Genomic DNA, 111,751 nt, shown 5'->3' on the forward strand with positions numbered 1-111,751 from the left:
CCTTTTACGCCATTCACCGACGACCCGCTGGCGAGGGCCCGGCCCTCAGACCGTCTACAAACCCACACTGGACGAACGCTCTCGAATCACCCACTTGCATTCGGTGGTGACGGAGGGTGGTGGTTAGCCGAGCAGGATGCGGTGGCGTAGGAGGGTGAAGCCGGCGCGTCCGTGCATTTGGCGGGCGATCCGTTTGGTCTTGGTGTTGACGCCTTCGATGGGGCCGTTGCTGTATGGAAGCGTGAGTGCCGCGTTCACGGCATCGCGGTCCCGTTCCATGCCCCGGGCGAAGGCGTGCAGATGGGGCAGATCGACCGAGCGAACCTCGTTGATCCAGTGCGAGAGCTTGTCGGCGCTTCCCGGCTGGGGCATGAGGAACTGGGCGAAGCCTCGACTGCGGCGGCTAGGTGGAGTTCTTTCGTCTGGATGGCTTGTCTGCGGCGTGGTGGTGTGGCGATGGGTGCTTCCGCCTCGGTGCTATCGGCGGCGGGGTTTGCTGGCCCGGTGGGGGTCGGCGCCGGCCGCGGTGCGGCGGGTGTCGCCGTGCCCGCCGTGCCAGTCGAGGATAAGCAGGCAGGCGTCGTCGGGCAGGACGGGGCCGGCGGCTTCGAGGACGAGGTTGCCGAGGACGCGGACGACCTCCCTGGGGTGCAAGGCGCTCAGGTGCTGTAGTCGTGCGGACAGGTCAATGGCGGCGGCGCCGCGTTCGAGCATGCCGTCGGTGAGCAGCACCAGGCGGTCGCGGGGTTGCAACTCGATCTCGGCAGCCCGGTAGGGCTTGTGGCGCAGAACCCCGAACGGCCGATTGGCGGGCAGTGCCACAGTCTGCGTGGTCCCGTCGCGCAGTAGCAGCGGTGTCGGGTGCCCGGCGTTGACGACGGCGAGGGTTCCGGTGGACAGGTCAAGCCGGCCGAGAAGTCCGGTGGCGAACGGCGACACTGCCGGGGCGTTGTCGATGAGTGCCTCGTCTGCGGCTTGTGCCTGTTCGTGCAGGGTGCCGCCGCGGCGGCGGGCGTTGCGTAGTCCGCTGACGCACAGGGTCGCGGTGAGCGCGCTGTGCACGCCGTGGCCAACCGCGTCGGTGATGCTCAGATGCAGCAGGTCCCGGGCTAGGCTGTAGTCGAAGGTGTCGCCGCCGATGCTGGCTGCAGGTTCCAGCCATGCTGCCAAGGTGAACGAGTCGGCTTCACAGGTGAACGACGGGGGAAGTAGCCGCCGTTGAATTTCCGCGGCGAGGCTGAACGGACTGGTCCGCTGCCCCCATTCGAACAGGTCGGTGTGTCGACGGTTGGCGATCACTACGAACGCCAACGTGTGCGCGGCCCGCGATATCCGCTGCACGACCGCGTCGGTCGGTGCGGCGGGCAGGGCGATCTCCAGCAGCCCGATGACCTCGCCGCGCTGGGTGACCGGCGCCCGCACCACGTGCCGGTCACCGAGGTACTCGACCAGCACGTGCTGCGCGCGGAGCGCCTGCTCCTGCGGGCCGCCGTCGAACGGCAGCACCATCGCAACGTCCTCGTCCTGCCGGCGGCCGCCGGGCACATCACCGATCGGGACGTGCACCAGGCGTACGAGGGCATGGCCGCTCATGTCCGCTACGAGGAACGACACCCACAACGCGTCGAGGTTCAACCCAATGCTGCGGGTCACTGCCTCTACGGCGTCGACCGGGGCGGCCTTCTCCACCGCGCGCAGCACGTCGTTGAGATCCACGCCGCTCATCTCGTTCTCAGTCACGGGGCGGAGCATAGATGGGAGGTTCTTTTGCCCTGCGTTACCAGGCGCCCAGTGGCTGATCATGTTTGGGGAGGTCAACCCGTGGACTTATCTGTTGGGTGTCCGTCAAGGATCGTCCCCCGGGCACCCGCCAGGGCAGCCGGATCTCGTCCGCGACCGCCCCGCCCGGGGCGTGACGCGCCCGCACTCGTCGCACGCCGTCTCCGGCGGCGGGGCGCTGATCTCCCGCTCCGCTGGAGAGATCGTGTAGAGCCACTGATCGGTGCTGTGCGTGGTGACCTGGCCGCACCGTCGCACCGCATCGGTGCGCGGTGTGTGATGCACGTCGTGGACGAACTCCCGCACCAGCAATGCGGAACGCCCAACCGGGGTCGGCCCCGGGCTCAACGATGCCGGACGGCTCCCGCTACGGCCATCATCAGCCGGCAACCCGCGCAAACCCCCGATCCGGGGTGCGGAACGGCCCGGCCATTCCGCGCGACGGCCTCCGGAACGGCCGCGGCGGGGCTGCACCGTTGAGAGCCACTGTGAAGACGTCGATGGCGGCGGGCGGGGCGGTTCAGTGGTGCTGGCGGCGCGATACCCGCCGTAGTTGAGTGATCCGTGCGACGCCGACAACCATCGTCAGGATTGCCGAGCCGACGCCAGCGATCAGCAACGCCAGGGCCAGCGGCAGGGTGCCTTGCATCCAGAAGAATGTAACCTGCACGCTGCGGGTGTTTTGCAGCATGAACACGATGAGCACAACGAACAGCAGCGCGCCAGCACAGATGCCGAACCAGGCGGCGCCGGTACGTGTAAAGGGGACCCGCTGGGTCGACGGGAAGACGGCGGGCTCCTGCGGCGGCACGGCCGGGGCCGGGTCCGCCGGTGCGTTTCGGGTACGGTTCACGTCGTCGGACATGAGATCCCCCTACGGGTGGTCCGGGTACCGCTGGGTACCTGAGGAACTGGGATGTCAGGGTTTTCGGGCTGACCAAACTCTACGCGTGGCTGGCTTGGCTCGCGGTTGATCTTGCGGGTCTCGGGGTCTACGTTGCGAGGTCGCTGGTTGGCGGTGGTATCGACCCAACAACTCGCTGCTCCTACCAGCTGCAGCCGAAGGGCGCGTACGCAGATGGGTCTGCTGCACCGATCTGGTAACCGGTACGAGAACTTGCTCGCGGGGCTACGGATCACACGTCCGTCGGCTGGGTTGTGGCCGCTGTCGCTGGGGTTGCGCTGGAAGGAGACGGCCGGCGCGACCGGTCAGGTGGGCAGGTGTCTTCGCCTGGTCAGTTCCTCGGCTGGTGGGTCGGGCGGTGTTCGTGATGGTGGCCGGTGGGGGTCTGTTGCGTTGGGTGAAAGCATGATCGACTTTGGCTTGTCCGGTGTGGTCTCCTTGCCCGGTGAGGTCGTCGTCCCGCGTCCGGTCTTGGTCCCCACCGCCTTCGGCGTTCGTCGGGTTTCGGTTCCCGCCCGAGGTGATTGTCCTGGCGATTGGCTGGTACCTACGTTTCAACCTCTCGTACCGGGATGTGGAGGAGTTGCTGGTCGAGCGCGGTGTCGAGGCCGATGACGTGACGGTCTACCGGTGGGTGCAGCGGTTCACCCCGCTGCTGGCCGACGCCGCCCGGTTCACCCGCCACTCACCCGGTGACCGCTGGTTCGTGGACGAAACCTACGTCAAGATCAACGGCATCTGGAGGTACGTCTACCGGGCCGTCGACCAGCACGGGCAGGTCATCGACGTACTCGTCTCACCGCGTCGGGACGCCGCCGCGGCCCGGCAGTTCTTCCACCGAGTCCTGACCACGCTGAAGATCACGCCCAGCGAAGTCGTGACCGACGCCGCTCCCGCCTATGTCAGGGTGTTGGAGGACTTGGTCCCGTCGGCGTGGCATCACGTCGAACGACACGCCAACAACCCGATTGAGGCCGACCACAGCCAGCTCAAACACCGGCTCAAACCGATGCGCGGGCTACGCACCGACCGCACAACCCAGACGATCATCACCGGCCACGCCTTCGTGCAGAACCTCCGACGGGGACACTACGAACTCGCCACCGACGCCCCACCCACGACCCGGGTGGCCACCGCGTTCACCGAACTCGCACGAGCGATCTGACTGGCGCCCACTGACGCAGCTCAGCGCGCCCACCGATCCGCCAACGCAACAGCGCCCCCGGGTGCAGCCTGCACCCTCGGTCCAGTCCGTCCAACCGGTCGCCGTCTTGAACCGCACTGTCCCGCACCGGGTTTGATGGAGACATCGAAACCTGGGAGGAACGTCAGCGATGCCCGCACCGAAGAAGTACCCCGATGAGCTGCGTGAGCGTGCGACCCGGTTGGTGATCGAGGCCCGCCGGGATCCGGCTGGCGCGGTCGGCGCGATCCGACGGATCGCCGAGCAACTCGGAGTCCACCCGGAGGCGTTGCGGACCTGGGTGAAGCAGGCCGAGACCGACGCCGGCCAGCGTCCGGGTACCACCAGCAGCGACGCCGAACGCCTTGCCGCCCTGGAACGGGAGGCGCGTGAGCTGCGCCGGGCGAACCAGATCCTGCGCTCCGCGGCGTCCTTCTTCGCGGCGGAGTTGGACCGTCCGTCGCGGTGAGGGTCGACTTCGTCGACTCCCAGAAGGCCGAACACGGTGTCCAGCCGGTCCTGCAGGCGCTGCAAGGCACGCCGGCACAGATCGCACCGTCCGACCTACTACGCCGCCAAGACCCGCCCCGCCAGCGCACGGTCGAGGCGCGACGAGGAGCTGACCGCGATGATCGAGCAGATCCACGCGGCCAACTACGGCGTCTACGGAGCCCGCAAGGTCTGGCACGAGCTGCGCCGGCGTGGCATGTCGGTGGCCCGGTGCACCGTCGAGCGGCTGATGCGCCAGGCCGGGCTACGCGGGCTGCTGCGCGACAGATCACCGCGTACGACCCGACCGGCGGCGGAGACCGGCCGCCCGGGCGACCTGGTCAGACGGGACTTCACCGCAGTGCGTCCGAACCAGCTGTGGGTCGCCGACCTGACCTACGTGCGCACCGCCGTGGGCTGGGTGTACGCCGCGTTCGTCCTCGACGTGCACTCCCGCGTGATCGTCGGCTGGCAGGTGTCCACGTCGCTCTACACGGATCTGGCTCTCGACGCGCTGAAGATGGCGATCTGGCGCCGCGAGAATCAGGGCGCTGACCTGCGCAAACTAGTCCATCACTCGGACCGAGGAGTCCAAGGCGGATTCAACCGGTGGTTGCAACACCAGCTTGTTGGAGCGATTGTAGGTGTTGGTCGAGGGCTTCGGCTGGTGTCTTCCAGTCGAGGGTTTTCCGGGGTCGGTTGTTGAGGGCGTGGGCGACGGCGTTGATCTCGTCGGCGCTCCATCGGGATAGGTCGGTGCCTTTCGGGAAGTACTGCCGCTGCAGGCCGTTGGTGTTTTCGTTGGTGCCGCGTTGCCAGGGGCTGTGGGGGCCGGCGAAGAACACCGGGCGCCGGTTTCGACCGTGAAGCGTGCGTGCGCGGACAGCTCTTTGCCGCGGTCCCAGGTCAGTGACCGGCGAGCCTAACGCTCCCGGAACAGCTGCCTCATCTCAGCCTGACAGACAGGGAAACCCGGGGCTTGACAGGGACTTCTTCCGCTCCGGCGTAACCGGCCGTGATGAGCCAGGCAGGCACAGCGGCGGCAGCGGCGGTACCCGCTAGTCCAAACAGCAGAGTTCTACGGGACGTCATTTCTCTCCCTTGTCCTGGCAGGCATGCACAACGCATCCTCCGACTAGTGACGCTGCGTGCCCTCGAAGCGTGGCTTCAACTCCGGGGGAAATCTCATCCGCTCTGTGAACATTCACGTGACCGGCAACTTCTCGGCCTGCTCCTGGCTCAGCATCACACCAGGATCAACGAAACTGACTAGTTTCGTTGCCTGCTCGGACCGTTTAGGTAGGTCATTACCCGGTTGACGAGGTCCTCTCGGGTGGTGGGTGGGAGGCCTTCGAGGCCGAAGCCGAGGTAGACCGAGTTTGCGGTGGTGACGGCCGCGCCGAAGGCCTGCTGGGTACGGTGGAAGGTGCCGCCGGGGGCCGGCGGTGAGCCGGCTGGCGGGGCTGCCGCGGTCCAGCCGCCGAGGTCGGTCTCGAAGGAGGTTCGCGCGCTGGTGACCCCGTCGACCTCGATTCGCGCGTCGTCGAGGAATACGCCGGGGCCCGGGACGACCGAGAAGTCCACGTACGAGATCGAAACCTCGACCTGCCGGCCGGCGTAGCGGGACAGGTCGATGTTCCACTCCTGCCGCCCGGCGCTCGACCCGGAGGCCGCGTTCCAGGAGCCGGTGCTGCCGGTGGGTTCGCAATCCGCGCCGATGTAGTGGCTCAGGAACGGGGTGGTGGTGACGCCGTCCGAGCACGCCTGGCCGATCGCCGTGGTGGTGCGCCCGTTGGCCTCGGGCAGCGTCGTCCAATCGTCGGAACCGGGCGTGTGCGCCTCGACGAACACGAAGTCCTGGTCGTTCGGGAGATCGAACGATGTGGTGAAACGCAACCGTCCGGTGGTGGCCTTGGACAGGTCAATCGTGCGAGTGAACCGTTTGTAACTGTCGTACGCTATTTCCCCGCTCCACACGTACCAGTCGCCGTCTTGCGCGGCGTACGGGGCCCCGCCCGGTGGCTGCCAGGTCATCGCGGCGGCACTCGCGAACTGCGGGAACGATGCCTGGGGCAGCGAACTCGTCGTGGTCTGAAAAGCGGTGGTGTGGTTCTGATTGCCGGCCGATCCGGCAGTGTTGAGCGCGCCGGCGAAACCGGCGAACGCGTTCGACGTGCCGGTCAATGCAGGCGCGGACTCGGCCTCGACGTAGCTGTAAGCCCCCAGCCAGTACTGCAGTAAGTCGTTGCTCAACGGCGCGCAGGTCACGGTGCAGTCCGCGGAGTCCGAGCCGTACTGCCAGTCGTTCTGCTGCGCGTATCCGGCGTACTTGCCGTCGAGCAGCACCTTGCCGCCCTCGTTCAGGTAGTCGCGGACGGCGAAGTCGGTTGCCAGCGCCGCCGCGTCGATGGTGCCCTCCTCTGCCTGGCCGGCGGCCTGGGGGAGGATGTCGTCGCCGGTCTCCCACACCACCGTGCGGTAGTGCGACAGGACGCCGAGCGGATGCGGTGCCCGGCGGCCGTGGGTGTCCAGGTCGTAGACGTCGGCGGTGTATCCGGCCTGGCGCAACGCCGAGACGTGCTCGTCGGCGTACCGGGCCGAGGTGGCGCCGTCGGTGCTCGTCGGCGAGTCGCCGGTGACGTCCTCAGCGGCGAGCACCAGGACGTCAGCCCCGATGTGGTCGGCCACCTGGTAGGTGAACGCCGGGCTGGTCACCGTCGCGCCGTTCTTGTCCGCGGTGAACCAGACCTTCACTCGATCTTTCGGTGAGGCGCCGGGCACGGTGCCACGCAGTTCGGCGAAGTACCGGTTGCTGGTGTCGCCGTATCGGTCGCCGCCTTTCCATTCGTTGGTGCCGGTGGTCCGCGGGGTGTTCTTGTTGATCTGGTAGTGCAGGGTCACGTCGCGCAGGCTGCGCCGTGCGGTGACCGCGACCCGCTGCCGTGATCCGTACGAGGTGTCGAAGGTGTCGACGGTGAAGTCGGGTGTGCGGCGACCGACCGTGGAGACCGGATTGGCGGGGTCCTTGGCGGAGGCTGCCGCCGACAGGGCGAAGGGCAGGTTCTTACGGAACTCGGTGTCGATCAGTTTCTCGTCGTCGGGAAAGGAGAACTCGTCCGCGCAACTGTCCGGGTCGTTCGCCACGGTGGAGCAGGCGGACATCTCCACGGCGAAGGCGATCGTGCCGTACCGGTTCTGTGAGTGCTGGTTGGTGTCGCCGTTGCTGGTGTAGAGGGCCGCGATGAGTCGCGGATCGGCGCCGGGCACGGCGGACCGGGTGTGGTCACCGGCCATGGCGGTTGCGATCTGGTCGTCCGGGGTGGACGTGGCGACCTGCCAGCCCGTGCCGTAGAGCAGCAGTTCCAAAGGCGCGTGATAGTTGATCAGGAAGCTGAACCCGATCCGCCTGAAAAGCTGGTCCAGCGCCCGGGTCTCAGGTTCGGAGTTCGGCGCCGAACCTCGGTACGTCTCGGCCGACGGGTCGTTCGACGAACCTTCGTTGTCGTAACCCCACTTGTCGGCGAAGTTGCGGTTGAGGTCGACACCGTCGACCTCGGTGATCTTGCCGTCGCCGTTGTTGTCCCGCAGGTTCTTGCGCCACAGGCGGTTTCCGGGAGTGAACGTGTAGTCGTAGCCGTCCGGGTTCGCGACCGGCAGGAACCACAGCTCGGTAGTGTTCAGCAAGGTGGTCAGGGCCGGGTCCCGGCCGTATCCGTCGATGACGTGGTGCATCAGCCGGCGGGTCATCTCCGGCGTGATCCACTCCCGTGCGTGCTGGCCACCCAGGTACAGCACGGCCGGCCGTTGCCCGTCCGGCACCTGCTGGGCGCCCCGGGTCACCTTGACCGCCTGGATCGGCACGCCGCGCAGGCTCGTGCCCACCGTGACGAGCTCGGCCAGCTCAGGATGGTCCGCTACCGTTGCGGCCATCTCGGCGCGCAACCCACCAGGTACGTTGTACTGCCGGAACACGTGCTGCGACGCCGCCGGTGCCGGGGCGGTCTTCTTCCGCCTGAGCGACAAGCCTTGAGAGACGAGCCGGGCAGCCTGACGCTCGCCGAGGACGGCCTCGACGGCGACTTTGTCACCGGGCCGGTCGGCCAGCCGGGTCTCGTCGCGTTCGATGCCGGCGGCGTGCAGCAGGCCAAGCTGCCGCGGGTTCAATTCCCCGACATAGACGCCGAGGCCGTGAGTGGACGCCGTCGCGGAGGCGGACGTCTCGGATACAGAAATCGTGCCGCCGGTGAGCGCTATCACCGCGCACGCGGCGATCCAGTGAGCCGATCTGATGGGAACCTCCGGAGGACTATGGGAATGTCGCCGCCACCCCGGGCGGGAGTCAAAGGCGTCGCCTCTTGCCCGACCTCATTGCGGTCGTGGGTCCCGGTCAACCGGTGACGTCGCGCCGGCAACTGACGGGCTGTCGGCCAGGATGAGCGACGATTGTCGGGAAACTGTCAGCAACTGTCGATGGAACCCGTCAGGCCCGACCGCCGGAGCGGCGGACACGATCGTCTGCCGGACGTGCAGCCCGGCGCCGTTCCCGTCATGCAGGCGCTCGTCGGTCCACTTCCAGGCCTACCGGCGGCGAACTGGATATTCTCCGGCGCGATCTCCTCATCCGGCGACAGGGTTACGTTGGTGCTTGGCGGGTCTGGGGCAGGGTGATGGTGAAGGTGCTGCCGACGCCGAGTCGGCTTGTCGCGGTTATCCGGCCGTCGTGGGCCTCGATGAGTTTGCGGGCGATGGCCAGGCCGAGGCCGCTGCCGCCGGTGGTTCGGCTGCGGGAGGAGTCGGCGCGCCAGAAGCGGTCGAAGATTCGGTGCAGGTCGTTGGGCGCGATGCCCGTTCCGGTGTCCGCGACTTCGATGATGAACTGGTCGTGGGTTGCCGCGGTTCGCAGGGTGACAACCCCGCCTTTGTCGGTGTGCCGGATGGCGTTGGTGACCAGATTGCCGGCAATCTGGCGCAGCCGGACCGGGTCCACCGACAGTTGCGGGTCGACTGTGAAATCGGTCGAGAGGCGTACGTGCTGAGACTCGGCGATCCCGCGGTGTGCGTCGGCGACCTGGGTCAGGACGTCGTTGACGTACACATATTCGGGGTAGAGCTGCAGGTTTCCGGTGTCCGCAGCGGCCAGGTCGCGCAGGTCGTCCACCACGCGTTGCAACAATGACGTCTCTTCGAGCAGCACATCCAGTAGTTGGGCGTCGGTCGGTGTCATACCGTCCTGGGCGGCCTCGATGGAGCCGCGGATGTTGGTCAGCGGCGTGCGAAGCTCGTGGGCCAGGTCACTCACCAGGGCTTTACGCTGCGCCTCCAGGGTTTCCCGCCGGTCGAACAGATCGTTGAGGGCCATCGCCAGGTAACCGATCTCGTCGCGAGCGCCGACCGGGACCCGGCTCTGCTGCTCGACCGGGCGGCGGACGGACGCGGTGAGCCGCCGCAGCGGCCGGACCAAGCGGGTGCCGACCAGGAAGGTGACCGCAACCGCGATCAACAGCACAAGTCCGGTGCTCCCGGCGATCCGGAGCACATTGGCACGGGTCAGGCTGATCGAGGTGGCCGGCGTGACGGCTTGGTCATCAGTGATGAACAGCAGTGCGGACGGTGCTACGTAGGGGGTGAGTTGCACTTGGCGAGCGGATTGCAGGCATCGCTGGATTTTGTCCAGGCTGACGCCGCGAGGCAACGACTCACCGCCGCCCAGCACGGTGAACAGCGGATCGATATAGACGGAGTCCGGCACCTCCTGGCCCAGACAACTGCCCATCAGGCCCAGGAGGGACCGCAGCGCCTTCAGCTCGGTCGGTGTCGGTGCTCGCAACTCCTTGGAGTCGCAACTGGTCCCCACCGGGTCAGGGATCACGGTGGCACGACCGCTGGGTGTGTGAGTCAACCGCGCATTGAGGTTGCCATTCATGCATTTGACGGTTTGGCTTGCGTACTGGTCCAGTTTTTGGCGCTCGCGGGTGGGGAGCCGGTACGGCCCGACCGCGCGGGCATCGATGGTTGCCTTGCCCGCATCGGTGCTGTCGGGGTTGACACGAAGCGGGTCGACGACGGCTGACGGCCGGGTCGTTTGCAGGCTCGGCCCGGTGGCCGAGTCGGCGATCGGCTGGCGGTCGCGGGTCAGCAGGGTGACTCGATGACCGGTACGCCGGCTCAGGTCCGCGACGGTGGGCGAGACACCGTCCCAGCTCGAGTGGGTGGCGGCGAAGCCGATCAGCGTGTCGTAGACCAGCGTGTCGTCGGCGAGCGAGCGGCCTTGTTGCTGCTCGATGGCCCGGGTCGTCGTCTTGGCCGTGAACCACGCGGTCGCCGCGATCGCAGCGATGGCGATCAGGATCGACGTCGCCAGCAGCCGGATGATCAAACTACGGTGCCACGGCAGGTCAGGGGAGCGCATCGGCGTCTTTCGGCGTGACGGACGGATCGGTAAGCTTGTATCCGAGGCCGTACACCGACAGTAGCCGGACCGGGTGCCGCGGGTTGTCCTCGATTTTGCGCCGCAGGTTCAGCACGTGGGTGTCGACCGCCCGGTTGGTGGAGTCACGGTCTAGTCCCTGGGCGTGTTCGAGGAGTTGGCCGCGGCTGAAGATCCGATCGGGCTGCCCGGCCAGCATCGCCAGGATCGCGAACTCGGCCGGCGTACACGAAATTTCTCGCTCACCGATCGTGACGGTCCGCCGGGTCAGGTCCATCGTCAGGTCACCGACGTGCAAGAGGTCGTCGTCGACCCGGACCCGATCCACTCGCCGCAGCAGCGCACGCACCCGAGCCACCAACTCCCTCGGGCTGTACGGCTTTGTCACGTAGTCGTCGGCGCCCAGGTCCAGCCCGAGCAGCAGGTCGTCCTCGCCGGCACGGGCGGTGAGCATCAGGACCAGCACCGACGACTCCTGTCGCAGGATCCGGCACACGTTCAGACCGTCGAGGCCCGGCATCATCACGTCAAGGATGATCAGATCCGGTCGCGTCCGGCGTGCCTCGGCGAGCGCTTCGCGCCCGTCGTGTACGACGAGGAGCCGATGGCCGGCCGCCCGCAAGTAGGAGCCCACCAGGTCGGCCTGACGCCGGTTGTCCTCGGCGACGAGAATGTCAGCGCACACCCGGCGGACTATAAGCCGCCACCGGCAGCCGTCGCCAACCTGCGGTTTTTTCCTTGACAGTTTCCCGACAATCGCCCGGCAGCCTGCCGGTATGCCAATGATCCCACGATCCGTGCCCGCCGGATCGGCCATCCCGGCGGCACCCCCACCGGGTCGATCCCGCAGCCGACGCCGTCTTGTCGTCATCGTCTGTGTCATCGTGGCCCCGTCCATCCTGGGCTTCGCTCTCGGCTTCGCCCGGTGGGCCGGTCGAGCCGCCGCTGCCGACCAGAAAGCGGAAACGGTGACCCCGACGGCGACCACGACGGTCACCAAAGGCGACATCTCCACCTCGCGCACCATTTCCGGAACTCTCGGTTACGGTGCGACCCGCACTATCAGCGGCAGCGGGAACGGAGTGATCACCTGGCTGCCGACCGCCGGGACGACGATCACACGCGGACAGCGGGTGTACGCGGTAAACGACCAATCCGTCCCGCTGTTCTACGGCACGATCCCCCTCTTCCGGGATCTGGACACCAAGGGCACCGTGGGACGCGACGTGCGGATGGTGTTCAACAACCTGCGCGCCCTGGGCTACGAGGTAGGTAGACAACCGTCACCGGGCACGGCCGTTACCCAGTCCGTCCCGGCTAGTGCCGACTCGACGGGGGCGTCGTCTTCGTCGGCTGCCGTGACGGATATGCCTGCGCCCGCGGGCGCTCCTTCGCCGGCGGCCACGACAAATAGGGGGCCGACCCCTACCCAGACGCATCCCCCGACCAGGGTCGTCACCAGGACGGTCCACGACGGTGAGGCAGTCCTGACCGCGGCCCTGATTGAGGCGATCAAAGCCTGGCAGCGACACCTCGAGCTCCCAGCGAGCGGCGAGCTCACGATCGGTTCCGTCCTGGTGCTCCCGGCCGCGGTCCGCGTCAGTGCGCTGTCTGCGCAGGTCGGCGCCCCCGCCACGGGAGAGCTGCTGGCGACCACGTCGACCAGCAAGGTGATCACCGTGCTGGCCGACCAGAGTGAAGCCGCCACCGTCGACAACGGCGATCACGCCACGGTGGTCCTCTCCGACGGCACCACCACGCCGGCCAGAGTGACCTCGGTAGGCACAGCGTTACAAACCCAGGACGGCGGTGACCCGTCGAGCCCGAAACTCACCCTCACCCTCGTCCTGGACCAGCCGTCGAAGCTCAAGCAGGTCGACTCGGCCGATCTGCAGATTTCCTTCGCGGCGCAGACCCACAAACAAGTCCTGACCGTCCCGATCAGCGCGCTGCTCGCGCTGCAAGAGGGCGGGTACGCGCTGCAGACCCCCGCCGGTGCCCTAATCGCCGTCAAAACCGGCATCTTCGCCGACGGCCAGGTCGAGGTCAGCGGCACCGACGTCACCGAGGGCCTGATCGTGGTGACGACCTCATGAGTGCGGTGCTGTCGGTGCGCGGGGCAAGCATGCGGTACGCCGACAACGTCACCGCCCTCGACGACGTGTCCCTAGAAATCGAACAGGGCGAAATGCTGGCCATCGTCGGCCCGTCCGGCTCCGGCAAGTCGACTCTGCTGAACATCATGGGCACGCTCGACCGGCCCACCTCCGGAACGATCGAGATCCTCGGCCAGGACGTCACCCGGCTCGCCGACCGCAAACTGTCCGATCTCCGCGGACGGCTACTCGGCTTCGTCTTCCAGCAGTTCCACCTCACCGCCGGGCAGAGCGCCGCCGAGAACGTCGCCACCGGCCTGCTCTACGCCGGGGTACCGCGCCGCAACCGGCGCGGCATGGCCGAGGAAGCCCTCGACCGGGTCGGACTCGGCCATCGCATCACCCACCGGCCGCACGAGCTGTCCGGCGGGGAACGGCAGCGGGTGGCCATCGCCCGAGCCCTGGTGAACAGTCCGGCCCTGGTGCTGGCGGACGAACCGACCGGTGCCCTCGACACGGCCAACGGCCACGCCGTACTGAAGCTGCTGGCCGAACTGAATGCGGAAGGCACGACCATCGCGCTCATCACCCACGACCGGGACATCGCCGCCCAAGCACCACGACAGGTACACATGCGCGATGGACGCCTCATCGCGGACGTACTCTCGCCGGACAGTGCCGCATGAGCCGGCTCGGCCCTCGTGACCTGCTCGGTGTCGGCCTGATCGGCATCCGCACCCGCAAGATGCGAGCACTGCTGTCGGCGTTGGGAATCTCCATCGGCATCGCGACGATGGTCGTGGTGACCGGCATACCGGCATCCAGCCAGGCGGACCTGCTGCGGACCCTGTCGGCGCTGGGCACCAACACCTTGCAGGCGGCACCCATCGATCGCGACCCGCCAGTGACCCTGCCGGAGGAAGCACCCGCCATGGTGGCGCGGATCGGACCGGTCCTTACCGCCAGCGCCGTGGCCAACACACACACCGTGATCCGCCGCAACGACCGCACCGATGCCCAGGACGGGCTCGGCCTGACCGTCCTGGCCAGCAAGAGCAACCTGCTGACCACCCTCAACGGCACAGTCCGTTCCGGTCGCTTCCTCGACACCACCAGCGAAAGACTGCCGATGGTGGTGCTCGGCTCGGTGGCCGCGACCCGGCTCGGCTTCAGCGACCTGCCCGCCGGTACGACCAAGCCGCAGGTGATGATCGGCGACCAGTGGTTCACCGTCATCGGCATCCTGCACAGCGTCGCGCTGAACCCCGACATCGACCGGGCGGCGCTGATCGGCTGGAATACCGCCCGTACCCTGCTGCATTTCGACGGCCATCCCACGGTGATCTACCTGCAAGCTCAGGAGGACTACATCGAGGCCGTCCGGACCGTGCTACCCGCCACCATCGACCCGCAGCACCCGTCCGACGTCCAGGTCACCGCCCCGTCCGACGCACTGGCCGCCAAACGGGCCACCCAGACCAGCTTCTCGGCGCTGTTCCTCGGCCTGGCCGCGGTGGCCCTGCTGGTCGGCGGCATCGGTGTCGCCAACACCATGGTGATCTCGGTACTGGAAAGGCGCGCCGAGATCGGGCTGCGCCGCGCGCTGGGCGCCCACCGCGGCCAGATCCGAGCCCAATTCCTCACCGAGGCAATCGTGTTGTCCGCGCTGGGCGGCATCGGCGGAACCCTGCTCGGCATCACCGCGACCACCGGATACGCGTGGTCACAGAACTGGCCGGTAGTCATCCCCGCCGCAGCAACGCTGGCCGGCCTCGGCGGGGCAGCGCTGATCGGGGCGGTCGCCGGCGCCTACCCCGCGATGCGAGCCGCCGGGCTCATGCCCACCGAGGCGCTCAGCGGCACCTGACCGGCGATCGCCGGACCGGACAACAGGTCCGGCCCGGCGATCATGTCAGCGCCGAGTACCGGCAGTCATTTCAACGTCGAGTAATAGCTGCCGAACGCCTCTTTTTCACAGTCATCCAGCCAATGAGCCTCGCTCTCGCTGGGCAGACCGTCGACCAGAGCCGGACTGCCGTCCTGGACGACAGCCTTGACACCGTGGTCATTGAGGCACTTGATGTTCGCGTCCAGGTGATCGGCGTACGCCGGGTCAAGCCGCTGGGCCCGTGCCATCGTGCTCTCTGGTTCCTTCGACGCGCAGTTCTTCTTGATGTCACCCAGCACCTTGGTGGACAGACCAAGGTCCTCAAGGTCGGTGGGATACCCGGTCCGACCCTTGACAAACTGCCTGGGGAAGCCATTCGCCAACATGCAGTCAATATAGACACCTCGCAGGCGGGCAATTTCCTCGTCGGAGGAGTCAAGCCGGATGAGGGGACGCTCCGCTGCGACTGCCTTGGCCGAGGCAGCGGTGGACGGCTTCTGGATGCTGGCGACACCCGGGGTGCCCTGGGCACCGGACGGGGAGTCGGTCTTGGCGGCGCCATTACAGCCGGCGACGAGAGTCAAGCTGACAGCGGCGGTGACAACCGCCGCCGCGCCGCGGGAACGGGAAACTCCGATGATGGACATGGCGGGATTCTCACCGTGCAATGTCAGCGAACTGTCGGGATCCCGAGGCTGCGACCCCGCCGTTCGATATAGCAGTTCGCCAGCGGTGTCTGTGCCGGGATCTTGACCACGGTGATGCCCTCGGCGACGAGAACCCCGTCGAACGCTGCGCTGTACTTGCCGTCCCAGTCGAGGACCAGAAAACGGAAGCGACTGGTTCGTTCGTCGAGGTCCATGACGGGGTCGCGGGCTGGTGGACAACCCAGGCATGGTCCGGATGCGCGATGATCCCGAGCAGGTGGACGCGTCGGTGGTCACCTCCATCAAGACCAGCACGTAGAGCCGTCCGAGCAGCGCTTCGGTGTAGCCGCGGTCAGCAGCCTGCAACGCCAAGGCCCCAGCACCAACCAGATCCCCATTCCGCGCCCGCAGCTCGACCAGATGCCGCAGCGGATAGGGATTGCCGCAATCAACAGCCCGCAACGCTGGGGCCTCAGCACCGGCCAGATCCCCGGCGCGCCCCTGAGCCACCCCCGCTTTCATGGAGCTTCTTGACCATGGTCTGATGGCCGTGGGGGAGGAAGTAGTCCGTGGCTGCACCGAAGAAGTACCCCGACGAGCTACGTCAGCGCGCTGTGCGCCTGTACCGCGAGTCGGATCCGAAGTCGGTGATCCGGCGTCTGGCCGAGCAGTTGGGCGTTCATCACGAGGCGCTCAGGAACTGGATCCGCCAGGCCGAGGCTGACGCCGACGAGCGTCATGACCGGCCGACCAGTGAGATGGCCGAGGAGAACCGGCGGCTGCGCCGCGAGGTCACCGAGTTGCGGCGGGCGAACGAGATCCTGAAGGCCGCGAGCGCGTATTTCGCGGCGGAGCTCGACCCGACCCGGCGACGGTCATGAGGTTCATTGATGAACACCGTGACCAGTTCGCGGTCGCGCTCCTGCTACGGGTCCTCAACATCGGCGCGTCGACCTACTACGCGTGGGTCAAGCAGGCCGAGCAGTCCTGCGACCGGAACGTGGTCGACCTGGGCCTGATCTCCAACATTCACGAGATCTGGGAGACGTCCGGGCGCACCTACGGCGCGGACCGGGTGCACCGGCAGCTGCGCCGCGACGGCATCCGGGTGGGCCGTAAACGGGTCGCGCGGTTGATGACGCAGCAGGGTTGGCAGGGTGCGTTCCTGCGTCGAGGCTGGCGCGGCGGCTCCACGAAGCAGGACCCGCGGCACACGCCGGCGCCGGATCTGGTCAACCGGCAGTTCACCGCCGACGGACCGAACCGGCTCTGGGTCGCCGACGCCACCCGCATCCCCTGCGGCGAGGGCGTGTTCTGGCTCGCCGCGGTCCGGGATGTGTTCTCCCGCCGGATTGTCGGCTGGAAGACGTCTGACCGCTGCGACACCGATCTGATCCTCGCCGCCCTCGAATACGGCATCTGGTCCCGGGATGTCCGCGACGGCCAACTGATACACCACTCAGACCGCGGGTCGAACTACACGTCGTTCCGCTTCTCCGAACGCTTGCAGGACAACGGGATCCTGCCCTCGATGGGCTCCGTCGGCGACAGCTACGACAACGCCCTGATGGAGAACTTCTGGTCAACGTTGAAGATCGAGCTCGTCTACCGCACGAGCTGGCGGACCCGCGACGAGGCCGAGAACGCGATCTTCGCCTACATTGACGGCTGGTACAACACCCGCCGCATCCAACGCGAGCTGGGCTACCTCAGCCCGAACGAGTACGAGACCGCCTGGCACACCCGCCAGACGCAACCAGCCGAACCACCTATCGCCGCCCCTGCACCAGCCGGGAGCAGGTAACCACCGCTCCATCAAAGCGGGGGGAACTCAAGTGGAAGCCCTTGGTGGACGAGTGGTTGGCCGGCAGGTCCAGAGGCGGGGTATCTCTCGCGGCGGCGCGAGCAGGATGGCGTTGCCGTTCTCTCGGCGAACCCTGCTCAGCTCGGGCAAGGCCCACGAGGTCGCCGACGCCTGCCGGTTAGCCGCGGCCGCCATGGCCGTCTTTGTCAACCCGTTGACCGAGCATCAGCGGACAGTTCTCAGCGATCTCTTCGGTTGCCCGGTGGTCAGCGGCGACGACCTGACCTGAACATCCGCTCATGCCGTTCTCGCGCTGCTGAAGGTCTTCGGCCGCTGGCGTCAGCGGCCCGGACCGCCCGTCGCGGTAGGTTCCGCAGTGCCTGCCAGCTCGAGATCGCGCGGGCACTGACTGGCAGCGAACTCGACGATTACTACTCGCGGTTCCGCGCGTTGCTCGGGAGCCTTCTCGACCTCGGCGGCGACGATGCAGTTCGCCAACTCCGCAGGTCTCGCCCGCAGTCTCAGTTAACGGTGCCGCCGCGAAGCACTGCCAGGGTCTCTGCGAAGGAGGCGGTGAAGCTGGCGAGGACCGCTTTCCCTTTGGTTGCTGTGGCGAGGGACGGTTCGCCGATGACTCCGGTGTCGGTGTAGGCGCGCATGCCCAGAACGAGTAGGTCCGGACGCTCCGCCCGGTGATCGGCGGTCTGATAGCTGTCGCGTACGAGGTCGGGGCACAGGTGTAGCAGGAGGGAGGTTTCGATCTCCCCGGCGTGCATGTCGTCGTGACCGCTACTGGCCAGTCCGGCATCCCGGCGAGCGGCCTCCCAGTCCTGCCGTCTCGGGAACAACGCCATGCGGCGCCCCTCGACGTTGGCTTCCTGTACGATGTTGGCCAGGATGTAGTTCCCACCATGGCCGTTGACCACGACCAACCGATCGACCCCCGAACTACGCAGTGATTCGGCGATGTCGGTAACGATGCGGGCCAGGGTGGACGAGCGGATGCTCACCGAGCCGGGCCAGCCGGCGTGTTCCTGCGAGCAGCTGATGGTCACGGGCGGTAGGAGCATCAGGTCGTAGGCGGTTGCTGCGGCCTTCGCGATGGCGCAGGCGACGATCGTGTCCGTCAGCAGGGGCAGGTGATTGCCGTGCTGCTCGAAACTGCCCACCGGCAGCACCGCGACATCCGCGTGGCGGTTGGCTTCATCCGTGGTCGTCGCCGTGGACATAAGATCCGCGATCACTCCGCGTCTCCCGCAGTCATCACGGTCACCAACGCACCCCTACCTGGCATCTGTCACCGGGAGAAGTTTGCCCTCAAGCCGGTAGAAGATCTTGTTGGCGTTCCGCGCGACACCGAGCTTCTCGTAGAAGCGCTGCGCCTGCGCGTTGTCGCGATCAGTGGTCCACTCGATCCGGCTACAGGAATTCGTGGCCGCTACCTCGACGAGGCGGTCCATGAGGAGCTTCCCGACGCCGCGCCCCCTGGCCGTCTCCGCCACGTACAGCTCCTTCAGGTAGAGCGAGCGGGTGAGGCCGGCGGCGGGCCACAGGAAGGAGTACGTCGCGAGCCCGACCAGCGCTTCGGCGTCCCAGGCCAGCACGGCATACGCCAGGGGCGGGTCACCGAACAGCGCCTCGTTGATCTGGCGCACCCGCACATCGAGCGGCTCCACGTCGGTGTCGCCGTAGAACTTGTCCAGCTCTTCGAGCAGTGCGGCGACCGCATCGACGTGGGCGGCCTCGGCGGCTGCTACCAGGGTCAAGGAACTGCCCTTCCTATCGGACGTCAGCCAAGGCTGCTCGGAGGTCTCGTGCGGTGGAGGATGAACGCTGCGTGGGAGGAAGCCCGTCGAGCGCGATGCGCGCTCGCTCGGCGATTATGCCCTGACGCTTCGCCCCGTCGAGGCTCCCGATCGTCTCCGCGAGCGACTCCACCGCATCGGACGCGTGACCCATCCTGGTCAGGCAGATAGCACGGTCCAGTCGAGTCAGTGCCCAGTCGGTGTAGTCACCAGGGGAACACAGTTCGAGTGCCCGGTCCTGCGCGGCCAGCGCCGCGTCGGTCTCCCCCAGACGGGTGTAGGCGTTCCCCTCGTGAAAACGGAGTTGGGCCTCGTTGTAACCGAACGCGGAGGCACTCAGGGAGTCTCCCTCCAACCGGGACAAGAGGCCCTCGGCCTGCCCCAGAGCCGCCCGGGTCTCCTCACGCCTCCCCATCGCGGCCAACGCCCGTGCTTCGATCGCCGCCGCCAGCACGGCCCCCACCGACGCCTCACGTCCGGCGACGTCCTGCGCGTGGCGTGCGAGGTGCACGGTCTCGCGGAAGTCCGCGCTGTAGTAGTAGACATGGGCCTCCTGCGCGAGCACCCAGGATCGAGTCACCGGGTCGCCCGCCTCCACGGTCGCGAGCCGGGCCGTACGCGCCCACCGATACGCTGCGGTCCTGTCGTCGATCCTGCACAGAACAAGGCACATCAGACCAGACATCTGCGCGGCCATCCCGGTCAGGCGACGCAGAGCGGAGGCGGACGGGCTCCGCCCGATGAGCTCGGTCAACTCGCCGAGGTCACCAGCGATCTCTCGAAGCAGCGTGTCCGTCGAGTGATCACGAGTCGCACGGCCGTGGTGGGCGACGATCCCCTCCCACTCGTCGAGTCCGGCCGCAGTGACCGTCCCCATGCTCAGGGCTTCATGAAGCGAGCGCCGCAGGCCGTCAACCTCGTCCATGACGGCCGGGAAACCGACTTCAGCGGAGGTTGTCGATCGGCGATCACGGCGAAGCCCATGGGCAGAGTCGGGTACCGCCGACGCAAGTGACGTGTCGCGGTCCTGGGCCGGTTCGCTCGCCTCGACGATCGCCTGATGGTCGAGGACTGCTCCCCACCGGGCCTGGCGCGCCGCCTCGGCTTTCTCTTCCTTGTGCCGCACGTCGAGGAAGCGGTACTCGTCGTAGCCGGTGATCAACTCACCGCCGGCTTGGAGGAGCGAATCGCACTGCACCCAGAAGACCCGGTCGACCACCTGCCGGCCGCTCTCGACGTTGGCCACCGTGCTTCGCGTGCTGTGCACCCGCCGCGCCACGTCATCCTGAGTCAGGCCACGCCTCCGACGCCAACCAGCGAGTCCCTGCCCAAGCGCCCGCTTCACGTCACTGATCTGCTGCGGATCCACGAAGATGCCCTCCACCATCACCGGAGGCGGCGATCACCGTTCGCTACACATCCCTCACGGCAACGTGACACTAGCCGAAAACGACCGCGACGGATTGCCCAGACACCAGCCCCGCCACAAACAGCTCGACATGCCGCGAACCAGCCTGGATCGCGTTGCAGATTGCCGAGAGAAGCCGTCCCGGGATCCGGGCGTCCGGATCGGCGCGCCAAACCATGATCAGAACCCACCCGGACGGGCCAGCAACCGACCGGACGGGGCCGGACGTGAGGGATGCTCGTCGCACGAGCACCCACCGAGCACCCAACCGACCACAAGGGACGAAAAGTCGAAGGGGTCTGACTGCCGTTTCGGCAGGTCAGACCCCTTTTGATCTTGTGCGCCCGAAGGGACTCGAACCCCTAACCTTCTGATCCGTAGTCAGATGCTCTATCCATTGAGCTACGGGCGCCTGGTGCTCGACCAGTCTACACAACCGGCTTTGCGCGGAGACTCCGGGATTCGAACCCGGGAGGGGCTTTAAGACCCCAACCGCATTAGCAGTGCGGCGCCATAGACCAGACTAGGCGAAGTCTCCCTGGCGACCCTGCGGACCACCGCGGACGAGGATACAGGTCTGCCCCCACCGGGGGCAAAGTGACTTCCGGGTGGGGGACGGCCCGCTGGTGAGAGCCCCGGCCGAGGAGATCCGCACCGCTGGACCGCGCGGGCGTATTCCACCGTGTGCGAGGTCACGTTCGCGACTACGCTCCATCGACATGCAGGAGCAGCCGCCGAGCGACCCGCCCCGCCGCCCCACCGGTGACCGGGCGCGTCGCCGTTCCCCGGAGGCGACCTTCACCCCACCGCCCGCCCCACCCCGGCAGCCGCAGCCGTCGGACGACGAAGAGCAGCCACCGCCGAAGCGAACGCGCCCGGCGAAGGCAGCGCCCGCCGTACTGTTCCAACCGCCCGCCGCCGAGCCGACGGTGCCTCGTCCGCTGGCCGCCACCCGGCCGCGCGGCACGGCCGACGACACCACGCCGATGGGTGATCCGACCATCCTGGCGGACGACCCGTCGGCGGGATCGGCCGAGCCGGACACGGAGGATGCGCCGACACCAGTGCGCAGATCTGCTCCCACGAAGTCGGCCCCGCGCCGGGGCACCCGCACCCGGGCGACGGGCGAGGCTGCCAGCGGCAGTCCATCGACCCAGACCCCGGCCGGCGAGCAGGCGCCACCCGACCGAGACGCCACCGCCACTGCCACGGGCACCAACTCCGGTGCCGCGACCGGGACCACACCCGCCGCGACGAACCCGCCGCCACGGAGGCGGACCACAACCCGCACCCGGCGGACGCCCCTCCCTGAGCAGTCACCCGCTCCGAAGCCGACCGGCCCGACAACCGAGGAGCCGGGCGCGGGCGCGGTTGAGCAAGGACCTGAACCGACCGGTCCGACAACCGAGGAGTCGGGCGCGGTTGAGCAAGGACCTGAACCGACCGGTCCGACAACCGAGGAGTCGGGCGCGGTTGAGCAAGGACCTGAACCGACCGGTCCGACAACCGAGGAGTCGGGCGCGGTTGAGCAAGCACCTGAACCGACCGCCCCGATAACCGAAGACGTGGGCGCGGTCGAGCAAACACCTGTCGGCACGAAATCCGCCATATCTGCGAGCGGGACCGCAGAGCCGGGCCGACCCATCGGTGGGAGCACAGAGCCGGCCCAGCCCATGGGCGGAAGCGCTGTTCCCGCCGGATCGAGCCCACCCAGGCGACGGGGTACGGCGGCGGGCAGGACCGTCGCACCGGCGAAGACCGGCCGGAGCGCCGCGTCGACGCAGGCGGCCGGCCGGGCCACCCGCAGGACTCCGCCGCGTACGACGACGACCCCACCAGAGCTCACCACCGCCGAACCGACCACCACCACCGCCATGGCCCCTGGACCGACCGCCACTACCGAACCGACCACCGCCGAACCGACCACCACCACGACCACCGAACTCGCGACCGCCATGGCCCCCGGACCGGCCATCACCGTCAGCAGCAAGCCGACCGCCACCATCGAACCCGTCAGGACCGGAAAGGCGAGTACGGGCGTCGACCGGTCGGGGCGTACCCCAGGACTGGAGCTGGCGGTGATCCGGACCCGGCTGCTGGCCCACCCGGGGTTCGCACCGGAGCTGCTGGCCCTGGCGGCCGTCGAGGGGATCGGGCCGCGCGCCCGGGAGTGGGCGCGAGGGCAGCGCGAGGCGTACCCGGATGTCGGCCCGGACGGGCTGGCCCGGCTCGCCACCCGGCGGTTCGTGCGGCTGGCCGGGGTGTGCGGAGCCACGGCGGCGGTGGCGGGGCTACTCGCGCCGGTGGCCGAACTGGCGTCGGTGCTCTGGACGCAGTCGGCGCTGGTGCTGCACCTGGCGGCGGCGTACGGCCGGGATCCGGCCCACCCGGACCGGGCGGTGGAGCTGCTGGTGCTGACCCAGGTTCACCCGAATGCGGACAGTGCGCGTGCCGCGCTGGATGCGGCGCGGGCGGCGGACGGTCCCGGGGACGGGCCGTGGCCGCGCGCGGCAGAGTTTGCGGGGCGGCTGGCGAAGCCGCTGGCCGCGCAGGTCGGCGGCTGGGTGGCGCTACGGCTGGCGGCCCGGCTGCTGCCGGGGGCGGCGGTGCTGGCCACGGCGGCCGGGAACACCGCGGCGTCCGAGCGGCTCGCCGCCCGGACGGTGTCCGCCTACCGGCCGGGTCGGGCCGGCGGCTTCGGCCAGAGCCAGCCGAGCCAGCCTGCCGGCGACAGCGGTCAGAGCCAGCTGAACCAGTCTCTGGGCAGCAACGAGTAGCCGACGAAGGCGACCACGTCGAGCAGGGTGTGTGCCACGATCAGCGGCATCACCCGTCGGGTACGCAGGTAGAACAGGCTGAACACGACGCCCATCACGGCGTTGCCGACGAACGCGCCGAAGCCCTGGTAGAGGTGGTAGGAGCCGCGCAGCAGCGCGCTGGCCGCGATGACCGCGCCGAGCCGCCACTGGAGCTGGCGCAGCCGGGTGACCAGGTAGCCGACCACGATCACCTCTTCCAGCACGGCGTTCTGCACGGCGGAGAGGATCAGCACCGGCACCGCCCACCACAGTTGCGGCAGGCCGGCGGGGACCAGTGTGGCGTTGATGCCGAGCTGCGCCGCCGCCCAGAACAGGGCCAGGCCGGGCAGGCCGATCAGCGCGGCCAGCCCGGCGCCCCGGGTCAGGTCCGACCCGGGCCGCCGCAGGTCCACGCCGAGGGTCCGCGCCGGGTCGCCGGGGTGCCGCGCCAGCAGGTGTACGGCGAGCGGCACCGGCAGGAGCGCGAAGACGATGCCGAGCAGTTGGTACGTCAGATCGAGCCAGGGCCGGGCGGACTGCGAGGTGTTGAGCGAGGCGGTCTGCTTCGACAGCGGCCCGTCGGCGGTCAGCTTCGCGGTCAGCGACACCACGGCGTAGACGGCCGACTGCCCGAGTGACAGGCCGAGCACCAGCAGGGTCTCGGTGCCGAGGACCCGGCGGGACACCGGGCGGGTGAGCTGCTCAACGGTCACCGCACCACTCTGCCCGAAGAGGCGGGCCGACGGCACCGGCCGGTGGACCCGAGTGAGCCGGTCGCACATTCTGTGCGACCGATGCACACGCTGCGTGGACATTCTATTTGGGCCCGATCCGCCGTCAGGAGGAGGACCGCCCCCCGTGGACAACGTCGCGCGGCTGCTGAAGGAGAGCTGGACCCTGGTCGAGGAGGACCGGGGCCGGTTGAGCGGTCGCTTCTACGCCCGGCTGTTCCTGCTCGATCCCGGACTGCGCGGGCTCTTCCCGGCGGAGATGACCGGCCAGGGCGACCGGATCCTGGACGCCATCGTCACCGCCACCCAGGTGATGGACGACCCGGAGAGCTTCGACGAGTACCTGCGCTCGCTGGGTCGGGACCACCGCAAGTACCACGTCGACGCGGCGCACTACGCGACGATGGGGGTGGCGCTGTTGGACGCCCTGCGCAGCACCGCGGGTGACGGCTGGAACCTGGAGTACGACCAGGCCTGGCGGGACGCGTACGCGGCGATCACGGCGACCATGCTGGCCGGGGCGGAGTCGGACGAGAACCCGCCGTACTGGCACGCGGAGGTGCTCACCCACGAGCGGCACGGCGCGGACACCGCCGTGTTGACCGTTCGTGCCCTCCAGTACCCGCTGGTCTGGAAGGCCGGGCAGTACGTCAGCGTCGAGGTGCCCCGGCACCTGCCCCGGGTGTGGCGGACGTACTCGGTGGCGAACGCGCCGAACGACGACAACGTGCTGGAGTTCCACGTCCGTACGCCGATCGGCGCGGGTTGGGTCTCCGGCGCGCTGGTCCGCCGGACCAAGCCGGGTGACCTGCTCCGGGTGGCTGCTCCGATGGGTTCGATGACGGTGGACCGCGACTCCGAGCGGGACATCCTCTGCGTGGCCGGCGGGGTCGGCCTGGCTCCGGTGAAGGCCATGGTGGAGGAGCTGACCGGCTGGAACCGGGACCGCTGGGTGCACGTCTTCTACGGCGCCCGCCACGCCGACGAGCTGTACGGCCTGGCCGGCCTGCAGGAGTTGGTCGCCGCCCACCCGTGGCTGTCGTTGACCCCGTCGTGCAGCGACGACCCGGATTTCGACGGCGAGCGGGGGGACCTTCCCGACGTGATCGCCCGCTACGGGCCGTGGACGACGCACGACTGCTACGTCTCCGGTTCCGCCCCGATGGTCCGGGCCACCCTGCGGGCGCTCGCCGCCGACGAGGTCCCGCCGCAGCACATCCGCTACGACACCTTCGGCGACCTGTAGAGCTTTACTCCCCCCGAAACCGGGTCGCGTGCCCCCGCCCCCTGGGGCACGCGACCCGGTCCCCTTCCGGCGGCCGGCGGAATGCGTGGGCACCGGCGACGGAATAGTGCCCCGGGCACCGGGGCCGGCACCGCCGGCCGGCGCATGGGGCGGACAGCGGCGGCCCGTTGGACCGGGGGACGGGGTTCAGACGCTGCTCTCGCGGTACTCCTCGACGGGGACCAGCGGCACGCCGGGCGCCATCCGGTCGGTCCAGGCCCGGCCCTCGAGGTGGTCGATCTCATGGGCGACCAACCGGGCCATCCCGTACGCGAACGAGGTGATCATCCGGCTGCCGTCCCAGCGGGCGTGTTCCACGTCGAGGCGCAACGGGCGGGGCACCAGGCCACGGTGGTCGGCGGCGGCGAGGCAGCCCTCGTACTGCTCGACGGTCTCCGGGCTCTCGGCGACCACCCGGGGGTTCACCAGGACGACCGGTGGGGCGGCCCGGTCGGCGGGGCGGACCACGGCCACGGCGGCGTCCAGGCCGAGCTGCGGTGCGCCGAGGCCCATTCCGGCGCTGAACGGGTACAACTCGTCGGCCTGGGCCAGCAGGTCGGTGAGCCGGTCGACCACCTCGCGGGCGGCGGTGGCTTCGCGGGGCAGGTCGAAGGGGCGGGCCGGCCGGCCCGGCGGGGTGGCGTCGGGGGGCAGGACGCCGAGGGCGCGCAGCCGGTCGGCAGGGCGGGTCGACACCGGCGGCGGGGGTTCCGCGGGCTCCTGCCGGAACCGCCACTGGAGCCGGAAGCGGGTGTTGAGCGGCGGGTCGTCGGTGGACCAGTCGAAGACCACCCGGTCCCCCCGGTCGTGGCGGCGTACCGGGGTGCGCAGCGGCCCCTCGTCGGCGGAGAGCGAGGTCTCCACCCCCCAGACCCGGGGGTCGAGAGCGGACGGGAGGTCCAGCCGGACGGCCAGGTGCCGGGTGGGCAGGCGGACGGCCCGTTGGAACCAGGGGCCCCACTTGACCCGGCCGACCCGGTAGGCGTACTCGACCTCGGCGCGTTCGCCGGGGTGTAGCGGGAACGGCCCGTCGGCGTTCTCGAACAGCAGCCAGATCTCCTTGTATGCGTCCCGGTCGTGGCGGACCCGCCAGTGCATCGGTTCGCGGCCGCCGCCGTCGTGGTGGACGGCCCGGAACCGCAGCTCGGCGAAGGTGAGCGGGTGTTCCCGGTGGTGCCGGTTGGAGCGACCCGGGTCGTCGGGCCACCGGTCGACGGCGACCCGGACGAGGTACCGGGTGACCGGTTCGGCACCGGCGTTGTGCAGTCGGCGGCGGATCACGCACCGGTAGGTGTTGTCGACCAGGGTGAGGGTGGCGGTCTCCCGTTCGACGACGAGCCCGGTGCCCGGGGGGAGCCACCGCCCCGGGGGCACGGGTTCCCGTTGACCGGGGGCGGGACGGGCCTGGCGGATCTGGTCGTACTCGCGGAACCGTTGCCAGATGACGCCGCCGGCGTCGAGGACGGCCTCGGCGCGGCGGGCGAAGTCCTCGGTGGGCCGGTGCCGACGCCCCTCGACGTGGCTCACGTACGACGGGTCGAAACCCATCATCGTGGCGAGCTGCTTCTTGGTGAGCCCTCGCCCCGTCCGGTGCCGGGCGAGTTCCGCCGCGAACGAATCGGCGGCCCGCTCCAGGGGAGAGGTCGTCATCAGCTTCCTCACGCAGCCGGGATGAACAAGTGTTCACGTTCCCCCGGCCGACCCGTACCGAACTGGCACGTTGCCGACATATGCCTTGACACCGACTCGCGTTTTCCTCGTGTTGCGCTGGGTAGGTAGCCGAACCGGCCCGATCCGCACCGACCGGACGGACGTAGTGATGCCGACCTCCCGATCCACCTCTGGTGAGGCTTCCCTCGGAGTCGCCGGCATGGTTAGGTTAGCCTTAGCTTCATGGACGATCCCTCCGGCACCGGAGCGGTCGGGGAGACCGCCGCGGGGTGGCCGGGGGACCGCCGCCACACTCGGCGGCCGAGCGGGTGACGGGAGGGCGGTCCAGGTGACAGCGGTGATGCCGGGGCAGGAACTCGCCGACCGGCTCGCCCCGATGACCGCCACCCTCCGTGCCATGTTCGGCACCGACGCGCTGCCCGGTCTCGCCCCCGGCCTGGTGGTGACCGACGAGGCCGGCTGGAGCCCCGCGACCACCCTCGTCGACGGCACCCGGATGCCCGACTTCCTGCGCGCAGCCGCCCGCCGCTGGGGTGGCACCCCGCACGCCTGCGCCGCGCTGGCCTGGAAGTCCTACTCCTACTGGACGGCGCTGCCGGTGGTGCTCGGTTGGGCCTCGGCCCGCCGGGTGCCGCTGCTCGACCCGGCCGACGTGCTGATCCACTTCGAGGACCACCGGCAACTGCTCACCATGGGCCTGCGCCGGTCGACCGTCGTCGCGGCGCTGCCCGGCGACCCGTTGGCCCTCACCGGCCAGCCCGGGGTCCGGGTGGTCGCCGACGAGGCGGAGCTGCTCCGCGTCCTGCGGGCCTCGCTGTTCGACGCCCACCTCGCCCCGATGATCGCCGCGATCCAGGCGGAGGCGCGGGTGGGTGCCCGTACCCTGCTCGGCTCGGTGGCCTCCGGCATCGCGCACGGCATCCTGCGCGCGGCGGACGTCCTGCCGGGCTCGTCGGTGCGCACCATCGACACCCTGCTCGACACCCTCGGGGTGGCGGACCTGGTCGAGCTGACGCCCGGCCGCAACGGCGAGCCGACCGTGCAGCGGCGTACCTGCTGCCTGGCGTTCACCCTGCCCAGCCCGAAGGTCTGCCAGGGCTGCTGCGTCCGCTCGGCCTGACCCGGTCCGACCCGGCCACGGCAGCCGCACGGGGCTCACCCGGTGAGCGGTCGGACGTCCCAGAGCCACACCCCGCCGGTACGGGTGGGGGTGATCCCGGTCAGCGCGGTCATCGCCTGGCGCAACGCGTCGGCGTTCCGGTGCGGGCCGAGGACCACCACTCCGGCCCGCCAGTAGCGCAGGTCGGTCACGGCGGCGCGCCGGTCGGCGTCGGCGATCGGCGGGACGGTTCCGGTCCGCGCGATCCCGCCGAAGAAGTTGCTGGTCCGCCGGTAGGGCGCGGTGAACAGGGCGGCCTCCGGCTCGGGCGACCAGGGCCGGGTGTCCGGGGCGAGGAAGTACCCCCGGGCCAGCGGCATCTCCAGCCGGGTCCGGGCCGACCAGCGCAGCGGGTCGGCGTAGGTGTTGTCGGGCAGCGGCAGGGTCACCACGCTGCGGCCTCCCGCGACGTACGGACGCCAGCCACCGGAGGTGACGAATTCCGGCACCGGGTCGAGGCGGGTGGCCGGCAGCGGGGTCGGCAGCAGCGGCAGCAGGGCCATCAGCAGGACGGTCGCCGTGGCGAAGCGGATCTGTCGTCGGGCCACCGGGTGCCGCCGGGCGAGGTCCCGGGCCTGTTGCGTGCCGAGGGCCAGCAGCACCCCGACGATCGGGGTGATCGCCAGCGACCAGCGGGTGGGCACCACGGAGTGCAGCAGGGGGAGGTTCTCCAGCAGCGCCCAGGGGCCCGGGATGCCGGTGTCCCGGCCGTTGAGCTGGACCTCGCGCCCCAGCGACAGGACGGCGAAGAGCAGACCGAGGACGGCCAGGCCGACCACCAGGGCGCTGCGCCGTAGCCACCAGACCAGGGCGACCGTGAGGACGGCCAACGGCCAGCCGAAGAAGGCGTTCTCCTCGGTGGGATTGCGGGCCAGGGGCCCGGCGGACCGGGCGTCGCCGGCCAGCGACTCCCGCGACCAACCCACGAACGCGCCCAGGTCGGTGCGGTAGCCCCGGATCAGCCGGGACAGCCCGTGGTAGGAGCCCGGCCCGAAGAGCTGCACGTGGAGCGGGTAGGCGAGCAGCACGGCGGAGAACAGCGCGGCCACGCCGAGCCCGGCGAGGAACGGTCGAACCGCCCCGCGCAGGTGCGGCCGGCCGATGGCGAGGGCACCGATCACCACGGCCAGGCCGATCGCGGTCATCAGCAGGATCTCCAGGTTGAGGAAGGCCTGCCAGACGATCAACAGGCCGAGCAGGAGTCCGTTGCGCAACCACCGGCCCGGCTCGGCCAGCCGCAGGGTGCACCAGGCGATGAGCGGGACGACGAACTGGGAGACGATGTTCGGGTGGGCGTTGGCGTGCGACACCATCGCCGGGGCGTACGCGCAGAACGCCGCACCCAGCCAGGCCGGCCCCCGGGACGGGGTGACCACCCGGGACAGGAAGAAGTACCAGGCGGTGCCGGTGGCCGCCATTCCCAGAGTGAGAAAAATGAGAAATGACCAGTGCGGCCCGAAGAGGAGGGTGACCGGGGTCATTGGTATTGAAATGGATAATACGGAGGTATTCGCCATCAGGTTGACGCCGTCGGGCACGTTCATCCGGTCCGAACCGAACGGGTAGCTCCATTCCGTGACCACCCGAGCGCCATGCGCCATCATCCACTCGAACTGCGCCTGGTCCGACCGGTTGTCCCGCACCCCGGCCCCGGGGCTGAGCCAGAACCGGCCGGTCACCCAGAGGGCCAGCAGGAGATAGTTGACCACGGCGAGCGCGTCCCATCGCCACCCCGCCGCGGTCGGACCTGCCGCCACCGACGGGCCTCCCGCCGCAGGTGGGCCCGCCGTTGACCACCGGAGCGTGCGCCGCCACCCCCGCCGGGCGACACGCCGAGCCGGCATCGACTCGGCGTCCCCGACGCCGGATCGGCCGGCCCCGGGGTCCGATTCGGGAGTAGTCATGACAATTCAGAGCGTAGTTGCCCTATGGCGGGCACGTGACATGTTTCGGGTACTGCCGTACTATGTGCCGGGTTCGCCGACCGCCGATCGCGTGCCCTCCCCCGACCACATTTCGGCCCCCACGGTGCCCTGTTTCCTCCGCCCCTCCTGCGGATGATTCACTCTGTCGGTCCAGGCGCGGGTCAGTCATATCGTGAGGAATCGACGCATGGCAGAAATCACTGGGGATCAGCGCGTCCAGTCCGAGGTCCTGGAGGGCCTGGCCACCGCGGTCAACCACCGTAGGTGGTTCGTCGAACTGGCGGTGCCCCACCTCGGTGACAACCCGATCGAGATCGGCAGCGGCCTGGGCGACTATGCCCTGGAGTGGGCCCGTCACGTGCCCCGGTTCACCGCCACCGAGGCCGACCCGGACCGGCTGATCTCGCTCAAGGAGCGACTGGTCGACGAGCCGACCATCGAGGTACGCGAGATGCTGCTGCCGCACCCGGGCGGCGGCGACTACAGTGCGGCCGTCTCGTACAACGTCCTGGAGCACATCGAGGACCACGTCGGCGCGCTGCGCAGCATGAAGGACCTGGTCCGGCCAGGTGGTGCGGTGATCATCATCGTGCCGGCGTTCGAGTTCGCGATGGGCCCCGCCGACATCGCCACCGGCCACGTGCGCCGCTACACCAAGAAGACCCTCGGCGACGCGATGACCGCCGCCGGGCTGCGGGTCGAGACGATGCACTACGCCAACGCGCTCGGCCTGATCGGCTACTTCATGGCGACCAAGGTCTTCCGCCTGATGCCGAAGGAAGGGCCGATGGTGAAGGTGTACGACACCCTCGTCCTGCCCGCCACCAAGGCCGCCGAGCAGCTGGTCCGGCCGCCGTTCGGCCAGTCCGTCTTCGCCGTCGCCCGGGTGCCCGCCTGACAGCGACCCCGCCGATCCCGCGCGCAGGCGGGATCGGCGGGGCACCGGTCACTCCTTGATCTGGTACGTGGGCCGGATGACCGCCCGAGCCAGGGTGTGGAAGGCCAGGTTGAAGCCGACGTACGCGGGGCTGGCGGTCGGCCCGACGTCGAGCCGCTCGATGTCGACCGCGTGCACGGCGAAGACGTACCGGTGTGGACGGTCGCCCGGCGGCGGAGCCGCGCCACCGTAGCCGGTGTCGCCGTAGTCGTTGCGGACGCTGAACGCGGCGCCCAGGTCGGCCTCCTGCACCCCGGTCGACAGGCTGGTCACCGAGGCGGGCACGTCGACCAGCACCCAGTGCCAGAAGCCGCTGCCGGTCGGCGCGTCCGGGTCGAAGCAGGTCACCACGAAGCTCTTCGTCCCGGCCGGGAAGCCGGACCAGGCCAGGTGCGGGGAGATGTTCTCGCCACCGGCGCTGCCGTGCGCGTACCGGGCGTCCATCGGTTCGCCGTTCTGCACGTCGTCACTGGTCAGGTCGAACGACGACACGGTCGGCAGCAGCTCGTACGGGTCCGGGGCGATCGGTCGTTCCAGGGTCATCGGGAAGGTTCCTTCCGGTGTGCGCGATTTCCTGTGCCCTTCATACCCCGCCCGGCCGGAGTGACGAACCGGAAGCACCCCATGTCCGGCGCTCCCGGGACACTGGCCGCCGCCCACCGGATGTGCGCTGCCCCGCGCCACTGAGCAGCCAGAATGAGGTGACGCGCCCGCCGGCCGGCCGGGCGGACGACCAGGAGGGCCACGGCATGCGGGACACCGAACGTGAGGCGGAGCTGTTGGACGCGGAGCGCCGCCTCCAGGCCGCCCAGCGGACCAGCGACGTGGCCGCGCTCGACACCCTGCTCGACGATCGCCTGATCGCGATCGGACCGGACGGTCGTACCTTCACCAAGGAGGACGACCTGACCGCCCACCGCACCGGCGGCTCGGTGCTCGACGAGCTGGTGGAGGAGGGCCTCGAACTGGTCGTCGCCGGGACGACCGGGGTGACCTTCTTCCGGGGCCGGGTCAGCGGCACCTCCGAGGGCGGCCCCTTCGCGGCGCGGCTGCGCTACACCCGGACCTGGCTGCACGACGACGAGCACGGCTGGCGCATCCTCGCCGCCCACCTCAGCATCCTCCCCCCACCCACCTGACTGGTTGACCCGACGGCGCACTGATCAGAAGTCGATCGGTGCTGCGGAGCGGGCCTGCTCCCCGGCCAGCGGACGAGGACGCCGCGCACTCGGAGACTGCCGCCGGTCACGCCGGACGCGAGGCGTAGGTGCCGGTTGCTGGCTCTGCAGTTTCGCCGGTTGCACGGAGATCGATCGCCGGACGACCGCATCGCCCTTGGCGTCCAGTTGGTAGACGTCGAGCCAGCACCACCCGTCATAGGTGATCCAGTCGAGCACGCGGATGACCCGGCAGGAGATCGGCTTGATGAACTGCACGCTGGCGGCGCGGGTGACGTACACCAGGTCGCCGGCCTTCGGAAGCGGCGCGCTCATCGATGGCCCCAGACCTGACGTAGCCTGCGCCACGCCCTGATCCGCGCACGGGCAGCCTCGACCATCGGACAGTAGCCGCCCTCGGTGCACCTACCGCACCGGCTGTGGCGGTGGTGGTCCAGGCAGTGCCACGCCGACTGGACCAGGAGCGGCGCTCCGCTGCGCGCATTTACCGCGCCCCCTCGAACAGCCGCCACTCGGCGGCGGCAGTCATCAGTGGCAGTGCGCGGGTAGGGCGGTGGCGGCGCGCTCCGGGCCGGTGCCCATGCGCCGGTCTGATTCGGATACGCGGTGGCCGGGCCGGTCCGATCCAGAGACGGGGAAGCACTCGGACGGCCAGCCAGCCGACGCAAGGCTCGCGTGATCAACAAGCGCAGCATGAGTATCCGATCCTTCTGCCGGCGTCTACCGGTGCCCCGCCACCAGCGGACGATCTGCTCATCGGTGGGGCCGCTGTCGTTCACCGCAGCACCTCGGCGATCCCGGCGACCATCAGGACCAGGACGACGACGGTGATAACCCACCCGGGCCAGCGCGCCGGAGCGTTCGTAGCGAGAGCGGGCTGGGGGATGCGGTCCCCGTCCGGGGTGGGGGGCCACCCGGGACCGGACAGGCAGCGGGCAGGGGGCCGTCGTGCGGGCGTTCGTCCATGGAGATACCTCCAGCCAGTGGTGCTGCAGCGACGGGATGCCGGGCCGAGATGGCACGGGGTCCAACCCGGCCCGGCAGGGGCATCACGGCCAGGTGCCGACCAGGGAGGAATACCCGCACCCACAACTTAGGTCACACTATGACCACTATGCAAGGAGAGCCCGAGGTAGCCGGCGTGTCGTGATCTACTGGCCAGGCCAACCAGGTACCGGACCATCCGGAGATCCGCCATGCCCATCCCCATGTCCTCACGCCAGATCGCCGACGACCTGACCGCCCGCATCCGCTCCGGGGAGTACCCGCCGGGATCCAAGCTGCCATCCCTGCGGGAACTGGCCGACCTGTACTCCGTCAGCGTGTCCACCATCCAGCGAGCCCTGGAACTCACCCGGGACCGAGGGCTCACGGTCGGTCGGGCCGGCGCCGGGGTGTACGTGACCGAGGGCCGCAGGGAGGCATAGCCTGGGCCCCGTTGATCCCGCCTGGTCGGCGAAGCCAGTCCGGATGACGCCAGAAGCTGAAACGGTGGAACATCTAGTTCTACAACTCTGCCCATGGAACGCATCGGGGTCCGGGAGCTGAACCAGAACACGAGCCAGGTGTTGGCTCGGGTGAGTGGTGGCGAGACCGTCGAGATCACCGATCGCGGCCGCCCGATCGCCCGACTTGTTCCGATGGGCGACGACAGGTCGGTGTTGGCCAAGCTGGTAGCGGCATGGCGGGCCGTCGCCCCCACCGGTGGTGGCTCCGTGCCGCTTCCGCCATAACTCGGTGACGAGAACGTGGACGTGGCCGCCTCGCTCGCTGCGACGCGTGACGAGGAACGCTGGTGATCTATCTCGATTCCGCCGCCGTCGTGAAGCTGGTTCGGCAGGAGGTGTGCAGCACCGACCTCGTCTCCTGGCTCAACGCGCATGACGACGTGCCACTGGTGTCCTCCGCCCTCGTCGAGGTGGAAGTGCCCGGAGCGCTGCGCCGGTCAGCTCCGCAAGCGTTGATCGGAGTGCCGGCTGCGGTCGGACGGCTGTTCCGGCTGGAGATCGACAGCACGATCCGGGCGACCGCAGCTGCGTTCGCCGAGCCGACGCTCCGCAGCCTCGACGCCATCCACCTGGCCACCGCCCATGTGCTGACCAACGAGTCCGGCACGGCACTCACCGCCTTCGTCACCTACGACCGGCGGCTGCTCGGATGCGCCAAGGAAGCAGGACTACCCACCGCAAGCCCCGGCCAGAACTGACCCCCGGGTCCGCCGCCCTGGTGCGACGTCCGGCCATCCGTACAGCAGCGTGGCCATGACATCGGCCGTGGTCTGCACGTGTACGACCTCGCGCCCCTCCGTGGGGGTATCCGATTCGAGTGGCGGGCGTGGGACTGCGGTTCACCAACACAAAGCGCCCCCTGATCGGCGTCCGCGCTGGTCAGGGGGCGTTTCTGCTACCCAGCAAGCGGAGGGTGTGGGATTCGAACCCACGAAGACATCGCTGCCTTACCGGTTTTCAAGACCAGCGCCATCGGCCACTAGGCGAACCCTCCCGAACCGCCACCGCGAGGTGTGCGGCTCGCTGTCTAGTCTGCCACGAACGGAGCCCGGATGAGCCGTCCCACCACCCCCGGGCGGAGCGGACTGGACCAGGAGCGGGTCGCTCATCCCTGGCATGACCAGCATCACCTCACCCGGATGGTCCACTGTGGTCGAAATTCCGGCCGTCGTGAACGAGTGGTGGTCCGCCCGGGGCGACGGGTGGTGGATATTGCCGGCCGGATGTGGTGGGAGTGGCGAATATCGTCACCGGACGTGGTTCGGGGGCCGGATCGGGTAAGACTGGGCCATGCGCGCGATCACGATCCCGGAACCCGGCGGACCCGAAGCACTCGTCTGGGCGGAGGTGCCCGACCCGGTGCCCGGCGCGGGCGAGGTGGTCGTCGAGGTGGCCGCCAGCGCCGTCAACCGGGCCGACCTGCTCCAGCGGCAGGGGCAATACCCGCCGCCGCCAGGCGCGCCCGCGTACCCCGGTCTGGAATGTTCCGGGGTGATCGGTGCGGTCGGTGCGGGGGTGACCGGCTGGGCGGTGGGCCAGCCGGTCTGCGCGCTGCTGGCCGGCGGCGGGTACGCCGAGCGGGTGGCGGTGCCGGCCGGGCAACTGCTGCCGGTGCCGGCCGGCGTCGACCTGGTCGACGCCGCCGCGCTGCCCGAGGTGGCCTGTACGGTCTGGTCGAACGTGGCGCGGCTGGCCCACCTCGGCAAGGGCGAGACGCTGCTGGTGCACGGCGGCGGCAGCGGGATCGGCACGTTCGCGGTGCAGTTCGGTGCGGCGCTGGGGGCGACCGTGCTGGTGACCGCCCGGTCGGCGAAGCACGACCGGCTGCGCGGGCTGGGCGCGGCGCACGCGATCGACTACCGCGAGCAGGACTTCGTCGAGGAGGTCCGGCGGGTCACCGACGGGCGGGGTGCGGACGTCATCCTCGACATCATGGGCGCGTCCTACCTGGCGCGGAACGTGGCGGCGCTGGCCGACGGCGGGCGGCTGGTGGTGATCGGCATGCAGGGCGGGCGCAAGGCCGAACTGGACCTGGGCGCGCTGCTGGCGAAGCGGGCCTCGGTGACGGCCACCGCGCTGCGCTCCCGCCCGTTGGCTGACAAGGCGGACATCGTCCGGGGCGTCCGGGAGCAGGTGTGGCCGCTGGTGGAAGCGGGTGCGGTCCGGCCGATCGTGGACCGGCGGCTGCCGATGAGCGACGCGGCGCAGGCGCACCGGCTGGTCGAGTCGAGCGACCACGTGGGCAAGGTGCTGCTCACCACGGCGTGACGACCCCGGCCGTGGCGACACCGAACGGACCGCGACGGGCGGCGGCCCTGGTTGGAGCGACACCAGACGGGCCGGGACGACGTGCCGGCGCGGCCGGGCGTGACGGCGTGCCGGCACCCGCCTCACCGGGGCGGCACGGCAGGCTCAGGACGGCGTGACCGGACCTTCCCGACGGGGTAGCGCCAGGCGGGCGCCGGGCCCCTCGCGGGCCAGCGAGTCGTCCGGGTTGTAGAGGGTGCAGCGCTGCAACGACAGGCAGCCGCAGCCGATGCAGCCGTCCAGGTCGTCGCGGAGCTTGCCGAGCAGCTTGATCCGCTCGTCCAGCCGTTCCCGCCAGGTGCGGGAGAGGGCGGCCCAGTCGTCCGGGCTGGGGGCGCGCGACGACGGCAACGAGTCCAGCGCGGTGCGGATCTCCTCCAGCGAGATGCCGACCTGCTGGGAGATCCGGACGAACGCCACCCGGCGCAGCTCGGTGCGGGCGTACCGGCGTTGGTTGCCGCCGGTGCGGTCGGCGCGGATCAGGCCGAGCCGTTCGTAGTAGCGCAGCGCCGACTGGGCCACCCCGCTGCGTGCGGAGAGCTGCCCGATGGTGAGTGACTCGTGCATCACTGCCCTTGAGTTGAAGTTAACTTCAAGTTGCACGCTACCGACATGACCACACCGACCGCAACCCGCCCACCGGGCCGCGTCCTCCCCGCACCCGTCGTCGCGCCGCTGGAGCGGATCCGCGCCGGCCGCGAGTTCGACGCCAACGTGTACTCCACCGTCGACGTGCACTGGGTGCTCTACGACCGGGTCCTGCGGGTCACCCCGGCCACCGTCGACGACCCCGACCGGGACCGCTTCCTGCTCTCCAAGGGGCACGCCGTGTCGGGCTACTACGCGGTGCTCGCCGCCAAGGGCTTCATCCCCGCCGACTGGCTCGACGACCAGGGCGGGCCGGACAGCCGGCTCGGCGGCCACCCCGACCGGACCCTGGTCCCCGGCGTCGAGATCGGCTCCGGCTCGCTCGGCCACGGACTCGGGCTGGGCGTGGGCACCGCACTCGGCCTGCGCGCCCAGGGCCGCACCACCCCCCGGGTGTACGTCCTGCTCGGCGACGCCGAACTGGACGAGGGCTCCAACCACGAGGCGATCGCGTACGCCGGGGCGACCGGGCTGGCCGGTCTCACCGCGATCGTGCTCGACAACTCGTCGGCCAGTCACGGCTGGCCCGGCGGGGTGGCCAGCCGGTTCACCGTCAACGGCTGGACCGCCAGCACCGTCGACGGGCACGACCACGACGCCCTCCACGCGGCCCTCACCGGCCACGACGGCCACCGCCCCCACGTCGTCGTCGCACTCGACCAGCCCCGCCCCGAAAGAGCCGGTCGCCCCGGGGGAGCAGGCCACCCTGAGAGAGCCGGCCGCCCGGACGGGGCAGCCCGACCGGACGACACCAACGAACAGCACCCCGGGAGCAGCAAATGATCATGCGGGATGCGTTCGTCGCCAGCGCCACCGGGTTCCTCGACGACCCCCGGACCACGATCGTGCTGGCCGACATCTCCGCCGACGCCTTCACCGAGGCGGCCCGACGGTATCCGGACCGGGTGGTCAACGTCGGCATCCGGGAACAGCTGATGATCGGGGTGGCCGGTGGGCTCGCGCTCAGCGGGCAACGCCCGATCGTGCACAGCTACGCCCCGTTCCTCGTCGAGCGGGCGTACGAGCAGATCAAGCTGGACCTCGACCACCAGGGGGTCGGCGCGGTGCTGGTCAGCATCGGCGCCTCGTACGACCGGGCGGAGTCCGGCGGACCCACCTGGCCCCGGCCGACGTCGCCCTGGTCGACACCCTGGACGGCTGGACGGTGCACGTGCCCGGCCACCCCGACGAGGTGCCCGGCCTGCTGCGCGACGCGGTCTGCGGGCAGCATTCGACCTACCTGCGACTGTCGACGCGGAGCAACGCGCGGGCGTACCCACAGGCGGGTGATCTGCATGTGGTGCGCGACGCGGGGCCGGGCGCGGCGCTGCTGGTGGCGGTCGGTCCGGTGCGCGACGACGCGCTCGCGGCGGTGGCCGACCTGCCGGTGACGGTGGCCTACACCCACCGCCCCCGGCCGTTCGACGTGGCCGGGCTGCGGGTGCTGGCCGGCACCGAGGTGATCGTGGTCGAGCCCTACCTGGCCGGCACCTCGACGCGGGTGGTGGCCGAGGCGCTGGCCGACCGGCCGCACCGGCTGCTCAGCCTCGGCGTGGGCCGCTCGGAGCTGCGGCGCTACGGCAGCGCCGAGGACCACGACCGCTGGCACGGCCTGGACCCCGCCGGGCTGCGTCGCGCGATCGGCGACTTCCTGACAGCGGGCGACCCGACGCGGTAGCCGGACCCGACGCGGCGGCCGGACCTGGCGACAGCGGGGGGATCAGCGGGGTGCGCGGGCGGGACTGCGGCGGGTGCGTTCCCGGCCGAGGATCCAGATCGCCTCGACGCCGTCCTTCCAGGTGATCTTCTTGCCTTCCTCGCGCCCGCGCGCCCGGTAGCTGATCGGCACCTCGTACGGGCGGATGCGGCGGCGCAGCAGCTTGCCGGTCACCTCCGCCTCCATCCCGAAGCCCCGGGACCGGATGCCCAGTGACCGGTACAGCTCGACCGGCATCAGCTTGTAACAGGTCTCCAGGTCGCCGATGTAGGAGTTGAACAGCACGTTCGCTGCCATCGTGACGCCCTTGTTGCCCATCACGTACCAGAAGCTGTAGGCGCTGTGGCTGCCGAAGGTGCGGTTGCCGTAGACCACCGTGGCCCGGCCGTCGAGCACCGGGGCGAGCAGCCGGGGGATGTCCTGCGGGTCGTACTCCAGGTCGGCGTCGAGGATGACCATGTACTCACCCTCGGCGCTGTCCACGGCCGTCTTGATGGCCGCGCCCTTGCCCGCGTTGCGGGGGTGGATGATCACCCGCAGCCGCGTGTCGTCCGCCCGGCCGAGGATCTCCCCGGTGCCGTCCCGGCTGCCGTCGTCGACCACGACCAGCTCGATCTCGCACGGATAGTCGACCGCCAACGCCTGCTTGAGGGCATCCGCGATGCGTTCTTCCTCGTTGTAGACCGGCATGAGGATCGAGAGCTTCACGGGAATCTCCACGGTGGCGACAGTGAGTCGGGCCCTAGCCTAGCCTGCCAGGTCAGCCGCGCGCGGGTCGCCACCGTACCGGGCGACACCCGGTTGTTCAGAAGGATGGTGTTTACTTCCGCCCATGTCAGCAGCCGGCTGGATGCTCGTGGCGGCCCCCGTCGCCGCGCTCGTGGTGCTCACCGCACTGTTGCGGCCACGGGCTGCCGGGGTGGTCGCCCCGACCCGCCTCGGCGTCGTCCGGGCCGCCCTGCTGACCGGCGTCTTCGCCGTGCTGACCGTGGAGCTGCTCGGCGCGGTCGACGCGCTCACCCTGCCCGCCTTCGCCCTGGCCTGGTTGCTCTTCGTCGCCGGGGTCGCGGTGGTGGCCGGCCGGCGACGCCGCCCCGACGCCGTCGGGCACGCGACGACGGCTACCGAGGCCCGCCGGGCGGTGCTGGTCGGCTCGGCCGTGGGCGCCACCGCCGGCACCGGCGCGGCACCCGGACCGGAGCTGCCGGCCGCGTCGGCGGCACCCCCGGCCACCGTCCGGGGCGGCGTCGCGTCGATGCTGTCCGGTTGGGCGGACCGGCTGGCCGACTTCCGGCGTACGGCGGGGCGGGGCGAGCGGCTGTTGGCCGGCACGGTGGTCGGGGTGGTGCTGATCGAACTGGTGGTGGCGCTGCTCGCCGAGCCGAACAACTTCGACTCGCAGACGTACCACCTGCCGAAGGTGGAGCACTGGGTGGCCCAGGGCAGCCTGGACTTCTGGCCCACCGCCATCCACCGGCAGGTGACCATCCCGCCCGGCGCGGAGTACCTGCTGCTGCACCTGCGCCTGTTCACCGGCGGCGACGCGCTGCACAACCTGGTGCAGTGGGCCGCCGGCCTCGGCTGCCTGCTGGCGGCCACCCGGATCACCGCCCAGCTCGGCGGGGGGCGGCGGGCCCAACTGCTCACCGCGTTCCTGCTCGCCACCACGCCGATGGTGGCCCTCCAGGCGACCAGCACCCAGACCGACCTGGTGGCCGCCGGCTGGGCAGCCTGCGCCGGCACGTTGGCGCTGGACGGGTTGCGCCGCCGGGCCGGCCTGAGCGACGCGCTGACGCTGGGCGCGGCCACCGGGTTGACCGCGCTGACCAAGACCAGCGGGCTGCTCGCCGTCGGACCGTTGCTGCTGCTCTGGGGCCTGGCCCAGCTCCGGCTGGCCGGCCGTCCGGCGGCGACCGGGTCACGGCAGGTGGCCCGGACCGTGGGCGGTTCGCTGCTGGTGCTGCTGGTCGCGGCGGTCGTGGTGGGGCCGTTCCTGGCCCGGGAGACCGCCGAGTTCGGCCACCCGCTGGGGCCGCCCCGGCTGCGGGAGTCCATCCCGATGGAACGGCACGACCCCGCTTCGGTGCTGGTGAACGCACTGCGGATCGGGCACACCGCGTTCGACACCCCGCTCGCCCCGCTGCGCGCCGGCACCGCCGAGGCCATCACGGGCGGCTCCCGGGCGATCGGCGTCGACCCGCAGGACCGGGCCATCACCTTCGGCCGGGAGGTCTTCCCGGTGCCGTCCTGGTATCCCGACGAGGATCGGGTGGCCTTCCCGCTGGCCGGGTCGCTGGCGTTGCTCGGGGCGGTCTTCGCCCTGGTCCGACCCCGGCGGGTCAACCCCGGTCGGCCGGGGTCGCTGCGGGCGTACGCGGCCGTGGTGGTGGTCGCGGTGGCCCTGCACACCGCGATGATCAAGTGGCAGCCGTGGGGGAACCGACTGCTGCTGTACGCGCTGGTGCTGGCCGTGCCGCTGGCCGGGCTCTGGGTCGACGCGCTGCTCCGGCGGCGTTCCGGTCCGGGCCGCCGGTCGGTGGCCGCCGGGCTGGCGGTGACCGTACTGGCCACCTCCGCGCTGGCCGGTGTGCTGGCCCTGTCGTACGGCTTCCCGCGCCGGCTGGTCGGTGCCGGTTCGGTCTTCACCACCACCGAGTGGGACACCCGGTTCCTGCGTCGGCCGCAGTGGGCCGACGAGTTCCGCTGGGCCGCCACGGCGGTCCGGGCGAGCGACGCCCGCCGGATCGGCCTGGTGCAGCAGAACGACAACTGGGAGTACCCCTGGTGGCTGCTGCTGCGCGGCGACGACGGCCGGTCGCCGGAGCTGGTGGCGTTGCAGTCGGTGCTGCCGGACCGGCCGCCGGCCGACCCCACCTCGGTCGACGCGATCGTCTGCACCGGCCTGCGGACGGAGTGTGCCCGGCTGGTCCCGCCGGGCTGGACCCTCGAATACCGCGACCACGTCGGTTACGCGCTGCCCCCGACCCGCTGAGCGTCGGCCCGGCTGCCCCACGCCGCCGGGCCGGCGTGGACGTCAGCGGCGGCCCCGACCGGTCACTGCTGCTTGACCGGCACCACGATCAGCCGGGCCACGCTGGCGTCGCCGTCCCTGGCCCCGGCCACGTCGACCTTCGTACCTGCCTTGATGTCGTCGGCCTTGATGGTGGTCCGCCGTTCGACCACCCGGAGCTGGTCGCCCAGCTTCCAGGTCAGGGTGAAGCCGTCGGTGGACTTCACGGTCACCGAGTCGGCGTCGATCGCGGTCACCTCGCCGCGCTGCACGACGACGGTCTTCGTGCCACCGTCCTTGGTCCGTACCACCGCCTCACCGTGCAGGCCGTCCTTCCGCAGCAGCACCCGGGCCTGCCGGCGCTTGCGCAACTCCTGCGCCCGCTCGCCACGCTTGCCCTTGGCCTCGGCCGAGGGGGACGCCCCGGGCGTGCCCGACTCCGCCGTCGACGGCGCGGCGATCAGGTCCAGCTCGGCGGGGTCGAGGCCCAGCGCGGCCAGGGCCTGCCCCTCGACGCCCAGCGCGGCGGCCACCTCGACCGCGGCGGCCTTCGTGTCGTCCTGCGCCACCTGGGCCGACCCGCAACCGGCGACGCCGAGCGTGAGCGCCGCGAGCAGCGACGTGGCGGTGACGGCGATTCTCCGATGTGCCATGACTCTCCCTCTCGTCGGTGGTGTCACCAGCGTCGGGGAGTGGGATGGGCGCGGCGTCAGGCCGACGTTCGGGTCAGGTAAGGATCGGCGGGCAGCCGGACGGTGAACGCCGCGCCACCCTCGGCGGCGTGCCCGGCGACGATCTCCCCGCCGAGCCGGCGGACCAGCCCGGCGGCCAGCGCCAGCCCCAACCCGCTGCCCACCTTGCGTACCCCCCGGTACCGCTGGTGCAGCGCCCCCCGCTCGAAGGCCACCGCCAGGTCGTCGTCGGTGAAGCCGGGTCCGCCGTCGCGGACCTCGACCAGCCCACCGGCGGCCGGGCCGGCACCGGCCGGCCGGACCGCGAGCACCACCGGCGCCCCCGGTGGTACGACCCGCAGCGCGTTCTCCAGCAGCCCGTCCACCACCTGCCGAATCCGCCCCGGATCGGTGTACGCGGGCACCGCCGTGCCCGGGGTCTCCAGCCGGAACGACACCCCGACCGCCGCGCACCGGTCCGACCAGGTCCGCTCGGCGTCGGCGGCCAGCCGGGTGAGGTCCACCGGCACCGGTTCCAGCGGGAAGTCCGCTGCCTCCAGGCGGGCCAGCGCCAGCAGGTCGGAGACCAGCCGGTCCAGGTGCTCGGCCTCGGTGAGCATGGTCCGGCCGGTGGCGGGGGCCTCGTCCGCGCCGATCACCCCGTCGGCGAGCGCCTCCGCCCAGCCCCGGATCGCGGTCAACGGGGTACGCAGTTCGTGCGAGACGGAGAGCAGGAACTCCCGCTGCCGGCCCTCGCTGGTGGACAGCGCGGCGGCCAACCCGTTCAACGCGTGCGCCAGGTCGGCGACCTCGTCGGGGGGTTCGACGGGTACCCGGACCGCCCGGTCACCGGCGCGCAGCCGGGCGGCGGCGGTGGCGGCGTGCCGGATCGGACGGGCCAGCCGGCGGGCGAGCAGCAGCCCGGCCACCACCCCGGCGGTGAGCCCGGCCAGCAGCGGCAGCCAGAGGGCGCGCAGCACCTGCCGCCATGGTCCCTGCGGGGTGCCCTGGGTCAGCACCACCCCCTCCCCGCCGGGTAGCGCCCGCCCCTCGACCAGGGTCCGTTCGCCGTTGACCAGCCGTCGGCCGGAGACGTCCCGGCCGGCGGAGATCCGGTTCACCACCTGTCGGGGCAGGCCGGGGTGGTCGGCCATTCCGCCCTGGACGACGTACACCTCGATCTGCTGCTCGCGGAGCTGGCGGATCAGCCGGTCGCCGGCCGCGTCGCGCTGCCGGCTGGGGCGGAGCCGGAGCACGTCGGCGGCGAGGCGGGCCTGTGCGGCCAGCGCCTCCTGGTCGCGGCGTTCCACCCCGCGTGCCGCCAGGGGGACCGCGACCAGCGCGGTGACCAGCACCGACACCAGCGCCACCGCGCAGGTGACCAGGACCGCGCGGGCGGTCAGCGTGTGGGTGAACCGGCGGCGCGCTGGCGCGGCGACCGACGTCGCGCGGCGACCGATCACCGGCAGCGCCACGGTCGGCTCGTGCGGACGCCCCGACCCACCGCCCGGCTCCCGTCCGGCCGACGGCGGGGTGGACGGTGGCGGGGCAGCCGGTGGTGGGGTGGACGGGGACCGGGGGTCGGGGGGCTCAGCCATTGGCGGCGTATCCGACGCCTCGGTGGGTCCGGATCACGCTGGCGGGGCCGAGCTTGGCCCGGACCTGGGCGACGTGCACGTCGACGGTGCGGGTGCCGGCGTGCGCCGCGTACCCCCAGACCCCGGCCAGCAGCTCCTCCCGGGTGAAGACCCGGCCGGGGCGGGCCATCAGGTGGGCGAGCAGGTCGAACTCGGTGGAGGTGAGCTGGACGGGAGCACCGGCCGCAACCACCGTGCGGCGGGCCGGGTCGAGGGTGACCGGGCCGACCGTGCGGGGCCGGTCCGCCCCGTCCGGGACACCGGCGGTACGACGCAGCACCGCCCGGACCCGGGCCACCAGTTCGCGGGGGCTGAACGGCTTGGTGACGTAGTCGTCCGCGCCCAGCTCCAGGCCGACGATCCGGTCGACCTCGTCGTCGCGGGCGGTGAGGAAGATGACCGGCGTCCAGTCGCCGGCCTCGCGCAGCCGCCGGCAGATCTCGGTGCCGGCCAGGCCCGGCAGGGTGATGTCGAGCACGCAGGCCACCGGGCGCAGCCGCCGGGCGGCGGCCAACCCGACGGTGCCGTCCCGTTCCAGGTGTACGCCGAACCCGTCCCGGCTCAGATAGAGCCGGACCAGTTCGGCGATGGCCGGCTCGTCCTCCACCACGAGGACCAGCCCGCGTTGTGCTGCGGTGGCGTCGACGGTCACCGGCCCATGATGACCGACCCGGGGGCGGCTGGGACGTACGGCGGTGTTCGGGTCAGGTAAGGATGCGATCAGCGGGCCGGCAGCGGGCGCAGCAGCGGAGCCGGTGCGGCGGCCGGGGCGTCGCCGATGGTGGCGACGACCCGCTCCTCGGGCTTGCGCAGCCGGGTCCGGAACGCGTGGTGCAGCAGCGTGTCGAGCTGCCACACCTGCTTCGGGTGCTGGGTACGGATGACGAACCGCTCGCGCACCCCGTCGATCGCGGTGGCCGCCAACTCCACCGCCCGCGCCCGGGGGTCGGGGCTCCAGGTGACGTTGCTCAGCTCGCGCAGCTCGGTGTTCAGGTGCAGGCGCAGCCGGTGCAGCACCCGGGTCTGCCGGGTGACCACCAGCCGGCGGTGGGTGAGCAGGAGGAGGTACTCGCCGCCGACCGGTCGGTCGGGGCGGGCGCACCGGGCGACCAGGACGGTGGCGTCACCCGACCCGACGCACTGTCGGAAGACCGGCATGTGTCGGCTCACCGTCTGGACCGCCAGCCCGGTCTCGGCGGCGGCCGGGAGGAAGGTGCGCGAGAAGACGTCCATACCCGGCCAACGACCTTTGACCGGCGGTGATATGGGTCACTGTCAACTTTTGAAAGTTCCACTCCCGCGTGTCGCACCGCCGGTGCGTCCTTCCCGTACCGCCGGACCGGTGGGCGTGGCGCCCGGTCAGACGGGCATCGGTGCGAACAGTTCGCCGAGCCAGCCGGGCACCGCGTCGGCGTACTCCGTGCGGCTCGGGTCGGTGGTGTCCAGGGCACGCCGCCAGGACAGCGCCCGGCTCACCGTGGCCACCCGCACCGCCAGGCCGGCGGTCTCCCGCAGGGTGGCCCGGTCGTGGCGGTCGGTCCAGGGCTCCAGGTAGGCGTCGCGCAGCCGGCGCAGCACCGGGTCGCCCTCGGCCAGCGAGAAGGTGTGCGCCACCGACCGCAGGGTCACCAGCAGGGTGCCGAACGGGTGCGCGACGGAGGCGTCCCCCCAGTCGAAGAAGCGGTATCCGTCGGCGGCGGCGAACACGTTCCCGTCGTGCAGGTCGTCGTGCTGCACACTGGCCGGGACGCCGCTGTCGGCGAGCCGCCGGCAGTCCTCGGCGAAGCGCGGCAGATGCGCCCGCAACCGGTCGTGGGTCGCCGCGTCCAGGCCGCCCTCGGCGTCGAGGAGCAGCGCCGCCCGGTCGTCGAGCAGGCCGGCGAGGAGGCCCGGCATGGCCGCCGGCCGGTGGTCGGGCACGCCGAGCGCGACGAGTTCGTCCACCGCCGGTGCCACCGCCCGCTGGAGTTCGGCGTACGCCGCCAGCACGTCGGCCCAACGGGCGGGATCGGGTTCGGAGCTGTCGCGTAGGGACGGTCCACCGTCGGGCAGCAGTGACCAGCCCCGCCCGGTGTCCACGGCAACCGGGTCGAGCACCCGGTCGGGGGCACGTCGGGCCAACCCGGCCAGGAGCACCGCCTCGTACGCCGTGCCGGGGTTGTTCGCCTTGAACCAGTACGGCCCGGCGTCGGTGGGCACCTGCCAGACCAGCGACCAGGGGCGCACCCGGGCCTCGACCGGGCCGGTGACCCGGCGGCCGTGCCGGTCGAGGTGGTCGGTCACCCAGTCGAGGGCACCGGACCGCCACTGCGGGTCGGCCCAACCGGCGGGTACGGAGGTGATGGTCACGCAGCGCAGGGTAGGCCACCCCCACCCTCCGACGCCCACCTTTTACCGTGCGTCCGGGCGGGGCGGGGTCAGAGCAGTTCGAGGATGGTGGCGTTGGCCATGCCGCCGCCCTCGCACATGGTCTGTAGGCCGTAGCGGATGTCGTTGTCCCGCATGTGCTGGAGCATCGTCGTCATGATCCGGGCCCCGGACGCGCCGAGCGGGTGGCCCAGCGCGATCGCCCCGCCGCGCGGGTTGAGCCGCTCCGGGTCGGCCTCGGTTTCGGCCAGCCAGGCCAGCGGCACCGGGGCGAACGCCTCGTTCACCTCGTACACGCCGATCTCCTCGATGCCCAGCCCCGCGCGGCGCAGCGCCTTCGCGGTGGCCGGGATGAGGGCGGTGAGCATGGCGACCGGGTCGTCGGCGGCGACCACCGCGGTGTGCACCCGGGCCAGCGGACGCAGGCCGTGCCGGCTGGCCCACTCACCGGTGGTGACGGCGAGCGCGGCGGCGCCGTCGGAGATCTGCGACGCGGACCCGGCGGTGACCACCCCGTCGGCGCGGAACGGGGTCTTCAGCTCGCCGAGCGCCGACAGTGAGGTGTCCCGGCGGATGCCCTCGTCGGCGGTGAAGGTGCCGCCGTCGGCCAGCGGCACCGGGGCCAGCTCCGGGTCGAACACCCCGGCGTCCTGCGCGGCGGCGGCCTTCTCGTGGCTGGCCAGCGCGAACTCGTCGAGCTGGGCACGGGAGAAGCGCCAGCGGGCGGCGATCAGCTCGGCCCCGACCCCCTGGTTGAACGGGAGCGGTTGGTCGTCGGCGAACCCCTCGACGCCCCGGTAGCGCTCGCGGAGCTGCGCGCTGAACGGCATCCCGTCGCCGACGCTGGCCCCCATCGGCACCCGGGTCATCGACTCGACGCCACCGGCCACCACCAGGTCGGCCTGGCCGGAGAGCACCGTCGCGGCGGCGAAGTGCAGGGCCTGCTGGCTGGAGCCGCACTGCCGGTCGAGGGTGGTGCCGGGCACCGACTCGGGCCAGCCGGCGGCGAGCACGCCGTTGCGGGCGATGTTCCAGGACTGCTCGCCGACCTGGGACACACAGCCCCAGACCACGTCGTCGACCTGGGTGGGGTCGATGCCGGTCCGTTCGGCGAGGGCGCGCAGCACGTGCGCCGAGAGGTCGACCGGGTGGACGCCGGCCAGACCGCCCTTCCGCCGCCCGACCGGGGTACGTACCGCACCGACGATGACTGCGTCACTCATGACTACTCCCCGGTAACTTCGGCTGCGTCGATACTACGTCCCCCACCGGCGGCCCGTCCGCACCATGTCCCCGGCCGGTCCCGGCTGGCATGCTGGAGCGGTGCACCCACCATCCTCCCCGGCCCGCCAGTGGCGGGTCCAGTCGGCGCTTCCGGCGGCGAAGCTGGCCGGTGCGATCGGGCTGGCCGCCCTCGGGCTGCTGCTCGCCGCCGGGGATCCGGTCCCACTGACGCTGGCCGTGGCCGCCGCCGTGGCCCTGGCCGGCTGGGCGGCACGCGACCTGCTCGTCCCGGTCCGCCTCGCGGTCGATGCCGAGGGGATCACCGTCGTCCAGGGGTACGCCGGGCGGCGGCACCTGCCGTGGGACGCGGTGGAGGCGATCACCGTGGACCGGCGGACCCGGTTCGGGCTGACCGGCGAGACGCTGGAGATCGACGCCGGCGAGACCCTGCACCTGCTCGGCCGGGCCGACCTGGGCGCGTCACCGACCGAGGTGGCCGAGCTGATCCGGACCGCCCGCCCCTGACCCGCGCGACCGTCGTCACACCGACGCCGACGAGCCGGCACGCTCCCGCCCCGGCACACCGGCCAGGCGGCGGAACGGGCCGGGTCAGCCGAGCAGCATCGCGGTGCGGACGATCACCAGGCCGAGCAGCGCCACCAGGATGACCGCCGTGCCGGCCGCCTGGAACACCGAACGCCGCATCCGGGGGGCGTACGCCAGCACGAGCGCCATCAGCGCCCCGACGACCAGCCCGCCGACGTGGCCCGGGATGGAGATGCCCGGCACGGTGAAGGTGAAGATCAGGTTGATCACCAGGATCGGCAGGATCGCCGAGGTGTCCCGGCCGAGCCGGCGCATCAGCACGAAGACCGCCGCGAACAGCCCGAAGATCGCGGTCGAGGCACCGGCCGAGGCGCTGTTGGGGCTGCTGAACAGGTACGCCGCCACGTTGCCGCCGAGCCCGGCCACCAGATAGAGGGTGAGGAAGCGCAGCGGCCCGAGCAGGGCCTCCAACTCCCGGCCCAGCACCCAGAGCGCCCACATGTTGAGCAGCAGGTGCACCACGCCGTAGTGCAGGAACATCGCGGTGACCAGCCGGTACCACTCACCGGAGGCGACGCCGTGCGCCTCGCCGAACGGCACGTACGAGGCGTAGCTGAGCACCGAACCCCACTGGGTCAGCGGGGTGCCACCACCGAGCAGGCCCCCGAAGCCGGACCCGCCGATCAACGAGTCGCCGCCCCGGTCACTGAGCACCGAGACGATCATCACCAGCACGTTCAGGGCGATCAGGGTGCGGGTGACCAGGCCGCGACGGCCGGCGGCACCGCCACCGAAGGCGGTACGCGCCGGCCGTACGCTGCGGCGTCCCTCGTTCACGCACTCTGGGCACTGGTGGCCGACCGGGGCGTCCCGCATGCACTCCGGGCAGATCGGCCGGTCGCAGCGGGAGCACCTGAGGTACGTCTCCCGGTCGGAGTGGCGGTAGCAGACCGGGGTGGTCGGCACCGACCCGCCGGTGGCGTCGCCGGCCGGCCCGGAGCGTTCAGTCATGCGTGCAAAGGTACCTCGCCGGCGCGATCAGGCTCCGGTGCGCTCGATCTCGACCCGCTCGATCACCACGTCCTGCAGCGGCCGGTCGCTCGGCCCGGTCGGGGTGTTCGCGATCGAGTCCACCACCTTCGCCGACTGCTCGTCGGCCACTACGCCGAAGATGGTGTGCCGGTTGTTCAGGTGCGGGGTCGGGCCGACGGTGATGAAGAACTGCGAACCGTTGGTGCCCGGCCCGGCGTTCGCCATCGCCAGCAGGTACGGCCGGTCGAAGCGCAGCTCCGGGTGGAACTCGTCGGCGAACGTGTAGCCCGGACCGCCCCGGCCGGTGCCGGTCGGGTCGCCCATCTGGACCATGAAACCGCTGATCACCCGGTGCGAGATGGTGCCGTCGTAGTACGGCCCGTTGCCCGGCTGGCCGGTGCGGGGATCGGTGTATTCCTTGTTGCCCTCGGCCAGATCGACGAAGTTACGAACCGTCTTCGGAGCGTGATTGCCGAAGAGCTCCAGCCGGATCGGGCCAGCGTTGGTGTGCAAGGTGGCGTAGACAGCCTCGGCCACGGGTACTCCTCACTCGTTGGTCAGTTCCATGCGGATCCTCCCATGTGCCCGATCTGGCAGTGCGGAGGCATCCGTTGGTGGAGGATGACGAAGGAACAACTCCCAGGAGGTGGGACCGTGTTTGGAATCGGGCGGCGCAAGACCCAGGGGCAGCTCGCGAAGGTGGAGCTGCACCAGGGCATCGGTCACCTGAGGCAGGCTGCCACGCACGCGGCGAAGGGTGCGGGCGCGACGGTCGGCCCACGGGTCCAGGCGGCCCGGGGGGCCGTCGCGCCGACCGCGGTCGTCGTGCGGGACCGGGCTTCCAGCGGCCTCGCGTCGACGGTCGCGGCCCTCGCCCCGGTGGCCCTGGCGGTGCGCAACGCCCAGGCCGAGGCCACCGGCAAGGCGGTGGCCGGCAAGAAGGCCGCCGCCGCCAAGCAGGCCGCGGTGAGCAAGCGGGTCAGGGCGAAGAGCCTCAAGGCCAGGAAGAAGCAGAAGCGGAGGTCGGGCGGCCTGCTGGCCGGTCTGCTGGTCGCCGGCACGGTGGCCGGGGTGGCCGGCGCGATGGCCGTGCGTCGCCGCCGCGAGCAGCAGGAATGGGCCGAGTACGACCCGACCAGTGGCATCGGGACCGCCCCCGTCGACCAGGCCGTCCCGGGTGTCCGGGCCACCCCCGACGTCGAGGGCGTCCGCGACGAGGTGGACATCCTGGTCGTGGAGACCCCGTCGGCCAACGGGTCCACGGCGACCGGTTCGGCCACGTCGCCCACCGGGTCCACGGCGACCGGTTCGGCCACGCCGCCCACCGGCATCGGCAGTTCCGCCGTCGCCGCCGACACCTCGGGCAGCAAGCCGGTGATCCACCCGAACGACAAGGTTCCCTCGGTCGCCGAGGGAGCCACCGACGTCTCCGGCCGACCGGCCGACGACCTCGGCAAGGCGGTCGCCACCGGCAAGGCCGCGGCGCAGTCCAGCACGCGACGCTGACCCCCACCACACCCTGACCGGCGGCGCGGAGACGACCCACTCGTCGTCCCGCGCCGTCGGCGCGTCCAGGCCCGGTTCCGCGCGCTTCGGCGGGGCCGGTGGGGGCGGCCGGACGGGCGGATCTGCGGGAACGGGCGGATCGGCCGTGTCCCAATCCGGCGGTCACCGGACCGTACGGCGGGCGTCCGGCTCCTACAGTGCTGAGTATGTCGACGCCGAGCACCGATCCGGAGCTGCCGGCCCGGGAGCCGGTCCGCGATCCGGAGCTGCCGGCCCGGGAGCCGGTCCGCGATCCGCCGGTCGGGCGGGACCGGGCCGTCTCCCGGCGGCGGATCCTCTCCGGGGCCGCCGCGGCGGTGGCCGGCGCCGGGGTGGTACTGACCGGCGAGTTCGGGTACGCCGAGGCCACCGCCGGCAGCAAGCTGCCCGTCTACGGCGGGTACGCGGCCACCGTGCACGCCGACAGGCGCACCCCGCCGAGGTCCTCCCGGGTCGACGTGGTGTGGAGCGTGGACACCACCCATCGGTTGATCGCGCTCACCTTCGACGACGGTCCGGCGCCGAACTGGACCCCACGCGTGTTGTCGATCCTCGCCGAGACCGACACCCCGGCCACCTTCTTCATGGTCGGTCGCCGCGCCCGCGAGTACGGCCACCTGGTGGCCGGCCGGCTGGCCCCGCACGAGATCGGCAACCACACCTGGGCCCATCAGGACCTGGCGAAGATGACCTACGAGCAGGCCTGCTCCGCGATCGGCCGGGCGCACAACGAGCTGACCCGGCTCTGCGACCGGGAACCCACCCTGCTCCGTCCGCCCTACGGGCACCTCGCCGGCAGCACCCTGCTCGCCGCCAACGACCTCGGCTACCAGGTGGTCCTCTGGAACCGGCAGATGCTCGAATCCCGGTTCACCCAGGACCCGGACGGCCTGGTCGACTACGTCGTCGACTCGTGTGACCCGGGCACGATCCTGCTCGCCCACGACACCGGGCCGGCGGACCGGCTGGTCGCGATCCGGGGGTTGGCCGGGATGATCACCGGCCTGCGACGGCGGGGCTTCGAGTTCGTCACCGTCTCCGAGCTGCTCGCGGCCGCGACTCCGGCGTCCACGCCGGCCGACTGACCGCCCCACCACCGGCGCGGGTCCGCCGGGGGCGGACGCCGGCCGGCGTTCCGGGCGGTCAGAGCCAGCCGTTGCGGCGGAACCAGCGGTACAGCGCCAGCGAGATGGCGAGCATCAGCGCGAGCACGCCCGGATAGCCGTACGTCCATTTCAGCTCGGGCATGTTCTCGAAGTTCATCCCGTAGACCCCGGCGAACGCGGTCCAGACCGCCGCGATGGCGGCCCAGGCGGCGATCTTGCGCATGTCGTTGTTCTGGTCGACGGTGACCTGTGCCAGCCGGGCCTGGAGGATCGAGTTGAGCAGGTCGTCGTAGGAGTTGACCTGCTCGACGGTGCGGCTGAGGTGGTCCTGCACGTCGCGGAAGTAGCGCCGTACCTCCTGCGGCACCTCCCGGTGCACCTGCGCGGTCAGCGTCATCAGCGGCCGTTGCAGCGGGATCACCGCCCGCTTGAACTCCACCAGCTCGCGCTTCATCTGGTAGATCCGCTGGATCCGGCCGCTGCTCTGCCGGTCGAAGACGTCCGCCTCCAGCACGTCGAGGTCGTCCTCGAGCCGGTCGGCCACCTCCAGGTAGAGGTCCACCACCCGGTCGGTGACCGCGTACGCCACCGCCCACGGGCCGTGCCGCAGCAGGTCCCGCTTGGCCTCCAGGTCGGCGCGGACCGGGGCCAGCCGGCAGGCGTCCCCGTGTCGGACGCTGATCAGGAAGTTCGGGCCGATGAAGAGCATCACCTGGCCGGTCTCGACCACCTCGGAGGTCTCGGTCAGCTCGGTGTGCTCGCAGTACCGGGCGGTACGCAGCACCAGGAAGCTGACCTCGCCGAAGCGCTCCAGCTTGGGCCGCTGCTGGGCCTTCACCGCGTCCTCGACGGCCAGCTCGTGCAGCCCGTACGTGTCGGCGATGGCGGTCATCTCGGCCAGCTCCGGTTCGTGCAGCCCGAGCCAGACGAACGCGTCGCGCTCGTCGCGGGCCGCCTCCAGCGCCTCGGCGTAGTGCCACTGGCCGGGCCGGCGTTCACCGTCGACGTAGAGGCCGCAGTCCACCACCCCGCTGCGGCCGGGGCCGGCGGGCGCGGGCGTACGGGGGGAGCCGTCGGCGTTGAGGATGCGGGACATCGCCCGGACCGGGGCCGCCCAGGCGCGGGGGTTCAGCACCCGACCGCCGTGGAGTGTCGTCGACCGCTCCCGCTCCGCCCGGTCCGTCATGGCGTTCCCCCTCCCGGGTGAGTTGCTGCGGCTTGCAGGCTACGCCGCGACCGGGCCGGCGACCCTCGGACGATCGGCGGGCCCCGGGCCGGGGCGGGCAGTGCGGGACCGGTAGTGGTGATCCTGGTCACGGGGAAGGTGACGCCGGGCGGGTCGGGCCGCGTTCAGGGGGGTGAGGGGGCGACCCGACCCACCCGGCGCCGTTGGGGGCGGGGGTAAAGCTGCGGCGTCGCCGGTCGTCCGGCGGCAGTGTGCCCTGGGCGGGCCACCGGCCGAACGTGAGTGACGCTCGCAGCATTGTGGGTCGGCGGGCCGGTCGAGGGGAGCCCTCGACCGGCCCGCGTCGCACTTTTGTCAGAAACCCGACAGATTTTCAGCCGCGTACGGCCGCCACCGCGTCCGCCAGCCGGCGGACACCCTCGTCGATCCGGTCCGCGGTCACCGCGGAGAAGGCCAGCCGCAGCGCGTGCCGCCCGCCGTCGACCATGAAGTCGCTGCCCTTGACCACGGCGACGCCCCGCTCGGCCGCGGCGGGGGCCAACCGGTCGACGTCCACGTCGTCCGGGAACTCCACCCAGAGGAAGTAACCACCGTCCGGCTCGACGAAGGTGACCTCGGGCAGGTGCCGGCGCAGCGACTCGGCCAGCACCCCGGCCCGCTCACCCAGCGCCGAGGAGACCGTGGCGATGGAGCGCTGGATGTCACCGGAGACGCAGAACTGGTGCACGATCGCCTGGGAGACCATGCCCGGCGAGATGTAGAGGCTGGTCGCCGTCTTGGCGATGTCCGCGATCAGGCTCGCCGGCCCGACCAGGTAGCCGACCCGGACCCCGGGGCAGACGGTCTTGGTGAAGCTGGAGGCGTGCACCACCACGCCCCGGGTGTCCATCGACAGCATCGACGGCAGCGGCTCGCCCCGGAACCGGATGTCGGCGTACGGGTCGTCCTCGAAGAGGGTGAAGCCGTACTCGGCGGCGAGGTCGAGCAGCTCCCGCCGCTTCGCCAGGGAGAGGGTCACCCCGGCCGGGTTCTGGTAGTTCGGGATCACGTGGGCCAGCCGGGGCCGTACCCCGGATTCCAGCAGCTTGCGCAGCTCGGCGGTGTCCAGGCCGTCCGGCTCGATGCCGACGCCGTGGATCTCGCCGCCCATCCGCTGGAGGTTGAGCAGGGTCCGGTCGTACGTGGGGCGCTCCACCACCACGGCGTCACCGCGCCGGACCAGGTGGTCGAAGAGGAACGCGTCGGCCTGGAGCGAGCCGTTGGTGACCAGCACCTGATCCGCCTCGACGCCGTGCTTCTCGGCGATCCACTTCCGCAGGGGCGGGTACCCGACGGAGGTGCCGTACGCGGTGACCCCGGCGGGGTCGGCGTCGAAGGCGCGGACGGCGGCGGCCTTGAGCCCCTCGACATCCACGATGTCCAGCGAAGGCGCGCCACGGGCGAACGAGATCAGCTGCTCGGCGGTCATGCGCACGAGCCTAGGGCCTGCCCAGGTCGCTCCGGCCGGCATACACGCCAAGTTCAACATGCGGGCGGCCGACACCGCCCCGGCACCAGCACCGACATCCGGATCAGCGCCCTCGCGAGGCCCGCCGCGGCCGTCACGAGTCGGGTTGTCCGGGGCGGGGGCGACGGCGTGCAGCTCGTCGCGAGCCGGGCCGGTCGCGTACCGGGCGGCCCGCCGCCGAGCCCGTCGCGAGATCCGTCGCGGGTCTGCCGCGAGGCCCGTCGCAGGTCTGCTGTGCGGTCGGCTCGGGCGGGGACAACCCGGCCGGCGTGCGCGGAAACGGTCGACTCCGGTGCAGGTCGGGACAGGACCGGACATCGGCGCGGGCGGGCGGCGCTCGCTACTGTCGAAGCGTGCCCACCGAGCCCCTCCGCTGCGCCGGCGCGTTGATCGTGGACGATGGCGTCGAGCTGGCACCGCACCGGTTCGCCGGGCTGGTCGCCCCGGCGGTCGAGCGGGCGTTCGTGGCCGGGATGCTCGCCGGCCGCGACGGTGGCGGGGCCGAGCTGAGCCAGCGGTACGGCGGGCCGGCCGCCACCGGCTTCCTGGTGGAGTTCCGCACCCGGCTCGCCGCGCCGGGCGGCGTCGTCGACCGGCCGGGTTTCGCGGCGGTCAACCGCTACCGCGACCCGGCGATCTGCCAGCGGGCGCTGGACAAGCAGGTCGCGCACGGGATGATCGCCCGCCGGTCGGACGGTGGTCTCACCGCCACCGAGCGGGGCGTCGACTTCCTCACCGAGCTGTACCAGGTGCACGCCGAGGTGACCGAGGAGCTGTGGGCCGGGCACGACGACCGGGTGTTGCGGCTGGTCGAGGCGTGCGGCCGGGTGCTGGCGTACGCGCTGGTGCTGGCCGAGGAGCCGGATGCCGAGCCGGGGCCGGCGTTCGCCGTGATGGCCCCGCCGTACGAGCCGGACGGCACCCCGTCGGGGGTGGTGCTGCTCAACCGGCTCGGCACGCTGCGTTACCACCGGACGGACGCGCACGCCGCCGCGTGGACCGCCGCCGGGCACACCGCGGCCAGCGTCGGGGAGCTGCCGGACGGGCCGGAGCGGCGGGCCATCGAGCTGGAGACGGACCGTCGGGCGGCCGGGCCGTACGCGGCGCTGACCGCCGAGGAGCGGCTGGGCGTGCTCGCCGACCTGGCCGCCCTGCCCGGCTGAACCACCGGTTGACGGCAGCCCCACCGTCACGCGGGGCTATCCTCCACGGTGACCTGGAGTCGTACGAGGGAGGCCCCGCATGATCGGGATGGTGCTCGCGGCCGGTGCGGGGCGCCGACTGCGCCCGTACACCGACACCCTGCCCAAGGCGTTGGTGCCGGTGGACGGTGAGACCACCATCCTGGACATCGCGCTGCGCAACCTGGCCGAGGTGGGGCTCACCGAGATCGTGATCGTGGTCGGCTACGCCGCCGACGCGGTCGTGCAGCGGCAGGCGGCCCTGGAAGAGAAGTACGGCGTCACGCTCACCCTGGTGCACAACGACAAGGCCGAGGAGTGGAACAACGCGTACTCGCTGTGGCTGGCCCGGGAGCACTTCGCCCGGGGCGTGCTGCTGGTCAACGGCGACACCGTGCACCCGGTGAGCGTGGAGAAGACCCTGCTGGCCGAGCGCGGGCCGGGCATCCTGCTGGCGGTCGACACCCTCAAGGCACTGGCCGACGAGGAGATGAAGACCACCTTCGACGCCGCCGGCCAGCTCACCCGGATCACCAAGCTGATGGACCCGGGCGAGGCGTACGGGGAGTACATCGGCGCGACGCTGATCGAGCCGCAGGTGGCCGACGCGCTCGCCGACGCCCTGGAGGCGACCTGGCAGCGCGACCCGAACCTCTACTACGAGGACGGCTACCAGGAGTTCGCCGACCGGGGCGGCGAGGTGCGGGCGGCGCCGATCGGTGACGTCTCCTGGGTCGAGGTCGACAACCACGCCGACCTGGCCCGCGCGCGGGAGATCGCGTGCCACTACTAGCCCGTACCATCCTGACCCCGCTGCACATCGACGTGCGGCGCGGGGCGGTGGCCGACCTCGCCACGATCCTCGCCGACGGGCGGATCTCCTCCGGCGGTGACGTGGCGGTGGTGGTCGGCCCCGGTCAGGGCGGGCAGATCGCCGAGCTGATCCGGCCGTCGTTGCGCTCGGCGGACGTGTTCACGGTGGCCGGCGGCACCCTCGACGCCGCCGACGAGCTGGGCGGCAAGCTCCGCGAACGCTCGTACGACGCGGTGGTCGGCATCGGTGGCGGCAAGACCATCGACGTGGCGAAGTACGCCGCCACCCGGCGCGGCCTGCCGATGGTGACCATGGCGACGAGCCTCGCCAACGACGGCATCGCCTCCCCGGTGGCCAGCCTGATCACCGGCGGGATCAAGGGCTCCTACGGGGTGCACATCCCGATCGCGGTGATCGTCGACCTCGACTTCGTGGCGGCCGGCCCCGACCAGCACAACCGGGCCGGCATCGGCGACGTGGTCAGCAACATCAGCGCCCTGGCCGACTGGGAACTGGCCCGCCAGGTACGCGGCGAACCGGTCGACGGCCTGGCCGCGTCGCTGGCCCGGATGGGCGCGGAGGCGGTGCTCGCGCACACCGGCGACATGACCGACGACGCGTTCGTCACGGTGCTGGCCGAGGCGCTGATCTCCAGCGGCCTGGCGATGGCGGTCTGCGGCAGCAGCCGACCGGCCAGCGGCGGCTGCCACGAGATCATGCACGCCATCGACGCCCTATTCCCGGGCACCTCGTCCCACGGCGAGTTGGCCGGGCTCGGCGCGCTGTTCTGCACCTTCCTGCGGGGCGACCAGCGGCGCTTCGCCGAGATGTCCGCCTGCCTGGGCCGGCACCGGCTGCCCCGGCTCCCCGCCGACGTGGGCCTGACCGACGACCAGTTCGTCGAGGCGGTGCAGTTCGCCCCGGCGACCCGGCCCGACCGGTACACCATCCTGGAGCACCTGGCCATGTCGGTTACCGAGACGCGGGAGCGGCTGGCAGACTACGCCGGTGCACTCCGCGACCACAGTGGCTGAACCCCGTCCCACCGTTGCCGACTTCCACCGGGTGAACCGGGGCGGCGGCCTGTTCAGCGAGTCGGTCAGCCAGTGGCTCGGTGCGGTCTTCGCCCTGGTCGCCCAGCGACTCGGGCTGCGCCCGACCGCGCTGACCATCACCAACCTGGTGCTCGGCCTGGCCGCCTCGGTGACCGTGGTGGCGCTCGCCGATCGGGTCGCCGCCGGTACCGTCCCGGCCTGGCTGGTCGGGCTGGTCGCGCTGGTCGGCTGGCAGGTGGCGTACGCCCTGGACTGCGCCGACGGGCAGCTCGCCCGGGTGACCGGGCAGGGCAGCGCGGCGGGTGCCCGGGTCGACGTGCTCTGCGACGTGGCCGCCCAGATCGCCCTGGTAGCCGCGTTGTCGGCCACCGCCGTGGCGCAGCGCCCGAGCACCCCGACCTGGCTGATCGCGACCTTCGCCGGCACCTGGATGGTCAACCTGGTGACCTCGGTGATGCAGTCCGGCCCGAACGCGGCCAGCATGGTCACCTCGACCTCGCTCCCGGTACGGCTGGTCAAGCTGGTCCGCGACTACGGCGCGGTGATCTTCGTGGCCGGGCTGGTGCTGATGGTCGCGCCCGCGCTGGTGTTCTGGGTGATCGCGGCGTTCACCGTGGTCAACGGCGGTTTCCTGCTCGCCAGCATCGCCTTCTCGGCCCGCGCCTCGCTGCGCTGACCCATACTCGCGCGGGCCATGTCGGCCCGCCCGGCTTGATCGACTCAGCTGGGGCGATGTAGCGGTATCAAGCACGCCCCGATACCGCTACATCGACCCCATAGAGTCAGGTCGGTCCCCGACGGGCCGCTGTGGCGATCTCTGCGCACCAGAATCTCGGCTTCCGAGAGCGGAGACCCTTCCAAGAAATCGACGTTTATCGTAATGTGACAACTCGCAGGCAAGCGCTTTCCCGTGCGGTGTACGGCACGTCAGTGAGCGCCCTGCGACGCGGACCCGTCCGCCACCACCACCCGTCCCTTGACCCATTCGGAGGACACGTGAGCACACGTGAGAACGGCGCGACGCCACGCCGCCGACGGTGGCAGGTCGCCCTGCTGCCGCTCGCCACCGTAGGACTGGTCGCCGCCGGCCTGGTCGTCACCCAGACCGGTGCCCAGGCCGCCACCTGGCCCACCGCCAAGAGCACCACCACCGTCACCAGCACCCAGTCGGTCAGCGGCACCAAGGACTTCGGCCTGGTCCGCTACAAGGCCGGCGGCGCGATGGGCGACGGCGGCCAGAGCGAGAGCCAGAAGCCGATCTTCGAGCTGGCCGACGGCGCGACGATCAAGAACGTGATCATCGGTTCGCCGGCCGCCGACGGCATCCACTGCAAGGGCACCTGCACGCTGATCAACGTGTGGTGGGAGGACGTCGGCGAGGACGCCGCCACCTTCAAGGGCGGCTCGTCGGCGAACTACACCGTCGACGGCGGCGGTGCCCGGTCCGCGTCCGACAAGGTGTTCCAGCACAACGGCGGCGGCAAGCTGACCATCAAGAACTTCGACGTCAGCAACTTCGGCAAGCTGTACCGGTCGTGCGGCAACTGCTCGACCCAGTACAAGCGGACCGTCGTCATCCAGAACGTCACCGTGACCGCCCCCGGCAAGGTGCTGGCCGGCATCAACACCAACTACGGCGACACCGCGACGTTCTCCGGCATCACCATCTACGGCGACAGCAGCAAGAAGATCTCCATCTGCGACCGCTACACGGGCAACAGCTCCGGTGCCGAGCCCGTCAAGACCGGCAGCGGCCCCGATGGTACGTACTGCAAGTACACGTCCTCGAACATCGTCTACAAGTAGGGCCGGGCATCGAAGTTCGGCCACAGCCGAAGCGGGTCGCGCACACCCTGGAGGGCGTGCGCGGCCCGCTATCGCTGAAGTGTCTCCAGCCGATAGGCCGGGTAACGGAAGTCGCGGAACAACTGATCGAACTCGGCGTCATCCCAGCGATGTGAACGACCGGGTCAACCCCGGATCACCACTACCCGGACTGGCGGTAACGCTCGATCGCGCCGAGCACCACATCGGCGGAGATCCGCACCGCACCCTCACCGGGAAGGACGTTCTCCAACTCGCCGAAGGTGTCGCCGTCGAGCAGGTGCCCCTGAACGACCAACTCGCCACTGTCCGCGAGGTAGACCGTCGGACAGCCGTTACCGCCCGAGTCAGGGTCCTTGTAGAGCTTGGTCAGCTTCATCGCGACCTCCTTGAGGTAGACGCCCGCGTAGTGCTTTCGGTGACGACTGTAGTTCTTAGCGTAGTTGCCCACCATGTCGCTTCGTCTGTCACGAGGGCGGCAGTAGCTCGATGGGGCTGGACACAGGCTCGGCCGTCTTCGGTTGGGCTACAGGGGTGCGGTGTCGGGCGTCAGTCAGCCAGGCCATGACGTGGGGGGTGGGCCGAAGGCGCGACGGGCGGCCCGCACGGCCAGAGCCGCGAGCGCGGCGTTGGCACCACCACCGATTGCTGCGCCGATACCGAACGGCGCCACTCGACCGAGGACGATGATTCCCTGCCTGGTGCCGTACTTGGTGATGAAGTGCCTTCCCAGCACCTTGTTGATCTGGCGCAACGTCTCGCCGGAGACGTGCCCGACGATCACCCGTCCCCAGTGTTGTCCCGTGCGTTCGGCGATCTTGGTGATGGTGGCCGAGCCGGAGCCGCCGAGCATGATGCCCATGACGATCGTCCGGCGGCGCTCGACCTCGTCGATGGGGACGCCGTACACCTCGGCGATGGAGAGCGCGAAGAGGGCGCTCAACTGGAGGGACGAGAGGAACTCGCCGCCCGACAGCGCCAGCGCCACTCCCGTGCCGACGCCGGGCGCGGCTGCGGCTCCGCCCACTGCGGCACCCGTCCCGGTCAGGGCGCTGACGTACATCCGCTCAAGGTTGCGGATCACCTCGGCGGGGGTCGCCTCGGGGTTGCGTTGGCGGGCCCGAGCGATGTTCTTGCGCACCAGTGGGCTCTGGAGCGTGATCGCCTTGTCCAGCAGATCGAGGACCCGCTGCCCACCTCCGGCCGCTTCCGGAACCGGCCCGTCGTGGGCGTCTGTCACCATGCGTCGAACTCCTCGGATCCACCGGCGTCCACTGTGGTCGCGGTCGCTCAGACTACGGGGTGGGACGCGGCGGCAGCCAGACGTACGTATGCGCACAATGCGGCGGGTAACCACTCGCCGGCCGTACCGGGTTCACCGCCCGCCCCACGGTGATCGACTCAGTGGGGTCGAAGTAGCGGTATCGACCGCGCCCGGACACCGCTACTTCGGCCCAGCAAAGCCGGCCCAGCGGGCCGCCGGCTACGTTGCGCCGAGTGCCCGTAGCAGGTGCCGGAGGACGGGTTGTCGTCGGGAAACGTGGTGCCGTTGTTGTCGTGACGCTTTTCGAGTTGCTCGGCCCGGCGGGCGGCCTGCTTTCGGAGCGGCATCAGCATTCATCCACCTCCGGGTCGGCCAGGCGGTCGGCCGCCATCTGCACGAGCGTGAGCGGGACGCCCTGGTCGGGGTGGATTTCGAGGTTGAGGGCGGTGTTGTCCGCGATTTCGGGCAGCTTCTTCAGCCCGTTGACGTAGTCGGGCTCGGAGTTCCTGCCCTCGCAGAACACGACGACCGTGCGCAACTCCGGGCGTCGAGCGACGGTGCGCTTGAGGGGTTTCGTTTCCCGGCGGCGTTGGCTCATCGTCTTGTCAGCCGATCAGGCCGAGCGCCCGCAGGAACTCGGTCTGGTCAACCTGGGGGAGCGCGCCGAACCGGCCGTGCAGGTAGGCGCTTTCGAGGTTCTGCGACTTCCGCACCCGCTCGCCGGCGAACTCGGCGAGCGCGCCGAGCCGGGTGGAGCCGTCGGCCTGCTTCTCTGTAAGCCAGACCTCGTCCCGGTTCAGGTGGTTGAGCAGGCTGGTGTCATGCGAGGTGAAGATGAGTTGAGCGCCGTGGGGGTTGGTCACCGGGCTCTGGAAGACCCGCAGCAGCTCGGCGGAGAGCGTCGGATGCAGGCTCGCGTCCAACTCGTCGAAGATGACTATCGACCCTGCCTGTAATGTGGTCAGCACCGGACCGATCAGACCGAACCACGTCCTCGTTCCTTCCGATTCGGCAGCGAAGTCGAGCGGCGCGGAGTCGTTTCCGGATCTGTGCAGGAGACGTAGACGGCGTTGGGTCATCATCCCGCCGCCGGCAGAGACAACCTCCTGCATGTCGACGACCACATCTTCGATGCCCAGGTCGGCGAGGCGGAGCAGCGCCAGTGCCTGTTGCCGACTGCTCAGGGTCGACCAGTCTTTCCCCTCGTCGCCGGGGGCGACTTCTCCTTCGCTGACGAAGGGAACCAGTAACGGCTGGTCGTTGTCCGGTCCATCAAACCAGCGGGCCGTGTCAGGCGTGTCGGAGTATCGCCTCAACCGCTGGAAGAACGCTGCCGCCCGGCGCGGGCGCGGCAGTTGGCCGAGCACCTGAATGCGCAGGATCTCTCTGGCGAAATTCGTGACCAGCGGCTCGTCGAAACGTCGCGCGGCGGACAGGGCTAGCGTCCGATCCGTCAGCAACTCGCGAGTCCCGGAGAGTGCGCCCAGGCCGCGCTGGAGCTTCAGCTCGGAACCCTCCCGCTCAAAGATCCGGCGTTGCTTCCTCTCGGGATAGTGGAAGAGTCCCTCGTACATGATGTGGCGGGCGTCGAGCTCGACGACGTATTCAAAGCGCACACCGCCTACTGTGGTTTCTATGACGAACTCGCTGGAGCCGGTCGGCCCCGAGCCGAAGGCGAAAGGCTCCAGCGGAATCTCGTCTTCCCACAGCCGGAGTGAGTTTTCGACCGCGTCGCGCAGCCAGGCGAGCGCGCCGACGACGTTCGACTTGCCGGACGCGTTCGGCCCGTAGATCGCGGCTCGGGTCAGCAGGCTCTCGCCGAGGTGTGGTGCGTCCCGGGCCGCCTCGCGGTCGCGGTCCACCGCCACCATCGACAGCTCGACACCCTCGGCGATCGACCGGTAGTTACTGGCCTCGAACTTGATAAGCACATCTGCACGCTACCGCAGGTCAGGCCGCGATCACGGCTGACGTTTCGCAGGATTCCGACGAAAACCGGCCTGTTCCTGCATCAGGGGCGCGGTGTGGCTGGCTTCCGCGTCCCGTCAACGGGCACTGATCGACCGCCCACGCACCGGCCGACCGGCAAGCCCGTGTTGATCGACTCAGTGGGGCCGAAGTAGCGGTATCGACCGCGCCCGGACACCGCTACTTCGCCCCAACACAGGCGGATCAGCAGGCCGGGGCGCTCAGATCTCCGGTGGTGGGGGTTCGTCCGCGCCTTGGGCCTTCTGCGGCTGGTGTTCGGTGATCCAGGCTTCCACGTCGGTCACCAGCCAGACGGATCCGCCGGCCAACCGGTCGAAGGGCTCGGGGAAGTCGGGTCGGCTGGTGAGTTGGACGATGCGGACGCGCGACACGCCCAGGCGCTGCTGAAGCTCGGCGCTCCCGTAGAGCTTCCGCCGCCAGCCCGTCATCGAGCTTCGGCCACGCGGGAAAGCAGCGTGCCCCGGCCCCAAGGCGGGGGCCGGGGCAGGTCGCTGCCGCTGTGGGTACGAGGGGGAGCGTCAGTTGTGCTTGAGGGAGTCGACGAAGGTACGCCAGCCGTGGGTGTCGAAGGCCAGCGTGGGGCCGGTCTTGTCCTTGCTGTCCCGGACGGCCACCCCGTCGCGGAGATCAGCCACCTCGACACACGCGCCGCCGTTGGAGTCGCTTCGGGTGGACTTCCGCCACACCGCGCCGGTGAGGTCCGGGTTCGACATGTCAGCCTCTACTTCATCTCGTCTGCGATGCGCAGGATCAACCTGCGGGACTCCGCCGGCCCCAGAGCCGCAGCCTGGAGACGACCCCACAGCCGATTGTAGGCCCGGATCGCCTCGGGGCTGTCGAGGTAATCCGCGTCCGTGAACGTCTCCAGGTAGACGACGTCCGACGCGACTTCCTCCCCGAACCGGAGGGTGATGAAGTTGTACGAGGATGTCACATACGTTGCGGCATCCAGCGGAAAGACCTGGATCGTGACGTTCGGGCGGTTGGCGAGGGTAGCAAGTTGGGATAGCTGATCCTGCATGGCCTCCCGGTCGCCGAGGTCGCGCCGGAGTGCGGACTCGCTGAGGATGAAGTTCAGCTCAGGCCCGTCCGGGCGATCGATGACCTTTTGTCGTTCGAGGCGCACTTCGACCTGCCGCTCCACGTCCTCCCCTTCGATGATCGCCCGGATGTAGGGCTCGGTCTGGAGGATGCCGGGGATGACCTCGGACTGGTACCAGCGGATCTCTGCCGCGTCCGCTTCCAGATCGAGGTACTGCCGGAACCAGTCCGGCACCACGTTCCGGTACCCGCTCCACCGGCCGCGCTGCCTACCGGCGCGGGCGAGATCCCGCAGCGGTTCGGCCTCCTCTGCCGGCACGCCGTAGAAGTCGAGCAGCAGCTTCAGGTCGGTGAGCCGGATACCGGACTGGCCCAGCTCCATCCGGCTGATCTTGCTCGATGCCGCGTCGATGACCTCCGCGGCCTCTTCCTGGTTCTTGCCTGCCGCCTCTCGGGCCCGCTTGAGGGCGTTGCCGAGGCGGCGCCTCTGGATCGTGGGGGTGACCATCCAGCGAGTATCCCGCTGCCCCGGCCGCCAGTCCGGCGACACGCCGTAGGTTCCCAAATCAAGGAACATCTCCTAGCATCGTTATTCAGGATCCTGTTTCGAGTAACCGGAATAATCTTCGGGAGGTCTCATGGCTCGGCACGCGAAGAACCCGACGCAGCCCGGTCTGCTGGCGAAGGTCTGGCCGTTCAGGCGTCGGCGGGTGAATCCACTCGACCGCCTCCGCCCGGCGACGAGCCACGCGGAGCGCCTCGGGGCGTACCGGGTGATAGGGGTGGCGCGGGTGCCCCACCTGCCGGAACGGCCGCTGCTGACCCTGGCGGGGGAGTACCGGGCGGGGTGCTGGTCGTGACGGCGCGGCGCAAGCCCGACCGTGAGGACCGGGGCGAGCAGATCCAGGCGGCGGAGCGCGAGGCGGCGCGGCAACGGATCCTCGCCCAGGCCGAGGCGGAGCGAATACCGGCCGAGGAGACCACTCGGGCGGTGCCGGACCGGCGGTGGCGTCGTGGACAGTAGCGAGTTGTTGCCCGTCGGCCGGCGGGTGGCGTACTGGCGGTGTCGGCGGAAACTGTCGCAGCAGGTGTTCGCCGATCGGCTCGGCAAGTCGAAGTCCTGGGTCGACAAGGTCGAGCGGGGCGTCCGGTCCCTCGACAAGGTGTCGACGTTGCGGGACATCGCCGCCGTGCTGCGGATCGACACCGCCGTGCTGCTCGGCCGGGACGCGCAACCCGCCACGGCGGCCGAGCGGGTCGCGGGGGTGGAGCGGATCCGGGACGCCCTGTCGGCGTACGAGATCGCGCTGGGCCGACCGGCGGCCCGTGGTGTGCTGCCGGCCGATCGGGCGGCCCGGGATGTCGGGCACGCCTGGGTGCAGTTCCAGCATGCCCGGTACCCACAGGTGATCGCCGTCCTGCCGGGTCTGCTGGCCGGCGTGCAACGGGTCGCCGCCGACGATCACGAGCGGAGCCGCCCGCTGCTGGTGGAGGCGTACCGGCTCACCGCGTCGCTGCTGGTGAAGCTCGGTGAGGTCGACCTGGGTTGGCTGGCCGCAGACCGGGCCATGGCCACCGGGGCCGGCGATCCCCTGTTGGTGGCCGCCGCCACGGTGCAGCTCGGCCAGGTGTTCCGCGCCTCGGGGCGGGCACGGGCGGCGGGCTCGGCGGCGCTCGCCGCCGCGTACCGGATCGCCCCGCCCGACCTCGACGACGGTGGCCCTGGTGAGTTGTCGCTGTGCGGGACGTTGCTGGTGCAGGCCGCCCTGGCAGCGGCCCGCCGGGGCGACGACCACGCCACCACCGAACTCCTCGACGAGGCCGCCGACATGGCCGCGCAGGTCGGCGAGGGCCACGACCACCACCGGACCGCGTTCGGGCCGACGGCGGTCGACCTCGCCCGTACCGCCGCCGCCCTCGACCTGGGTCACGCGGGCGAGGCGGTGGCCTGGCACGAGAAGACGACCAGGCGGGACGCCTGGCGGTGGCTGCCACTGGAACACCGGGCGGCGCACCTGATCGATGCGGCCCGCGCCTACGTCCAGGCCGACGACCCGACCAACGCGGGCCGGGTCCTGGTCGACGCCGCCCGGATGGCACCGGCCGAGGTACGCCACCGGCCCGCCGCCCGGGAGGTGCTCGCCCAGGTGGCCCGTACCCCGCAGGCCCCGGCCACGATCATCCAGTTCGCCGCCGCCCTCGGGGTGACCTGACCATGACCGCGCCGAACCTGTCGTTGGCGCAGATCCGCAACCGGCTGATCCTCACCGCCCGAGCGGTCCTCCGCGACCACCGGCCCGGCCCCGACGGTCACTGCCGGGTCTGCCGGATTCCGGACTGCCGGTTGTCCATTGCTGCCCGCAACGTCATCGAGTCCGCCTCGGCTGGCCGCCCGGCAAGCCCTACCTCTCGGCTTGGAACACAGGCAAGTCGGGGTTAGGTGACCGCTCATCGTCCTCGCGGGCGGCCAGCAGCAGATCGAGGGGTCACACCGCCGGCGGTACGTACAACAGGGCCAACCTCGCGCCCGCACCGCCGCCGAGTCCGACCTACTGACTTACTGACGAGCGGTATGCCGAGCTGGCATAAATATGCCAGCTCGGCATACCGCTTCCTGCGGGTATGTGGGTCGGTCCGCGACACGCCCGGCTACCCCTCCCGGCAGCAGCAGGCCAGCACGCCGAGTTCGGGGAAGAGGCGGCCAAGGGGGCCGGTCAGTGGGGGCGGGTGAGGGCGGCGTAGATGGCGAGGTGCCGCTTGATGACCACGTCCGGGTGGAACGTCTGCTCGTACCGCAGCCGGGCCGGTGCGGAGAGCATGGCGGCACCTGCCCGCGCGACCGGAAGCGCGGCGGCCAGCGCGGCCGGGTCCGGCGGCACCACCCAGCCGGCGGTGCCGCTGACCAGGCCGACCGGCACCGCCGGCGGACCGGCCGGCGGCGGGAGGTGGCCGGCGACGGCCGAGGCGACGGCGGCCGGGCCGGTGCCGGCGGGCTCGTGCGGGGCGTCCGCGCCGACCAGGTACGGGATGCCGCCGAGCGCGGTGCCGAGCACCGGCCGCCCACTGGCCAGTGCCTCGATGATCACCGTGGGCAGCACGTCGTGCCACATCGACGCGGCGATCACCACGGCGCTCGCCTCGACGGCGGCGCGTACCCCGGCCCGGTCGAGCTGGCCCAGGTAGACGACGTCGGCGCGCTCGGCGGCGGCGGCCTCGACCAGCGGGCGCAGCTCGCCGTCCCCGGCGACCCGCAGCGTGCCCAGGGTGCCCACCGGGTGCCGACGCCAGGCGTCCAGCAGCAGGTCGAGGCCCTTCTCCGGGGTCAGCCGAGCCAGGTAGAGGAAGCCGTCGCCGAGCGGGGCGGGGCCACCCGGGTCGGGCACCGCGTTCGGCTTGACCACGATCCGGTCGGCCGGGATGCCGTAGTCGCGCAGGTGGTCACCGATGGCCGAGGTGAGCGCGATGAACCGGTCCACCGAGCGCCAGGTGCCCCGGTGCACGGCCAGCGTGGTCGCCATCAGCGCGCTCTGCGCCCGCGAGTCGCGGTAGCAGCGGTGCACGATCGCCGGCACGGCCAGCGCCCGGCCCTTGCAGTCCTGGCAGATGACGCCGTCGCGGAAGTAGATCCCCGAGGAGCAGACCTGCCGGTAGTTGTGCACCGTCTGCACCACCGGCACCCCGTGTTTGTGCGCGGTCCGCACCACCCAGGGCGAGAGCAGCGGGTACGGGTTGTGCAGGTGCAGCACGTCCGGCCGGTGCTCGGTGAGCAGCCGGGACAGATCCTGCTGGGCGCGCGGGGCGTAGATCGGTGAGATCGGCAGCAGCGCCTTGGCCGACTTCGGCATCGACGGGATCTCGTCCGAGCTGCGGATGAACGGCAGCACCTCGACCCCGGCGGCGGTGAGCTGCCCGATCTCCGAGTCGACCATCGTGTTCTCACCCGACGGCTGGGCTTCCCGGTACCGGTTGTGCGCCACCACGATTCTCACTGAGCTTGCCTTTCGTTCGCGGCTGTGCCTACCCCTGCTCGCGACTGCGGGGCTCGCAAGCTCACTCCTCGCGCTCGCGGCAGGGACTCGCAAGCTCATTCCTCGCGCTCACGGGAACGAAGGCTACCGTGAGGTGGTGCCCGAACTACCGGAGGTGGAAGCGCTCGCGGGCTACCTGCGTGAGCGCGCCGTGGGGCGACGCGTCGACCGGGTCGAGGTCGCCGCGATCAGCGCCCTGAAGACGTACGACCCGGCGCCCTCGGCGGTGTCGGGCCGGGCGGTGGTGGACGCCCGGCGGCACGGCAAGTTCCTCGACGTGATCTTCGACGGTGACCTGCACCTGGTGGTGCACCTGGCTCGCGCCGGCTGGCTGCACTACCGGGAGGCGTTTCCGTCGACCACCCCGCTGCGCCCCGGCAAGGGCCCGATCGCCCTGCGGGTACGCCTCGACGACGGCTCTGGGTTCGACCTCACCGAGGCGGGCACCCAGAAGAAGCTCGCCGCCTACCTGGTGACCGACCCGGCGCAGGTCCCCGGGGTGGCCAAGCTCGGGCCGGACGCGCTCGACGCCGACCTGGCCACCTTCACCGAACGGTTGCGCAGCCGACGGGGGCAGGTCAAGGGGGTGCTGACCGACCAGGCGGTGCTCTGCGGCGTCGGCAACGCGTACTCCGACGAGATCCTGCACGCGGCGCGGCTGTCCCCGTTCGCGATCACCGACCGGCTCACCGACGACCAGCTCGCCAACCTGCACGCGGCGACCCGGACGGTGCTCGGCGACGCGGTACGCCGCTCGGCCGGGCACCGGGCGGCGGAGCTGAAGAGCGAGAAGCGCTCCGGGTTGAAGGTGCACGCCCGGACCGGGCTGGCCTGTCCGGTCTGTGGCGACACGGTACGCGAGGTGTCGTTCGCCGATTCGAGCCTCCAGTACTGCCCCACCTGCCAGACCGGGGGCAAACCGCTCGCTGACCGTCGGTTGTCCCGCCTCGTACGGTGAGTGACGACACGTCACGGTTACGGAGAGGTATCGGCCCTGGTGCCTGGAACCTCCCCGTCCGCGCTCTACCCCGCCGGTCATCCATCGGTATAGTGGCTCGGTCCCCGGCTTCGAAAACTGACGTGAAGTCGGCCGGTTCCTCGTTGGCAGCCCCAGACGCAAAGCCCCTCGGGTCCGCGTTTGACCTGCTGGCAGCGTGGGAGACTGGAACGGTGGGCGACCCGGGCCCCTCACGGCGAGTGAGCGGCGCGTGTCATGCGGGAGGACATGGGTTGAGGTGACGACAAGCCTCCAGCGCCCGGTAACCAACACAGGCCGGAGCAAACTCGTGCGGCACGTCGACAGCTTCGAGATCCAGCCGCCGACACCGCCGTCACACAACGGGGTGCCCCGGTCGGCCTGGGCCCGCGCGCGTCGCCGGGTGTCCCGCTGGCACCGGCCGTACATTCTCGCGCTGCTGCTGCTCGACTTCGCCGCCGTGGTGCTTGCCGACTGGATCGCCCAGGAGGCGTTCGGCCAGGCGCGGGCGGGCTTCTACAACGCGCAGGCGGACCCGACCTGGTTCTACACCGTGGTCTTCGTGCTGGTGCCGCTCGGCTGGTTGGTGCTCCTGTGGGGTAACCGGGCCTACGACCGGCGTTACCTCGGTCTCGGCCCGGAGGAGTACAAACGGGTCATCCGGGGCGGTGTCGCGGTCGCCGCGACCGTCTCGTTCGTCGCCTTCGCCACCAAGACCGACCTGTCCCGTTACACGGTGGGCTTCGCCCTGGCCGGGGCATTGGTGCTGGTTCTCTTCGGCCGGATCGCCGCCCGGTTCGTGCTGCACAACATGCGTAGCCGGGCCGGGCAGGCCGGGCACCGGATGGTGCTGGTGGGCACCCTGCCGGAGTGCCTGGAGGTCTACGTCGCGGTCACCCGCAACCCGAGCGCCGGCCTGGTGCCGGTGGCCATCCACATCACCGACGGGTACGCCGCCGCCCGGGGCATCGAGACCCCCGTCCCGGTGTACGCCGGCCGGGACGTGCTGGCCCTGGTCCGGGAGGTCGGCGGGGACACCATCGCGGTCTGCGGTTCGGCCAGCGCCGAACCGGGCGAGCTGCGCCGGCTGGCCTGGCAGTTGGAGGGCTCCGGCGTCGACCTGGTGGTCGCACCGCAGCTCACCGACATCGCCGGCCCCCGGGTGCACATCCGCCCGATCGAGGGTCTGCCGCTGCTGCACGTGGAGGAGCCGACCCTGTCCGGGCCGGCGCTGCTGGCCAAGAACCTCCTGGACCGGGTCGCCGCCGGGCTGGGCCTGCTGATGCTGGTGCCGGTCTTCCTCGCCATCGGGCTGGCCATCCGGCTCTCCGACCCCGGCCCGGTCTTCTTCCGGCAGCCCCGGGTCGGCCACGAGGGCCGTACCTTCCGGGTCTGGAAGTTCCGCACCATGTACGTCAACGCCGAGGAGCGGCTGGCCGGCCTGGTCGACCAGAACGAGACCGACGGCATGTTGTTCAAGATGAAGCAGGACCCCCGGGTCTTCCCGGTCGGTCGCTTCCTGCGGGCCTCCTCGCTGGACGAGCTGCCCCAGCTGATCAACGTGCTCTGGGGGGAGATGTCGCTGGTGGGGCCGCGTCCGCTGCCCGCCGACGACGGTGACTTCCTGGGTGACGTCCGGCGTCGGCTGCTGGTCCGGCCGGGAATGACCGGGCTGTGGCAGGTCTCCGGGCGCTCCGATCTGTCCTGGGACGAGTCGGTCCGGCTCGACCTGTACTACGTCGACAACTGGTCGCTGGCGTACGACCTGAGCATCCTGTGGCGCACGGTGGGTGTGGTGCTGGCCCGCAAGGGCGCGTACTGACCCGCTTGGCGTGGCGACCCGGACAGGCCAGGATCGCGGGGTGAACGGCAACATCTCCGCCGTGGTCGGCGTCGTGTCGCTGGTGACCGCGCTCGCCGCCGCGCTCTGGGCGGCGCTGCGGCTGCGCGGGCGACGGGGCATCGCCACCGCCACCCAGCGGGCCACCTACGAGGTGCTGCACACCGCCGGCCTGGCCGCCGAGCCGCTGCGCGGAGGGCTGCATCCGGCGGGCGCGGCGAAGGCCGTACGCCATCTGCGGGTGTTGGTGGGGTCGGCCGGGCTGGCGTTGACGGACGCCGACACGCTGCTCGCCCTGGACGGGCGCGGCGGGCACCACGGCGACCAACTGCTCGCGGCGGCCCGGCGGGTGGCCGAGACCGGCCGGTCGACCGTGCTGGGCGAGGCGGAGCTGCACTGCGACCGGGTGGACTGCCTGGTACGCGGGGCGGTGGTGGCACCGCTGTCGGCGGACGGCCGGGTGACGGGGGCGCTGGTCGCGGTGGCCGACGGGCCGCCCGCGCCCGGTCTGGTGCAGGCCACCCGGGAGACCGCGCACTGGGCCGGCAACCAGCTCTCGCTGGCCGAGCTGGACTCGTCCCGGGAGCGGCTGGCCCGCGCGGAGATCCGGGCGCTGCGGGCGCAGATCAGCCCGCACTTCATCTACAACGCGCTGACCGCGATCGGTTCGTTCGTCCGCACCGACCCGGAACGGGCCCGGGAGCTGATCCTGGAGTTCGCCGAGTTCACCCGGTACTCGTTCCGGGCGCACGGGGAGTTCACCACCCTCGCCGAGGAGTTGCGCTCGATCGACCGGTACCTGACCATCGAACGGGCCCGGTTCGGCGACCGGTTGCAGGTGCGGTTGCAGATCGCCCCGGAGGTGCTGCCGGTGACCCTGCCGTTCCTCTGCCTCCAGCCGTTGGTGGAGAACGCGGTGCGGCACGGGTTGTCGCGCAAGCCCGGTACCGGCATGGTGAGCATCGAGGCCCGGGACGCGGGTGCGGAGTGTCACATCACGGTGGAGGACGACGGAGTGGGGATGGACCCGGCCACGCTGACCGCGGGGATCGCCGAGCTGACCCGGGCCGGCAGCGACCCGACCGACGACCCGGGCCAGCACGTCGGCCTCTCCAACGTCGACGAACGGCTCCGGTCGGTCTTCGGCGACGGGTTCGGCCTGGTCGTCGAGACCGGCCCCGGCTCGGGTACGAAGGTGAGCCTGCGGATCCCGAAGTTCCACCCGGGCGTACGGGCCGGCTCGTGACCGAGCGGACCAGCGCGGTGAGCGCGTCCGGGTTCCTGCGGGTGCTGGCCGTCGACGACGAGCCGCCGGCGCTCGACGAGTTGGCGTACCACCTGCGGGCCGATCCCCGGGTGGCCCGGCTGCACACGGCGGGTGACGCCACCGAGGCGTTGCGGGTGCTGCGGGACGCCGACGTGGACGTGGTCTTCCTGGACATCCGGATGCCCGGCCTGGACGGCATGGAGCTGGCCCGGGTGCTGCGCCGGTTCGCTCGGCCACCCGCGATCGTCTTCGTCACCGCGTACGACGACGGGGCGGTGGACGCGTTCGACCTGGGCGCCACCGACTACGTCCGCAAGCCGGTACGCGCCGAACGGCTGGCCGAGTCGTTGCGTCGGGTGACGGGTGCCCGGGTGGTGCCGTCGCACCCGGCGGCCCTGGCACGGGCCGAGGAGGACCCGACGATCCCGGTGGAGCTGGCCGGGACGACCCGGATGCTGCCCCGCTCGGCGGTGCGGTGGGTGGAGGCGCAGGGCGACTACGCCCGGCTGCACACCGCCGACGGGTCGCACCTGGTCCGGGTCTCGCTGGCCACCCTCGCCGAGCGCTGGGCGGACGCCGGTTTCGTCCGTATCCACCGGTCGTACCTGGTGCAGTTGAAGCTGATCGCGGAGCTGCGCCTGGTCAACTCGGGGTACGTGGTGTTGATCGATGCCGCCGAGCTGCCGGTGAGCCGACGGCACACCCGGGAGCTGAAGGACAAGCTGGTCCGGGCCGCCAAGCAGGACTGGGGGCGGTGAACAGGCCGGGCGCGGCCCGCTAATCTCTGCCGGCATGGCTGCATTCCGGAACTCGCCCAACGTTTTGTTCGAGACAGTCGTGACGGCGACCCGACGCCTGTCGCCCGGTTTCGTCCGCGTCACGCTCGGCGACGAACGACTGCGGGAGCTGGCTCCGCACCAGCTCGACCAGCGCATCAAGATCATGCTGCCGGTCACCGGCGACTACCCGGCCGAGCTGCGGGCGGGGCAGCCCGAGCAGGAGTGGCGGCGTGAGTGGCGGTCCATCCCCGACCGCGAGCGTCCATGGCTGCGCAGTTACACCGCGTACCGGACCCGGCCGGCGGCGGGTGAGCTGGACCTGGACTTCTACCTGCACCAGCCGCACGGTCCGGCGAGCGGCTGGGCGGCGGCGGCCCGCCCGGACGACCGGCTGCTGCTGTCGGGCCCGCACGTCCGGGCCGGCCAGCCCGGGTACGGCGTGCAGTGGGAGCCGGGGCCGGCGGACCAGGTGTTGATCGCGGCGGACGAGACCGCGTACCCGGCGGTGCGGGGCATCCTGCCCAGCCTCGGGCCGGGGGTGCGGGCGACGGTCCTGCTGGAGGCCGGTGCCGCAGCGGACGCCGCCACCCTCGACGACGTGACCGGCGGCCACTCGGTCGAGGTCCGGTTGCGGGGCGGGGACCGGGGCGGGACGGCGCTGACCGCTCTGGTGGGCGACTGGTTGGCCGAGCACGGCGCGGCGGCGGCCGGGTCGGGGACTCGCTTCTACGCCTGGGTGGCTACGGAGAGTAGCAAGATTGCGCAGGTGCGCCGGCTCTTTACGGCTGCGGACGTCGACCCGCAGCAGGTTCACACACAGGGCTATTGGCATGATCGCCCATCCCGCGACGAGGCAGTGGATTAGGTAATGCTAACCTAAATCGCCACCACGCCCTCACTGTAAGTCGCCAGACGGGAAACCCGCACCATGCGCTCGCCAACCCCTCGAACAACCCGCCGACGCCTCCTCGCCCTCACCATCGCCTCGACGATGGCGTTCGCCGTGGCCGCCTGCGGCTCCGCCGACTCCGACCAGGCGAGCGGCGTCGGTGACACCAGAAGCGTCGAACACGCGCGCGGCAAGGCCGACGTGCCGGCCAAGCCGGCCCGGGTCGTCGTCCTCGAACCGGTCCAGCTCGACACCGCCATCGCCCTGGACATCACCCCCGTCGGCGCGGCCGTGCTCAACGAGGCCGCCGGAGTGCCGAAGTACCTCGGGGACAAGGCAGCCGGCATCACCACCGTCGGCACCGTCCAGGAACCCAACGTGCAGAAGATCGCGGCCCTCAAGCCCGACCTGATCATCGGCACGGAATCCCGGCACTCCGCCCTCTACGACCAGCTCACCGCCGTCGCCCCGACCGTCTTCATGACCTCGCAGTCGGACCCGTGGCAGGACAACGTCCGGTTCACCGCGACCACGCTCGGCGGCGCGGACTCCGCCGACAAGCTCCTCGACGACTACCAGCAGCGGTGCGCGGAGATCGCCAAGAAGTTCGGCACCGCCGGCAAGTCCGCACAGCTCATCCGCCCCCGGGACGGCGTCCTCACGCTGTACGGGCCCACCTCCTTCGCGGGCAGCGCGCTGGAGTGCGTCGGCTTCACCACCCCGAAGCGCGACTGGGAGAACTCCATCTCGGTCGACATCTCCCCCGAGCGGGTGCTGGAGGCCAAGGCCGACCACGTCTTCGTCACCACCGTCGACGTGAACGACCGCAGCACCATCCCGGCCTCGGTCAGCGCCAACGCCGCCGCCTTCCCCCGTCTGCACCTGGTCGACCAGTCCTTCTGGATCACCGGCGTCGGCACGGTCGGTGGGCAGACCGTCCTCGACGACCTCGAACGCATCCTCACCGCGTCGAGTTGACCACCACCACACCCGCCCGCGCGGCACGGCCGGTCACCGGCCGCGCCGCGCGTCGGCGTACCACCCGGCGCTGGCTGACCGGGGCGGTCGCCGTGCTCCTGGGGTCGCTGGTGTTGTCGGTCTTCGTCGGCGCGAACCCGGTGCCCCCGTCGGACGTGTGGGCGGCGCTGCGGGGCGCGGGCACCGATACCGCGCAGTACGTGGTCTGGGGACAGCGCCTGCCGCGCACCCTGGCCGGACTGCTGGTCGGCGCCGGGCTCGGGGTCGCGGGCGCCCTGATGCAGGCGTTCACCCGCAACGCGCTCGCCGAACCGGGCATCCTCGGCGTCAACGCCGGCGCTGCCGCGTTCGTCGCCGTGGGCATCGCCTTCTTCGGGGTCACCTCGCCGGCCGCCTACATGTGGCTCGCCCTGCTCGGCGCGCTCCTGATCGCCGTCGCCGTGTACGCCGTCGGCGGTGCCGCCGACCTGCGGGCCACCCCGACCAGGCTGCTGGTGACCGGGGTGGCCACCGGCGCGGTGCTGGCCGGAGTGACCACCGGGATCACCCTCACCCACCCCGACACCTTCGACCGGATGCGCGGCTGGAACGCCGGCAGCCTGCTCGAACGCGACACCGCCGTGCTGCTCCCGGTGCTGCCGCTGATCGCGGCCGGGCTGCTCGCGGCGCTGCTCGCGGCACGCAGCCTGAACGCGCTCGCGCTCGGTCCGGACCTGGCCGCCGCGCAGGGCGTCAGCCTGGTCCGGACCCGGCTGCTCGTGCTGGGCGCGGTGACCCTGCTCGCCGGTGGGGCGAGCGCCATCGCCGGCCCCATCTCGTTCGTCGGGCTCGTGGTGCCGCACCTGGTGCGCTGGGGCGTCGGCACCGACCAGCGCCGGATCCTCGGCGGCTCCCTGCTGGCCGGCGGGGTCCTGGTGCTGCTGGCCGACGTGCTCGGCCGGGTCGCCGTCCTGCCCAGCGAGATGCCGGTCGGCATCGTCACCGCGTTCGTGGGCGCGCCGGTGCTGATCGCGCTGGCCCGACGCCGACAGGCGACCGCGCTGTGAGCGCCGGGAACCGGCCGATCCGGCTCACCGGTGGACGCCGCCGGCTGGTGCTCGGCACCGACCGCCGGCACGTGGCCGTCGGCGTACGCGAGGCCGCCGTCTGCGCCACCGCGGCGCTGCTCGTCACGGCGCTGGCGGTGGTCGGCCTCTGGGTGGGCGACTTCCCGCTCCGCTTCGACGAGGTGCTCGGCGTGCTCGGCGGCCGGATCGGCGGGCTGACCCGCACCGTCGTGCTGGAATGGCGGCTGCCCCGGATCGCCGCCGCCATCACCTTCGGCGCGGCGCTCGGCGTCGCCGGAGCGATCTTCCAGACCATCACCCGCAACCCGTTGGCCAGCCCGGACATCATCGGCCTGGCCAACGGCTCGTTCACCGGCATGCTGATCGCCCTGCTGCTGCTCGGCGGCGGCTGGCACCTGCTGATGCTCGGCTCGCTCGCCGGTGGCCTGCTGGCCGCCCTGGCGATCTACCTGCTCGCGTACCGGGACGGGCTCTCCGGGTTCCGGTTCATCGTGGTGGGGGTCGGGGTCTCCTCGATGCTCGCCGCCACCAACACCTGGCTGTTGCTCCGCGCCGACCTGGAGACGGCGCTCTTCGCCGCCGCCTGGGGTGCCGGCTCCCTCAACACCGCCACCGCCGAGGTGGTCTGGCCCGCCGCCGGGGTCATCCTGGTGCTGCTGCTGATCACCCCACTGTGGTCGGCGGCCCTGGCCCAGCTCGAACTGGGCGACGACGTCGCCGCCGCCAGCGGAGTCGCGGTCGACCGGAACCGCGCCACCCTCGTGCTGATCGCGGTCGTCCTGGTCAGCGCCGTCACCACGGTGGCCGGTCCGATCTCCTTCGTGGCCCTGGCCGCCCCGCAGATCGCCCGCCGGCTCGTCCGGGCACCGGGCCTGCCGCTCGCCGCCACCGCCGTGGTGGGGGCGGTGCTGCTGCTCGGCTCCGACCTGGTCGCCCAGCACGTGATCCCGCTGACCGTGCCGGTGGGGGTGGTGACGGTCACCCTCGGCGGCGGGTACCTGCTCTGGCTGCTCGTCCACGAGATCAGGAGGACCCGATGGTCGACCAGCTGAACGCCCGACTCCGTGCGGAACGGGTCACCCTCCGCTACGACCAGCGGACCGTCAGCGAGGAGCTGTCCTTCGCGGTGCCGGACGGCTCGTTCACCGTGCTCATCGGGCCGAACGCGTGCGGCAAGTCGACGCTCCTGCGGGCGCTGTCCGGGCTGCTCCGCCCCGCCGTGGGCCGGGTCCTGCTCGACGGATCGGACCTCGTCACCCTGCCGGCGAAGGAACGCGCCCGCCGGATCGCCCTCCTCCCGCAGACCATGACCGCACCCGAGGGGATCACCGTCCGGGAGCTGGTCGGCCGGGGCCGCTACGCCCACCAGCAGGTGCTCCGCCGCTTCTCGCACGCCGACGAGGAGGCCGTCGAGTCGGCCCTGACCTCGACCGGCACGACCGACCTGGCCGACCGTCGGGTGGACGAACTCTCCGGCGGGCAACGGCAGCGGGCCTGGATCGCCATGGTGCTGGCCCAGGAGACCTCGATCGTCCTGCTCGACGAGCCCACCACCTACCTGGACGTGGCGCACCAGATCGACGTGCTCAACGTGCTGCACCGCCTGGTCACCCAGGGCCGCACCGTGGTGGCCGTGCTACACGACCTCAACCACGCGGCCCGGTACGCCACCCATCTCGTGGCGATGCGCGACGGCCGGATCGTGGCCGAGGGCCATCCCGCCTCGACGGTCGGCGTCGAACTCGTCGCCGAGGTCTTCGGGATGCCGAACCAGGTCGTCCCCGACCCGGTCACCGGAGCGCCGCTGGTCGTACCGGCCGACACCCGGGAACCGGCCGCCGGCTGAGCCCCCGGGGACCGCGTCCGGTGGCGGCGTTGGCCTGGACGCGGGTGACGGGTTCCCGAACGGCAGAAGGGCGTCCCGACCGAAGCCGGGACGCCCTTCCGTTCCGCCGGGTCGGTCAGCCGAGAGCGACCGACCATCCGCTGCCGGCCACCGCAGGCTTGCCCGTGGTACGCCGGGTGCCGGCTGCCGTGCCCGGATACACGTAGAACGTGCCGACCACGTCGGCCACCAGGTTGGTGGTGCCCGAGAGGTTGCTGACGTAGAACGCGTCCTGCGGGCCGAGGACCCCCAGCACGCCGTTGGAGACGACCTGACCCGGCGCGGGGTTCAGGTTGCTCGCGTTCGGCTTCGACATCCCGGTGTCGGCGGGCCAGACGGTGATGACGGTGTTCGCCGTGGGAGCGACCGCCGTGACGTTCATCGCCAGCACCTGGGTCGCCTCGGTCAACAGCACGGGCGGGGCGGTGACCTTCCCCGTCACGTTCGGCCCGAGCGCCTTCGGCAGGCCCTGCCCGATCCGGCTGTCCACGATGCGGGTCGGGCTCGTCGGGGTGAATCGCATGCCGTCGACCTCGGTGCCGTCGTCGACCACCCCGACCAGGTCCACCACGATGTGGGTGGTCGCCGACGTGTAGAACCGGTAACGCGCCGCGCCGGTAGCCCCGTTGCAACTACCCGAGGGGCACGGCATCGTCTTCACGTACGACAGGTTCGGCACCACCTTGCCTGCCGCGTAGTTGACGGTGGAGGAGTTCGGCCGGGCCCCCTCACCCGACCAGACGGTGAGGAAGCCCGCCTTCTGCGGGCTCACCGCCGTGACGTTGAGGATCAGCCCCTTGACCTTCGCGTTGTAGTCCCTGAAGTCGATCCAGGCGTTGAACTCGCCCCCGGCGGGAATCACCCCACGGGTGCGGGTGTCCATGATCCGGTAGGGCTCGTACCACTGCACCTGGCCGCCCATCCCGTACTCGGCCATGACGCTCTCGTCACCGGCGTAGAAGCCGACCACGTCGATCACCACGTCGGTCTCGCCGTTGCGGTTGTAGACCGACACCTTGCCGTCGACGCCGAGCTTGACGGTGGCGTTGTTGGAGCCCAGCCAGCCCTTGGCGAAGTTGATCGTGGAGGCCGTCGGCAGCGCCTCGCCACCCGGGTAGACGGTGACGAAGCTGCTCGCCGTGGGGCCGCTGACGGTCACGTTCAGCACCACCGCGCCGATGCCCTGGGCCGGCAGTCCCTCGCGGCCGGCGACCTGAAGGTCGATCTTCCGCCCCGGGCCGATCTTGCCCTTCGGCGTGCCGTTGCCGGTACGCGTGTCCAGGATCCGGCTGGGCGTCGTCATCGGGTAGTAGGTGCCGACCACACTGCTGGTCGGCTCCGCCTGGAGGTTGCTCGGCCGGTCGGAGTCGTCCACCGCGGCGAGTGCCACCCCCGGTAGCCCGGCCAACACACAGGCCCCGGCAATTCCCATGCCGAGAAGAGCGCGGAAAGTGCGCATGAATACCCCGTGAAGAAGAAAGAATGATTGTGGACACAACTATGGATGGTGATCACCTGCGGCAAGGCCGCAAAGACGGAATGCCACGAAAGGGCATTGCGTGCCACCGGATCGGCGTCGACAACGCCGTCCCCGGATTCACCATTCGTGGAGACGCGAGGGCGCCCCGACCATATGGTCGGGACGCCCTGCGGTGTCGCGGGTGTCGGTCAGCGCCGGTTGGCGGAGGGAACCGCGTTCGACGTGGCCGGGGTGGCCTTGGCCGACTTGGCCGTCTTGGCCGTCGCCGGCGGGAAGTAGAACGTGCCGACCACGTCAGCGACCAGGTGGGTGCTGCCGGAGAGGTTGTGCACGTTGAACGCGTAGTTCGGGCCGATGGGTCCGAGCACGCCATTGGAGACGACCTGGCCCGCGTACGGGTTCAGGTTGCTGGTGTCGGGCTTGTCGATGCCGTCGTAGTCGGCCGGCCAGGTGGTGACGACCGTGTTCTTGGTCGGGGTGACGGCGGTGACGTTCATCGCCAGCACTCCGGTGTCGGGGGTGACCAGTTCGGCCGGCGCGGTGACCTTACGGACCCCGCCCGCCGGGATGGCGCCGGTGATGCCCAGGTTCGAGCGGCTGTCCACGATCCGGGTCGGGCTCAGCGGCGCGAACCGCATGCCGTACGGGGACTCGCCGTCGTCGACCACACCGACCAGGTCGACCAGGACGTGCGCCGCCTGCGAGGTGTAGATCTTGAACTTCGGCGCACCCTTGGTGCACCACTCGTACTGCTCGGTGCCGGTGCAGGGAGTGGTCTGCACGAAGGACAGGTTCGGCACGTTCTTGCCGGCGAGGTAGTTCACCGTCGAGGCGGTCGGCCGGGCGCCCGCACCGGACCACGCGGTGAGGAAGCCGGACTTGGCCGGCGAGACGGCGGTGAGGTTGAAGACCAGCGACTTGACGTGCGGGTTGTAGTCGCCGAAGTCGAGCGAGTATTCCAGCACCTGACCGGCCGGCGGCTTGCCCTCCGGGTCCTCCCGGGTGTCCCAGTACCGCTGCGGCACGTACCACTCGTACTGGCCGCCGTTGCGGTTGGTGAGGGTGTCGTCGCCCGCGTAGAAGCCGACCACGTCGACGATCACGTCGGTCGAGCCGCTGTTGTTGAAGACCGAGACCTTGCCACCGGTGCCGAGCTTCACGGTGACGTTGTTGGAGCCCAGCCAGTCCTTGGCGAAGTTGATCGAGGAGGCGGTGGGCCGGGACTCGCCCGCCGGGTAGGCGGTGAGGAAGCTCGCGGCGGTGGGACCGGTGACGGTCACGTTCAGCACGACCGCGCCGACACCGCTGGTCGGCACGCCACCACGGCCGGAGACCTGGAGGTCGACCTTCTTGCCGGCGCCGATCTTGCCGACCGGGGCGCCCGTCCCGTTGCGGGTGTCCAGCAGCCGGGCCGGCGCGACCGAGTAGTAGGCACCGGTGACGTCGCCGGGGAGGGCCTGCGCGCCCTTCAGAGGGGCGGAGACCGGAGCCGCGGACGCCGTGCCCGGCACCGCGGCCAGTGCACATGCTCCGGCGAGAGTGACGCCGAGGATAGTGCGAATTTTGCGCATAGAGACCCCGTGTTCGAAGAGGTAAAGGATTTGCCGTCCCAGCGTAGGGGCCTGGATCAATGCCGGCAAGGCCGTTACAGATGACCTGCGGGTGACCTTCCGGTGAGGACGAATCAGACGTAGTGCCATCTTCGTCCTCGGCGCGCACCCGTCGTCCACAGGGCAACCGCCCCGTCCACAGGTTGTCCACACCCCCCGGTGGACGACACTTGACATTCGAGCCGGGCAGGCGAGACTGCCGGGGTGACCGCCCACGACGATCCCGCACCGGTGCCCCGGTACCCCGGGCCGCCGGCCGTCGGAGCGGGCGGGCGGGCGCGGATCGTGCTGGCCGAGGTCTCCCGCCGGGACACCCGGGCCGACCACACCCGCACCGAACTGGCCCAGCAGACCCGGGTCGGCGAGGCCCTGGTCCGGGGCCTGGTCCGGGCCCAACTGACGCTCGCTCTGCGACTGAGCCTGCTGGTGCTGGTCGGGTTGGGCGGGCTGCCCTGGCTGTTCGCCATCGCACCCCCCGTCGGCCGGGTCACCGTGCTCGGCGTCAACCTGCCGTGGCTGCTGCTCGGGGTGGTCTCCTTCCCCTTCCTCATCGCCGTCGGCTGGGCGTACGTGCGGCTCGCCGAACGCAACGAGCAGGACTTCGTCGACCTCGTCCAGCGGCCGGAACGTTGATGGGCAACGGGTACGTCGTACCGGCGATCGTCGCGGTGACCCTGGTCACCGTCGGCATCGGCTTCTACGGACTGCGACTGGCCCGTACCACCTCCGACTTCCTGGTCGCGTCGCGCACGGTCAGTCCGACCTGGAACGCCGCCGCGATCGGCGGGGAGTACCTGTCGGCGGCGAGCTTCCTCGGCATCGCCGGCCTGATCCTCAAGTACGGCGTCGACGTGCTCTGGTACCCGGTCGGCTTCGCCGCCGGCTACCTGGCGCTGCTGCTCTTCGTCGCCGCGCCGTTGCGTCGCTCCGGCGCGTTCACCCTGCCCGACTTCTGCGAGCTGCGGCTCGGCTCCCGCCGGTTGCGCACCCTGGCCACCGTCTTCGTCATCTTCATCGGCTGGCTCTACCTGGTGCCGCAGCTGCAGGGCGCCGGGCTGACCCTGGCCACCGTGGCCGGCTCGCCGTACCCGGTGGGTGCGCTGCTGGTCGCGGCGGTGGTCACCGCCAACGTGGCGCTGGGCGGAATGCGGGCGATCACCTTCGTCCAGGCGTTCCAGTACTGGCTGAAGCTGACCGCACTCGCCGTACCCGCGATCTTCCTGGCCCTGCAGTGGCAGGCCGACGCCCGCCCGGCGGTGACCCCGCCCGACGGCCCGGCGTTCCGCACCGCGACCACCGTCGTGGTCGAGCACCGCGCGGCCCTCACCTTCGCCGACGGCACCATCCGGGAGGTACGCCCCGGCGACGAGCTGAGTTTCGCCGCCGGTGACCCGGTGCCCGAGGTGTCCGGGGTGGCCACCGGCGCGGCCGACTGGCTGCTGCCGAGCACCGCCGGGGACGACGACCGGGGCCTGTTCGCCACCTACTCGCTGATCCTGGCCACCTTCCTCGGCACCATGGGCCTGCCGCACGTGCTGGTCCGCTTCTACACCAACCCCGACGGGGCGGCGGCCCGGCGCACCACGCTGGTGGTGCTCGCCCTCGTCGGCGTCTTCTACCTGCTGCCCACCATCTACGGCGTGCTCGGCCGGATCTACACCCCGCAACTGCTGGTCAGCGGGCAGACCGACGCGGTGGTGGTGCTGCTGCCCGGGGCGGCGCTGGGCGACGGCGTCACCGGGCGGCTGCTCGCCGCGCTGGTCGCCGCCGGGGCGTTCGCCGCCTTCCTGTCCACCTCGTCCGGGCTGCTCACCAGCGTCGCCGGGGTGATCTCCACCGACGTGCTCGGACGCGGCTCGGTGCGCGGCTTCCGGCTGGCCACGGTGATCGCCGGTGGGGTGCCGGCGCTGCTCGCCCTGAACGTCTCCGGGCTGGACGTCTCCCAGGTGGTCGGGCTGGCCTTCGCGGTCGCCGCGTCCAGCTTCTGCCCGCTGCTCGTGCTCGGCATCTGGTGGCGCGGGCTGACCGACCTCGGCGCGGCGGCCGGCGTGCTGGTCGGCGGTGGCGCGGCGATCGGCGCGGTGCTGGTCACCGTGCTCGGCCCGCCGCTGTCCGGCTGGCCCGCCACCCTCACTACCCAGCCGGCCGCCTGGACGGTGCCGCTCGCCTTCACCGTGATGATCGCGGTGTCGATGGCGACCCGACGCCGCACCCCGGTCGACGTCGGGGCCACCATGCTCCGCCTGCACGCGCCGGAGTCCCTGCGCTCCTGACCGGGCCGTCACGGTCGGCCAGCGTCGCGGTCGGCGGTCGGCCGTCGTCGGGGTGGCCGTCGTCACGGTCGGCCGGCGTCGCGGTGGCCGCGGGCCGCCCACGGGCCGGCCCGCCACGCCTGCCGTCCCCCTCGGGGATGATTCCGGATCGTCCCCCGGCGGGAGCGGTCACTCGCCCGGCCCGGATACGGTCGACACATGACTGGTGAACACCCTGCGCTGGCGCTACACGGCCTGGCCAAGCAGTTCGACGGCAAGGTGGCGGTCGCCGGGGTGGACCTGGCGGTCCCCGCCGGCTCGTTCTACGGCCTGCTCGGCCCCAACGGCGCCGGCAAGACCACCACCCTGTCGATGGCCGTCGGGCTGCTCCGGCCCGACCACGGTCAGGCCCGGGTGCTGGGGCACGACGTCTGGGGCGACCCGGTCGAGGCCAAGCGGCTGCTCGGCGTCATGCCCGACGGCGTCCGGCTGTTCGACCGGCTCACCGGCGCGGAGCTGCTGGCGTACCACGGTCTGCTGCGCGGCATGGACCCGGCGGTGGTCGACCAGCGGGCGGCGGAGCTGCTCGACGTGCTGGCCCTCACCGACGCCGGTCGGACCCTGGTGGTCGACTACTCCGCCGGCATGAAGAAGAAGATCGGCCTGGCCTGCGCGCTGCTGCACGGCCCCCGGCTGCTGGTGCTCGACGAGCCGTTCGAGGCGGTCGACCCGGTGTCGGCGGCGCTGATCCGCGACATCCTGCACCGGTACGTGGTCGGCGGCGGGACGGTGGTCTTCTCCAGCCACGTGATGGAGGTCGTCGAGCGGCTCTGCTCGCACGTGGCGATCCTCGCCGAGGGCACCATCAAGCGGGTCGGCACCCTCGCCGAGGTACGCGGTGACCGTTCCCTGGAGGAGGTCTTCGTCGAGGTGGTCGGCGGCCGGACCGCGACCGGTGAGGAGCTGGCGTGGCTGTCCCGGTGACCAGCACACCCGCCGCGCGGGTCCGCCCGGTCTCCCCACGGCACTTCGTCCGGCTGAAGCTGCGGGTGATGGGCAACAACTTCCGGGGCCAGGGCTGGCGGATCGCGCTGTTCGTGGTCGGGGTGCTGGTCGGGCTCTGGTTCGCGGCCGGCGGGTTCCTGATGTTCGCCGCCCCCGGCTTCGCCGACGAGCCCCGCTACGCGGTGATGGCGGCGGCATTCGGCGGGGGCCTGCTGGTGCTCGGCTGGCTGCTGCTGCCGCTGGTCTTCTTCGGCGTCGACGAGACCCTCGACCCGGCCCGCTTCGCGCTGCTGCCCATCGCGCGCCGCACCCTGGTCACCGGGCTGTTCGCGGCGGCGCTGGTCAGCGTTCCGGTGGGCGCGGTGCTGGTCGCCGCAGCTGGGCTGGTGGTCAGCGCCGCGCTGCTCGGTGGCGTGGCGGCCGGCGGCATCGCCGCCCTCGGCGTGGTCGCCGGCGTGCTGCTCTGCGTCGCCGCGAGCCGCGCGGTGACCAGCGCGTTCGCCACCATGCTGCGGTCCCGGCGGGTACGCGACCTGGCCGCCGTGCTGCTGGCCGTGGTGGCCGCGCTGCTCGGCCCGTTGCAACTCGTGGTGCTGGCCGCCGTGCGGACGGCCGACTGGGACCGGCTGGTCGGGGTGGCCCGGATCGTCGGCTGGACCCCGTTCGGGGCACCCTGGACGATCGGTCTGGACGTGGCGGAGGGCCGCGCCTGGGCGGTTCCGGTGAAGCTGCTGATCACCGCGCTGGCCATCGGGGCGCTGCTGCTCTGGTGGTCCCGGTCGCTGGAGTCGGCGATGGTCGGCGCGGCCAGCGCGGCCCCGACGAAGGCCCGCCGGGCGCCGACCGGCGGCGCGGTCGCACAGCTCTTCCCCCGGGCGGTCGGCTGGGCCCGCCGGGACCGGTTCGGCGCGCTGGTGGCCCGGGAGTGCCGCTACTGGTGGCGGGACGCCCGACGACGGGCCAACCTGATCACCATCGCGGTGGTCGGGGTCTTCGTGCCGGTGATGGTCAACGTCGGTGGGGCGGGCTTCACCGCCGGCGCGGAGGGCTTCGAGGCCGCCGGGGAGCCGTCGCCGGTGCTGCTCAGCCTGTCCATGCTCTTCGTCGGCGTGCTCGCCTCGGTGACCCTGGCCAACCAGTTCGGCTTCGACGGCAGCGCCTACGCGGCGAACGTGGTGGCCGGGGTGCCGGGTCGGCTGGAGCTGCGCGCCCGGATGGCCGCCTTCTCGGTGTACGTGCTGCCGATGCTCGGCGTCGTCGCCCTGGTCATCAGCGGGGTGCTGGGCCGGCCGGAGTGGTTCGGGGTGGCGGCGGGGGCGCTGCTCGCCGCGTACGGGGTGGGGCTGGCGATCAACGGCCTCATCTCGGTGCTCGGGGCGTACTCGCTGCCGGAGACGAGTAACCCGTTCGCGATGAACACCGGTGCCGGGTTGGCCAAGAGCATGCTCACCCTGCTGTCGATGGTCGGCTCGTCGGCTGCGGCGGTGCCGATGGTGGTGGCCGCCGGCCTGGTCGGCGATCTCTGGCTCTGGCTGGCCCTGCCGGTTGGCGCGGTGTACGGGGTGGGGGCGGCGCTGCTCGGGTCGTACCTGGCCGGGGACGTGCTGGACCGCCGGCTGCCGGAGCTGCTGTCGGCCGTCACCCCCCGCCGCTGATGCCGGTCGTCGAGGCGGTGACGACCGTCCCGGTCCCGCCGGAGCTGGCGTTCGCGGTGTCGCAGACCGTCGCACCGGTGCGTTACCGGTGGGATCCGTTCGTCCGCGAGCAGCACTTCACCGACGGGGCCACCCGCCCCGGCAAGGGGGTGCGCACCTTCACCCGGTCCCGGCACGGCCTGGTGATGATCAGCGAGTACGTCTCCTTCGCCCCGCCGACGAACGTCGGGATGAAGATGGTGCGCGGGCCGTGGTTCTTCGAGATGTTCGCCGGTGGCTGGCGGTTCGCCCCCGCACCCGAGCCGGGCCACACGGTCGCCACCTGGCGCTACAGCTTCCGCTGCCGGCCGGCGTTCCTGCGCCCGATCGCCGACCGGGTCGGCGTCCGGCTGCTCACCCGGGACATCCGCCGCCGCATCGCCGGCTACGCCGCCGGCTGCGTCGACCCGGAGGTGCTGGCCGCCGCCCGCGCCTCGCTACCCGCCGCCCCGCCATCCCCCGGGGGTACGCCGACCGGGGGCACGACCTGACGTCGTGGCGACGGGTGCGACGCGGGCGACTCAGTGTCGTCGGTCCGCCTCCCAGCGCAATCATCAACATGATGTAACGTGCCCTGTGCACCACGCAGGGTGATCTTCGTGGTCGATTTGCCGCTCTCGATCCTGATATGTCATTGCAAGTTGTGATCGATCTTGACCTTATTACGAAATGGTTCTTAGGGTCTCTTTTGGTCGGTCGGCTTGATCGGGAGAGAGAACTGATGGACGAGGTATCCCTTTCCGATCAGCTGGGTGACCAGCTGCGGCGTTTGTGTGAGGCAGTCGGGCTCGGTGCGGCGGAGCCGCTGGAGCTGCTGGAGAGCCTGCTCGGCCCGGCCGGTCCGCAGCCGTTGTCGGCCCCACCGCGCTGGCCGTCCAACATCGCGGATGACCACACTCCGGTGGAGTTCTCCGTGGCCTTCAGCGCCACCGAGCCGCCGACGGTGCGGATCCTGGGCGAGCGGCTGGGAGTGCCGCCCAGCCGGTTGACCAACATGATCGCCACCCAGCGGTTCCTGGACACCCAGGCACACCGCGCCGGCCTGTCGACGTCCCGGCTGGACTCGGTGCGCGACCTGTTCGCCACCTACGACCCGCAGGGCGTGTTCGCCCTCTGGTGCTCGCTGGTGTTCCGGGGTGGCCGGCGGCCCGAGTTCAAGGTCTACCTCAACCCGGAACTCAGGGGAGTCGACCGTGCGCCGGGCCTGGTGTCCGAGGCGCTGCACCGGCTCGGACTGGGCCGGTCGTACCGGGCGATGCTCGACCACGGCATCCGTCCGGGCGAGTTGGGCCGCCGGGACCGGCTGACGTTCTTCGCCCTCGACCTGCACGACGGCGCGCAGGCGCGGGTCAAGCTCTACCTGACCCACCACGACGCCCAGGTGCGGGACGTCATCCGCGCGGCCGGCGTGGTCGACGATGTCGATCCGGGTGGGCTCGCCGAGTTCTGCGCGCTGGCCGGCGGCGGCCGGACCCGGTTCGCCGGCCTTCCGCTCGTGGGTAGCTACACCCTGGTCGAGGGGGCCGACCGGCCGGTCGGCTACAGCCTCTACGTGCCCATCCGGGGCTACGTCGACGACGACGAGGAGGCGTACGACCGGGTGGTGGCGGTGCTCGACCACTACGGGTTCGACCGCACGGTGCTGGACCGGGCGCTCGCCGCGGTGGCCCGTCGGCCGCTGCGCGACGGCGTCGGGCTGATCCCGCACGTGTCGTTGCGGCTGGGCGCCCCGCGGCCGGGGGTGACCGTCTACCTGTCCGCCGAGGCGTACCAGGTGAGTCCGCCGGTTCGCCACCGGGCGACCATGGACGACACGGCGCTGGCGACTCCGACCGGCCGTGCCGGAGCAGGACACCTCTGATTCCCCTCGAGAAGCGAGCAGTGGCTGTGGACGTGCACGAGATGTTGCCCCCGTACCGGATCAAGGTGGTCGAACCGATCCCCTTCCTCAGCCCGCAGGAGCGGCAACAGGCCCTCGCGGAGGCGGGCTACAACCCGTTCAACCTGCGCGCCGACCAGATCACCATCGACCTGCTGTCGGACTCCGGCACCGGGGCCACCTCGGCCGCGCAGGAGGCTGCCGCCGCGCTCGGCGACGAGTCCTACGCCGGGGCGCGATCCTGGTTCCGGTTCCGGGACGAGGTCCACGACCTCACCGGATATCCGCACATCCTGCCCGTCCACCAGGGCCGGGCCGGCGAGCGCGTGCTCTTCACCAGCCTGCTGAAGCCCGGCCAGCTCTGCCTCAGCAACACCCACTTCGACACCACCCACGCCAACATCAAGCTGGCCGGCGCGGAACCCCGGGACCTACCCTGCCCGGCCGCGTCCGATCTCGACAGCGCGGACCCGTTCAAGGGCGACATCGACCTCGACGCGTTGGAGCGCACCCTCACCGGGTCGGAGGGGGACCGGGTGGGCCTGGTCCTGATGACCATCACCAACAACGGCCTCGGCGCGCAGCCGGTGTCGATGGCCAACCTCACCGCCGTCCGTGACCTGTGCCGCCGCCACGGGGTGCCGTTCTTCCTGGACGCGGCGCGATTCGCCGAGAACGCCTGGCTCGTCGGGCAGCGCGAGCCGGACTACCGCGACTGGACGCCCCGGCAGATCGCCACCCACGCCTTCGGACTCGCCGACGGCTGCGTGATCAGTCTCAAGAAGGACGGCCTGTCGGCCATCGGCGGGGTCATCGGGCTGCGCGACGACGACCTGCACGCCCGGTGCGAGGCGAACCTGATCGCCACCGAGGGATTCTCCACCTACGGCGGGCTGGCCGGCCACGACCTCGAACGGCTCACCCAGGGGCTGCGGGAGGTGGTCGACCCCGGGTATCTCCGGGCGCGGGCCGCCTCCACCGCCCGGCTGGCCCGGCTGATCAACGAGGCCGGGGTGGACACCGTCCAACCGCCGGGCATCCACGCCCTCTACCTCAACGCCGGCCGGCTGCTGCCACACCTGTCACCGCAGGAGTTCCCCGGCCACGCCCTCGGCTGCCAGCTCTACCTCGACGGCGGAATCCGCTGCGCCGAACTGGGATCGCTCTACCTCGGCGGGATGGACGACCAGCACCGGCTGGTCACCCCGGCCCCCTTCGAACTGGTGCGCCTGGCCATCCCGCGCCGGGTCTACACCGACACCCACTTCGAGTACGTGGCCGCCGTCCTCGCCGGCATCGCCAAGCAGCCCGAACGGGTCACCGGTTACCGGGTGGTCTCGTCGCCACCCCTGCTGGGGCACTTCAAGGTGAGGTTGGCGCAGCTCCCGGCGTCGGGCAGCGCCGGCTGACCGTCCGACCACGACGCCCCTGCTCCGGTACGTCAGCGATGGCGCACCGGAGCAGGGGCGACACCGCTGCCCCCGACCGCCCGTCGACCGGCCGGCGCTCAGCCGGGGCGCTCACTGCCGGCCGGGGCGCTCAACTGGTGGCGGGCAGCCGGGACAGCGCGTGCCGGACCAACTCGATAAGTGCCTGCTTGCTGGAGGCCCGGTCCCTCGCGTCGCACCACAGCAGCGGCACGGTCGGGTCCAGCTCCAGCGCGGCGCGGATCTCCTCCTCGGTGTAGGGACACTCACCGTAGAAGCGGTTGACGGCGGCGACGAAGGGGATGCCCCGTCGCTCGAAGTAGTCGACGGCCGGGAAGCTGGTGCCGAGCCTTCGGGTGTCGACCAGCACGATCGCCCCCACCGCGCCCTGTGCCAGCTCGTCCCAGATGAACCAGAACCGGTCCTGCCCCGGGGTGCCGAACAGGTACAGCACGACGTCGTTGCTGATGGTGATCCGCCCGAAGTCCAGCGCGACCGTCGTGCTCGTCTTGCCCTCGACCCCGGTGATGTCGTCCACCCCGATGCTGGCCTGGGTCAGGACCTCCTCGGTGACCAGTGGCGGAATCTCGCTGACCGCTCCGACCAGGGTGGTCTTGCCGGTGCCGAAGCCGCCCGCCACGACGACCTTCACCGATTTCCGATCCACGTGTATCAGTCCCTCTTGTCTATATCCGCTGAAGGCCGGCGAGAACCGTTTCCAGCAGCCACCGGTCGGCGATCTTCTCCTGTGCCGGCGAGCCGATGTCCAGAAACCCCTGCTCGTGGAGGACGTCAACCATCACCTTGGTGATGGCGAGCGGGCGGTGCAGGTAAGCGCCGATCTCGGCGATGGAGATCCACCCGGCGCACTGGTGAAGGATCTCCCGGTACTCCTGCTCCAACCGGTTCGGATCGGCCGGCAGGGCGATCACCTGGGTGGCCAGGTCGAGGCTGGTGTTGCGGGGGCTCGTCCGCCCGTTGACGAGAATGTACAGCGGCACGAGCCGGCCGGCCTCCGCCTCGTCGTCGCCGTCCCACACGTCGTATGTCATGGTTTCGACCCGGGACGCTCGGTGAGCACCGCGCCGTCCAGGCGGGCCTCGGAGCCGAGGTAGTCGCCGATCCGGGTCACCAGGCGACTCATCTCGTACGCGACGGTGCCCATGTCGACGGACTGTTCGCAGAGCACCGCCAGCCGCGCGTTCTGGCCGGCGGCGGCGACGAACAGCGTCCGCCCCTCGTACTCGATGATGACCTGTTGCACCGGCCCGCTGTCGAAGCGTCGGCCCATTCCCGCCGCGATGCTGTGCAGGGACGACGCGCCGGCCGCCAGCAGTTCCCCGGCGTCCTGCGGGAGCGACGTGGATTTCTGCACGATCAGCCCGTCGGTGGACAGGACAACCGCGTAGACAACGTCAGGGACCTCTACCAGATCGTCCAGGATCCAGGTCAGATCGTTCTGAGATGCCGAGTGGGTCATGCTTTCCTACCTTGGTCGTCTCTGCCAGCTGAGTCCCCGTTTTTCGCCGCCCGGCCAGCGGCCCAGGCCCTCTGGTACTTGGTGAACCGGTCTCGTGCCTCCTCGGGCGATCGGGTGGCAGCCACCGCCGTGTCGGGCGCCTGCCCAGGGAGATCGTCCTCCCGCAGCTCGGGGGCGAGGTGTTGCTGCGGCCGTCGGTGCGGCAGGGGCGGACGGTCGGCGACCTGTGGGCCGGACGCGCCGCTGCGTACCGCTGGAACTTCGGTCATGATGCCCCCGATGCGGTCGGGCCGGCGATCCCCGGCGGGATCGGCCGGTGCCTGAACCGAGCCGCTCGATGCCGTGGGCACCCCTGCGACGGGTCGGGCCCCGGCGGCGGGGTGCAGCTCCCGCCGACCACCGCCGACCGGGAGCACCGCGCCGATGCCGGGGCGCGACATCGCCGTGGCGACGGTTCCGAGCGGGAGGACGCCCGGGTCGGTGCGGTCGAGTTCGGCGGTGAACGGGTCGGTGGCGAGCACGCGATCGGGCAGCAGCACGATCGCCAGCAGACCGCCGTACGCCGAGGCGCGCAGGCTCACCTGGATGCCGTCCCGCTTGGCCAGCTCCGCCACCACGTGCAGACCGACCTGTGCGCCGTCCCTGAGCGCCGTCACGTCCGGGGTGGGCGCGGTGGCCAGCAGCTCGTTCGCCCGCTCCAGCGCGTCCGCCCGCATTCCCACGCCGGCGTCCTCGATCTCCACCGCGATACCGCGCTTGACCTCGATGCAGGTGACCCAGACCGTGGTTTCGGGCGGGGAGAACGCCAGCGCGTTGTCCAGCAACTCGGCCACCAGGTGGACGGTGCCGGCCACCGCCGGCCCGACGATCGCCACGTCGGGCGCGCTGCGCAGCGTGATGCGCTGGTACTGCTGGGCCTCCGCGAAGGCCGCCAGCAGCACCCGACGTACCGGCACCGGATTCTGGAAGCGCCGGCCGATCTGGCCGCCGGCCAGGATGACGAGGTTCTCCAGGAAGCGGCGGGTCTGGGTGAGCTGATGGTTGATGTCGAAGAGCTCCGCCAGGAGCTTCTCGTCACCGATCCGGTTCTGCAGGTCCTCGATGACCTTCAGACCGCGTTGCAGCGGGCGTTGCGGACGCCGCGCGACACCCATCAGCATCGCGATGCCCGCGGCCCGGGTCTTCGCCTCGTCGACGGCTGCGCCCGCCGCAGCCTGCAACGAGCGGTTGATGACCTCCGCGACCCGGCCGATCTCGTCGCTGCCGTACTCCGGGAGGGGCAGTTCGGCGGCGAGGTCGACCTTCTCCCGTCGGCGTAGCCGCTCCATCATCGCCGGCAACTGCTTGTCCACCACCGCCTCGGCGTCCCGACCCAGTTGGGCCAGGCGGACCGAGAGCGCCCGGTCGACCAGGATCTGCGACTGGCGGATCGCCCAGATGATCGCGGCGATGACGACGAGCAACGCGAGCAGACTGCCCAGGGAGGCGGTCAGCAGTTGGGTGTTACCGGTTTGTAGCGTCCGGGCCGAGACCTTGTCGGCCTGCACGACGGTCAGGTTGATCAGATCGTCGGAGACCTGACGGGTGAGGGTTTCCCAACGCGCCCGGTTGAACGACAACGCGCGGGGCGCCCCGGCCCGCCACGGGCCGTTGCTGACCAAGGCGCTCTCCGCCACGACGAGTTCTTTCCAGGATTCGCTCGCGGTGATCGCGGCAAAGCGCTGGCGGGCCTCCGGCTCCAGGTGCGGTGCCACGTTGGTCAGGCCGGCGTGATAGGCCCCGACCAGGCTGGTGAAGTCGAGATGGTCCTCCGAGCTGAGCGTACGGGCACCGAAAGCGCTGTCAATGGTGGAGCCGGCCCGGGACATCAGGTCACTGGCGCGGAAGGCCTCGGTCGCCGCGATGCCGCCCTGGGCGGCGGTGCCGTCGGGGACGATTCTCGCCTGGGTGTCGAAGAGGCTTGTGGCGGCATCGAGCAGGCGGTTGTAGAAATCATAGACACCCGTCCCGTTGGCCGACCGGGAATCGATGGTGCTCCGTACGCTCGGCAATTCGTCCAGCAGGCCCGCCAGCGTCTTCCACCGCGACACGATCGAGTCCGGCGCGCTGGCCAGCGCGGAGTCGGCGACCGGACGCAGGGCGGCCACCCGTTGGTCCGTCTGCTGCCGCTGCTCGATCAGCCTGCTCAGGTCCCGCGACGGCTGGGTCAGGTAGCTGACGCTCAGCCGCCGCTCCTGCTGGATCGAGGACAGCGCGGAGACCGCCGGGATCGACACCTGCCGGACGCTGTTCGCGACCTGGCGATTGTAGAAGCCCTGGAAGATGAGATAGCCGGAGGCGACGAGCCAGACGGCCAGGGCGACGACGCTGGGAATGAGCACCAGCCTGATGACGCGTCGTTTGATTGACTGTGGTCGACCGGCACGCCGACCCGATGTCGTCGGTGCAGCCTGATCGTCTGAGGCGCGGCGCGGGTCTTCGCGGTCGGCCTGTTTGTGCGCCAAGTCGTCGTATCCAATCCTGGTGAAGCCAAAGGCACCAGCGGTCCTGCGCCCACTGGTCGACGCCGATGTGGGCCAACCCTACCGTCTATCCGGCCCCGCACTTAACCGCGATTCGGCGACCATGGGCCGTCGCCTTTGTTTGCACTGGTCAGGCATTCGGAACGAGTCGCCACCGAGGTGCCAGTGCCGGTGTCGGCCCCTACTGTGACGCGTGTCACCTTCATTGGAGAACCGTCGGAGGACGGGGATCGTCTTGCCTGTTGTGAGACGAAGCCTGGATGCGGTCGACGAGGCCGAACTCGTGCGGCGTACCGCCGGTGGTGACCGGCGGGCGTTCGACGAGCTGTACCGGCGGACGTCGCCGTGGCTCGCCGTGCGGCTGCGTCGCCGGTGCGCCGACGACGACCTGGTAGCCGACGTGCTCCAGGAGACGTACCTGTCGGTCTGGCGGGCCGCCGGCAGCTTCGCCGGCTCGACCGCTTCGGGCAGCGCCGTCGGCTGGCTGTGGACCATCGCCGCCAACCGGCTGGTCGACGCGTTCCGACGGCGGGCCCGGCAGACCCAGTTGCCACCGGTGCCGCTCGTCGCCACCACGGCGCCCGCCGCCGAGGACGAGGTGCTGGCCGGCCGGGTCGGCCAGGACATGGAGCAGGCGTTGCTGCGCCTGCCGACCGAACTGCGGCAGGTGTTGCGGTCGATGGTCCTGGACGGGCTCTCGGTCCGGGAGACGTCGCTGCTGCTGGGCGTGCCGGAGGGCACGGTGAAGACCCGCGCGCGGCGGGCGCGGACCGCTCTGCGGGAGGCACTGTCATGATCACGCACCCGAATGTCGCCCTCCTCACCCGTTACGCCGGGGGTGACCCGGGCCTGGACGAGGCCACCGTCTGGTCGGTGGAGGTGCACCTCGAAGCCTGCCCGGACTGCCGGGCCCGGCTGGCCGGCTCCACCCCGGACGACACCCGGGCGCTGCTCGACCGGGTCGCCGTCGAGATGGACCGGAGCATCGCCACCGGACCGGCCCCGGTGCCGGTACGGCGTTTCGGGGCTGCGGTGCACCGGCGCTGGTTCATCCGGGCGCTGCTGCCCTGGCTCACCATGACGGTGGCGGTGCTGGGCTGCGCGTTCCTGCTCGAAGGGCTGTGGCCGGGCCTGCCGTCGCTGGTGCTGCTGCTGGCGCCGGTGGCACCGTTGCCGGGGGTGGCCGTCGCCTGGAGCCGTCGTGTCGACCCGGCCTGGGAGTTGATCGCCGGCACGCCCGCCGCCGGGCTGACGATGCTGTTGCGGCGTACCGCGGCCGTGCTGGCGGTCGTCATCCCCGTGCTCGCGGTGGGGAGCGCGGGCACCCAACTCTCCGTGGCGTTGCTGCTGCTGCCGTGCCTGGCCTGCACCGCCGCCACCATCGCGCTCGGTGGGCGGCTGGGGGTGCGCCGTGCCGCAGCCGGCGTCGCCGTGGTGTGGGCGGCGGCCGTGGTGCTGCCCAGCATGGTCACGGCGCAGCTCTCGGCGGTGCTGCGACCGGACAGCGTGCCGGTCTGGGCGCTGGCCACGGCGGTGCTTGTCGCGTTCACGGCGACCCGCAACGGCGACTACCGACGGTTGTCCAGCCTCAGCTGACCCCACCACCGGCGCGAGCCGACACCGCAGGCCAGGGCGGTACCGCCCGGCCCAGACCGATACCGCCGGCATACGCCGGCACCATCGGCACCTTTCTGACACCTGTACCCGACGTGGCGTCAGTCGACGCTGCCTACTGTTCGGAGGATTCATGATGCGTTTGGTGAGCGCGGCCGAGACGGCCGCCACCACCAGCCCCTGGGCGGTGCACGCCGAAGGGTTGCGCGTACGTGCCGGCCAACGGCTCGCCGTCGACGGTCTCGACCTGGCCCTCGGCACCGGCGTGCACGGGCTGCTCGGTCCGAACGGGGCCGGCAAGACCACCCTGATGCGGGCGCTGGCCACGGTCGTGAAGCCGGCCAGCGGACGGCTCAGCCTGCTCGGTCAGACGGTCGACGGTCGCGCCGACCTGCGTGAGGTCCGGCGCAACCTGGGCTACCTGCCCCAGCAGTTCGGGTTCTACCCACGCTTCACCGTGCGGGAGTTCGTCGAGTACCTGGCGTGGCTCAAGGAGATGCCCAAGAAGGCGGTGCCGGGCGCGGTGCAACGGGCGATCGACCGGGTCGGCCTCACCGACCGGGCCGACTCCCGGATGAAGGCGCTGTCCGGCGGGATGCTGCGCCGGGCCGGGATCGCCCAGGCGATCGTCAACGATCCGCAGGTGCTGCTGCTCGACGAGCCCACCGTCGGCCTCGACCCCGAGCAGCGGCTGGACTTCCGTACCCTGCTGCGCGAACTCGGCGTCGACAGCTGCGTCCTGGTCTCCACCCACCTCGTCGAGGACGTCGCGGTGGCCTGCACCGATGTCGTCATGATCAACAATGGGCAGCTCGTCTACCAGGGCACCCCGGGCGACCTGGCGGCCCAGGGCGGTCAGCACGACGCCGGCGACAGCCCGACCGAACGAGGCTACTCGGCGCTGCTGCGCCGGCACCGCGCGGAGGCAGACCGGTGAACCGCATCCTGGGTATCGAACTGCGCCGCTCCGTCGCCGTCGGGATGGCACTGACGTTGCTGCTGGTCGGCGGTGGCATCCTCTACCTCGAGCCGTTCGCCTGGGCGGCGGGCTGGATGCCGCTGGCCGCCGCCCAGCGGCAGTACCTGTTCCTGCTGTGGCCGTTGGCGCTGGCCGCCGGGGCCTGGCAGGCCCGCCGCGAGCAGCGCTCCCAGGTGGCCGAACTGTTCACCAGCACCGCCCGGCCGCGCGTCCAGCGGGTCGCACCGACCCTCGCCGCCCTCGGGATCGCCGTGGTGCTCGGCTATCTGGCGATGACGGCGGTGGCCGTACCGTGGATCATCGACACCGCCAGCTACCTGCCGGCGGCGACCTTCGCCGTGCTGGCGGTGGGCGCACTGTCGCTGGTCGCGGCGGCCTGGCTCGGCCTGGCCATCGGCCGCCTGGTGTCCTCGCCGGTGACCGCACCCGCGTTGGCCGTGGCGGGCATCGGACTGCTGCTGGTCATCCCGATCGCCTTCAGAAGCCAGAAGTGGCTGGTGGCGCTCCTCTCGCCGATGGAGGGCATCGGCCTCTACACCGACTTCCTCACGGTGCCCGGCCGGACCAGCGCCGCCCAGGCCATCTGGCTGACCGGGCTCGCCGTGACGGGCGTGGTGTTGCTCGCGGCCGGGAGCCGGCGGGCCACCGCCATGGCGGTGCTGCCCGTGGTCCTCGGTGCGGCGCTGGGGAGCCTGGTCATCCCTCGGGGCGACGACTTCGTCGAGTCCTCCGTCGACCCGGTCGCCCGGGAGTTGGTGTGCGCCGAGGGCACCCCCCGGGTCTGTGTCGCACGGGCCCACGCCGGGCTGCTGCCCGAGGTCACCCCGCTGGCCCGGCAGGGCCTGTCCCTGCTGGCGAAGCTGCCGAACGCGCCCACGAACGCGGCGGAGGACGTCACCACCTTCCTCGACGTCCTCGACAAGAAGGTCCCGCCGCGGCAGCCTGCCGACACCGTCCTGTTCGGGATCCAGGTCGGCGACGACGGCCACCTGGACGACAACGGGGAGTTCCTCACCCGGATGCTGACCGCCGGCGGGGCCGATCCGTACCGCTGCTCCGAAACCCTGGACTGGCCGGTCTCCCGGGCGGTGGCGTACTGGCTGCTGGGGCGCGAGCCGGTCATCGACCCTGAACGCGACGACGAGCAGGTCCACGCGCTGTGGCAGGGGTTGCACGCACTGCCCGACAAGGAGGCGACGGCCCGGGTGGCGGCGGTGCGCGAGGCCACCCTGGCCTGCCGGAAGCTCGACGGGCTGCTCACCGGGCCCACCGGATGAGGTGGCTGACGTTGTACCTGCGCTCACGGCGGGTGCCGATGGCGCTGGGCCTGGCCAGCGGTTGCGCCACGCTGACGTGGACCCTGTGGAGTGTCTTCTCCGACACCAGGGAGGTGGGTCCGCCGCTGGTGATCCTGACCATCCTGCTGATCGTCGCCACGCTGACCGCCACGTTCAGCGGGCCGGACGACGCGTTGGAGCACACCGCCGCCCTGCGGTGGCCGCCGCGACGGGCCGTGCACCTGCTGGGGGCCTTCGTCGTCGTACTGCTGCTGTTGCTGGTCACCCTGGCGACCGGCGCCCGGTTCGGTCCGGTCTGGCTGGTCGCCCGCGACGCGGCCGGCCTGCTCGGACTGACCGCGCTGGGGGTCGTCACGGTCGGTGCGGCCCGGTCCTGGTTCCTGCCCCTGGGCTGGACCCTGGCCGCCGTGGCCATCCCGCTGTCGGGATCGACCACGCAACAGATCCTCACCTGGCAGTCGCAGGAGTCCCGCAACGGGCCGGCCGCCCTGACCGCGGGTCTGCTGGCCGTCGCCGGACTCCTCGGCTACGCGGTGGCAGGTCCCAGCCGACGCGCCACGCGGGAGATCACCAGCTGACCTGTCCCCACCACCTGAGCCGCCCCCGGCGGTCGGCCACCGGCCGGCCGCCGGGAGGGTAACCGACCGACCGACCGACCGGTGCGGTGCGGTGCGGTGCGGTGCGCAGAGAATTCGAGATTCTCCCGGGTACGACGAAACCGGTGGATGGCTGCCGGCGTCCTGGCTGTACCGCGGCGTGACAGCCGCTGTTACGGGTTCGGTCGAGATCACCCCGAGGACGAGCGCGGGGTCAGGTTGAGGAGCAGCATGTTCAAGGTGAAGTGGGTTGCCGGGGTGGCGATGCTGGTGTGCTCCGGGGCGCTGGTGGCGTGCGGGGACAGCGCTGAGACGCCCAGCAGTGGCGCGTCGGGCAGCGCGACGCCGCCGGCCGCCGTGACGCCCACGGTCGCGGCGACGCCCACGGTCTCGATGACGCCGTCCAGCCCGGCGACGCCCTCGACCGCAGCGCCGTCGAAGCCGGCCGGGAGCAAGTCGGCCGCGGCCGGCGCGCCCGCTCCGGTGCTGTCCGGCAAGCGGGAGGTCACCATCGTCCGGGTGCAGTCGACCGAGTCCGGGGTGTCGCTGGACGACAACGAGCTCGCCGAGGTCGACGACGACAGCGGACGTCAACTGTTCGTGCCGACGCCGACCGGTGGTGGCAAGTACCTGATCAAGTCGTACGGCACGCGCGACGGCCACCCCGCCAACGACGACCCGGCCTGCTGGGAGGTGATCACCCCGGACAAGGGCGGGGCGCTCACCGTCGAGGGTGCGGCCTGCGACCCCCGCAAGCCGGCCCAGCAGTTCACCATCGCCAGCGCAGGCAAGGGTGCGTACGCGATCAGCAACAACTCGGCGTTCCTCCAGTTCTCGCCCAGCCGTGGCCTGATCCTCGAAGAGCTGGGCGACGCGACGCTGCGGAGCACGTTCCGCCTGGTCGACGTCGGTCCGGCCCGTACCCCGATCGGCGGCTGACCCGGAACCGGGTCGAGGCCGGCAGGCGATTTCTCACGGCGATGCGGCGGCGGTGCCCGACCGGGCACCGCCACCCGCCCCGGACCGGCGGCGTCCCCGAGGGTGGGCTGGTCGTGGCCGGGCACCGTCGGGTGGGGTCAGAAGTCGGCGAAGAGGTAGGGCAGGGCGCGCGGGAAGAGCCGCCGCAGCTCGGCCGCCGCCTCCGGGCCGACCTCGCCCAGCCCCCGGATGTGCACCTCGACCGGGTCGAGCACCCCGTACGCCAGCGCGGACAGCCCGGCGGCGGTGAGCGTCACCTCCGGTGCCGGACCGCCGGAGGTCAACTCCAACCGGCCGGTGGTGCCGTCGAGCAGGTGCGTGCCGCCGAGCCAGCGATCCCCGACCAGCTCCATCCGGACCCGGCCCGGCCCGGCGGGCAGCCCGGCGAGGGCGTCCACGCTGAGCAGCCGGGCCATCGGCGCCGCTGAGCTGGGCCGGGCCACCCGGGCCTCGACGTGTACGGCCAGATCGGTCAGCCACAGCTCGGGCAACTCGTCGGCGGGGACCTGGAGGCTGATCCGCTCCACCTGGTCGACGTGCCGGGCGAGGAACTGCAACAGCAGGGCGCGGGCGTACGGGTCGGCGACGAGCAGGTCGTCCCCGACCAGCTCGCCACCGTGGTCGTCGATCCGGTACGTGAGCGCACCGAGCACGCTGCCGTCGACCGTCGCAGTGATCAACCAACGGTCGTCCCGGTCGCGCAGGCCGACGTCCCGGAAGTCGGGGAAGATCGCGAAGCCGTGCCGCTCCCGCAGGCACCGTTCCGTGAACGACCGGTAGCGGGCGTACCCGACGCCGATCCGTTCCCAGCGCACCGTGCCGGGCAGCTCGATACGCAGCAGCGGGGCCAGGTCGGCCGGGGAGAACCGGGCGGTACGTGCCCGGGGCAGCCCCACGTAGCCGAACCTCTCGTAGAAGCTGGCCCGGAACGGGTAGAGCGCGCTCACCGGATGCCCGCTGTCGCGCATCTCGTCGAGGAGCTGTCGCAGCAGGGCACGGACGTATCCCTGCCGGCGGGCCAGCGGGTGGGTGGCGACCCCGGCCACCCCGGCCATCGGCAGCACCGCGCCGCGCAGGTTCTGCCGCATCGGGACGGCGCTGGCGGTGGCCTGCGTCTCGCCGCCCTCCTCGACCACCAGCGTCCGGTTGCCCTTGTTGTACGGCAGGTAGCGGTGGAACGCCTCGACCCGGTCCCTGGTCGGTGGGGACGCCTCGAAGGCGTACGCCTGGAGCGGGAAGCTGGTGGTCAGTCGTTCCTCGGCGGCCAGGCGACGGATGAGCATCTGTCCATCCCAACCCGGCCGGCGGTCCGCCGCAACCCGATTGGTCGGGTTCAGCTCCCGGTCACGTCGGAGACCACCACGGTGACGTTGTCCGGCGCGCCGGCCTGGTGGGCCAGCTTCACCAACTGCTCGCCGCAGTGCTGACGGTCCTGGTAGGTGACGAGCGCCCCGTGGATCGCCTCGTCGACGACGTAGTCGGAGAGCCCGTCACTGCACAGCAGCACCCGGTCCCCGGCGAACACGGTCAGCACCCCGATCGCGGGGGGCGCGTCCGCGCCCTGCACGGCCCGGGTCACCAGGGACCGCTGCGGGTGGTGGCGGGCCTGGTCGCGGGAGAGCGCACCCTGGTCGACCAGCGCCTGGACGAAGGTGTCGTCCCGGGTGAGCTGGGTCAGCTCGCCGTCGCGCAGCAGGTAGCAGCGGGAGTCGCCGACCTGGGCGAGGACCAGGGTGTCCCCGGCGAGCAGGCCGGCGGTCAACGTCGTACCCATGCCTTCGCGGGCCGGGTCGGCGGAGATGGCGGCGCGGATGCGTCGGTTGGCGGTGGAGACCACGGCCCGCAACGCCTCGGCGGCCTCGTCGGTGCCGGTGGGCGGGACCAGCTCGTCCAGGATGCGGATGACGATCTCACTGGCCACCTCGCCGGCGGGGAGCCCACCCATGCCGTCCGCCACCGCGACCAGGCGTTCACCGGCGAGGGCTGAGTCCTCGTTGTTGGTGCGAACCAGGCCGACGTCGTTGAGGATGGCCGAGCGGAGGATCAGCGTCATACGACAAGCTTGCCGGATACACCCTCCCTCCGTCTCTACGCACTAGTACGTAGGGTGGGAGAAATGATCCCGGTGTCGATGGTGGGTCGCCTCGGAGAGCTGGCGGAGCTCGACCGGGCGTGGTCCACCGTGGCCGGGAACGATCGCCCGTCACCCGCCGTCACGGTGATCACCGGAGCCGCCGGGGTGGGCAAGAGCCTGCTGGTCGCAGCGGCCGTCGAGGGCCTCGACCCCCGTCCGGCGGCGGTCCTCGCCGGCACGGCGCGGGTGCACGATCCGGCCCCCTACGACTGGCTGGCGGCGGTGCTCAGCGTCCGTGACGTCAGCGCGCTCGACCTGCCGCCGGACGCGTTGGCCTGGCTGGCCCAGCAACCGACCGCGCCGCGCGAGCGGTACGCCCCCGGCACCCTGCTCCGGCTCGCCGTGCGGACCGTCCGGTTGCTGGTGGGTGCCGGCCCGGCCGTGCTGGTGGTGGAGGACCTGCACGACCTCGACCCGGCCAGCCTCAACCTGGTCGTCGAGCTGGCCACCGCGCCGCAACTGCCGGCCCTGCTGGTGGTGGCGAGCCGGCCGCCGGCCGACGCGGTCGCACCGGAGCTCACCCGCCGCGCCCTGGCCCGCCTGTGCGGGGTACGCGGCGCGGTGCGCCAGCACCTCGGTCCGCTCGGCGTCGCCGAGGTGTCCGAGATCCTCACCCAGGTGTACGGCGACAGCCCGCCACCGGGGCGGGTGTGCGCCGCCGTCTGGCAACGTACCGGCGGCAACCCGTACGCCCTCACCGAACTGCTGGCCGTGCACGGGGGGCGCGGGCTGGAGGCGCTGGTCGGGGAGCCGCTGCCGGAGCACCTGCGGACGCCGGCGCCCCGGGTCGCCGCTCCGCCCGACGCCGAGCTGACCGGCCGGGAGGTGGAGGTGCTCGGCTGCCTGGTCGCCGGGATGTCCAACAAGCAGGCCGCGCGGGCACTCGGCATCTCGGTCCGGACGGTGACCGTGCACGTGTCGAACCTGCTGCGCAAGATCGGCGCGGCGTCGCGTACCGAGGCGGCGCTCTGGGCCGTGCAGCACCGGGTGCCCGGCGCGGGTCAGTTACGGGGGTAGCGCAGCAGCAGGCTGGCGGCGACCTCCTCGTCGCCGAGGGCGGCGTAGCCGTGCGGCACGTCGGAGGTCCAGCGCAGGTGGCCACCGGCGGCGGCGGTCAGCGGGGCGTCGACCGGGCCGGCGCGCAGCACCCCGGCGAAGACCGTGACGTGTTCGGTGACCCCGGGCTGGTGGGCGGGGGAGACCTGCTCCCCGCCGGGGCGGACCCGTAGCCGGTACAGCTCGTAGCTGGCGTCGGCGTCGGTGAACGACTCCAGCAGGGTGGCGACGACCGTGGCGCCCCGCACGGTCGGGGCGGCGGCGGGCCCGGCGAGCACGGCCGCCAGCGGTACGCCGAGCTGGGCGGTGATCGCGTAGAGCGTCTCCAGGGTGGGGTTGCGGGTGCCGTTCTCCAGGGCGGAGAGGGTGGCCTTCCCGACCCCGGCGGTACGGGCCAGCGCGGAGAGGGAGACCCCGCGCTCGACACGCAGGGCGCGGAGCCGGTGGCCGACCGCCTCGGTGTCGGCGTCGAGCGGTGGCCGGCGGGCTGGGCGGGGCCGGGTCATGCCACTATGGTGCTACACGGCACCGTTCCGTTTACGGAACGGTGGTCGGCGGTGGTGTGCATAAGGCCCGGGTCGGGGGAGGAAGCGGTGGGGGATCGTCTGCAACCGGTGCTGGCCGGCGTGGTGACCGCCGTGGTCGGCTTCGCCAGTTCGTTCACCGTGGTGCTCGCCGGGCTGCGGGCGGTGGGGGCGAGCGAGGCGCAGGCCGCCTCCGGGCTGCTCACGGTGAGCGTCGCCGCCGGGATCTGCGCGGTATGGCTCGGGTGGCGGCACCGGATGCCGATCGCGATCGCCTGGTCCACGCCGGGCGCGGCGCTCCTGGCCGCCACCGGGCCGGTCCCCGGCGGTTGGCCCGCCGCGGTGGGGGCGTTCGTGCTGTGCGGGCTGCTCATCGTCGCCGCTGGCCTCTTCCCCGCGCTGGGCCGGGCGGTGGCCGCCATCCCCGCCCCGGTGGCGGCGGCGATGCTGGCCGGGGTGTTGCTGCCGTTGTGCACCGCCCCGGTACGCGCACTGGTCGAGGTGCCGGCGTTGGCCGCGCCGGTGATCGTCACCTGGCTGGTGCTGCACCGGTTCGCCCGCCGCTGGGCGGTACCGGCCGCGCTGCTGGTGGCGGCGCTGGCGATCGCGCTGACCACGTCGGGCGCGAGCATCGGTGTCGGCGACCTGCGGCCGGTGGTGTCGCCGACCGTGCCCGCGTTCACCCTGCCCGCCATGGTCGGCCTGGCGTTGCCGCTGTTCCTGGTCACCATGGCCGCCCAGAACGTGCCCGGCACGGCGGTGCTGCGCGGCTACGGCTACCGGCCGCCGCTCGCCCCCGCGCTGCGCGCCACCGGGCTGGCCAGTGCGCTCGGTGCCGCCACCGGCGGGCACGCGGTCAACCTCGCCGCGATCACCGCTGCCCTGGCCGCCGGCCCGGACGCCCACCCCGACCCGGAGCGGCGCTGGCTCGCCTCGGTGACCGCCGGCGTCGGCATGGTGCTGCTCGGGCTCGGCGCGGGCGCGGCGACCACGTTGGTGCTGCTCTCCCCGCCGGTGCTCATCGAGGCGGTCGCCGGGCTCGCGCTGCTCGGCGCGTTGGCCGGCGCACTCTCCTCGGCACTCTCTTCAACCCCCTCTTCGGCGTCCTCTTCAGCGGGCTCCTCGGGCTCTTCGGCGGGCTCCTCGGTGGTCGCCGATTCGCAGAGCCGGGAGGCCGCCGTGGTCACCTTCGTGGTCACCGCCTCGGGAGTGAGCCTGCTCGGCGTGGGTGGGGCATTCTGGGGGCTGCTGGCCGGCTGGCTGATGCTGCTGCTCTTCCGCCGCCGGGCGGCACCCCCGACCGTCGTCCCCATCCCCGCAACGACGGAGACGACCGTGCCGGCGGGCCCGGACGCGGTAGCGGGCCTGACGGGGGTGAGGGGCCCGGTGGGATCGCCAGATCCTGAGGGTGCCTCGGCTGTCGGCGGTCAGGTTGGGCAGGTCACGGGGCGCTGACGGTCAGGTCGGGCAGGTCACGGGGCGCTGGCGGTCACGTCGACCGCCAGCGACCGCAGCCGTAGGGCCGGCACGTACTGCTCCCCGACGACCACGGACATGCTCCCCGACGACCACGGACATCGGTCCACACAAGAACGCGCGACCTCGACATGCCGACCAACGCCGACGACGGGCCGGACGGTCAGCAGGTCCGCTCTCGCCACAATCCGGCCACTCCGGTGGCGACCTTCCCGGCGGGGCATGAACACCTCTACGGGTCCTTTCGAACTGATGACGTTAACGATTCACCCACCTCATCCACCCCTCGCCCCGACCGGGTGCTCTGCGCTACCCCTGCTCGTTCCGTCTCCGTGGTGGCCGTCTCTCAACTACGCAACACGCCTATCACGGGCAAGTCGTACATCACTCCCGTGGACGCAACCCCCGTGCCGTGCTGGCTGGCCATGCCGGTGCCGCTGTGTCGCGCTCGGGTAGCCCGTTTCGTCGTGCCGTGCTGGCCGGCCTTGCCGGTGTCGCGCGGGGTAGCCCGTTCCGCTGTGCAGTGCTGGGGCCCTCCCACCGGTCTCTCCTGTTGGCTCCATGCACCGGGCGGTCCGTGCCGATGATTCGTCTACGTCGTCAGCTCGACAGGGAGCGCGACAGGGTATCGGCCCCCAGGCATCCGTTCGACCGTGCGAGCCGCCGAGATCCCGCACGGAACACCGACACGTCGAAGCTGTGGCGCCGGCGGGCCAGCGTCGTGCGGACCGGCGCTGTGCGGGCCAGCGTCGTGCGGACCGGCGTTGCGCGGACCGGCGTTGCGCGGACCGGCGTTGCGCGGACCAGCGCTGTGCGGGCCGGCGCTGTGCGGGGTGGGAGGGGGTGGTGGCTGGGCGGGTCACTCCTCCGGGGGGAGGTCGCCGACGGGGACGTGCAGGCGTACCTGGCCGTCGGTGACCGTGGCGATCTGGTCGGCCAGCACGTACACCGCGCCGGTGCGGGCGAGTTCGGTGGAGACCTTGAGGTAGCCGGTACGCAGCAGGCGGGCAGCCAGGTCGGCCGGTACGTCCGGCTCCTCGACAGCCGCCGACTCGATCAGCTCGTTCAGGCTGCCGCCCGGGTCGGCGGTCGACCCCTGCACGGTCACCGCATTCGGATCGCCCCGCTGGACGAGGTCGACGGTGCCGATCTCGACCCCGACGGTGTCGACCACCCGCATGCCGGTGGTGATCCGGGAAATGACCGCCCGTTCTGCCATGCCCTGCTGCTCCATCCCCGGGCGGTTCCCTGCCTCACCCGCCGTTAAACCGCCGGGCCCCAGGCGCTGGGCGGACGCGGGGACAGTTCCCGCCAGGCGTCCACCCCTTCCAGCAGGGCCCGGACGGTCTCCTCGGCCTCGTCCGCGCTGCCGTACTCGTAGAACTGGGAGACGCCCTCCGCGCCGCCGGCCCGCTGCTCGACGTGCCACCGGTCGGCGTCGACCCGGAGGAACACGTCCCGCCGGGCCAGTCGTCCCCATTTGCCGTTCCACCAGTGTCTCCGCTGCTCCATGGGCGGACTCTATCGAACACCTGTACGACAGGAGTCGGCCCCTGCGGGAATTCCGCAGGGGCCGATGTGTGCCGGTCGGTCAGCGCGGGGACGGCGGCTCCGGACGCCGGCCGAGCACGTCGTCCAGCGCGCCGCGCTGCCCCGGAGTGGCGTGGCCACCGGCCAGCAGCGCGTCCCGGATCTCGGTGAGCAGCTTGACCTCCTCGCTCGGCGCGGAGGGCGGCGGCTCCTCGCCCCGCTTGCGCCGCTCGGCGAGCCGGTTCATCGGGTAGACCACCAGGAAGTACAGCGCCGCTGCGGTGAGCAGGAAGGTGATCGCCGCGTTGACGAAGGCCACCCAGTCGAACGGGATGCCCCGGAACTCCGGCGTCGAGCCGCTGAGGCCGTTCTTGTTGCCGGTGATCAGGACGATGATGACCCGGACCAGTGGTTCGAGGAACGATTTGGTCAGCTGGGTGACCACGCCCGTGAACGCGGCACCGATGACGACACCGACCGCCAGGTCGACGACGTTGCCCCGCATGATGAAGTCTTTGAAACCCTTGAACATCCGCACTCCCGTGCCGTCCGATTCTCCGTCGGGGACAACCTATGCCCCGGACGGTGGCTCCAGGAAAGCGCCGGCCTCGATCGCCGCCCGTCCCGGATCGCCGTCCCGGATCGCCGTCACCAGCCGGCCGTGGTCGACGTACCGCTCGGGTTCCAGGGCGTCGCCCGTGGCGTGCGCGACGGTGCTGCGCAGGGCCGCGCCGACCGAGGCGTAAAGCTCGGCCAGCATGCCGTTGTGGGCGGCGGCGACCACCGCCGTGTGCAGCGCGACGTCGGCCTCCACGAACTCCCCGACCCGGCCCGACCGCCAGGCGGCCTCCCGGGCGGCGAGCGCGCCATCGAGCGCCACCAGGTCGTCCGGGGTACGCCGCAGCGCGGCCAACCGGGCCGCCTCCACCTCGAACGCCCGGCGGACCTCGACCACCTCGGCCAGCCGGTCGTCGGTGAGTCGGCGGGCCACCACCGGGGCCAGCTCGTCGGTCGACACCACGTAGGTGCCGGAGCCCTGCCGGCACTCCAGCACCCCGGCGTGCACCAGGGCCCGCACCGCCTCGCGGACGGTGTTGCGCCCCACCCCGAGCGCCGTCACCAGCTGCGGCTCGGTGGGGATACGCCCACCGACCGGCCACTCGCCACCGAGAATCCGGCCCCGGAGCTGCTCGATGGTCTGCCGGACCCGCTGACCGCGCGGGGGCACGGCGGGGGAATCGACGGACGGTGTCACCGGTTACACCAGCTGCCAAAATTCATCCCATGATTGTAGGTTCGAGGTCATGACCCCGCCAACCGCCAGCGCCGAGGCCGCCACCCCTGGCCGACGCGCCGCCACCGGCCAGCGCGCGGCCGTCGGTCCGAGCGCCGCCACCGGCCGGAGCGCCGTCAGTAGTCCGAGTGTCAGCGCTGCCGGTCCGACCGCGACCGCCACCGGTCCGCGTGCCGCCGAGGGGTCAGCCGATCCGGGGGTCGACCGGTCGGGCCGCCGCGCCCCGTCGCCGCCGGTTGCCGGTGGCGCGCTGGTGCTGGTCGGGATGCTGCTGGTCGCGCTCAACCTGCGGGCCGCGGTGACCAGCCTCGGGGCCCTCCTCGACGAGGTACGCACCGGGCTCGGCCTCTCCGGCACGATGGCCGGGTTCGTCACCACCCTGCCCACCATCGCCTTCGCCGGCCTCGGTGCGCTCACCCCGTGGCTGATCCGTCGCTGGCCGGCGGCCCGGGTGCTGGTGGTGGCGATGCTCGCCCTCACCGTCGGTCAGCTGCTCCGGGTGCTCACCGACTCGGCGGCGATCTTCGTGCTCACCAGCGCGCTCGCCCTGGCCGGCATCGCGGTGGCGAACATCCTGCTGCCGATGCTTGTCAAACAGCACTTCCCGCACCGCACCGGGCTGGTCACCGGGGCGTACACGATGGCCCTGACGGTGGGTACGACGGTGGCCGCCGCCTCCGCCGTGCCGGTGGCGCACGCGTTCGGCTCCTGGCGGGCCGGGCTCGGGGTGTGGGCGGCGTTGGCGGCGGTGGCCGTACTCCCGTGGGTGCCGTTGGCGCTGCGGGCCCGCGCCGCCCGACGGGCCGTGCACCCGACGGCGGCCCCGGCCGCCCGCTCCCGGGTGCGGCCGGCGCGCACCCGGCTCGGCTGGGCGATGGCGGTCTACTTCGGCGCGCAGTCACTCAGCGGGTACGCGGTCATGGGCTGGCTGGCCCAGCTCTTCCGGGACGCCGGCTTCCACCCGGAGACCGCCGGGCTGCTGCTCGCCGGGGTCACCGCGCTCGGGGTGCCGGTGGCCCTGCTGATGCCGACGCTGGCCGGCCGGCTCCGCACGCTGCGCCCGTTGGTGTTCGGGCTGACCGGCTTCTCCGCCGCGGCCTACCTGGGGCTGGCGCTCGCGCCGCGCGACGGGGCGGTGCTCTGGATCCTGCTGCTCGCCTTCGGCCAGGGCGCGTTCCCGCTGATCCTGACCACCATCGGCCTGCGGGCCCGCACCGCCGACGGGACGGTGGCGCTCTCCGCCTTCGCGCAGAGCACCGGCTATGTCATCGCTGCGCTCGGGCCGCTGCTCGTCGGGGTGCTCTACGAGGCGACCGGCGGATGGACGGCGCCGATGGGCTTCCTGCTCGCCGCGCTCGCGGTGCAGACGACCGCGGGCATGGTCATCGCCCGCCCCCGGTTCATCGAGGACGAGCGCTGAGTGAACCGGTCAGGACGAGGCCGGCGTGGGGTCACCGGCGACGGCCTGCTCGACCGTCGGGTAGGTGTGCAGCACCTCGACCAGGCCGCTGACCTCGAGGATGCGCAGCACGCCGCGTTGCGGGGCGGCCAGCCGGACCACGCCGCCGGCCTCGTCGCAGCTGTTCTTCGCCCGGACGAAGACCGACAACCCGGTCGAGTCGCAGAACGACACCTCCGCCAGGTCGAACACCAGCCGGCTGCGACCCTTGTCGAGCAGGTCGGTGATCTGGTCCTGAAGCTGCGGTGCGGTCGCCATGTCGAGTTCGCCCGCGACCGACACGACGACGACGTCGCCGCGCTGTTCCGTGTGCACCGTCAAGGACATTCGGACCTCCTGTTATCGGTGGAACGGTATCCCACGATCGGGGGGACACGCAGAACGGGAGCGGGTTCCAGTGGGCCCGATCATTCCCTTGCCTCGTGGCAACTACCGGGTCTGCCTCCGGTGATAGAGTCCGGCCGGCCCAGCTCACAGGAGGTAACCATGGCGTTGACCGCAGACGCAGGCGACCGTCTCGTCGGGCTGCTGACCGAGCACGGCGAGCGGGTCGTGCAGCGGTGGACCGAGATCGTCGCCGCCTCGCTGCGCGGTCGGCTCAGCCAGGCCGAGCTACGCCTCCAGGTGCAGGAGCTGCACGCTAGCATGATCAACGCGGGCGGCAGCGGTCTGGCCGACCTCCAGTCACCCGGGGCGGGTGAGCTGCGGGCGGTGCTCGCCGACCTGTCCCGCAGCCGGGCCCGGCAGAGCTTCACCGCCACCGAGACCGCGATCAGCGTCTACGCCCTCAAGGACGTCCTGGTCGAGCTGGCGGAGACCGAGGGCGTCGAGCTGACGCTGCGGGACGTCGTCGACTTCACCGGCCTGGTCGACCGGATGGGGCTGCTCACCTTCGAGACCTACGTGCAGACCCGCGAGGGACTGATCGCCGACCAGGCCGAGCAACTGCTCGAACTCTCCACACCGGTGGTGAAGATCTGGGACGGCGTGGTCGCCGTTCCGCTGGTCGGCACCCTCGACTCGGCCCGTGCCCAGGTGGTGATGGAGCGGCTGCTCCAGACCCTGGTCGACACCGGCTCGCCGTACGCCATCATCGACATCACCGGCGTGCCGGCGGTCGACACCCAGGTCGCCCAGCACATCCTCAAGACGGTGGTGGCCGCCCGGCTGATGGGCGCCGACTGCATCATCTCCGGCATCCGCCCGCAGATCGCCCAGACCATCGTCGCGCTCGGCATCGAGTTCGGCGACATCGCGACCAAGGCGAGCCTGGCCGACGCCCTGCGGCACGTGCTGCGGCTCACCGGCGTCGAGTCGTCCCGCCGGCACCCGCGTCGGGAGGCGTGATGGAACGGGTGCCGATCCTGAAGATCGGCGACATCCTGCTGGTCTCCATCCAGATCGACATGTCCGACCAGACGGCGGTCACCCTCCAGGAGGACCTGGCCGAGCGGATCGTGGCGACCGGCTGCCACGGCGTCATCATCGACATCACCGCGCTGGACATCGTCGACTCGTTCGTCGGCCGGATGCTCTCCACCATCGCCTCGATCTCCAAGGTGCTCGACGCCGAGACGGTGGTCGTCGGGATGCGTCCCGCGGTCGCCATCACCCTCGTCGAGCTGGGCCTGTCGCTCAACGGCATCCGTACCGCGCTGAACGTGGAGCGGGGCATGGAGTTGATCGCGGCGACCCGTGACGATGACCTCGGGTACGACGACGAGCCCGAGGACGCGGAGTCCGGGACGGCGGCGACCTCGCCATGACCGCGGGAGTCGACCTGGGCCCGAAGACCCAGGCGATCGCAAGCGACGAGGACGTCGTCCGGGTCCGCCAGCTGGTGCGTACGGTGGCGGTGGCGGTCAAGCTCTCCCTCGTCGACCAGACGAAGCTGGTCACCGCCGCGAGCGAGCTGGCCCGGAACACCCTCATCTACGGCGGGGGCGGCAGCGCCGAGGTGACCGTCGTCGAGGACGGCCGGCGACGCGGGGTGCGGATCGTCTTCGCCGACTCCGGGCCGGGCATCGCCGACCTGAACCTCGCCCTCACCGACGGCTACACCACCGGCGGTGGTCTCGGCCTCGGCCTCAGCGGCTCCCGCCGGCTGGTCGACGACTTCGACATCCAGACCGCCGCCGACACGGGCACCCGGATCACCGTCACCAAGTGGTCTCGATGAGTTACGAGGTGGTCCCGGACGCGGGCCACTGGTACCGGGTGGAGAGCGGTAGCGCCGCCAGCGCCGTCCGGCGGGCGGCGGAACGCCTCGGCGGCCAGCTCGGCCTGGGCGACAACCGGGTGGCCGAACTGGCCATCGTCGCCGCCGAGCTGACCAGCAACCTGGTCAAGCACGCCCAGGAGGGCGTCCTGCTGCTGCGGCCGGTGAGTACCGACGACGCCGCCGGGGTGGAGCTGATCGCGATCGACTCCGGCCCCGGCATGGCCGACCTGACCGTCTCCTCCCGGGACGGCCACTCCACCACCGGCACCCTGGGCATCGGGCTCGGCGCCATCACCCGGCAGGCCAGCTGGTACGACGCCTGGTCCCGGCCGGGACGCGGCACCGTCTTCGCGGTGCAGGTGTGGGCGAAGAACGTGGTGGCGACCCCGACCTGGGCGGCGGGGCTGACCCGGCCGATCACCGGTGAGCAGGTCAGCGGGGACAGCCACAGCATGCGTACCGTGCAGGAGCGGCACCAGGTGCTGGTCTGCGACGGTCTGGGGCACGGGCCGTTGGCCAACGTCGCCGCCTTCCGCACCGCGCCGGCCGGGCCACCCGCCACAGTGGTGCAGCACCTGCACCGTTCGATGTCCCACACCCGGGGCGCGGCGTTGGCGGTGGCCGAGCTGGACCCGGCGGCGGGCCTGCTGCGCTACGCCGGCCTGGGCAACATCGCCGGGACCGTGCTGGGCCCGGACGGCACCCGGCGGGGGCTGGTGTCGCTGCCCGGCATCGCCGGCCACCAGCGCCCGACGGTACGCGAGTACGACTACCCGTTCCCGGCCGGCGCGACCCTGGTGATGCAGAGCGACGGCGTGGTGGACCGGTGGCGGTCCGACGACTATCCCGGGCTGACCGGGCGGGCGCCGGTGGTCGTCGCGGCGACCCTGCTGCGCGACGCCGGGATCCGCCGGGACGACGCCTGCGTGCTGGTCGCGAGAACTCCGTCATGACCACCCGCGAGCCACTCCTGCGGATGGCGTTGCGGGTGGAACAGGACATCTTCGGCGTACGCCAGCGGGGCCGGGAGGTCGCGGCGGCGGTCGGGCTGGAGCACCAGGACCAGGTCCGGTTCGCCACCGCGCTCAGCGAGGTGGCCCGTGACCTGCTGCGGACCGTGGACGGTGCGGACGTCACGTTCGCCTTCGTGGCGGAGCCGGACGGCCGGCGGGTCCTCAGCGTCGACCTCGCCCCGCTGCGCCCGTTCCCGGACAACCGGTACGAGCCGCAGTCCGGCACGGTGGCGCGGTTGGTGGACACCCTGGGTCTGGTGGACGCGCAGGGGGATACCGTCGTGAGGATGTCCCGACGTGTCCCGGCTGCCGCTGCGGCGCTGACCCCGGCGCGACTAGCCGAGCTGCGTGCCGAGCTCGGCACCAGTGCACCGGCCAGCGCGTTGGACGAGTTGGCCGCCCAGAACGGGCAGCTCATCGCGGCCCTGGACGAGGTACGCAGCCAGCGCGACGAACTGGCCGTGCTGAACGCCGAGCTGGAGGAGACCAACCGGGGCGTGATGGCGCTCTACACCCAGCTCTCGGAGGAACTGGAGGAGACCAACCGCGGGGTGGTGGCCCTCTACGCCGAGCTGGACGAGAAGTCGGCCCAGTTGCGCGCGGCGAGCGAGTCGAAGAGCCGGTTCCTGGCCAACGTCAGCCACGAGCTGCGGGCCCCGGTGACCGCGATCATCGGGCTCGGGCGGCTGCTGACCGACTCCGCGTCGGACCCGCTCACCGCCGAGCAGGCCCGACAGGTCGACCTGATCCGGTCCTCGGCCGCCGACCTGCTCTCGCTGGTCAACGACCTGCTCGACCTGACCAAGGCGGAGTCGGGCCGGATCGAGCCGGAGTGGGCGGAGGTCGACCTGCGGGCGATCTTCGGGCAGCTGCGCGGGACGCTGCGGGCGCTCACCCTGCGCTCCGAGGTGGAACTGCTGGTGGACGAGCCGCCCCCGGGCACCGTGCTCCGCTCGGACGAGGTGCTACTGGCCCAGGTGCTGCGGAACTTGCTGCACAACGCGGTGAAGTTCACCGACCGGGGCGAGGTGCGGATGCGCGCCGAGCGGACCGCCGACCGGGTCCGGATCTCCGTTTCGGACACCGGCCCGGGTATCCCCGCCGAGCTGCACGAACGCATCTTCGAGGAGTTCTACCAGGTGCCGGGGACCAGCCGGCGCAGCGGCACCGGCCTCGGCCTGCCGTACGCGCGACGGTTGGTGTCGCTGCTCGGCGGCACCCTGAAGCT

At 71.4% G+C, this 111,751-nt stretch carries 110 protein-coding genes, 3 tRNA genes and 4 pseudogenes (1 of these 117 cut by a window edge); 62 read left to right on the forward strand and 55 right to left on the reverse strand.

Features of this window, described 5'->3' with window-relative positions; genetic code table 11:
• Positions 1–123 precede the first annotated feature (123 nt).
• From ACIG87_RS13720 to ACIG87_RS13730, 3 genes and pseudogenes are all read right to left on the reverse strand, one after another.
• Positions 124–393: pseudogene (locus ACIG87_RS13720) on the reverse strand (transposase); the annotation flags it as partial.
• Between the two features lie 84 nt (positions 394–477).
• Entirely contained in the window at positions 478–1,803 is a 1,326-nt protein-coding gene (locus tag ACIG87_RS13725) for a PP2C family protein-serine/threonine phosphatase (protein WP_396850843.1), read from the reverse strand.
• A 496-nt stretch (positions 1,804–2,299) separates the two neighbouring features.
• Positions 2,300–2,644, reverse strand: coding sequence for a lipopolysaccharide assembly LapA domain-containing protein (locus ACIG87_RS13730; RefSeq protein WP_396850844.1), 345 nt, complete (start codon positions 2,642–2,644; stop codon positions 2,300–2,302).
• Positions 2,645–3,128: 484 nt separating this feature from the next.
• On the opposite strand from ACIG87_RS13730, the gene ACIG87_RS13735 reads away from it, so the two are divergent.
• From ACIG87_RS13735 to ACIG87_RS13745, 3 genes are all read left to right on the forward strand, one after another.
• Entirely contained in the window at positions 3,129–3,848 is a 720-nt protein-coding gene (locus ACIG87_RS13735; protein ID WP_396850845.1) for an IS6 family transposase, read from the forward strand.
• Positions 3,849–4,017: 169 nt separating this feature from the next.
• Positions 4,018–4,335 (forward strand): transposase, encoded by a 318-nt coding sequence (locus ACIG87_RS13740; protein ID WP_396850846.1) that lies wholly within the window; start codon positions 4,018–4,020, stop codon positions 4,333–4,335.
• 36 nt (positions 4,336–4,371) lie between these two features.
• Complete coding sequence (locus tag ACIG87_RS13745) at positions 4,372–5,061, forward strand: IS3 family transposase (protein ID WP_396850847.1); 690 nt, start codon at positions 4,372–4,374, stop codon at positions 5,059–5,061.
• Here ACIG87_RS13745 and ACIG87_RS13750 read toward each other — a convergent pair.
• The 4 genes and pseudogenes from ACIG87_RS13750 to ACIG87_RS13765 all read right to left on the reverse strand — a co-directional run.
• Positions 4,958–5,274 (reverse strand): annotated as a pseudogene (locus tag ACIG87_RS13750) (IS30 family transposase); the annotation flags it as partial. The gene ACIG87_RS13745 and the pseudogene ACIG87_RS13750 sit on opposite strands and share 104 nt — an antisense overlap.
• Positions 5,275–5,624: 350 nt before the next feature.
• The gene (locus ACIG87_RS13755) at positions 5,625–8,645 is read right to left on the reverse strand and encodes a M14 family zinc carboxypeptidase (RefSeq protein WP_396851093.1); all 3,021 of its coding nucleotides are present in this window, start codon (positions 8,643–8,645) and stop codon (positions 5,625–5,627) included.
• Between the two features lie 343 nt (positions 8,646–8,988).
• On the reverse strand, positions 8,989–10,731 hold the full coding sequence (locus tag ACIG87_RS13760; RefSeq protein ID WP_396850848.1) for a sensor histidine kinase: 1,743 nt from the start codon (positions 10,729–10,731) through the stop codon (positions 8,989–8,991).
• A 19-nt stretch (positions 10,732–10,750) separates the two neighbouring features.
• Positions 10,751–11,599, reverse strand: coding sequence for a response regulator transcription factor (locus tag ACIG87_RS13765; RefSeq protein ID WP_396850849.1), 849 nt, complete (start codon positions 11,597–11,599; stop codon positions 10,751–10,753).
• A 67-nt stretch (positions 11,600–11,666) separates the two neighbouring features.
• Between ACIG87_RS13765 and ACIG87_RS13770 the strand changes: the two genes are divergently transcribed.
• Genes ACIG87_RS13770 through ACIG87_RS13780 form a run of 3 tightly spaced genes read left to right on the forward strand, consistent with a single transcriptional unit; the run spans position 11,667 to position 14,745 of the window.
• Positions 11,667–12,878 (forward strand): efflux RND transporter periplasmic adaptor subunit, encoded by a 1,212-nt coding sequence (locus tag ACIG87_RS13770; RefSeq protein ID WP_396850850.1) that lies wholly within the window; start codon positions 11,667–11,669, stop codon positions 12,876–12,878.
• Entirely contained in the window at positions 12,875–13,564 is a 690-nt protein-coding gene (locus ACIG87_RS13775; RefSeq protein WP_396850851.1) for an ABC transporter ATP-binding protein, read from the forward strand. Before ACIG87_RS13770 ends, ACIG87_RS13775 begins: the two co-directional genes overlap by 4 nt.
• Positions 13,561–14,745: an ABC transporter permease gene (locus tag ACIG87_RS13780; protein WP_396850852.1), complete on the forward strand. Its 1,185-nt coding sequence runs from the start codon at positions 13,561–13,563 to the stop codon at positions 14,743–14,745. The genes ACIG87_RS13775 and ACIG87_RS13780 overlap by 4 nt, the downstream gene beginning before the upstream one ends.
• 65 nt (positions 14,746–14,810) lie before the next feature.
• On the opposite strand, the gene ACIG87_RS13785 is transcribed toward ACIG87_RS13780, so the two are convergent.
• Both ACIG87_RS13785 and ACIG87_RS13790 read right to left on the reverse strand, forming a co-directional pair.
• Positions 14,811–15,413 carry a hypothetical protein gene (locus ACIG87_RS13785; protein ID WP_396850853.1) on the reverse strand — a complete coding sequence of 201 codons (603 nt, stop codon included), beginning with the start codon at positions 15,411–15,413 and terminating at the stop codon, positions 14,811–14,813.
• A gap of 23 nt (positions 15,414–15,436) precedes the next feature.
• Positions 15,437–15,628 carry a hypothetical protein gene (locus ACIG87_RS13790; RefSeq protein WP_396850854.1) on the reverse strand — a complete coding sequence of 64 codons (192 nt, stop codon included), beginning with the start codon at positions 15,626–15,628 and terminating at the stop codon, positions 15,437–15,439.
• 354 nt (positions 15,629–15,982) lie between these two features.
• On the opposite strand from ACIG87_RS13790, the gene ACIG87_RS13795 reads away from it, so the two are divergent.
• The 3 genes from ACIG87_RS13795 (at position 15,983) to ACIG87_RS13805 (ending at position 17,506) form a co-directional block, all read left to right on the forward strand.
• Entirely contained in the window at positions 15,983–16,294 is a 312-nt protein-coding gene (locus ACIG87_RS13795) for a transposase (protein WP_396850855.1), read from the forward strand.
• Positions 16,291–17,217: an IS3 family transposase gene (locus ACIG87_RS13800; protein ID WP_396850856.1), complete on the forward strand. Its 927-nt coding sequence runs from the start codon at positions 16,291–16,293 to the stop codon at positions 17,215–17,217. Before ACIG87_RS13795 ends, ACIG87_RS13800 begins: the two co-directional genes overlap by 4 nt.
• Positions 17,218–17,323: 106 nt before the next feature.
• Positions 17,324–17,506 (forward strand): hypothetical protein, encoded by a 183-nt coding sequence (locus ACIG87_RS13805; protein ID WP_396850857.1) that lies wholly within the window; start codon positions 17,324–17,326, stop codon positions 17,504–17,506.
• A 232-nt stretch (positions 17,507–17,738) separates the two neighbouring features.
• Here ACIG87_RS13805 and ACIG87_RS13810 read toward each other — a convergent pair whose 3' ends face one another.
• The 5 genes from ACIG87_RS13810 to ACIG87_RS13830 form a co-directional block, all read right to left on the reverse strand.
• On the reverse strand, positions 17,739–18,446 hold the full coding sequence (locus ACIG87_RS13810) for a creatininase family protein (protein ID WP_396851094.1): 708 nt from the start codon (positions 18,444–18,446) through the stop codon (positions 17,739–17,741).
• Positions 18,447–18,500: 54 nt separating this feature from the next.
• A complete protein-coding gene (locus ACIG87_RS13815) occupies positions 18,501–18,983 on the reverse strand; it encodes a GNAT family N-acetyltransferase (protein WP_396850858.1) in 483 nt (160 codons plus the stop codon).
• A 13-nt stretch (positions 18,984–18,996) separates the two neighbouring features.
• Positions 18,997–20,409: a helix-turn-helix domain-containing protein gene (locus tag ACIG87_RS13820; protein WP_396850859.1), complete on the reverse strand. Its 1,413-nt coding sequence runs from the start codon at positions 20,407–20,409 to the stop codon at positions 18,997–18,999.
• Between the two features lie 360 nt (positions 20,410–20,769).
• Positions 20,770–20,842, reverse strand: a tRNA-Arg gene (locus tag ACIG87_RS13825).
• Between the two features lie 35 nt (positions 20,843–20,877).
• Positions 20,878–20,968 (reverse strand) — tRNA-Ser (locus ACIG87_RS13830).
• A gap of 1,336 nt (positions 20,969–22,304) precedes the next feature.
• On the opposite strand from ACIG87_RS13830, the gene ACIG87_RS13835 reads away from it, so the two are divergent.
• A complete protein-coding gene (locus tag ACIG87_RS13835; protein ID WP_396850860.1) occupies positions 22,305–23,207 on the forward strand; it encodes a hypothetical protein in 903 nt (300 codons plus the stop codon).
• Here ACIG87_RS13835 and ACIG87_RS13840 read toward each other — a convergent pair.
• Positions 23,168–23,941, reverse strand: a complete 774-nt coding sequence (locus ACIG87_RS13840; protein ID WP_396850861.1) for a CPBP family intramembrane glutamic endopeptidase — start codon at positions 23,939–23,941, stop codon at positions 23,168–23,170. The genes ACIG87_RS13835 and ACIG87_RS13840 overlap by 40 nt on opposite strands.
• Before the next feature lie 145 nt (positions 23,942–24,086).
• On the opposite strand from ACIG87_RS13840, the gene ACIG87_RS13845 reads away from it, so the two are divergent.
• Positions 24,087–25,205: a globin domain-containing protein gene (locus tag ACIG87_RS13845; protein WP_396850862.1), complete on the forward strand. Its 1,119-nt coding sequence runs from the start codon at positions 24,087–24,089 to the stop codon at positions 25,203–25,205.
• 186 nt (positions 25,206–25,391) lie between these two features.
• Here ACIG87_RS13845 and ACIG87_RS13850 read toward each other — a convergent pair whose 3' ends face one another.
• Positions 25,392–26,894, reverse strand: a complete 1,503-nt coding sequence (locus ACIG87_RS13850; protein WP_396850863.1) for a peptide deformylase — start codon at positions 26,892–26,894, stop codon at positions 25,392–25,394.
• Between the two features lie 361 nt (positions 26,895–27,255).
• Between ACIG87_RS13850 and ACIG87_RS13855 the strand changes: the two genes are divergently transcribed.
• Entirely contained in the window at positions 27,256–28,035 is a 780-nt protein-coding gene (locus ACIG87_RS13855) for an IucA/IucC family C-terminal-domain containing protein (RefSeq protein ID WP_396851095.1), read from the forward strand.
• 35 nt (positions 28,036–28,070) lie between these two features.
• On the opposite strand, the gene ACIG87_RS13860 is transcribed toward ACIG87_RS13855, so the two are convergent.
• The gene (locus tag ACIG87_RS13860) at positions 28,071–29,918 is read right to left on the reverse strand and encodes a hypothetical protein (RefSeq protein WP_396851096.1); all 1,848 of its coding nucleotides are present in this window, start codon (positions 29,916–29,918) and stop codon (positions 28,071–28,073) included.
• Positions 29,919–30,186: 268 nt separating this feature from the next.
• On the opposite strand from ACIG87_RS13860, the gene ACIG87_RS13865 reads away from it, so the two are divergent.
• A complete protein-coding gene (locus ACIG87_RS13865) occupies positions 30,187–30,897 on the forward strand; it encodes a class I SAM-dependent methyltransferase (RefSeq protein ID WP_396850864.1) in 711 nt (236 codons plus the stop codon).
• A gap of 48 nt (positions 30,898–30,945) precedes the next feature.
• On the opposite strand, the gene ACIG87_RS13870 is transcribed toward ACIG87_RS13865, so the two are convergent.
• Positions 30,946–31,479: a YbhB/YbcL family Raf kinase inhibitor-like protein gene (locus tag ACIG87_RS13870; protein ID WP_396850865.1), complete on the reverse strand. Its 534-nt coding sequence runs from the start codon at positions 31,477–31,479 to the stop codon at positions 30,946–30,948.
• Positions 31,480–31,637: 158 nt separating this feature from the next.
• On the opposite strand from ACIG87_RS13870, the gene ACIG87_RS13875 reads away from it, so the two are divergent.
• The gene (locus ACIG87_RS13875; protein ID WP_396850866.1) at positions 31,638–32,075 is read left to right on the forward strand and encodes a nuclear transport factor 2 family protein; all 438 of its coding nucleotides are present in this window, start codon (positions 31,638–31,640) and stop codon (positions 32,073–32,075) included.
• 24 nt (positions 32,076–32,099) lie between these two features.
• Here ACIG87_RS13875 and ACIG87_RS13880 read toward each other — a convergent pair whose 3' ends face one another.
• On the reverse strand, positions 32,100–32,429 hold the full coding sequence (locus tag ACIG87_RS13880; RefSeq protein ID WP_396850867.1) for a hypothetical protein: 330 nt from the start codon (positions 32,427–32,429) through the stop codon (positions 32,100–32,102).
• Positions 32,430–33,310: 881 nt separating this feature from the next.
• Here ACIG87_RS13880 and ACIG87_RS13885 point away from each other — a divergent pair.
• The 3 genes from ACIG87_RS13885 to ACIG87_RS13895 all read left to right on the forward strand — a co-directional run bounded on the left by ACIG87_RS13885 (position 33,311) and on the right by ACIG87_RS13895 (position 34,320).
• On the forward strand, positions 33,311–33,541 hold the full coding sequence (locus ACIG87_RS13885) for a GntR family transcriptional regulator (RefSeq protein ID WP_396850868.1): 231 nt from the start codon (positions 33,311–33,313) through the stop codon (positions 33,539–33,541).
• A 93-nt stretch (positions 33,542–33,634) separates the two neighbouring features.
• Positions 33,635–33,847 carry a type II toxin-antitoxin system Phd/YefM family antitoxin gene (locus tag ACIG87_RS13890; protein WP_396850869.1) on the forward strand — a complete coding sequence of 71 codons (213 nt, stop codon included), beginning with the start codon at positions 33,635–33,637 and terminating at the stop codon, positions 33,845–33,847.
• 62 nt (positions 33,848–33,909) lie between these two features.
• Entirely contained in the window at positions 33,910–34,320 is a 411-nt protein-coding gene (locus ACIG87_RS13895; RefSeq protein WP_396850870.1) for a type II toxin-antitoxin system VapC family toxin, read from the forward strand.
• Positions 34,321–34,529: 209 nt separating this feature from the next.
• Here ACIG87_RS13895 and ACIG87_RS13900 read toward each other — a convergent pair.
• A tRNA-Ser gene (locus ACIG87_RS13900) sits at positions 34,530–34,616 on the reverse strand.
• A gap of 296 nt (positions 34,617–34,912) precedes the next feature.
• On the opposite strand from ACIG87_RS13900, the gene ACIG87_RS13905 reads away from it, so the two are divergent.
• Positions 34,913–35,890: an NAD(P)H-quinone oxidoreductase gene (locus ACIG87_RS13905; RefSeq protein ID WP_396850871.1), complete on the forward strand. Its 978-nt coding sequence runs from the start codon at positions 34,913–34,915 to the stop codon at positions 35,888–35,890.
• Between the two features lie 144 nt (positions 35,891–36,034).
• On the opposite strand, the gene soxR is transcribed toward ACIG87_RS13905, so the two are convergent.
• Complete coding sequence (gene soxR / locus ACIG87_RS13910; protein WP_396850872.1) at positions 36,035–36,496, reverse strand: redox-sensitive transcriptional activator SoxR; 462 nt, start codon at positions 36,494–36,496, stop codon at positions 36,035–36,037.
• 45 nt (positions 36,497–36,541) lie between these two features.
• Here soxR and ACIG87_RS13915 point away from each other — a divergent pair.
• Together ACIG87_RS13915 and ACIG87_RS13920 are read left to right on the forward strand one after the other, a co-directional pair.
• Positions 36,542–37,246 (forward strand): annotated as a pseudogene (locus ACIG87_RS13915) (transketolase); the annotation flags it as partial.
• Between the two features lie 116 nt (positions 37,247–37,362).
• Positions 37,363–38,255: pseudogene (locus ACIG87_RS13920) on the forward strand (transketolase family protein).
• 42 nt (positions 38,256–38,297) lie between these two features.
• On the opposite strand, the gene ACIG87_RS13925 reads toward ACIG87_RS13920, so the two are convergent.
• Positions 38,298–39,002: a glycosyltransferase family 2 protein gene (locus ACIG87_RS13925; RefSeq protein ID WP_396851097.1), complete on the reverse strand. Its 705-nt coding sequence runs from the start codon at positions 39,000–39,002 to the stop codon at positions 38,298–38,300.
• 124 nt (positions 39,003–39,126) lie between these two features.
• Here ACIG87_RS13925 and ACIG87_RS13930 point away from each other — a divergent pair, with 124 nt between their 5' ends.
• Positions 39,127–41,286: a hypothetical protein gene (locus tag ACIG87_RS13930; RefSeq protein WP_396850873.1), complete on the forward strand. Its 2,160-nt coding sequence runs from the start codon at positions 39,127–39,129 to the stop codon at positions 41,284–41,286.
• Positions 41,287–41,348: 62 nt separating this feature from the next.
• On the opposite strand, the gene ACIG87_RS13935 is transcribed toward ACIG87_RS13930, so the two are convergent.
• The 6 genes from ACIG87_RS13935 to ACIG87_RS13960 all read right to left on the reverse strand — a co-directional run bounded on the left by ACIG87_RS13935 (position 41,349) and on the right by ACIG87_RS13960 (position 47,202).
• Positions 41,349–41,957, reverse strand: a complete 609-nt coding sequence (locus ACIG87_RS13935) for a hypothetical protein (protein WP_396850874.1) — start codon at positions 41,955–41,957, stop codon at positions 41,349–41,351.
• A gap of 56 nt (positions 41,958–42,013) precedes the next feature.
• Positions 42,014–43,573: a histidine kinase dimerization/phospho-acceptor domain-containing protein gene (locus ACIG87_RS13940; RefSeq protein WP_396850875.1), complete on the reverse strand. Its 1,560-nt coding sequence runs from the start codon at positions 43,571–43,573 to the stop codon at positions 42,014–42,016.
• The gene (locus ACIG87_RS13945; RefSeq protein WP_396850876.1) at positions 43,566–44,264 is read right to left on the reverse strand and encodes a response regulator transcription factor; all 699 of its coding nucleotides are present in this window, start codon (positions 44,262–44,264) and stop codon (positions 43,566–43,568) included. The genes ACIG87_RS13940 and ACIG87_RS13945 overlap by 8 nt, the downstream gene beginning before the upstream one ends.
• Positions 44,265–44,332: 68 nt before the next feature.
• Complete coding sequence (locus ACIG87_RS13950) at positions 44,333–44,845, reverse strand: hypothetical protein (RefSeq protein WP_396850877.1); 513 nt, start codon at positions 44,843–44,845, stop codon at positions 44,333–44,335.
• 126 nt (positions 44,846–44,971) lie between these two features.
• On the reverse strand, positions 44,972–45,961 hold the full coding sequence (locus tag ACIG87_RS13955) for a phosphotransferase (RefSeq protein ID WP_396850878.1): 990 nt from the start codon (positions 45,959–45,961) through the stop codon (positions 44,972–44,974).
• 68 nt (positions 45,962–46,029) lie between these two features.
• Positions 46,030–47,202: a thiolase family protein gene (locus ACIG87_RS13960; RefSeq protein ID WP_396850879.1), complete on the reverse strand. Its 1,173-nt coding sequence runs from the start codon at positions 47,200–47,202 to the stop codon at positions 46,030–46,032.
• A gap of 100 nt (positions 47,203–47,302) precedes the next feature.
• On the opposite strand from ACIG87_RS13960, the gene ACIG87_RS13965 reads away from it, so the two are divergent.
• On the forward strand, positions 47,303–47,728 hold the full coding sequence (locus tag ACIG87_RS13965) for a PH domain-containing protein (protein ID WP_396850880.1): 426 nt from the start codon (positions 47,303–47,305) through the stop codon (positions 47,726–47,728).
• An 84-nt stretch (positions 47,729–47,812) separates the two neighbouring features.
• Here ACIG87_RS13965 and ACIG87_RS13970 read toward each other — a convergent pair whose 3' ends face one another.
• The gene (locus tag ACIG87_RS13970; protein WP_396850881.1) at positions 47,813–48,760 is read right to left on the reverse strand and encodes a rhomboid family intramembrane serine protease; all 948 of its coding nucleotides are present in this window, start codon (positions 48,758–48,760) and stop codon (positions 47,813–47,815) included.
• A 27-nt stretch (positions 48,761–48,787) separates the two neighbouring features.
• Positions 48,788–49,318, reverse strand: coding sequence for a peptidylprolyl isomerase (locus ACIG87_RS13975; RefSeq protein ID WP_396850882.1), 531 nt, complete (start codon positions 49,316–49,318; stop codon positions 48,788–48,790).
• 84 nt (positions 49,319–49,402) lie between these two features.
• Here ACIG87_RS13975 and ACIG87_RS13980 point away from each other — a divergent pair, with 84 nt between their 5' ends.
• Together ACIG87_RS13980 and ACIG87_RS13985 are read left to right on the forward strand one after the other, a co-directional pair.
• On the forward strand, positions 49,403–50,287 hold the full coding sequence (locus ACIG87_RS13980) for a hypothetical protein (RefSeq protein WP_396850883.1): 885 nt from the start codon (positions 49,403–49,405) through the stop codon (positions 50,285–50,287).
• Positions 50,288–50,493: 206 nt separating this feature from the next.
• On the forward strand, positions 50,494–51,411 hold the full coding sequence (locus ACIG87_RS13985) for a polysaccharide deacetylase family protein (protein WP_396850884.1): 918 nt from the start codon (positions 50,494–50,496) through the stop codon (positions 51,409–51,411).
• 58 nt (positions 51,412–51,469) lie between these two features.
• Here ACIG87_RS13985 and corA read toward each other — a convergent pair whose 3' ends face one another.
• Together corA and ACIG87_RS13995 are read right to left on the reverse strand one after the other, a co-directional pair.
• On the reverse strand, positions 51,470–52,618 hold the full coding sequence (corA, locus tag ACIG87_RS13990; RefSeq protein WP_396850885.1) for a magnesium/cobalt transporter CorA: 1,149 nt from the start codon (positions 52,616–52,618) through the stop codon (positions 51,470–51,472).
• A gap of 373 nt (positions 52,619–52,991) precedes the next feature.
• Positions 52,992–54,086, reverse strand: coding sequence for a PLP-dependent aminotransferase family protein (locus ACIG87_RS13995; RefSeq protein WP_396850886.1), 1,095 nt, complete (start codon positions 54,084–54,086; stop codon positions 52,992–52,994).
• Positions 54,087–54,478: 392 nt separating this feature from the next.
• Between ACIG87_RS13995 and ACIG87_RS14000 the strand changes: the two genes are divergently transcribed.
• The 5 genes from ACIG87_RS14000 to ACIG87_RS14020 all read left to right on the forward strand — a co-directional run bounded on the left by ACIG87_RS14000 (position 54,479) and on the right by ACIG87_RS14020 (position 58,981).
• Positions 54,479–55,288, forward strand: a complete 810-nt coding sequence (locus ACIG87_RS14000; protein WP_396850887.1) for a hypothetical protein — start codon at positions 54,479–54,481, stop codon at positions 55,286–55,288.
• A 79-nt stretch (positions 55,289–55,367) separates the two neighbouring features.
• Positions 55,368–56,099 (forward strand): sugar phosphate nucleotidyltransferase, encoded by a 732-nt coding sequence (locus ACIG87_RS14005; protein WP_396850888.1) that lies wholly within the window; start codon positions 55,368–55,370, stop codon positions 56,097–56,099.
• The gene (locus tag ACIG87_RS14010) at positions 56,087–57,154 is read left to right on the forward strand and encodes an iron-containing alcohol dehydrogenase family protein (RefSeq protein WP_396850889.1); all 1,068 of its coding nucleotides are present in this window, start codon (positions 56,087–56,089) and stop codon (positions 57,152–57,154) included. The genes ACIG87_RS14005 and ACIG87_RS14010 overlap by 13 nt, the downstream gene beginning before the upstream one ends.
• Entirely contained in the window at positions 57,129–57,851 is a 723-nt protein-coding gene (locus tag ACIG87_RS14015; protein WP_396850890.1) for a CDP-alcohol phosphatidyltransferase family protein, read from the forward strand. The genes ACIG87_RS14010 and ACIG87_RS14015 overlap by 26 nt, the downstream gene beginning before the upstream one ends.
• Before the next feature lie 320 nt (positions 57,852–58,171).
• On the forward strand, positions 58,172–58,981 hold the full coding sequence (locus ACIG87_RS14020; protein ID WP_396850891.1) for a pectate lyase: 810 nt from the start codon (positions 58,172–58,174) through the stop codon (positions 58,979–58,981).
• A 181-nt stretch (positions 58,982–59,162) separates the two neighbouring features.
• Here ACIG87_RS14020 and ACIG87_RS14025 read toward each other — a convergent pair whose 3' ends face one another.
• The 7 genes from ACIG87_RS14025 to ACIG87_RS14055 all read right to left on the reverse strand — a co-directional run bounded on the left by ACIG87_RS14025 (position 59,163) and on the right by ACIG87_RS14055 (position 63,870).
• Positions 59,163–59,378, reverse strand: a complete 216-nt coding sequence (locus tag ACIG87_RS14025) for a hypothetical protein (RefSeq protein ID WP_396850892.1) — start codon at positions 59,376–59,378, stop codon at positions 59,163–59,165.
• Positions 59,379–59,552: 174 nt separating this feature from the next.
• Entirely contained in the window at positions 59,553–60,242 is a 690-nt protein-coding gene (locus ACIG87_RS14030) for a hypothetical protein (protein ID WP_396850893.1), read from the reverse strand.
• A 367-nt stretch (positions 60,243–60,609) separates the two neighbouring features.
• Positions 60,610–60,861: a hypothetical protein gene (locus ACIG87_RS14035; protein WP_396850894.1), complete on the reverse strand. Its 252-nt coding sequence runs from the start codon at positions 60,859–60,861 to the stop codon at positions 60,610–60,612.
• 7 nt (positions 60,862–60,868) lie between these two features.
• The gene (locus ACIG87_RS14040; RefSeq protein ID WP_396850895.1) at positions 60,869–62,194 is read right to left on the reverse strand and encodes an ATP/GTP-binding protein; all 1,326 of its coding nucleotides are present in this window, start codon (positions 62,192–62,194) and stop codon (positions 60,869–60,871) included.
• Between the two features lie 258 nt (positions 62,195–62,452).
• Positions 62,453–62,680: a helix-turn-helix transcriptional regulator gene (locus ACIG87_RS14045; protein WP_396850896.1), complete on the reverse strand. Its 228-nt coding sequence runs from the start codon at positions 62,678–62,680 to the stop codon at positions 62,453–62,455.
• A 90-nt stretch (positions 62,681–62,770) separates the two neighbouring features.
• Entirely contained in the window at positions 62,771–62,965 is a 195-nt protein-coding gene (locus ACIG87_RS14050; RefSeq protein ID WP_396850897.1) for a DUF397 domain-containing protein, read from the reverse strand.
• 8 nt (positions 62,966–62,973) lie between these two features.
• Entirely contained in the window at positions 62,974–63,870 is an 897-nt protein-coding gene (locus tag ACIG87_RS14055) for a helix-turn-helix domain-containing protein (RefSeq protein ID WP_396850898.1), read from the reverse strand.
• A gap of 61 nt (positions 63,871–63,931) precedes the next feature.
• Between ACIG87_RS14055 and ACIG87_RS14060 the strand changes: the two genes are divergently transcribed.
• The 3 genes from ACIG87_RS14060 to ACIG87_RS14070 are packed head-to-tail and all read left to right on the forward strand — an operon-like array spanning position 63,932 to position 65,506.
• Positions 63,932–64,153: a hypothetical protein gene (locus ACIG87_RS14060; RefSeq protein WP_396850899.1), complete on the forward strand. Its 222-nt coding sequence runs from the start codon at positions 63,932–63,934 to the stop codon at positions 64,151–64,153.
• Positions 64,150–64,317: a hypothetical protein gene (locus ACIG87_RS14065; RefSeq protein WP_396850900.1), complete on the forward strand. Its 168-nt coding sequence runs from the start codon at positions 64,150–64,152 to the stop codon at positions 64,315–64,317. Before ACIG87_RS14060 ends, ACIG87_RS14065 begins: the two co-directional genes overlap by 4 nt.
• Positions 64,307–65,506 carry a helix-turn-helix domain-containing protein gene (locus ACIG87_RS14070; RefSeq protein WP_396850901.1) on the forward strand — a complete coding sequence of 400 codons (1,200 nt, stop codon included), beginning with the start codon at positions 64,307–64,309 and terminating at the stop codon, positions 65,504–65,506. Before ACIG87_RS14065 ends, ACIG87_RS14070 begins: the two co-directional genes overlap by 11 nt.
• Positions 65,507–66,007: 501 nt before the next feature.
• On the opposite strand, the gene ACIG87_RS14075 is transcribed toward ACIG87_RS14070, so the two are convergent.
• Positions 66,008–67,282, reverse strand: a complete 1,275-nt coding sequence (locus ACIG87_RS14075) for a glycosyltransferase (RefSeq protein ID WP_396850902.1) — start codon at positions 67,280–67,282, stop codon at positions 66,008–66,010.
• Positions 67,283–67,418: 136 nt separating this feature from the next.
• Between ACIG87_RS14075 and ACIG87_RS14080 the strand changes: the two genes are divergently transcribed.
• The 9 genes from ACIG87_RS14080 to ACIG87_RS14120 all read left to right on the forward strand — a co-directional run bounded on the left by ACIG87_RS14080 (position 67,419) and on the right by ACIG87_RS14120 (position 76,963).
• Complete coding sequence (locus ACIG87_RS14080) at positions 67,419–68,279, forward strand: Fpg/Nei family DNA glycosylase (protein ID WP_396850903.1); 861 nt, start codon at positions 67,419–67,421, stop codon at positions 68,277–68,279.
• Between the two features lie 328 nt (positions 68,280–68,607).
• Positions 68,608–70,119 (forward strand): sugar transferase, encoded by a 1,512-nt coding sequence (locus ACIG87_RS14085; protein WP_396850904.1) that lies wholly within the window; start codon positions 68,608–68,610, stop codon positions 70,117–70,119.
• Between the two features lie 40 nt (positions 70,120–70,159).
• Complete coding sequence (locus ACIG87_RS14090; protein ID WP_396850905.1) at positions 70,160–71,383, forward strand: sensor histidine kinase; 1,224 nt, start codon at positions 70,160–70,162, stop codon at positions 71,381–71,383.
• A 17-nt stretch (positions 71,384–71,400) separates the two neighbouring features.
• Entirely contained in the window at positions 71,401–72,162 is a 762-nt protein-coding gene (locus ACIG87_RS14095; protein ID WP_396851098.1) for a LytR/AlgR family response regulator transcription factor, read from the forward strand.
• 34 nt (positions 72,163–72,196) lie between these two features.
• Positions 72,197–73,048, forward strand: a complete 852-nt coding sequence (locus ACIG87_RS14100) for a siderophore-interacting protein (RefSeq protein WP_396850906.1) — start codon at positions 72,197–72,199, stop codon at positions 73,046–73,048.
• 126 nt (positions 73,049–73,174) lie between these two features.
• Entirely contained in the window at positions 73,175–74,050 is an 876-nt protein-coding gene (locus ACIG87_RS14105; protein WP_396850907.1) for an ABC transporter substrate-binding protein, read from the forward strand.
• Complete coding sequence (locus ACIG87_RS14110) at positions 74,047–75,096, forward strand: iron chelate uptake ABC transporter family permease subunit (RefSeq protein ID WP_396850908.1); 1,050 nt, start codon at positions 74,047–74,049, stop codon at positions 75,094–75,096. The genes ACIG87_RS14105 and ACIG87_RS14110 overlap by 4 nt, the downstream gene beginning before the upstream one ends.
• Positions 75,093–76,169, forward strand: coding sequence for a FecCD family ABC transporter permease (locus tag ACIG87_RS14115; protein ID WP_396850909.1), 1,077 nt, complete (start codon positions 75,093–75,095; stop codon positions 76,167–76,169). Before ACIG87_RS14110 ends, ACIG87_RS14115 begins: the two co-directional genes overlap by 4 nt.
• The gene (locus ACIG87_RS14120; protein WP_396851099.1) at positions 76,166–76,963 is read left to right on the forward strand and encodes an ABC transporter ATP-binding protein; all 798 of its coding nucleotides are present in this window, start codon (positions 76,166–76,168) and stop codon (positions 76,961–76,963) included. The genes ACIG87_RS14115 and ACIG87_RS14120 overlap by 4 nt, the downstream gene beginning before the upstream one ends.
• Positions 76,964–77,078: 115 nt before the next feature.
• Here the strand turns inward: ACIG87_RS14120 and ACIG87_RS14125 are convergent, their stop codons facing one another.
• Positions 77,079–78,434: a hypothetical protein gene (locus ACIG87_RS14125; protein ID WP_396850910.1), complete on the reverse strand. Its 1,356-nt coding sequence runs from the start codon at positions 78,432–78,434 to the stop codon at positions 77,079–77,081.
• Between the two features lie 236 nt (positions 78,435–78,670).
• Complete coding sequence (locus ACIG87_RS14130; RefSeq protein ID WP_396850911.1) at positions 78,671–79,993, reverse strand: hypothetical protein; 1,323 nt, start codon at positions 79,991–79,993, stop codon at positions 78,671–78,673.
• A 330-nt stretch (positions 79,994–80,323) separates the two neighbouring features.
• On the opposite strand from ACIG87_RS14130, the gene ACIG87_RS14135 reads away from it, so the two are divergent.
• From ACIG87_RS14135 to ACIG87_RS14165, 7 genes are all read left to right on the forward strand, one after another.
• Positions 80,324–80,725: a hypothetical protein gene (locus tag ACIG87_RS14135; protein WP_396851100.1), complete on the forward strand. Its 402-nt coding sequence runs from the start codon at positions 80,324–80,326 to the stop codon at positions 80,723–80,725.
• A complete protein-coding gene (locus ACIG87_RS14140) occupies positions 80,725–82,365 on the forward strand; it encodes a cation acetate symporter (RefSeq protein WP_396850912.1) in 1,641 nt (546 codons plus the stop codon). The genes ACIG87_RS14135 and ACIG87_RS14140 overlap by 1 nt, the downstream gene beginning before the upstream one ends.
• 198 nt (positions 82,366–82,563) lie before the next feature.
• Positions 82,564–83,328, forward strand: a complete 765-nt coding sequence (locus tag ACIG87_RS14145) for an ABC transporter ATP-binding protein (RefSeq protein ID WP_396850913.1) — start codon at positions 82,564–82,566, stop codon at positions 83,326–83,328.
• Positions 83,313–85,004 carry an ABC transporter permease gene (locus ACIG87_RS14150; protein ID WP_396850914.1) on the forward strand — a complete coding sequence of 564 codons (1,692 nt, stop codon included), beginning with the start codon at positions 83,313–83,315 and terminating at the stop codon, positions 85,002–85,004. Before ACIG87_RS14145 ends, ACIG87_RS14150 begins: the two co-directional genes overlap by 16 nt.
• Positions 85,004–85,534 (forward strand): SRPBCC family protein, encoded by a 531-nt coding sequence (locus tag ACIG87_RS14155; RefSeq protein WP_396850915.1) that lies wholly within the window; start codon positions 85,004–85,006, stop codon positions 85,532–85,534. The genes ACIG87_RS14150 and ACIG87_RS14155 overlap by 1 nt, the downstream gene beginning before the upstream one ends.
• A 230-nt stretch (positions 85,535–85,764) precedes the next feature.
• Positions 85,765–86,904 (forward strand): tryptophan dimethylallyltransferase family protein, encoded by a 1,140-nt coding sequence (locus ACIG87_RS14160; protein WP_396850916.1) that lies wholly within the window; start codon positions 85,765–85,767, stop codon positions 86,902–86,904.
• A 20-nt stretch (positions 86,905–86,924) separates the two neighbouring features.
• Entirely contained in the window at positions 86,925–88,331 is a 1,407-nt protein-coding gene (locus tag ACIG87_RS14165) for a tryptophanase (RefSeq protein WP_396850917.1), read from the forward strand.
• Positions 88,332–88,461: 130 nt separating this feature from the next.
• Here ACIG87_RS14165 and ACIG87_RS14170 read toward each other — a convergent pair whose 3' ends face one another.
• The 4 genes from ACIG87_RS14170 to ACIG87_RS14185 are packed head-to-tail and all read right to left on the reverse strand — an operon-like array spanning position 88,462 to position 92,210.
• Positions 88,462–89,016 (reverse strand): GTP-binding protein, encoded by a 555-nt coding sequence (locus tag ACIG87_RS14170; RefSeq protein WP_396850918.1) that lies wholly within the window; start codon positions 89,014–89,016, stop codon positions 88,462–88,464.
• Between the two features lie 19 nt (positions 89,017–89,035).
• Positions 89,036–89,401, reverse strand: a complete 366-nt coding sequence (locus ACIG87_RS14175) for a DUF742 domain-containing protein (RefSeq protein ID WP_396850919.1) — start codon at positions 89,399–89,401, stop codon at positions 89,036–89,038.
• Positions 89,398–89,829: a roadblock/LC7 domain-containing protein gene (locus ACIG87_RS14180; protein WP_396850920.1), complete on the reverse strand. Its 432-nt coding sequence runs from the start codon at positions 89,827–89,829 to the stop codon at positions 89,398–89,400. The genes ACIG87_RS14175 and ACIG87_RS14180 overlap by 4 nt, the downstream gene beginning before the upstream one ends.
• Positions 89,826–92,210 (reverse strand): nitrate- and nitrite sensing domain-containing protein, encoded by a 2,385-nt coding sequence (locus ACIG87_RS14185; protein ID WP_396850921.1) that lies wholly within the window; start codon positions 92,208–92,210, stop codon positions 89,826–89,828. The genes ACIG87_RS14180 and ACIG87_RS14185 overlap by 4 nt, the downstream gene beginning before the upstream one ends.
• Positions 92,211–92,595: 385 nt before the next feature.
• Here ACIG87_RS14185 and ACIG87_RS14190 point away from each other — a divergent pair, with 385 nt between their 5' ends.
• The 5 genes from ACIG87_RS14190 (at position 92,596) to ACIG87_RS14210 (ending at position 96,820) form a co-directional block, all read left to right on the forward strand.
• Entirely contained in the window at positions 92,596–93,147 is a 552-nt protein-coding gene (locus ACIG87_RS14190) for an RNA polymerase sigma factor (RefSeq protein WP_396850922.1), read from the forward strand.
• A complete protein-coding gene (locus tag ACIG87_RS14195) occupies positions 93,144–93,947 on the forward strand; it encodes a hypothetical protein (RefSeq protein WP_396850923.1) in 804 nt (267 codons plus the stop codon). The genes ACIG87_RS14190 and ACIG87_RS14195 overlap by 4 nt, the downstream gene beginning before the upstream one ends.
• Positions 93,948–94,101: 154 nt before the next feature.
• Positions 94,102–94,902 (forward strand): ABC transporter ATP-binding protein, encoded by an 801-nt coding sequence (locus ACIG87_RS14200; protein ID WP_396850924.1) that lies wholly within the window; start codon positions 94,102–94,104, stop codon positions 94,900–94,902.
• Positions 94,899–96,221, forward strand: coding sequence for a hypothetical protein (locus tag ACIG87_RS14205; protein WP_396850925.1), 1,323 nt, complete (start codon positions 94,899–94,901; stop codon positions 96,219–96,221). The genes ACIG87_RS14200 and ACIG87_RS14205 overlap by 4 nt, the downstream gene beginning before the upstream one ends.
• A gap of 11 nt (positions 96,222–96,232) precedes the next feature.
• Positions 96,233–96,820: a hypothetical protein gene (locus tag ACIG87_RS14210; RefSeq protein WP_396850926.1), complete on the forward strand. Its 588-nt coding sequence runs from the start codon at positions 96,233–96,235 to the stop codon at positions 96,818–96,820.
• A gap of 209 nt (positions 96,821–97,029) precedes the next feature.
• Here ACIG87_RS14210 and ACIG87_RS14215 read toward each other — a convergent pair whose 3' ends face one another.
• On the reverse strand, positions 97,030–97,350 hold the full coding sequence (locus tag ACIG87_RS14215; RefSeq protein WP_396850927.1) for a hypothetical protein: 321 nt from the start codon (positions 97,348–97,350) through the stop codon (positions 97,030–97,032).
• A 7-nt stretch (positions 97,351–97,357) separates the two neighbouring features.
• Here ACIG87_RS14215 and ACIG87_RS14220 point away from each other — a divergent pair, with 7 nt between their 5' ends.
• A complete protein-coding gene (locus ACIG87_RS14220) occupies positions 97,358–97,777 on the forward strand; it encodes a hypothetical protein (RefSeq protein WP_396850928.1) in 420 nt (139 codons plus the stop codon).
• A gap of 137 nt (positions 97,778–97,914) precedes the next feature.
• On the opposite strand, the gene eis is transcribed toward ACIG87_RS14220, so the two are convergent.
• Both eis and ACIG87_RS14230 read right to left on the reverse strand, forming a co-directional pair.
• Positions 97,915–99,099 (reverse strand): enhanced intracellular survival protein Eis, encoded by a 1,185-nt coding sequence (gene eis, locus ACIG87_RS14225; protein ID WP_396850929.1) that lies wholly within the window; start codon positions 99,097–99,099, stop codon positions 97,915–97,917.
• 50 nt (positions 99,100–99,149) lie between these two features.
• Positions 99,150–99,869 (reverse strand): PP2C family protein-serine/threonine phosphatase, encoded by a 720-nt coding sequence (locus tag ACIG87_RS14230; RefSeq protein ID WP_396850930.1) that lies wholly within the window; start codon positions 99,867–99,869, stop codon positions 99,150–99,152.
• A 63-nt stretch (positions 99,870–99,932) separates the two neighbouring features.
• Between ACIG87_RS14230 and ACIG87_RS14235 the strand changes: the two genes are divergently transcribed.
• Positions 99,933–100,967 carry a LuxR C-terminal-related transcriptional regulator gene (locus ACIG87_RS14235; RefSeq protein WP_396850931.1) on the forward strand — a complete coding sequence of 345 codons (1,035 nt, stop codon included), beginning with the start codon at positions 99,933–99,935 and terminating at the stop codon, positions 100,965–100,967.
• On the opposite strand, the gene ACIG87_RS14240 is transcribed toward ACIG87_RS14235, so the two are convergent.
• Complete coding sequence (locus ACIG87_RS14240; RefSeq protein WP_396850932.1) at positions 100,952–101,512, reverse strand: helix-turn-helix domain-containing protein; 561 nt, start codon at positions 101,510–101,512, stop codon at positions 100,952–100,954. The two genes, ACIG87_RS14235 and ACIG87_RS14240, sit on opposite strands and share 16 nt — an antisense overlap.
• An 87-nt stretch (positions 101,513–101,599) precedes the next feature.
• Here ACIG87_RS14240 and ACIG87_RS14245 point away from each other — a divergent pair, with 87 nt between their 5' ends.
• A complete protein-coding gene (locus ACIG87_RS14245; RefSeq protein WP_396850933.1) occupies positions 101,600–102,985 on the forward strand; it encodes a benzoate/H(+) symporter BenE family transporter in 1,386 nt (461 codons plus the stop codon).
• An 880-nt stretch (positions 102,986–103,865) separates the two neighbouring features.
• Here the strand turns inward: ACIG87_RS14245 and ACIG87_RS14250 are convergent.
• The 4 genes from ACIG87_RS14250 to ACIG87_RS14265 all read right to left on the reverse strand — a co-directional run bounded on the left by ACIG87_RS14250 (position 103,866) and on the right by ACIG87_RS14265 (position 105,791).
• A complete protein-coding gene (locus tag ACIG87_RS14250) occupies positions 103,866–104,225 on the reverse strand; it encodes a hypothetical protein (protein ID WP_396850934.1) in 360 nt (119 codons plus the stop codon).
• Positions 104,226–104,269: 44 nt separating this feature from the next.
• Positions 104,270–104,518 (reverse strand): hypothetical protein, encoded by a 249-nt coding sequence (locus tag ACIG87_RS14255; RefSeq protein ID WP_396850935.1) that lies wholly within the window; start codon positions 104,516–104,518, stop codon positions 104,270–104,272.
• A gap of 79 nt (positions 104,519–104,597) precedes the next feature.
• Complete coding sequence (gene mscL, locus ACIG87_RS14260; protein ID WP_396850936.1) at positions 104,598–105,068, reverse strand: large conductance mechanosensitive channel protein MscL; 471 nt, start codon at positions 105,066–105,068, stop codon at positions 104,598–104,600.
• Between the two features lie 39 nt (positions 105,069–105,107).
• A complete protein-coding gene (locus ACIG87_RS14265; protein ID WP_396850937.1) occupies positions 105,108–105,791 on the reverse strand; it encodes a FadR/GntR family transcriptional regulator in 684 nt (227 codons plus the stop codon).
• Positions 105,792–105,840: 49 nt separating this feature from the next.
• Between ACIG87_RS14265 and ACIG87_RS14270 the strand changes: the two genes are divergently transcribed.
• Positions 105,841–107,250, forward strand: coding sequence for an MFS transporter (locus ACIG87_RS14270; RefSeq protein WP_396850938.1), 1,410 nt, complete (start codon positions 105,841–105,843; stop codon positions 107,248–107,250).
• Positions 107,251–107,259: 9 nt separating this feature from the next.
• On the opposite strand, the gene ACIG87_RS14275 is transcribed toward ACIG87_RS14270, so the two are convergent.
• Positions 107,260–107,616, reverse strand: coding sequence for an STAS domain-containing protein (locus ACIG87_RS14275; protein WP_088642031.1), 357 nt, complete (start codon positions 107,614–107,616; stop codon positions 107,260–107,262).
• Positions 107,617–107,775: 159 nt separating this feature from the next.
• Here ACIG87_RS14275 and ACIG87_RS14280 point away from each other — a divergent pair, with 159 nt between their 5' ends.
• The 5 genes in view from ACIG87_RS14280 to ACIG87_RS14300 are tightly spaced (each overlapping or abutting the next) and all read left to right on the forward strand, a layout consistent with a single transcriptional unit that may run on beyond the window.
• Complete coding sequence (locus ACIG87_RS14280) at positions 107,776–108,636, forward strand: STAS domain-containing protein (RefSeq protein WP_396850939.1); 861 nt, start codon at positions 107,776–107,778, stop codon at positions 108,634–108,636.
• Complete coding sequence (locus ACIG87_RS14285; RefSeq protein ID WP_396850940.1) at positions 108,636–109,055, forward strand: STAS domain-containing protein; 420 nt, start codon at positions 108,636–108,638, stop codon at positions 109,053–109,055. The genes ACIG87_RS14280 and ACIG87_RS14285 overlap by 1 nt, the downstream gene beginning before the upstream one ends.
• A complete protein-coding gene (locus tag ACIG87_RS14290) occupies positions 109,052–109,468 on the forward strand; it encodes an ATP-binding protein (protein ID WP_396850941.1) in 417 nt (138 codons plus the stop codon). The genes ACIG87_RS14285 and ACIG87_RS14290 overlap by 4 nt, the downstream gene beginning before the upstream one ends.
• Positions 109,465–110,463, forward strand: a complete 999-nt coding sequence (locus ACIG87_RS14295) for a SpoIIE family protein phosphatase (protein WP_396850942.1) — start codon at positions 109,465–109,467, stop codon at positions 110,461–110,463. Before ACIG87_RS14290 ends, ACIG87_RS14295 begins: the two co-directional genes overlap by 4 nt.
• Positions 110,460–111,751, forward strand: partial view of an ATP-binding protein gene (locus ACIG87_RS14300; protein ID WP_396850943.1) — the 5' portion only. Its footprint extends 61 nt past the window's final position; the window shows 1,292 of its 1,353 coding nt (coding positions 1–1,292); the start codon lies at positions 110,460–110,462; its stop codon lies off the right edge, out of view. The genes ACIG87_RS14295 and ACIG87_RS14300 overlap by 4 nt, the downstream gene beginning before the upstream one ends.

The sequence above is a fragment of the Micromonospora sp. NPDC051925 genome, from assembly GCF_044548625.1.
Lineage (GTDB): Bacteria > Actinomycetota > Actinomycetes > Mycobacteriales > Micromonosporaceae > Micromonospora.

Coding starts and splice junctions, on each gene's coding strand:
- ACIG87_RS13850 (WP_396850863.1), bottom strand. CDS start 26,894: ATGACGACCTCTCCCCTGGAGCGGGCCGCCGATTCGTTCGCGGCGGAA.
- ACIG87_RS13835 (WP_396850860.1), top strand. CDS start 22,305: ATGGCCCCTGGACCGACCGCCACTACCGAACCGACCACCGCCGAACCG.
- ACIG87_RS14055 (WP_396850898.1), bottom strand. CDS start 63,870: ATGTTCCTTGATTTGGGAACCTACGGCGTGTCGCCGGACTGGCGGCCG.
- ACIG87_RS14280 (WP_396850939.1), top strand. CDS start 107,776: ATGGCGTTGACCGCAGACGCAGGCGACCGTCTCGTCGGGCTGCTGACC.
- ACIG87_RS13885 (WP_396850868.1), top strand. CDS start 33,311: ATGCCCATCCCCATGTCCTCACGCCAGATCGCCGACGACCTGACCGCC.
- ACIG87_RS13970 (WP_396850881.1), bottom strand. CDS start 48,760: ATGACTGAACGCTCCGGGCCGGCCGGCGACGCCACCGGCGGGTCGGTG.
- ACIG87_RS14140 (WP_396850912.1), top strand. CDS start 80,725: ATGGGCAACGGGTACGTCGTACCGGCGATCGTCGCGGTGACCCTGGTC.
- ACIG87_RS14145 (WP_396850913.1), top strand. CDS start 82,564: ATGACTGGTGAACACCCTGCGCTGGCGCTACACGGCCTGGCCAAGCAG.
- ACIG87_RS14030 (WP_396850893.1), bottom strand. CDS start 60,242: ATGGTGACAGACGCCCACGACGGGCCGGTTCCGGAAGCGGCCGGAGGT.
- ACIG87_RS14160 (WP_396850916.1), top strand. CDS start 85,765: ATGGACGAGGTATCCCTTTCCGATCAGCTGGGTGACCAGCTGCGGCGT.
- ACIG87_RS13740 (WP_396850846.1), top strand. CDS start 4,018: ATGCCCGCACCGAAGAAGTACCCCGATGAGCTGCGTGAGCGTGCGACC.
- ACIG87_RS14100 (WP_396850906.1), top strand. CDS start 72,197: ATGGCTGCATTCCGGAACTCGCCCAACGTTTTGTTCGAGACAGTCGTG.
- ACIG87_RS13790 (WP_396850854.1), bottom strand. CDS start 15,628: ATGGACCTCGACGAACGAACCAGTCGCTTCCGTTTTCTGGTCCTCGAC.
- ACIG87_RS13960 (WP_396850879.1), bottom strand. CDS start 47,202: ATGAGTGACGCAGTCATCGTCGGTGCGGTACGTACCCCGGTCGGGCGG.
- ACIG87_RS14235 (WP_396850931.1), top strand. CDS start 99,933: ATGATCCCGGTGTCGATGGTGGGTCGCCTCGGAGAGCTGGCGGAGCTC.
- ACIG87_RS13905 (WP_396850871.1), top strand. CDS start 34,913: ATGCGCGCGATCACGATCCCGGAACCCGGCGGACCCGAAGCACTCGTC.
- ACIG87_RS14025 (WP_396850892.1), bottom strand. CDS start 59,378: ATGAAGCTGACCAAGCTCTACAAGGACCCTGACTCGGGCGGTAACGGC.
- ACIG87_RS13865 (WP_396850864.1), top strand. CDS start 30,187: ATGGCAGAAATCACTGGGGATCAGCGCGTCCAGTCCGAGGTCCTGGAG.
- ACIG87_RS13765 (WP_396850849.1), bottom strand. CDS start 11,599: ATGGCCGATCCGGCGGGCACGGATCGTGGGATCATTGGCATACCGGCA.
- ACIG87_RS14290 (WP_396850941.1), top strand. CDS start 109,052: ATGACCGCGGGAGTCGACCTGGGCCCGAAGACCCAGGCGATCGCAAGC.
- ACIG87_RS14195 (WP_396850923.1), top strand. CDS start 93,144: ATGATCACGCACCCGAATGTCGCCCTCCTCACCCGTTACGCCGGGGGT.
- ACIG87_RS14215 (WP_396850927.1), bottom strand. CDS start 97,350: ATGGTGACCTCCCGCTTGCCGGACAGCACCGGAGCGGGCGCGCCGGCC.
- ACIG87_RS13935 (WP_396850874.1), bottom strand. CDS start 41,957: ATGGCACATCGGAGAATCGCCGTCACCGCCACGTCGCTGCTCGCGGCG.
- ACIG87_RS14175 (WP_396850919.1), bottom strand. CDS start 89,401: ATGACATACGACGTGTGGGACGGCGACGACGAGGCGGAGGCCGGCCGG.
- ACIG87_RS14005 (WP_396850888.1), top strand. CDS start 55,368: ATGATCGGGATGGTGCTCGCGGCCGGTGCGGGGCGCCGACTGCGCCCG.
- eis (WP_396850929.1), bottom strand. CDS start 99,099: ATGCTCATCCGTCGCCTGGCCGCCGAGGAACGACTGACCACCAGCTTC.
- corA (WP_396850885.1), bottom strand. CDS start 52,618: ATGACGGACCGGGCGGAGCGGGAGCGGTCGACGACACTCCACGGCGGT.
- ACIG87_RS13980 (WP_396850883.1), top strand. CDS start 49,403: ATGACGAAGGAACAACTCCCAGGAGGTGGGACCGTGTTTGGAATCGGG.
- ACIG87_RS14285 (WP_396850940.1), top strand. CDS start 108,636: ATGGAACGGGTGCCGATCCTGAAGATCGGCGACATCCTGCTGGTCTCC.
- ACIG87_RS13785 (WP_396850853.1), bottom strand. CDS start 15,413: ATGTCCATCATCGGAGTTTCCCGTTCCCGCGGCGCGGCGGCGGTTGTC.
- ACIG87_RS14230 (WP_396850930.1), bottom strand. CDS start 99,869: ATGACGCTGATCCTCCGCTCGGCCATCCTCAACGACGTCGGCCTGGTT.
- ACIG87_RS13805 (WP_396850857.1), top strand. CDS start 17,324: ATGGCGTTGCCGTTCTCTCGGCGAACCCTGCTCAGCTCGGGCAAGGCC.
- ACIG87_RS14180 (WP_396850920.1), bottom strand. CDS start 89,829: ATGACCCACTCGGCATCTCAGAACGATCTGACCTGGATCCTGGACGAT.
- ACIG87_RS13940 (WP_396850875.1), bottom strand. CDS start 43,573: ATGGCTGAGCCCCCCGACCCCCGGTCCCCGTCCACCCCACCACCGGCT.
- ACIG87_RS14105 (WP_396850907.1), top strand. CDS start 73,175: ATGGCGTTCGCCGTGGCCGCCTGCGGCTCCGCCGACTCCGACCAGGCG.
- soxR (WP_396850872.1), bottom strand. CDS start 36,496: ATGCACGAGTCACTCACCATCGGGCAGCTCTCCGCACGCAGCGGGGTG.
- ACIG87_RS13780 (WP_396850852.1), top strand. CDS start 13,561: ATGAGCCGGCTCGGCCCTCGTGACCTGCTCGGTGTCGGCCTGATCGGC.
- mscL (WP_396850936.1), bottom strand. CDS start 105,068: ATGTTCAAGGGTTTCAAAGACTTCATCATGCGGGGCAACGTCGTCGAC.
- ACIG87_RS14250 (WP_396850934.1), bottom strand. CDS start 104,225: ATGGCAGAACGGGCGGTCATTTCCCGGATCACCACCGGCATGCGGGTG.
- ACIG87_RS13730 (WP_396850844.1), bottom strand. CDS start 2,644: ATGTCCGACGACGTGAACCGTACCCGAAACGCACCGGCGGACCCGGCC.
- ACIG87_RS14045 (WP_396850896.1), bottom strand. CDS start 62,680: ATGACGGGCTGGCGGCGGAAGCTCTACGGGAGCGCCGAGCTTCAGCAG.
- ACIG87_RS13860 (WP_396851096.1), bottom strand. CDS start 29,918: ATGCCGGCTCGGCGTGTCGCCCGGCGGGGGTGGCGGCGCACGCTCCGG.
- ACIG87_RS14035 (WP_396850894.1), bottom strand. CDS start 60,861: ATGAGCCAACGCCGCCGGGAAACGAAACCCCTCAAGCGCACCGTCGCT.
- ACIG87_RS13775 (WP_396850851.1), top strand. CDS start 12,875: ATGAGTGCGGTGCTGTCGGTGCGCGGGGCAAGCATGCGGTACGCCGAC.
- ACIG87_RS14050 (WP_396850897.1), bottom strand. CDS start 62,965: ATGTCGAACCCGGACCTCACCGGCGCGGTGTGGCGGAAGTCCACCCGA.
- ACIG87_RS13985 (WP_396850884.1), top strand. CDS start 50,494: ATGTCGACGCCGAGCACCGATCCGGAGCTGCCGGCCCGGGAGCCGGTC.
- ACIG87_RS13725 (WP_396850843.1), bottom strand. CDS start 1,803: ATGATCAGCCACTGGGCGCCTGGTAACGCAGGGCAAAAGAACCTCCCA.
- ACIG87_RS13810 (WP_396851094.1), bottom strand. CDS start 18,446: ATGTCCACGGCGACGACCACGGATGAAGCCAACCGCCACGCGGATGTC.
- ACIG87_RS14270 (WP_396850938.1), top strand. CDS start 105,841: ATGACCCCGCCAACCGCCAGCGCCGAGGCCGCCACCCCTGGCCGACGC.
- ACIG87_RS13800 (WP_396850856.1), top strand. CDS start 16,291: ATGAGGTTCATTGATGAACACCGTGACCAGTTCGCGGTCGCGCTCCTG.
- ACIG87_RS14125 (WP_396850910.1), bottom strand. CDS start 78,434: ATGGGAATTGCCGGGGCCTGTGTGTTGGCCGGGCTACCGGGGGTGGCA.
- ACIG87_RS13995 (WP_396850886.1), bottom strand. CDS start 54,086: ATGACCGCCGAGCAGCTGATCTCGTTCGCCCGTGGCGCGCCTTCGCTG.
- ACIG87_RS13855 (WP_396851095.1), top strand. CDS start 27,256: ATGCCGGGGCAGGAACTCGCCGACCGGCTCGCCCCGATGACCGCCACC.
- ACIG87_RS14295 (WP_396850942.1), top strand. CDS start 109,465: ATGAGTTACGAGGTGGTCCCGGACGCGGGCCACTGGTACCGGGTGGAG.
- ACIG87_RS13820 (WP_396850859.1), bottom strand. CDS start 20,409: ATGGTGGAGGGCATCTTCGTGGATCCGCAGCAGATCAGTGACGTGAAG.
- ACIG87_RS14060 (WP_396850899.1), top strand. CDS start 63,932: ATGGCTCGGCACGCGAAGAACCCGACGCAGCCCGGTCTGCTGGCGAAG.
- ACIG87_RS14275 (WP_088642031.1), bottom strand. CDS start 107,616: ATGTCCTTGACGGTGCACACGGAACAGCGCGGCGACGTCGTCGTCGTG.
- ACIG87_RS13890 (WP_396850869.1), top strand. CDS start 33,635: ATGGAACGCATCGGGGTCCGGGAGCTGAACCAGAACACGAGCCAGGTG.
- ACIG87_RS13880 (WP_396850867.1), bottom strand. CDS start 32,429: ATGAGCGCGCCGCTTCCGAAGGCCGGCGACCTGGTGTACGTCACCCGC.
- ACIG87_RS14240 (WP_396850932.1), bottom strand. CDS start 101,512: ATGACCCGGCCCCGCCCAGCCCGCCGGCCACCGCTCGACGCCGACACC.
- ACIG87_RS13870 (WP_396850865.1), bottom strand. CDS start 31,479: ATGACCCTGGAACGACCGATCGCCCCGGACCCGTACGAGCTGCTGCCG.
- ACIG87_RS14255 (WP_396850935.1), bottom strand. CDS start 104,518: ATGGAGCAGCGGAGACACTGGTGGAACGGCAAATGGGGACGACTGGCC.
- ACIG87_RS13930 (WP_396850873.1), top strand. CDS start 39,127: ATGTCAGCAGCCGGCTGGATGCTCGTGGCGGCCCCCGTCGCCGCGCTC.
- ACIG87_RS13950 (WP_396850877.1), bottom strand. CDS start 44,845: ATGGACGTCTTCTCGCGCACCTTCCTCCCGGCCGCCGCCGAGACCGGG.
- ACIG87_RS14200 (WP_396850924.1), top strand. CDS start 94,102: ATGCGTTTGGTGAGCGCGGCCGAGACGGCCGCCACCACCAGCCCCTGG.
- ACIG87_RS14155 (WP_396850915.1), top strand. CDS start 85,004: ATGCCGGTCGTCGAGGCGGTGACGACCGTCCCGGTCCCGCCGGAGCTG.